We start from the raw sequence: 111,675 nt of genomic DNA, 5'->3' as shown, positions 1-111,675 counted from the left end.
CTGGCTTATGTAGTGTGACAGGTCGCCAGAAGTGTACTGATAAGTGGCGGCGCCGATACTCTGTCCTTTTCGGTGCCACTTGTTTGGATTTGTGTTGTTGGGACAGAGATAAAATCCAACCTCGTTCAGGTCAAAAACGATACCATGAGCGATTTCGTTTCGGCGCGCCCCAAAGTCCTTCACTTGCTGGATGAGGGCTTTCGCATCGACGAGAAACTTCGAATGTTTGAGAGCGCGTGGAATGGCTGCGTCGAGCATTTGCGTTCGCCCAGACGATGAAGAGACTGCGATGAATGCGGCGATTCCAGAACGGTTGGATTGGAGCGCGTTCGGTGAGCCCGATACGAGGCAATCAAACAGTTCAGCGAGCGCCGACTCCAGAAGCTCCCAGCTAGTCAACGCTACGCCGACGTTGAAGAATATGCTATCAGGCGTTGCGTCGCCCTTGTCGGCTCTAGGCCGAACGTCCCAAGGATTGTTCATGTCGGAAACTTCCAAAGACAAAGACCAGGAAAAGGGCGACGAGGTATTGCGCCGTTTGCTGAAGACGCCGCCAAATCCAAAGACCGGGAAGGCTCAACCGAGTCGACACCCAGAACAAAAGGATTCAACGAGTGCCAAACGTCCCCGACTGGGAAAACGCAAGTGATGAAGTTACCCGTTTCGTTTTCGATCAAGCGGACAAATATCTTTCTACCCAACTAACCACTGGCATTGCTGCTGATCAACGAGCCACATCAGCGGCGGCAACCTTCAGCGGGTTCTCTGGCGCTATTTTGGCTGCGTCGGTCGGATATTACGCCGCAAAACCTGATCTTCCGCTGCTTTTAGCTGGCCTCGCCATTGGAATTGCCTTTGGTATTGCAGCAGGTTGTAGTTTCTATTCGGCCCGTCCTGTCGATTTCAACTATCCCGGAAACGAACCGGAGAAATGGTATGGAAGCCTGTCGGACCCGCTTCACGAGTCGATCGGCATAGAGGCCCAAAACTATTCGGCAGGCATCGCTGAAAACGCAATTATACTGGCCGGCAACGCAAAGTGGCTAACTATTGCATTTTGGGCGGCGGCAATTGCACCGCTTGCCGGCCTAGCACTATACGCAATCGCTAACCTTTTTTGCCACGGCTAGACCGTCCCGGTCCCTTGTCCTTTGCCTGGGTCAAAGCTGACGCAGCTACGCTTTTCTCAGCTTTTGATGACTTGGGATTGCTTAGAATTTTGGACGCCGCGCTTGCGACGCCCTTAGATGTGGTTTCGTTTTTTGCCATTTCTCTCCCCACCTTTAGTTGGTGCATGGGAACAATGGCCCGCCGTTTAGTCTGAGTCGAGTCGGCGTTTCTTTCGCCTGTGGAGAAACTTTCTCGCCTTCTGCTTAGGCGTGACCGGCTTCACCAATCCGCCGATAGGTCAAACGCTTGTCGCGGCCATGCGAAGCAAGTCTTCGGCGCGTTCTGCATCCAAGACTTTCAACGCGGTGCGGCGATTGTAGCGGAAATCGAACTCGGCAAGGTAGCGGTGCAAGTGAGCTTCGCCGCAATGCTGATAGACGCCAACCATGCCGCGCTTGAACACTGAGAACACGCCCTCAATAGTATTTGAGTGGATGGTCTCGGTGCCTTCGTAGCGCACGTATTCGCCAGCGCGTGATTGGTCGTCTTGTGCGATGCATATTCCTCGCCAGTGCGCGTGTAGAGGCGCGACGAGTCGGTATAGAGCGTCGTGTCACGCGACACGTTGCGAACCAGCACATCGCGCACGGTAGAGGCCGTAGCGTCGTTCAAATGGAACATGCGGGCTTTGCCGCCGCGCTCGACAAGACCAACCACAATGCGCTTATGCGCGCCGCCGCCCTTGCCCTTCTTGGTGAAGGGACGGCCCATGCGCTGTTCTGAAATGCGGGGCGTCTCACGCTTGCCGATATAGGTCTCGTCGGCTTCAACGGTCTTGCCTTCGCCGCCAAGCGGACCGGCAGACTTAACGTCTTCCTTCATGGCTTCGCGAATGCGGTGAGCCATAAACCAAGCGGTCTTGTAGGTGACGCCGAGCATACGGTGCAGCTGGTGAGCGGACATGCCTTTCTTGGATGAGGCGTAGAGATGCGAAGCCAGCACCCACTTGTGCAGGCCGATCTTGGAACGCTCGAATACAGTGCCGACCGTTACAGAAAAGGGCGCACGGCATTCATTGCATTTGTAGACGCCGGGGCGCGTGGACTTGCCCGCCAATTTGGTAATGCGCTCAGGATTGGCATTGCCGCAATGAGGGCAGAACGGGCCGTGGGGCCAATGGATAGCCTCCAAATGCTCGCGGCCTTGTCGGCGTCGTGGTAAATGGCGTTGGTCAGATCGAACATTGCGGTAACTGCTTGGATCCGTTATCGCAAAATCCGTCTGGTACGTCAAGTATATAATTAGGAATTATTTCTTATTTGCCTTGACGGGTGAGGGCAGCTTTGCTATGATTTGCCCACGATGCTGATTTGCGCCAGCGACCCGCCCAGGAGGCGGGTTTTGTTTTCCTGATGCCCACAGCGTGCGGATATCGGATGTCGGCGGGACAGCACCCCCCTCTGGCCTGCCGGACGTTCGTCGTTCGGAAAGCCAAGCAATTGGCTTTCCGTCCGCTGCGCGGACCACTCCTCAACCCCCACACGGGGGGGAGATCGGACTGCCCCTTGCTTTCGCCAATCGTCAGCGCTGCAAATTGGTCGCGACCCTGGAGCTGCCAATCTCCCCCCTTGAGGGGGAGATGTCCGGCAGGACAGAGGGGGGCGTGAAGGAACGCTATCCTCGGTTCATTCTGCCTTATCCGCGAGGCCTCCCTTGTCCAACCGCTATGCCACCATCATCACCGACGATGACGGCCGCGAGGTCGTCAGCGCCATTGGCGTGTTCGAGGGCGCTGCCCCGCAGGCGCGCATCGGCCGTATCGAGCCGGTCGTGCCGGGCGTGCTGATCGGCATGGTTCGCGGTGGTCCTGTCGATGCCATCGGCGGCTTCGGCTTTCCGCGCGGCGCGCACGACGCAAGGGCGATCGCCAGGGCAAGCCTGAAAGCCGCGTCTGCCGAAAAGCGCCACGCGCCAGCCGGTGCCGCCCGCAAGGCCGCCCCAAAACGGTCAGGGCCAAAATCGGCACGGCGCAAGTCCGGCAAGATCAAGTCCGGCAAGATCAAGCGGGCAAGGCCGGCAAAGCAGGCGAAGCAGGCAGCGACCGCCGAGCCCGCCGGGATCTCGGATCATGGCTGACCGGACGGCGCCGCGTTCTCGTCCTGGCCGCAAGGCGACTGCCGCCGCTGCCAAGCCGAAGCGGACGAAGAAGACGCTTGGCGATGATTTCCTCGACGCGGTGCGCGCCGACTTCCGCGCCCATGGCGCCGGCGTCATTGCCGCGGTCCGGGCCGACAAGCCCGACCAGTATCTGAAGATCGTGCAATCGGTGCTGCCCAAGGATCTGGCCAAGGATTTGCATGTTTCATCTGACCTGGAAGCCCTGAGCGATGACGAGATCCGCCGCCGCATCCGCGGCCTCGAAGCCGTCCTCGGGCCGTTTGGCGACCAGCCTGAAGGCGCGCCGCCACTATCTGGCGCTGCTGCAGGAGCTGGACCGCAGGCGCAGGACTAACCAGCTTGCCGCCTACCGGCCTTATCCCAGGCAGGCGCAGTTTCACGCCGCCGGCGCGCAGAACCGGGAACGTCTGTTCATGGCCGGCAACCAGCTCGGCAAGACCAGGGCCGGCGGCGCCGAATGGGCCATGCATCTCACCGGCCGCTACCCCGCGTGGTGGCAGGGCAAGACCTTCGACACCCCCGTCAGGCTATGGGCTGCCGGCGTGACGGGCGAGGGCACGCGCGACAACCCGCAGCGCGTGCTGGTCGGCCCGCCGCAGCAGCAGGCGGCATGGGGCACCGGCATGATCCCGGCCAACGCCATCCTGCACACGACCATGGGCCGCGGCGCCCCGGGCGCGCTCGACAGCATCGTGGTGCGCTGGGGCGGCGGCGGCGATGTCCAGGCCGATGAATCGGTGCTGTCGTTCAAGTCCTATGAGAAAGGCCGCGAAAAGTGGCAGGGCGAAACCCTGCACGGCGTCTGGTTCGACGAGGAGCCGCCGCTCGATATCTATTCCGAAGGCCTGGCCCGCACCAACGCCACCGGCGGCATCACCATCGTGACGTTCACGCCGCTGCTGGGCATGAGCGACGTGGTGCTGCGGTTCTTGACGGGTGAGGTGCGCGCTCTTCCTTCCCCCCTTGTGGGAGAAGGTGGATCGGCGCGATAGCGCCGAGACGGATGAGGGGTGTTCCAGCGGAGTGAGGCGTCGGCGTTCCCTGGAACACCCCTCATCCGTCACCTTCGGCGACACCTTCTCCCACAAGGGGAGAAGGGAAGACCCGCCGCGCTCCGGCCCAAAAATATCGTGCGCGAACAAAGCCATATCACGGCATCCCGAATCAATCCGGCAGGCCCCATGACCCGTCACGTCACCTTCATGACCATCGATGACGCCGAACATTATTCGCCGGACGAGCGAGCCGCGATCATTGCCGCCTATCCCGAGCATGAGCGCGAGGCGCGGGCGCGCGGCGTTCCGGTGCTGGGCTCCGGCCGCATCTTTCCGATTGCCGAGGAGCTGATTGCCTGCGAGCCGTTCCGGCTGCCGCGCTACTGGCCGCGGATCGGCGCCCTCGATTTCGGCTGGGACCATCCGTCGGCCGCGGTCGAGCTGGCCTGGGATACGGAGGCCGATGTCGTCTATATCTCCAAGGCGGCGCGGGCCTCGCAGCAGACGCCGGCCATGCAGGTGCTGGCCCTGAAGCCGTGGGGCGAGTGGCTGCCCTGGGCCTGGCCGCGCGACGGCCGCCGCGAGACGCTGGAAGGGGCGGGCACCGCACTTGCCAGACAATATTCCGCGCATGGGCTGAACATGCTGTCGGGCCACGCCCGCTTCGCCGACGGCTCGGTCTCGGTCGAGGCCGGGCTGATGGAGATGCTCGACCGCATGCAATCCGGCCGCTTCAAGGTGTTTTCGACGCTGCTGCCCTGGTTCGAGGAATTCAGGCTTTTTCACCGAAAGGACGGCAAGGTGGTGAAACTGCGCGACGATTTGATGGCTGCGACGCGATACGGCGTGATGATGCTGCGGGAAGCGGTGGTTGATCCCGCGGAGTTCAAGAGCGCGAGGCGGACGACCGGGCAGAGTGATCCGCTGGGGGCGTTTCGGTGAGGGGCACGCGCCCTCGATCTTTACCAAGAGTCTTCGATCCGACAAAGCCCGCGAGGCGGGCGGGCGAACGCGTGTGGCCCGGCCCTGCTGTGGTCGCCAGCGCTGCGCGCCTTTGTTCAAAGCCAGGGAGCAGCCAACGATGGTACACATCATCCCACTCTCCGTTGGTCGGCGACGGCTCGATACGGGGAACGCAGTGCAGTATTCGCAAGGGTCGCCCATCGGCGGCGCCATGCAGGGTTTTGGCGACGAGCTTTCCGCACTGGCCGAGCACTACCGGAAGATGACAGAGCGACAGGAGGCCGTCGACGCCGAGATCGCACGCCGCCAATTCAACGGCCGGATCGCGTTGGCCGAAGACGAGGTGGCGGCGAAGGCGCCGGCCGACGGCGCGGGCATGCACGAGGCCATGTACGGCCAGCTGGACCCGTATGACGGCCGAGCGGTGAAGCCCGGTCTGTTCGACAAGATGTTCGGCGAGGTCTTGCCGAGCATGCCCGAAAGCCAACGCGCCAACTTTGCCAAGCAGAAGGAGGCGATGCGCATGGCAGGCGCGGTGCGCATGGCGCAGCGGCAGCTCCAGCGGCGCAAGGATTATGAACAGAACCAATGGTCCGGGGGTCCAGCGCGCCGAGCTTGACGCCATCGCTCAAAGCAATCCCAACGACACTGTGGCTTTTAACGCCGCTCGCCGGCTCGGCCTCGATGTTCTCGACAAGATGGGCCTCGACCCGCAGGGCAAGTTGCAGGCCGAAGCCGCGTGGCGGGATAGCACGGCAAAGACACGGATTGAGGCTCTGATAACTCAGAACCCGAAAAGGGCCCTCAATCTGCTCGTGCCGACAGCGTTTACCACTCAGGAAAGCAATCAGCCGGAGCAGGGGATGGATGATATCATCACCGACTCTGTTGCCGGAACGGATAGTTCTGACGAGTCAACCGAAAAAGGTGACCGCGTTCGCCGACTCACGTCGAATGAACGGATAAGGCGGGCATTTCAGGACGATCTTCCGATCGATACGTTGCTTGCCGAGCTTTCGCCTGGTTCCTATGACGATGTTGTTCGCAAGGCGCGCACCGCGGATGCGGCAAGTCTCATCGGCACCCATGCCGATCTCGACATCGCTTCTCAAAACGCGCGGGCAGCCATAATCAACATGACACCCTATTCCGGCACAAGACATGACGATACCGAGTTTACTTCTGTCTTTGGTGCCGAAGAGGGCGGCAAACGATCCAGAGCTTTCAATTGGAGAGCGGATGTCAGCCCATATCTTGCCGATATGCGAGTCATGCCGACAAGTCAGATCGATGCGTCAATCTTTGCCGCAAAACCCCTCCCGAACCGCTTCTCGCAGGAGGAAGATCCCGAACTGTATAGGATGGATCAGGCGCGCTTCGAAAAAAGATCAGAAGCGCTATGAATTGAACGCGGACGCTGCAGCTTTCATCATACAACAGCGGCAGATCGACCCGGCGGCTTACGTGCGCAAGGTGATCCCGGCCGTCGATACAGCCTTCAAAAACTTGTCGACACCAGAGGACTTGCAAGCCGCGGTCGCGCTATCATTTGCCGCTCAGCGTCAATTGGGTATCGCGAAGCCTCAGCCGCTGCCCCTATCCGACGCTGAAGGTTTGATCAAAGCGCGGAATGATACCCCTGATCCGGATGAAGCCGAGCGCAAGGCGCTTGAAGCAATAATTGATCAGAAATCGCGCAAAGCGCTGGCCACGCAGCTGGATAATATCAAGGCGGCACAATCAGATGCGCTGGCAGCGTCTGACGGCGATCCGGATGCGGATGGGTTTGACGATGCCGGTTCCGAGTGTCCATCAAATGAAAAATTCGCGAAGTCAATCGATCTATCTCCGGCAGACATTCTTCGATTAAAGAAAAACAGTTGCGACGGAATACTATCCTAAGAGCGACGAAATCGAGGCTAAAGCAGTTATCGACGCGGTTCTAAATCGGCTGGCTTCCCAGCATTGGGGCTACAGCATTGAAAGCGTAGTAAACAGCAAGGATCAATTCTCAGACGTTAATGGTCTGACCTCCAGGTCTAAGCATAATCGATCCGACATCGATCAAGTACCCATCGGCGACCCACGTTTTCCTAAAGCATCGAGGATAGTTGACGAATGCCTAATGCAGCGTGCATCAGGCGAGCCGTCATCGGTTGATGATAATCTTAGCTATGGTAATCCAGATCATGCAGACGAATCTGGTCTTAAGTGGTTACTGAAATTAAAAATGAAGCGTGGTCTTCATTTGCATGGTACGCCTCCCTATTTGCTGCGGTTCCTTCCGGGAAAATTTGGTATCAACAGAGGACTACTATTCAGCTTGGCCGCAAAATAGATCGATATCGGTGCCGCTCAGAAAGGGTCACCTCTTTATTAGGCGGTGTCCTTTATTGTGAAAACAATCATCATCCGTTCAGCTACGGCGCGCAGCCAACATCAACAAAATTTAGTAGTGGTTCGACGCCTTCATCGTCCCGAACGGTATAGAATGCATCTGGGTAAGTTTCAGCGGGCCTCCAATTGAAGTTCTTGACTGTATCCGGACCTACCGCAAACATATAGGAAGGCATCGGACCACTGATAAATCCGTGGTCGCCCTCTTTCGTCACCAGCTCCGCCGCCGTGGCCGGCTGCAAAAGCTTCTTATCCGCCGTGAAGGCGGCTTTACCGGAACCCTGTCGGATGACGGTCACGACAATCCCCGACTCGAGTTCCTTGAAGAGCACGCCCTTTGGGCAGCTTTGCCACAGAGTGTCCGTCTTATCCACGTCGTCCGACTGAGCCGCGCCAAATGGCAACGCAAACACCGCCATCGCGGCGAGAATGAGCGATCGCAACGATACCTCCTATGGTTGTATTTCGAATGTTATAGCACTGTTATGGTTGTGGCAAGCGCTGCGAAAGCATCGACGTCATCTTCCGACGCCTTTGATGGCAGGATTCCGAGGGTCTTCGCAACGCTGCCTCGCGCGGGATGGGATATCCATGGCCGTCCGCATCATTCCCGCCACGCTGCGCGATCTCTCCTACATCGCCGCCAATCTGCGTGCCGAGGACCGGGCCGAGATCGACTGCCAGCTTGACCATTGGTCGCCGGCCCTGCTGGCGGTCACCGCGCTGCAGGGCTTTGCCTATGTTGCCGAGCTAGACGGCAATCCGGAGGCCGGCTTCGGCGCTGCCGAACAGCGCGGCGGACTGTGGATCGCCTGGAGCTGGGGCACGCGCCGCATGAAGCGCTGCGTGCCTGGCATCACCGGCCACTTCCATGCGGTGCTTGGGCCGAAGGTTGCGGCGCGGGGCGCATGGCGGGTCGAGGCGCGGGCGCTCGCCGCCAACGAACTGGCTCTGCGCTGGCTCGGCCGGCTCGGCGCCACCCAACGCTGCCGGTTGCCTGGATATGGCCGCAACGGCGAAGACTTTTTCCTTTACGACTGGACAAGAGAAGGCTGGAACCATGTGTCTCTTTCAAAAGCCGCCGGCGCTGAAGCCGCTGCCACCGACCCCGACCATTGAAGACAAGGACGTGCAGGCGCGCGAGGCCGCCCTGCGGACTGAACTCGAACAGCGCCAGGGCACGGCGGCGACGGTGAAAACCGACCTCGCGCCCGGCGACCTCACCGGCCAGCGCCGCGTTCTGCTGGGGGTATGACCATGACCGCGATGAAGCGCAGTTTCAGCAAGCGCGTGCTGGCGTGGTGGTACTGGCGACGGCATGCCAGGCTGGTGAAGCGGAGGTGACGCATCTTACCCTCCCCCTTGTGGGGAGGGTCGTAGGCTGAGCCGCACGGTACGTGCGGTTCAGCCTGCGGGGTGGGGTCTGCGCTGCACCCCACCCCGTCTCCCTCGCTTTGCTTTGCAAAGCGAACTCGCCGACCCTCCCCACAAGGGGAGGGTGTAGCAATTCGTCATCTCTCAGCGGCTTGACAATCGCTCCTCAGGCGCCATGCTGCAGTGCAACATGGCTAGCTACGAAACCAGCGTCATCAAGTCGTCGCGCATCGAATGCCTGGACGGGCTTCGCGCGCTTGCGGCGATCTGGGTGCTGGTCGGGCACTGCATGCTTTTGACCGGCTGGCAAATTCCGATCGTCGGCGAGCCGGATCTCGGCGTCGACCTGTTCATCATGCTGTCCGGCTTCCTGATGGTGTTCCACTATCAGCTGCGCCAGGAAAAGGAGCCTTGGCAAAGACCGGAAACCTGGCTGAAATTCTGGACGCGCCGCTATTTCAGGATCGCGCCGCTGTTCTATGTCATGCTTTTCCTGGCGCTGGCGCTTGGCCCCTATCTCTACGATTGCAGGATCATCATCGACGGTTTCCTCTCCAGATCGCACCAGGCGCCGGAACGCTACCTCGACGGCAGCCTGAAAAACATCGTCGCTCATCTCACCTTCCTGTTTGGGCTGGTGCCGAACCTCGCCTATCGCACGCCGCTGCCTGACTGGAGCCTGGGGCTGGAGATGCAGTTCTATGCCGTGTTCCCGGCCGTCATGCTGCTGGTGCGCAGGCTGGACTGGATCAGGAGCGCCCTTGTGGTCGCGGCGGCCGGCTGCGTCATCGTGTTTGCGATGCGGCTGTTGTCGATCCATTTTCCGATGCCGTCCTTTCTGCCGCTGAAGATGCAGATATTCCTGTGCGGGATGCTGCTGGCCGGAGTCGTGCATCAGAGCCAGCCGCGATCTATCCTGTACTTGGCACTGGCGCTGCTGCTGGCGGCGCTGCCCTTTGGCGGGGACCAGGGGCTGGGCAAGCTTCTGGTGCGCGAAGCGCTGGTGGCGGGCTTCTTTGCCCTGGTTCTCTACCGCATGCTGCCTGGAAGGGCGGGAACGCTGGCGCGAGCGATCGCCGTGACGCTCAGCAACCGGTTCTTCCACCTGATGGGCGAGCTTTCCTTTAGCATCTACCTGATCCATCTGCTGGTGCTGCAGCCCGTCGCGGCGTTCGTCATCAGTGAGTTCGGCCACGAATTGTCGGCGCCGCTGCGCTTCGCCATCGTCGTTGCCGTTGTGCTGCCGACGGTGACGTTGCTGTCCTGGATCACCTACACTCTGATCGAGGTCCCCGGCCAGAAGGCGGGCCGCTTCGTCGTCCAGCGCTTTGGCCGGAAAACTGCGCCGGTGCTCGAGGGCATCAAGCGCAGCGCGTAGTCGGCTGAAGCTGCCGATCTCCCCCCTCGAGGGGGAGCTGTCGCAGAAGGCGACAGAGGGGGTCGGTGCGACCGGACGCGACCTCCCAACACCGACAGATGACGCTAGCGCTCTACGCGCGGCGACCCCCTCTGGCCTGCCGGCCATCTCCCGCTCAAGTGGGGAGAAGCGCCGCTTCGCCGTCCATTCACATCCTACCCAGCGAGCCCCTCATGACCGATTCCCGTGCCCGCGATATCCTGTCCCGCCAATCCGAGCTCGAGACCGAGCGCTCTCAGTACGAGGCGGTGTGGGAGCAGGTGGCGGAATTTTGCGATCCCGATGCGCCCGATGTCTGGAGCGGCCGCAGGAGCGGCGGACCGGATTCGCAGGCCGAGCGGCAGGAGCGGCGCGGTGCCCGCGTCTATGCCAACACCATCAACTCGGCCGCCAACCGGCTGGCGGCGGGGCTCGAAAGCCTGATCATCCCGCAGTCGGAGAAATGGCATGGGCTGACCACCGCAGAAATGAACGACGAGGAGACCGACGAGGAGAAGGAATGGGCGGAGGGCTTGCGCGACTTCCTGTTTGCGCTGCGCTATTCCGCCAACTCCAACTTCGTGCCGGCCACGCAAGCCTGCCTGCGCAATGTCGTGCGCTATGGCCCGGCCTATCTCTATGCCGAGGAAGGCTTTGGCGGCACGCTGATCCGCTATGCCTCGATCCCCGTGGTCGAGGGTTATCTCGCCCGCAACCGCTGGGGCCAGGTCGACATTTTCCATCGTCGCTACGAGCGCACGGCAAGACAGGCGGCGCAGCTGCTCGGCTACGAAAAAATGCCGGCGCGGATCAAGATGCTGGTCGACGATCCCGCCAAATGCGAGACGAAAATCTTGCTGATCCAGTGCATCCAGCCGCGCGACGAGCGCAAGATGTACCGGCTTGCCGGCGACTATCAGTATCTCGACACGGCATTCGCCTCCTATCACGTCATCGAGGACGAGGAGGAGATTGTCAGGGAAAGCGGGTTTCGGTCCTTCCCGGTGTCGACCTTCAACTGGCGCCGCTATGAGGGCGACCCCTATGGCATTTCGCCGACCATCGAAGCGCTGACGACGGTGCGCGAGGAGAACGCGGTACGCCGCTCCGGCCTGCGCGCGCTGCAGCAGATCACCGATCCGGCCACCGCCTCGAAAGCCAGGCTCGACTATGTCCCGGTGCTCAACCCCGGCGAGAATTATCCCGGCCTCATCGACGACAATGGAAGGCCGCTGATCCAGCCGATCGCGACCGGGCAGAACCCGACCTATGCCTTCAACTATGCGGCGAGCCGGGCGGAGGAAATCCGCGACATGATGTTCGTCAACCTGTTCCAGACGCTGGTGCAGAACCCGCAGATGACGGCGACCGAAGCCTTGATCCGCCAAGAGGAGAAGGGCGCGCTGCTCGGCCCCTCGGGCTCGATCATCCAGGCCGGCTTTGCCAGCAATCTCGACCGCGAACTAGGCATTCTGGAAGACAAGGGCCTTTATGACGAGGACAGCCGCTTCGCGCCGCCGGAAAGCCTCGCCGGCAAGTCGGTACGGCCGACCTTCACCGGCCCGCTCGATGTGCTGCGCCGCTCGGCCGAGGCGCGCGACACCATCCAGGTGGTGACGACGGCCATGCAGATGGCGCAGTTCGATCCCGGCATCATGGACAATATCGACGGCGACGAAGCGCTGAAGATCGTGCAGAGCGCCGGCCGCAGCCCGCAGCGCATCTTTCGCCGCAAGGAGGAGGTGGAAGGTCTGCGTGGAGCAAGAGCACAGGCCCAACAAGCCCAGGCCGGCATGGCGGCGATCGCCTCCGCCGGCAAGGTCGCCAAGGACGCGGTGCCGGCAGCGGTGCAGGCGCGCGACAGCGGGTTACTCGATGCATTGATGCTGCAGGCGGGCGGCGGCGGAGAGGCGACGGCCGGATCGGCCGCGCCGGGCGCCGGCGGGCAAGCGACGGCCGTGCCGGCCGCGCGGGAGCAGGGAGCATGAGCGCCAAACGCTTCGNCGGGCGCCGGCGGGCAAGCGACGGCCGTGCCGGCCGCGCGGGAGCAGGGAGCATGAGCGCCAAACGCTTCGCCCGCGCCAGTCAGGCCGGCGGCCCCGCCAAGGCGCGCGACGCGCTGACCAAGGCCTATCTCAGGGTGTTCTCCGGCGAGGACGGCGAAATGGTGCTGGCCGACCTCGCGGCAACCGTCGGCTACTACCGCCGCCCGTCCTATGGCGAGTGGATGGCCAGGACGAGAACGCCGAACGGTTTCGAGCTGCACAGCGCGCTCAGCAATGCGCGGGCTGAAGTGGTGCAGCACATTATGGGATTTCTGACGTTGGACGAGACGCAGCTCGCGGCGCTGGAGAAGGCGGCACGGGCTGAGGATAGATAGGGCGAACCGGAGGCGCGAGGCACCCCCCTCTGGCCTGCCAGCCATCCCCCCTTGAGGGGGAGATGGCTGGCAGGCCAGAGGGGGGCGCTGTCCCGCCGGCCTTGCCGCCGGATATCTCCCTGGTTCTCAAAAAAGACCGATCCGACAAAGCCCGCAAACGGCCACGGTGCGTGCGCCATGGCCCTGCCGTGATCGCCAGCGCAGCGCGCCTTTGTTCAAAGCCAGGGAACAGCCAATGGTACACATCATCCCTCTCTCCGTGGCTAAACGGCGGCGCGATGCCGATGCCTCGCCGGTGAGCGCAGCGGCGCAGCCGCTCGACAGCTACTGGCAGGAGGTTGCCGAGCACTACGAGCGGCTCATGGCGCAGCAGCAGGCCTTCGACACCGAGATCGCCGCGCGCAAGCTGGATGGCGAGATCGCAAAGGCCGAGGCCGACGCAGTTGCCAATGCGCCGGCAGATGGAGCCGGCCTGCACCAAGGCATGTATGGCGAGGTCGACCCGCACACGGGGCGCGTCTTGCAAACGGGTCGGTTCGACACCCTGTTCAAGGGCTTCCTGAGCCAGATGCCGCCCGAGCTGCACCCCGGCCTCAGCGCTCGCAAGGAGACGCTGCGCACCGAGGGTGCTTGGCGGATGGCGGCGCAGCAACTGCAACGCCGCAAAGACTATGAGCGGGCCCAAGTCGACACGGCGCTGCGAACCAACGCCATCGCCATCGGCAAGGCGCACCCCGACGACCACGTGACCTTCGAGGCGGCCAGGCAGGACGGGCTCGATCTCATCGACAAGATGGGGGTCGATCCTGGTATCAGGCAGCAACTGGCCAAGGACTGGCACAGCACCGCCGCCAAGGCGCGGTTCGAGGCGCTGATTTCCAGGGACCCGAAGCGCGCGCTGGCGATATTTGGCGTTGGCACGCCGGCCGCCGGCAGTGGGGCTATGGGCGACAGCGCGCAGGCTGCGGGCAACTCCTTTGTGGAAGGCCCAAGGATGGCGCCCGGGAAAGAAGGCCGCGTCGGCACGCAGACTCCGGACGAACGCATAGCGCAGGCATTCAGGGACGATCTTCCCCAGGAGGAACAGGATGTCCTGGCCTTAAAGGCAAAGGTCGCCAAGTTCTCGCAGGACATCCAGACGCGCATTGCCATCGGTCGCGCCGAGGCGGAAGCGCCGGACCAGTTCGCACGCACGGGCGCCTACTCCGGCGGAATACCGGGCAAGGATGCCTACCGGATCATCTATGGCCTCGATGAGGGCGACAGGCGCCGGCGGGTTCTCGAATGGCGAGCCGGGGTCGGAAAGAAAATCTTTGACATGGGTACCATGTCGAACCAGGCGATCGATGCCGCTGTTGTCAGCGCTGAGCCGGGGCCGAACGCTTCACCTGAGGACCAGGAGCGCTATGAGATCACCGACGCCGCGGCAAAGCTGGTGCGGGAGAGGCGGCGGGTCGGTGCCGGTGGCTACGTCAGCGGATTGTCTCAAAAGACCTTCGAGGGCTGGGAAGCCGTGTTTGGCAGCGGGGCTTCGAATCCGGGGAACTATGATCCGAACCTTTACGATCAGACGATAGCCTTGTCTGTCGCTCTGCAAAAAGTATTGGGCATCGAAGATGAAAATCTTCAGCCAATAACGTTTTTCTACCTGCTTGAGCTTGCCGAACAGCGCGACAGCGGAAGCGCGTACTTGATGGACCGCTACGCCAAGGCGAGCGAGTTGTTTGCGCGCACCAAAGATCCTGTCGCGCGGGCAGCTTTGGTCCGGGAATTGGATGAAGCCGGCCTGGGCGGCATACTCCCCGGCGGCAAGCCTGGCCTTTCAGCGGGCGAGGTGTTTCGAGCTGACGCCAAGGCGCTTGGCAAGGCGGGTGCAAATGCCGGGATATTCGCGGGCAAATTGACGAAGGGAGTTGGCTACGGGCTTTCCTTCGGATCAATCGACCCTCCCGATTTCAGCCAAGGCTACTACGAGCCTGCAAATCCCACCGAGAAAGTGATGATGCGTCAGGGAGGTGACGCATTCGGCTGGGCGATACCGGTGCCCGGATTTGGCCGAGCCGCCGAGAAAGGCATACCGCGAGCAGTTGAGTCTATGAGCGCTATCGCGGCCGAGCGAGCCGAAGGCCTCGTCGCCAAGCGGCCGGGCGAGTTAGCTGACGAAGGCGAGGCGCTTGTTGGTGGCGTGGACGCCGAAACGCTCCGATACCAGCAGGGGCTGGCCAGCTTCGCTTTCCAATCCGTCCCCAAATCCGACCGCGCATTTGACAATGCAATGCTAGGCGCAATGCTCGCCCGGGATCCAGACAAGGTCAGATACTCCGGCGCAAAACTAGGCGTTGCCGAGTCAGAGGATTACCGCAAGATTTTTTACGCCAGAAATCCGAAATTAAAGAGCAGTGATAACGTTGTTCATCATGCTGGCGAGAGGCAGGTTGTCGAGAGAGATCCAAGAATTACAAATATAGAAGAAATAAATTCATACGAAAATCTTCGAGGAATCCCAAAAAAAAGAGATAGAAACCTACACAAAAAGGTAATCAGGTTTGAATGGGATGAATTCTATAAACGCAACCCCAATTTCACGCGCGAGCAATGGCTTGATAAAATTACAGAAATCGACAAGAAATATGGCCATTTGTTCGACCCGCCGATAGGTGAATAATGCGATATTTTGATATCAGGCCGGATGTGGCTGGTGGGCTGGGTAACCATACGGTTTTAGACACCGACGTTCACCCACCAGTCGTCCACAAGCTGCACTATGAGGTAGAAGGATGGTTCGGCGACGCGCTTGTCACAACCTTTCCATGCTTTCTTGTAACGGATGAAGCAAAGGAGGCGTTGCTGAAGATGGGGATATCTGGTGCTGATTTTTCCGATGCTGAGGTGACAGAGTCGGAGGAATTTCATGAGTTGCAGCCTGGGCAGGAACTGCCACATTTCGTCTGGTTAAAAGTGGACGGGCAAGCAGGTCGCGACGATTTTGGCATCGCTTCGAATTACGATCTCGTCATATCAGAGCGAGTCCTTGATTTGTTTGAAAGACTAGGAATTCCCTCTGCGGTGATTGAGCCTTTTGGCGAAAGAGACTCATGACGAGGGCCGATGCAATGAATAAGTCACCCTAATCCACCAGAGTTGCCAATTCTGGGTCACTCATTCCACTTCTCGGAATATATAGGTGAGAAATGGATTACTATTATGTAGAGCCTTTTGCCGCTGGTGATTTTGGCAAAAATACTCTCCTCGACAATCGCGTTCACCCGCCATTGTCCACAAATTCCACTACGAGATTGACGTTTGGATAGGTGACGTCCTCATAACAAGCTTCCCCTGCTATCTTGTCACCGAGGAAGCCAAGCGGGAACCTTTGGAGATAGGTGTTTCGGGCGTGGCTTTTGCAGATGTTGAGGTGACCGCCTCGGTGCGCTGGGCTAGACGAAGGTGGCAAGGGAGTTAGCCATAGAGACCGCCAAACCAGACTTAAGCAGCGTTATGCGTCTGCCTCCGGCCGACATCAGCACCGCCGATGACGATCTTGATGCCGCCCGAATCGAGGCACGGCAGTATCTCGAATTTTACACCTGGGTCTTATCCATCAAAGGCGAATATTTCGGATATGGCGCGGAAGGAATAATCTACATTTTCCTGTTCGAGATAGAGCCGCGACCGGATGTGAACCAATGGATCTGGGTGATCGTTGGCGATGTGCCGCCGACATATATCCCTGCCGACGACGCGAGGACGCCTTTCGAGGCTCTTGATGGCTATATCGGTGCCCTTGAGGACTGGGTCGAGGCAGCGCGACAAGGAAAGTCGGTGGCGAAATTGATACCAGTCAATGTAGACGCAAATCCCGCCAACGCCGAAATGCTGGCTGGCCGCCTCAAATTTCTCGACGAGAAAATCTTGCCGGAGCTTAAAAGGTAATTCTGACGATTGAGGATGCCGGTAGCAGGTGAGGGGCCAGCCTCTCAGAGGATCGCGCTGCCCTCAACCGCCCTTCGGGCACCTTCTCCCCGTTGAACGAGGAGAAGGGGAAGCCCGTCCTCAATAATCGCCGTTGTAATACCGGTCGTCGCACGGCGCGGTGTAGATGCGGCCATAGCGGTCCTGGTAGCGGCAGAGCTGTTCGCCGCGGCGCTGCGGCGTGGTGGCCTGGCCGATGACGGCGCCGAGCAGGGCGCCGCCGGCGGCGCCGATCACCGTGCTCTTGGTGTTGCCGCCCAGCGCCTGGCCGGCGAGCGCGCCGACGCCGCCGCCGATGAGCGCGCCGTTGGTCGCCCTCTGCTGCTGTTCGGTCTGGGTCGCGCAGCCTGCCAGAGCGGCAGTCATGAGCACGGCGGCAATGGCTTGTCTGATGATCATCTTGGAACTCCTTTGAAGCCCCAAACGCGGATTGGAGCGAATGGTTGCCAGTTGCTGGCGCATTGCGGCCAAACGGCGGCACGCCCGCTCACGAAATGAGACGTGGTTTCTCGGGCCTTGAAGACAATGGTTGCCAAAGCGGAAACGCCTTGCGCGAACAGGGCGATAGCGCCCCGGTTTGAATCGATACGCCAGCGCTGATCCGGCGCTTTTTGAATAACGTCCTTCCAGCAATTTCCCGAATAGAAATGGAGATACCAATGACCCGAGGTCTTCCCCTGACGCTGTCGCGCGCCGCCGCCCGCGAGGCCGGATCTGCCCCGCCCAAATTCGGCCTCAAGGCCGTCACCACGGGGCAGGGCGGCTCGTACCGCACCGTCTTCACGCTTGCCGGCATGCAGGTGCCGGTCGCCGACGCGCTGGCCTATGCCAGCCAAAAACTCTTCGACTTCGCCGACGGCAAGGTGCGCATCAAGGGCGGCACGGCCCGGCTGCAGTTTGCGGTGCCGACGCCACGCGCGTCGACCATCAACGACAATGCGGCGCTGACCTGGTCGCTGGGCTCGGCGGCGGCATCGAGTGCGACGCTGGCAGGCGCCATGGTCAATGTGCTGGCTTCGACGGCGCGCACGCTCGACGGCGCGGGCGCCGTGCTGTCGACTGCCTCGATCGCGGATGTCGCTGCTGCAGTGACTCTGGACGGCACGGTGACGCCAGCCGACCTCTATCTCAACCTGGCGTTTGCGACCGGCACCGATATCGATGCCGATGGCACGCTGGCGGTGACGGGCACGATCACGCTGCTGTGGGAGAACTGGGGCGATAACGCGTAGGCGCTAATCTCCGCCCTTGAGGGGGAGATGTCGCCGAAGGCGACAGAGGGGGTCGNCCCCTCTGGCCTGCCGGCCATCTCCCCCTCGAGGGGGGAGATACCAAGCTTCGCCGCCGGCTCCTTCTAACAACAATCAAAGGAATCCACTCATGACAGATCTGGCAGATTCCGGGTCCGTGGCGGCGCGGGCGCAGCCGGCGGGCAACCCAGTACGGCCACCGGCTGGCGGGGACAACGGGTCCGCCCCGCCTGTCGCCAAAAGTTGGTTTGACGGTCTTTCCGAAGGCAACCGCAAGCTCGCTGAAGCCAAGGGCTGGACCAAAGCTGAAAACCTGGATCGGGTTTTCAACTCCTATGCGGAGCTGGAGCGGCAGCAGGGTGAGAGCCTGCGCGTTCCCGCACCGGACGCATCCCCGGAAGACTGGCAGAAATTTCATGCCCGGCTGCCCGAGACCATGCGCCCGCTGACATCGCCCGACAAGGTCGAGTACAGGCGGCCCGACGGCCTGCCGGAAAACTTCGCCTATTCGGACGAGCTTGCCCAGGCATCCAAGGCCTGGGCGGTCGAGGCCGGCGCCACGCCGAAGGTGGCGCAGGCCTATCACGACCGCTTCGTCGGCTACATGGCCGAGCAGGCCGCGCGCCAGGACGTCGCGCTCGCCCGCTCGGTCGAAGCCACGCATGACGATCTCGTGCGCGACTGGGGACCGACCGACAGCGACGGCTTTCGCCAGAAGCTCGAGGTCGCCAACCGGGCGATGAAGAAGCTCGGACTGGTCGACGCCTATAAGGCCAAGGGCATCCTTCTCCCTGACGGCGCATTGACCGATCCGCAGATTGCCAAGGCGTTCCACGCCGTCGGCGAGGCGATGTTCAGGGAAGACACGATCGACGGCGGCGCGGCCCTGAGCGGCGGCAATCCGTTCAAGCGCAACGCCGCTGGCGACCGCAACATTTCGGCCATTTCAGCCCTTGTCAAAACCGACCCCGCCCGCGCCCGGCGGCTGGCACGCGAGGCCGGTGAAAACCCCAACCTCTGGATGCCCAACAACCCGCTCTAGTCCTCCAAAGCTCGCCGCCACATCAACCTCAAAGGAAGTGAAAAATGGCAGACGCCTATACCCGTATCGCGGACGCGATCGTTCCGTCCGTTTATGCCCAGTACTCGTTCGAGGAGCATGTCCAGTCGCTGGAAATCTTCCAGGCTGGCATCCTGTTCAACGACCCGGCCACCACCGCCAAGCTGTCGATGGGCGGCCGTTCCGTCGACATGCCCGGCTGGAAGGATCTCGGCAACGATCCGTCGGAACCCGTCAATGACGATCCGGCCGATTCCATCGAGATGAAGAAGATCGGCGCCCGCCGCGAGGTCGCCGCCCGCAATGTTCGCGCCCAGGCCTGGGGCGTTCCGGACCTGACCTCGATCCTGGCCGGCGACGACCCGCAGAAGCTGATCGTCAAGCGCCAGACCGAGTACTGGCAGCGCGCCAACAAGCTGACCCTGCTCGGCATTCTGAAGGGTGTCGTCGCCGACAACATCGCCAATGACGGCGGCGACCTGGTGCGCGTCACCGGCGCCTCCATCGTCGATACCGACATCATCGAGGCCGCCTATCTGATGGGCGACCGCGCGGACAAGTTCAAGACGATCTGGATGCACTCCAAGCAGATGAAGGCACTGAAGCTCGCCGATCTCATCGACTATGTTCCGTCGTCAGAGCAGGGCGGGCCGCTCATCCCCTACTACATGGGGCTGCGCTGCGTGGTCGATGACGACATTCCGGTCGCGGCCGGCGTCTACACCGCCTTCATGTTCAAGGACAAGGCGATCCTGTGGAACGAGTTGCCGGTCAACACGGAGGGCGGGCCGCTCGAGTTCGATCGCAAGCCGCGCCAGGGCCATGGCGGCGGCGTCACCGAGATGGTCGGCCGCAGGCACTTCGTCCCGCACGTGCCCGGCACCCGTTTCCTCGACGCGTCTTCGGCCGGCGAGTTCGCCACCGACGCCGAACTCGCGCTGGCGGCAAACTGGGACCGTACGGCCTCCAGCGTCAAGAGCATGACGTTCATCGCGCTGAAGACGACCGAGGCGTAGTACCTTTCGTCCGGCCAGCGGGTCGCCGAAACTGCTGATCTCCCCCCTTGCGGGGGAGATTGGCGCTCCGCCATATGCCCTTGCCCAATCAACCACCATCCACGAGGCGCTGATCCATGGCCATCACCCCGCTCGACATCGCCAATATGGCGCTCGCCGTCCTCGACGAGGCGCCGATCGACAGTCTCGACCAGGACGTCAAGGCGGCGCGCCTGCTCAACCTGCATTTCGACCTGACGCGGGAAGCCGAACTCGCCAGGCACGCCTGGGTGTTCGCCATCCTTGCCGCCAGCGTCGCCGGCGCCGACGCCGGCAGCGGCAATTGCACCTTGAACTTCGCCTATGAACTGCCCGCCGATTGCCTGCGGCCGCTGCCGCTGACGGCAAATGGCGAGCCCAACGGCGTGCCGATCTCGTGGCGCCAGGAAGCCGGGCTGATCTATTGCGGCCGGTCCGGTCCATTGATCATCCGTTACATCGCCAACCTTACCGACCCGAACGACTGGGACGCGCTGTTCACCGAAGTGCTGGTCTCCGCCCTTGCCATCAAGATCGCGCATCCCTTGACGCACAAGGCGGGCATGATCGACATCGCCCGCTCCGCCTATGACCGGGCGCTGGACGCGGCCATTGCCGCCAACGCCATCCAGCGCGGCGGCCGGCTCTACACCTCATCCTGGGCGCAGCAGCGCGGCGACTTCAGGGTGTCTGCCCGATGACCGCGCTCTACCCTATCCAGGACGTTTTCACCCGTGGCGAAATCAGCCCGCGCCTGCACGCGCGCGCCTCACTCGATCTCTATCATGCGGCGCTGTCCAAATGTGAGAACTTCGTCACGTTGCCGCATGGCGGTATCCGCGCCCGCGGCGGCAGCTATTTCGTCAACGAGGTGAAGAATTCGGCCAGGAAGACGCGCGCCATCCCCTTCATCTTCTCCTCCGAGCAGGCCTACTGCCTGGAGTTCGGCGACCTCTATATCCGCGTCTATGCCTATGGCGCCCGCGTCGGCACGGTCGAGGTGGCCTCGCCCTATCTGGAGGCCGATTTGTTCGACCTCGCCTATGTCCAGTCAGCCGACCAGATGTGGATCACCCACAAGAACTATGCGCCCAAAGTGCTGACCCGCACCGCCCACACGACATGGACGCTGGCAGGTTACGAGTTCCTCGACGGCCCTTACGACCCAATCAACACGACCGGCACCACGATGACGCCGGCCAGTTACGGCTCGTACGTGCCGAAGATGACAGGCTTGACGGCTCCGGCCGGAACGGCTTTGGCCAGCAACGGTTCCGCGTCAGCGTGGGCGATTTTCGACAAGGACAGCAGAACAGGTGCGGAGATCGGTGCCGGCACCAATGGCTGGGTCCAATATCGGCAGGCGAGCGGAGCGCAGAAGGTTTGCAACGCCTACTGGGTGCAAGCCATGAACAGCGCGTCGGAAGCAGAAAACATGCCGACGCAATGGGAAATCCAGGGCTCGAACGACGGATCGACATGGACAACCATCGACTCGCGGATTGGCCAGATAGGCTGGGGTAACTCCGAGCGTCGGTTCTTCGAATTCTTCAACAAGGCCGCCTTTGAATATCTGCGCATGGACATGGACGGTGGCGGCGGCTCTGACAGTACCAGAACCGACTTCGCCGAATGGGCGCCGAACGAGGACGGCGACCTGATGACGCCGTTCAATCTGACGGCGTCATCGATCACCGGTATCAACGATGATACCGGGTTCCAGACATCGGACATTGGCCGCGCCATCCGGCTGCTCGGTTCGGATGGGCGGTGGCGCTGGGCCAAGATTGCAGCGCGCACGAGCGCGACAGTCGTTACCGTTCGTCTGTATGGCCATGCCTTGCCGGATCTCAGTCCGATCAGTCGCTGGCGGCTTGGTACCTTCGTGCCCGGAAAATATGTCGAGGCGGGCTCGCTCTATGAGGAGCGGTTGGCCTTCAGTCGAAAATTCTCGGTCTATGCATCGGCGACCGGCGACTTCGACAATTTCGCGCTCGGCGAGGAAGATGACGACGCGCTGGAATTCGTCCAGGCCGGCGGCGGCCAGGCCAACGACATCGTCTGGATCGCCGATTCCGATGGTGCGCTGCTGATCGGCACGTCGGGCGGTATCAGGGCACTGTCCGGCTCCGGCATCGACGAGGCACTCACCCCGTCCTCGTTCAAGAACCGCCGTTCGCGCACCTTTGGCTGCGCCCGCATCCGCCCGGTCGATGCCGGGCAGTCCTTCCTCTATGTCACCCGCTCGCGCAAATCGATCGCCGAGCTGACGCAGAGTTCTACAGCCAGATTCACCTCCGATGACATCGGCCAGATCTCGGAACATATCCCCAAGCAAGGCGTGGTCGAACTCGCCTTCCAGACCGACCCCGACCCGATGCTGTGGTTTCCGCTCGAAAATGGCGAACTTGGCGGCTACACCCACCAGCCGAGCCAGGAGGTGCGCGGCATGCACCGCCATCGCTTCGGCGGCAGCTTCGCTGGATCCGCCCCCGGTCAACCCACTTGGGCGGTCGTTGAAAGCGCCGTGGTGACGCCTGGCCAGAACGGCGTCGACGACATCTGGCTGATCGTCAAGCGCACCATTGGCGGGGTGACCAGGCGCTACATCGAAATCATGACCACGCCATTCGAATACGGCATGCTGGAGGATGCCTTCCAGGTCGATTGCGGACTGACCTATTCGGGTGCACCCGTCAACGTCGTCTCCGGGCTCGGCCATCTCAACGGCCAACTGGTCGACGTGCTGGCCGGCGGCAAGGTCTATCGCGGCCTGCCGGTTGCCTCCGGCCAGGTGACGCTGCCCGCCGGCGCCACAGCTGGGAAGTGGCAGGTCGGGCTGCCCTTCCAGTCCGAGGCCAACACGCTGGAACTCGACGTCGGCGGCCAGGACGGTTCCGTCATCGGCCGCCGCAAGAAGGTGGCGAAAGTCATCCTGTCGCTGCTCGAGACCGACACCACCGGGCTGCAGGTGCAGTCCTTCCTCCGCGGCCGCTGGGAGAGCGTGCGCATGCCGAGCATCGTCGCACCCGACGGCAATGCGAAACTCTACACCGGCAATGTCGATGTACCGGTCGACGACAGCTGGGAAGGGCAGGGCAGGGTCCGCATCCGCCACCTCAACCCGACGCCCTGCACGATCCGGGCGTTTACGCCGGTATTCGACGCCGAGCCGTAGAAAAATTTGATGCGGCAATAGTCAACGCCGAGTTCCCGCCCACCCCCCTCTGGCCTGCCGGCCATCTCCCCCGCAAGGGGGGAGATCAACGGCATCTTTGCCTTCGCTAATCGCTGACGTAGCAAGACTGGCGAGCCTGCTCGAGCTGCCAATCTCCCCCCATGCGGGGGAGATGTCCGGCAGGACAGAGGGGGGTGCTGTCCCGCCGACGTCACCATTCTCGCACCATTCCCACCAAGGAACCCACCCCAATGACCCCCCATGCCGAGACCCTCGGCAAGGCGCGGACGGCTGCCGATTTCGCGGCCGTCATCGCCTTGCTCGACACCGACATTAACGACGCCGTCGTCCGCAGGCGCGCGCTGGAGCAGGCCGAGGACCGGGCCGTCTTTGGCGACGGCGACCTGGCCGCGGCGCGCGCCGCGCTCGATGCCTGCAACGACGTCATCACCTTGCTGGAAAAAACCATCTGCGTCGCCGACACGCGCCGCATCGACGCCGCCGAGAGCGAAGCCCGCGCCGACATTGCCGCTCTTGGCGACGAGATTGCGGCCAAAGCCGCCACCCTGACCGAGCGCTGGCGCAACGCTGCCCGGCTGGTCGAGCTGCTGCGCCAGGAACTGTTCGAGGCCGATGCGCTCGTCCGTGCCATCGCCACCGCCAATGGCCTGTTCGACGCCGCCAGCGTCGCCGAGCTGAAGATAAACCTCACCGCTGCCCGCCGCGCCGCCATGGCCGGCGCACGGGCAGCCGCACCCGCTCGCCTCAGCCGCGCCGGGCTGCAGGTCGACCGGCTGCTTTTGTCCCTGCTCGCTGCCGGCGGTCCACTCGACCCGCGCCCGCAGCTTGGCGCGCCGGTCGCCGGCGTCAAAAGCAAGTTCATTCCCGCAATCAAACCCATTCCCGCGAGAAAACCCATTCCTGCAATCAAACCCCTGGGCGAACGAGGCTGACCATGTGCACACTTGCCCTTCTCGGCACCGTTCTTTCAGTCGGCGGCGCGCTGGCCGAGGGCCAGCAGTCGAAGCAGATGGCCGACTATCAGGCCAAGGCCTATGAGCAGCAGGCGCAGGCGGATGCTCAAGCCGCCGCCTTCGAGCAAGGCCAGGAGCGCCACAAGCAGGACCTGCTGCAGGCGCAGGCGCGCGCCCAGGCCGGCGCGTCCGGCGTCGGCATAGCCGGCTCGCCGACCGAGGTGCTGGCGGCGAATGCCAGGCAGGGCCAGGCGGATCTCGGCGCGCTGCTGTACGGCTCGAAGCTGCGCCAGAACAATCTCAACAGCCAAGCCGCCATCTCGCGCTTCCAGGGCAAGCAGGCGGTGACGGCGTCAATCTTCAACGCCGGCAGCGCGCTCGTTGGCGGCCTCTCCAAAATCTACGACCCGACGAAAGCGGCAGCGTCAAGCGCTGCGGCCGCCGCTGTGCCGGGCCGCTCCGTGATCTTCGGCAGTGCGGCCCTCAGGGCTCCGTGGGCGGGGAACACGTAGATGGTACACATCATCCCCCTTTCCGTCGGCCAGCGCCGGCTCGATACCGGCAACGCCGTGCAATATCCCCAGGGGTCGCCGATCGGCGGCGCCATGCAAGGTTTCGGCGACCACCTTTCCGCTCTTGCCGAACGCTACCAGCAGATGAAGGACCAGCAGGACGCGTTCGACGCCGAGCTGGCGCGTCGCGGCTTCGACGCGCGGATCGCGCAGGCCGAAGATGAAGTGGCGGCGAACGCGCCGGCGGATGGCGCAGGCATGCATGAAGCCATGTATGGCGAGGTCGACCTGCGCGCCGGCCGGGTGGTGAAACCAGGCCTGTACGATACGCTGTTCGACGATGCGAAACGGACGATGCCCGAAAGCCAGCGCGCCGCTTTCGCAGGCCAGAAGGAAAACAAGCGCGTCGTTGGCGCATACCGCATGGCGCTGCGGCAAAAGACCAAACGCGACGACTACGAGAAGGCCACCGTCGACACGACGCTGACGACCAATGCCATCGCCATCGCAAAAGGCGACCCGAACGACACCGCGACCTTCGAGGCGATCCGGCAGAGCGGGCTCGACCTGATCGCCAAGATCGGCAACCCGCTTGCCAGGCAAGCGGCGGAAGCCGCCTGGCGCACCAACTCGGCCAAGGCGCTGGTTCAGGCGATGATCGCCACGGACCCGAAGCGCGCTGCTGAAATGTTGGGCGGCGCAGCGGCCGCCGGCGGCGAGACCGCTGGCGATAGCGCGCAGGCTGCGGGCAACTCCTTTGTGGACGGCCCAAGGATGGCGCCCGGGAAAGAAGACCGTGTCGGCACGCAGACGCCGGATGACCGCATCGCGCAGGCGTTCAGGGACGATCTTCCGCAGGAGGAACAGGATGCGCTGGCCTTAAAGGCAAAGGTCGCAAAATTCAGTCAGGACATCCAGACGCGCGTCGAGATCGGTCGCGCCGAGAGGGAAGCGCCGGACGAGATAGCACGCACGGGCGCCTACTCCGGCCCAATGCCGGGCAAGGACGCCTACAGGACCATCTATGGCCTCGATGAGGGCGACAGGCGCCGGCAGGGTCTCGAATGGCGTACCAATGTCGGCAAGAAGATTTTCGACATGGCGACCATGTCGAACCAGGAGATCAATGCCGCCGTTGTCAGTGCCGAGCCGGGGCCGAACGCTTCACCGGCGGATCAGGCGGGCCACGATTCAACCGCTGCCGCGGCAAATCTGGTCCTGGAAAGGAGGCGAGTCTATCCAGGTGACTATGTCGATGGATTGTCTTCAGAAATCTCGGAGGGTTGGAAAGCCGTATTTGGCACTGGGCCCTCTGATTCAGAGGCTTTCGACCAAGATACTTACGACAAAACACTAGCCTTGTCTGTCGCCCAGCAAAATGCATTGGGCATCGCTGATGAAAATCTCCAACCCGTGCCGTTCTCTTTTCTCCTCAAGCTTGCCGAGCAGCGCGACAGCGGAAGCATGTACTTCATGGACAACTACGCGAAGGCGAGCGAGTTGTTCGCGCGCACGAAGGGTCCTGTCGCACGAGCAGCTTTGGTTCGGGAATTGGATGAGGCCGGCCTGGGCGGGATTCTTCCTGGCGGCAAGCCTGGCCTTTCGGCGATCGAGGTATTTCGATCGGAGGCCAGAGGCCTTGGCAAGGCAGGTGCGAATGCGGGGATATTCGCAGGCAAATTGATGAAGGGGATTGGCTACGGGGCTTCCCTTGGAACAAGCGATCCTCCCGATTTCAGCCAAGGCTACTTCGAGCCTTCGAACAATGCCGAGAAGGTGATGATGCGTCAGGGAAATGACGCATTGAGCTGGGCGATACCTGGGCCGGGCATTGGGCGAGCTGCTGTTGCCGCGAAAGGGATACCTCGCACACTTGAGCCGTTGAGTGCCATGGCGTCGGGGCGCGCCGAAGGTCTCATCGCCAAAGAGCTTCCCGGTGAGTTGTCTAAGGAAGGCGCGGGACTCGTCGAAGGTGGCAGCGGACACCCGGCCGTCGCTCTCGATCTCCCCTCGGGCAGTTTCTCAATGTCAGATTGGGCAGATTATCCGATAGCGGTTGTGCCCAAGCCAGATGGATTATTCATACGGCTAGAAGGTACACAGCAAAAAGCTGCTAGAAAAGCGGCTGATCAGGCCAATCGCATTATCCGCCAAGAGCGAGGCCTTGTCGGCCAGCCCGTGGATGTGCATGAAATTAAGCCAGTGAAGTTTGGCGGGAGTCCGACCGATCCGTCCAACAAGGTCATTCTGCCCCGAGAAGTTCATCAGCAGCAGGTTACGCCCTGGTGGAACAAATTACTAAAAGACATTGGAGAATAGCAGTGGGATATGCACTAACTAAGGGACGTTTCGACCCACCGGCTCAAGCTGCAGTTGTCGATGGCCTGCCCGCAAGCCTGGGAGTGACGTTGCCGAAGGATTACGCCAATTTCCTTAGGGAGCATAATGGAGGTGAAGGCTTCATCGGCGACAGCTATATAATTTTTTTCAAGGCTGAAGAGTTGGTAGACTTCAATCGAGAATATGAGGTTGAGAAATACGCACCAGGCATCCTCTTGTTTGCGTCGAATGGAGGAGGGGAAGCCTATGGCTTCGACACCCACGATGTGGAAATGCCGATCGTGCGCATCCCATTCATATTTATGGAACGGCAATCCGCCGAGACGATAGCGCGTGACCTCGCCGGTCTATTTGCTGCGTTGGAGGACTTGAAATGAGCGTCCAAGGTACAGATTCGCGTTCCAAAGGCATGGAATTGTTCGAGATCAAACCGGTAGCGGTTGGCGGCGATCCAGTTAGCATGGAGAACAAGATCTGGTTGACCAGGCAAGAGCATTTTCAAGTGGTGCGCTTTTGGAATCGAACTATCGAAGTTCAGCGTAAGGCGGCACTGGAAAAGGCGGGACGAAACGGGGAATAGAGTGCAAGGAGCACGAGCCATGACCAGCGTCGGACGATCATTTGCAAATCCACCGAACCGCCGGCGCAAGCAACTCGTCCCTAGATCCCAACATAATAATGGTACCATCTTCCAGGAGGTTTTGCATCCGAATCGTGGCGGAGGGTTTCTCTTTGGGGCAAGTAGGCAGGCTGATAGACATAGTTGCAAGGCTGTCGGAGTTTGACGAGTACGACACGATTTATGCGTCGGAGCCTTGGACCGAGGATTCCGATGCGATGGTTGCTACCGGGCTGGACACGGAAGATCGCCACCGGAGGCCGTCGAAGCCGGTTTGGAATATTTTCTTGAGATACATATCTGTCGAGAAGTCATCGAGGGTTGGCTTGCCTCAATAAAAGAAAAACCTAGCCTAGCGGGGGTTTGTCAAAGGCTTATCGAATACGCCATCAATGACGCATAGGAGAGATAGAGTGGAACATAACCCGCGCTATGACGGAAAGCCGCTGCTTAAACTATTGGAATTTTATGTTTTGTGGGTAATTGGTGAGCTGCCCGAAGAGGTGGATAAATCCTTGAAGGCGATAGCTCCCAAACTGCACACTCTCTATGGCGGCGATGGACAGTGGCAGGGCGCAATTGCCGCATCTGTTCATTTTTCCGAGGAATATCGCGGAAATCCGGGGTCTATGGGCGAGGAACCTCGAAATCGCTCGCGACAACGACGTAACGCTTTCGCCTCAGAAATTTGCCGAGATGTTCGTAGATGAAAATTTCGAGAATGATGGATTACGGTGACAGCGTATTTCTAGAGGTCCGCACCAGTGCGAGGTAGAGCGAAAGCTCTAAAGCTGACAAATTGAAAAGAGTGCACTGTCACCGTAATTCCGAAGCATTGAGACGCATAATTCAGCTGGACAGCCTGATCGTGGGCGTTCGAGGAACTGCCGGGTTATACTTGTCCAGCGGACAAAGTGGCTCCAGTATGGACGGACCCGTTGAGAAGAACAGCAATGTCTATTAGATTCGCTGCGCTGGCGCCCACTTACATCTGAAGGGCTGGCCAGCGGTCACCTTGAAAATCGCATGGGACGGCGGCCGTGGCTCGCCGCAATGAACATGGGCAGGAAGATACTTCTCGGTGGAACGTTTCCTATGACGACGACATCGAACTGAACAAGCGGCGGCAACACCCGACCATAGCCTGGTTGTGGCGGCTGGAGACATGTGATCCTTCGGAAAGGCCAGAGCTACTGGCCAAATACGAAGAATGGAATCAACTCCACGAAGAGAAAAAGCGGAATGCCAAGGGTTGGGAACACCGCAGCTTTTACCCCTTGCTGGACTTTGATGACATCGGTCGCACAGTCATGCAGAGGGCGACGCCGAGGCAATGGCGCTGAGGATCGAGCTTGGGCTGCCGGCTGAACCGGAGAAAGTGCCGACCGAAGAAGAGCGTATTCTGGCCGAGGCCGGGGATGGCTATGTGACGCCTGCGCAGCGCAAGCGGCTGCGCTACCTGCGCAAGCACCCTGAGGAGGGGTGATGCGCCGCGTCTAACTCTTCGGCCTTCATCACAGCGCTGATCGTCGCGCACCAAATTGGAACTTCTTTCAAGCCTCGCTATCGCGGGGCTTTTTTCATGGAGCAAGCCTTATGGCCCGACCTGCAACTGCCGCCGTTCGCCTGTTGACCGGCGAACGCGAACCCGTGCGCCTGGCGACGACGGGCAACATCACCCTTTACGGCCTGCAGACCATCGACGGCGTGCCGGCCGAGGTCGGCGACCGCGTGCTGGTCAAGAACCAGACCGATGCCCGCGACAACGGCATTTATACCGCCAGCGAAGGCCAATGGTTCCGTGCCGCCGATGCCCGCACCAGCCGCACCATGCAGAAGGGCACGACGGTGCATGTTCAGCAGGGCGCGGTCTCGGCCGACTTCGTCTATGTTTTCGAAACGCTCGATCCGGTGATCGGCACCGACGCGGTCACGATCGCCTTTTACCTGTCGGAGGACACGCTGGGCGATGCGGTGGGCGCGGCCAGCGCTGCTGCCGCCAGTGCCGCTGCGGCGCTCACCTCGAAGAACGCTGCCGCCACCAGCGCCACCAATGCCGGCACCTCGGCCGGCGCCGCCGCAGGTTCGGCCACGGCCGCCGCCGGTTCCGCCACAACAGCCGCGACCAGCGCCACCAACGCAGGCAATTCGGCAACGGCGGCTTCCGGCTCGGCATCGGGCGCGGCGACCAGCGCCACCAACGCGGGCAACTCGGCTACAGTTGCAGCCGGATCGGCGAGCGCTGCCTCGGGCTCCGCAACCGCGGCTTCCACCTCAGCCACCAATGCCGCGACTTCCGCTTCCAATGCGGCGGCCAGCGCTGCGGCGGCATCAACCTCGGTGGCGGCGCTCGGCTACACCTTTTCCACGACCACAGCCGACGCCGATCCGGGCAATGGCACCTTGCGGCTGAACAATGCGAGCGCCGCCTCGGTGACCGCGGCCTATATCGACAATCTCGATGCCGGCGGCTCCACGGTGAGTGGCATCCTCGATGGCTTTGACGACAGCACGAACCCCATCAAGGGCCAGTTGACCCTGCGCTCGAAAGCCTCCACCGCTATCTCCTATGTCTACAACGTAAGTGGCGCGGTGGTGGACGGCGGCGGCTACCGCAAGCTGACGCTCGCCTATGTCAGTGGCGCCGGCACTTTGCCGACGACGGCCAACGGCATCTGGCTGATGTTCGACCGGGCCGGCGACAGAGGCGCCGACGGGACGGGAGTAGGAGATTTTTTGGGGCCTGCGTCTTCGGCAACCGACAATATTGTCACTTTCGCGGGCACGACGGGCAAGGTGGGGAAGGATAGTGGGATCGCGGTGTCCAGCCTGGCGCCGAAGGCCAGCCCGACATTTACCGGAACGCCAACGGGGCCGACCGCAGCGCCTGGAACGAATACCACGCAATTGGCTACAACGGGGTTCGTCAAGGCTGGGTTTGATCTGAAACTTGATAGCCGACCCAACCTTGGTGTCGTCGCGCAGACGATCACCGATTGGAACAACGCCCTGGACAATGGCTGGTATGTGGCCTCGGCGGCGGCTAATGCGCCAGACGGCGTAAACTGGTTCCTGGGGTTTGTGGAAGCGCACGGAAGCACTGGCTACCGGACGCAGACGGTGCATGATTTCGTCAACGACACTACGGCGGCAGACCAAAAGCTATGGCGGCGCAGGCAGGCTGGCGGTGCCTGGGGAGGATGGATCAAGCTGCAATGGTCGCAGGCCGAACAGGATGCACGCTATGTCCAGTCGTCCGCGGCGTTGCTTCAGAAGTGTTATGAAAGCCCGCAACAGACCATCACGAATGCCGGATCACTGACGCTAGCGCATGGACTCGGCGTCAAGCCAAAAAACTACTTTGCCGTGCTGCAATGCACTACGGCAGATGCCGGGTATTCCATTGGAGACGAAGTACTGGCTAATCCGGGCGGCGGTACAGGCAACAAAGGTCTATCGCTGGTCCCGGACGCCACCAACATCAATGTGCGGTTTTCGTCCACCGCTGTTGATATCACCGCCAAAGGCACCGGCGCAGGCACCACAATTACCAACAGTAGCTGGAGGCTCGTCGTGAGAGCGTGGGCCTAATTATTAGCGGCTTCTCTCCTGGCCTGCAGCAGATCCTGCTGAGCGCAGTATTTCTCGTAAGGCGACCCCGTATACCGCGAAATGTATATGTCTACGCTTACCGATACGGGCAAACAGCCAAAAAGAAGCCGCCTGTCGATAGCAGCCATCCGGCACCGCAACATAGGCGCCAAGAGCGACAAGGGTCGTGTCCCATCAGGTGGTGTAGCTCGGCGGTAGCGAAGTCGCTCACGAGCGCGCCGTTAGTAGCGCTGTAGCGAGCGAGCGGCGTGTGGGTGGTCATCGGCGCTTTCCGGTAGGGTTTGGTTGTTGGAGAAGTCCCCGGATGCCGATCTGCTGCGGGAGATGATCGGCTTTGCCGCCGAGCGACTGATGCAAATGGAGGTGGGCGCGGCCACCGGCGCCAGCTATGGCGAGAAGAACCCGCTGCGGCTCGCCCAGCGCAATGGCTACCGCGACCGGGACTGGGATNCCGGCGCCAGCTATGGCGAGAAGAACCCGCTGCGGCTCGCCCAGCGCAATGGCTACCGCGACCGGGACTGGGATACGCGGGCCGGCACGGTCGAGCTGCGCATCCCGAAGCTCAGGAAGGGTAGCTACTTCCCAGGTTTCCTCGAACCGCGCCGCATGGCCGAGAAGGCGCTAACCGCCGTCATCCAGGAAGCTTATGTGCAAGGCATCTCGACCCGGTCGGTTGACGACCTGGTCAAGGCCATGGGTATGAGCGGCATATCCAAGAGCCAAGTCTCGCGGCTGTGCGAGGAGATCGACGGGGAGGTGAAGGCCTTCCTCGATCGGCCGATCGAGGGCGATTGGCCATACCTGTGGATCGACGCCACTTACCTGAAGGTCCGCCGCGGTGGGCGNCGCCGTCGGCGTCAACGCGGACGGCCGGCGCGAGGTACTGGGCATGGAGATTGGCACCTCGGAGGCCGAGCCGATCTGGACAGAGTTCCTGCGCAAGCTGACACGTCGCGGCATGCGCGGCGTCAATCTCGTCGTCTCCGATGCTCACGAAGGCCTCAAGGCGGCCGTCACCAAGGTGCTGCGCGCGCACATGACAGAGGTGCCGCGTCCACTTCATGAGGAACGTGCTGGCCCATGCCGGCAAGAGCGGCCGCAGGGTCGTCTCAGCCTTCATCCCCACCGCTTTCGCCCAGGAAACGCCCGAGGCCGCGTCCGTACAATGGCGCGCCGTCGCCGACCAGATCCGGCCGAAGGTGCCGAAGCTGGCGACAATCATGGACGACGCCGAGCCCGACGTGCTGGCCTACATGACCTTCCCCAAGGAACATCGCGCCAAGCTCCACTCGACGAATCCGATCGAAACTCTCAACGGCGAGATCAAGCGGCGCACCGAGGTCGTCGGTATCTTACCGAACGACGATGCGATCGTGCGCCTCGTCGGCGCAATCCTGCTCGAACAGAACGATGAATGGGCAGTGCAGCGGGCCAGATATATGACTCTGGAAACGATCAGCCAGATGAGCGATGATCCCCTGATCAGCCTTGCCAGCCGTGGCGCGCTGATCAGCCCGGCCCCATGCCGGAGAGCACGGCGACTAATGCCGCCAGCTACACCACGCCGCGGGACACGATCGCGACAAGTGCCGCCAGTCCAATTTGCAGGGACTGATACCGGTACAAAAGCCACATCTAAAAAGCCCTTTCCAATTTTGAGGCGACACCATGACAAAATACTTCGTTGATGGCAATGGCGCCTATCTCGGCGGCTTTGATGGTGAAGACCTCGAGCTTCCTGAAAATGGCATCGAAGTGCCTGAAGCCCCAGAAGATGCGCGTCAAATATGGGATGGCTAGGCTTGGAGTGCTGCCCCGGCAGTCCGCCGCATTGTGCTGAAATTCGTAGTGCAAGCGCATCATCGACGGCGGCAAGACGCCGCAGGCCTATGGCATGTTCACCGGCAACCCGATCTATTTCGCCCGCTGGTTCGCTCCGGACCATCCCTCTCTCTACAGCGACGATCCTGATGCTGTGAACTTGGTCCGAGCGCTCGGGATCGATCCGGCGGTAATCCTCGCCCCCTAACCCACAACCCCAAAAGAGGCAAAATGAACCGCAACTTCGCGCGGGCGCTTGCGCTCGTCCTCAAATCGGAAGGCGGCTGGTCCGACAATCCGGCCGATCCGGGCGGCGCTACCATGAAGGGCGTGACGCTGGCCAATTTCCGCCGCTACGTGAAGGCGGATGCGACGAAGGACGACCTTCGCCATATCACGGATGCTCAGGTGGCGACGGTCTATCGCCGCTTCTATTGGGATGCCGCTGCGGGCGCCGAGCTTCCCGGCGGTGTCGACTATGCCGTCTTCGACTTCGCCGTGAACAGTGGGCCGGGCAGGGCGGCTAAATATCTGCAGGCGGCAGTTGGCACCGCACAGGACGGCAGGATCGGCCCGGCCACGCTCAAAGCTGTCGGCGCCAGGCCACCGGGCGCAGTCATCGACGATCTTTGCGATGCCCGCCTGGCATTCCTGCGGCGGCTGCCGACCTGGCCGGTTTTCGGCAAGGGTTGGAGCGATCGCATCCGGTCGGTCCGTTCCCAGGCGCTGTTGATGTCGGCACTACAGCCCGCTCCGGCACCTTTGCCGGGCTCCCCGACCCAGCCATCAGCGCTCTCGCCGAAGCACGGCAGTGCGATGCCGCCGGTGCCTACCGGCGGGCGCGTCAGCCCCGTCGAACGCCTGCCGTTCTGGCGTGCGCTGCTTCAAATCCTGAAATCGATTTTCGCAAGGAGTTCGACATGATCGCCGTCTTCATCCGCATCGGCTTGCGTTACGGCGCCGGTGTTCTGGTCGCGCGTGGCCTGCTCGGCGCCGACGACGCGGCGGCATTTTCTTCCGACCCCGACACTCAAGCTGGTCTGGAGATCGCCGCCGGTCTCGCCATCGCCTCGGTCACCGAGACCTGGCACTGGCTGGCCCGCAAATCCGGCTGGGAGCACTGACATGGAAGGGTTTCAACAACTGATCATCGCCTATCTCGAAGCCGCGCAACCCTATGCTATCGGCTTTGCCGCCGGGCTTGTCGCCGGGTGGCTGCTGTGAGCGCGCTCCTCGCCGTCCTGCTTGGCAACAAAGTGCTGCTGGGCTTCCTGGCATCGGCCATCGCCGCCCTTTGCTGGGGCGCTCACCAGCGGCTGGCCGGCGCCTGGGCCGAGCGCGGCAAACTGGCGGCCGCTGAGGCCGCGGCGCGCGCGGTCGCTGAGCAGGTGCAGAACGACGTCGGCGCACTGCCGGCGGACGCTGTTCGAAAGGAGCTGAAATCATGGGCAAGGGACTGATGCTTGCGCTGCTTGTGGCGCTTGCCGGGTGCACGACTGCTTCGGGCGGCTTCTGCGCGATTTCGAGCCCGCTGCGCCTGTCGGCCGAAGCCGTCGACGTCCTGTCGGACGCCGAGGCGAGAGCGCTCTTGGCGCACAACCGCAAGGGACAAAAGCTCTGCGGATGGAGGCCTTAGCCGATGCACGACCTCTTCGACATGCTCGGCATCAAGGGGCCGGTCGTCGCCGCCGGGCTAGCTGGCGGCGTGCTGCGAGCACTGTCGCGCCATCGCTACAAGCTGCGCGAGATGATTGCCTCGCCGATCTGCGGGGCGCTGGCGGCTGCGTATCTGACGCTGCCTGCCGTCGCCTGGTTCAGGGCAACCGGCATGCCTATCCCCGATCCGGCCGACGACACTACGACGCTCGCCGCCGCCTTTTTGATCGGCGTCTCGGCCATGTGGATTTCCGACATCGTCTTCGAGGTCATCGTGCGGCGGTTCGGCTCGGCCGGCAACGAGTGATGCACTTGAGATGCTGGAAGAAGCCAGCGACAATGCCTACCTAAGGAGCAATCCAATGGAGGTATGATATGGCGACGTCCACCGAACGTGCAGTCCTTGCCGGCGGCTGTTTCTGGGGCATGCAGGATTTGATCCGGCGCTATCCCGGCGTGATCTCTACCCGCGTCGGCTATAGCGGTGGCGATGTGCCCAACGCCACGTATCGCAACCACGGCAGCCATGCCGAAGCCATCGAGATCGTTTTCGATCCGGCCAGGATTAGCTTTCGCACATTGCTCGAATCCTTTTTCCAGATCCACGATCCGACCACCAGGAACCGCCAGGGCAACGATGTCGGAATGAGCTATCGCTCTGCGATCTTCTACACCAGTGACGAGCAGAAGCGCGTCGCCGAAGACACCATCGCCGATGTCGATGCCTCTGGACTGTGGCCGGGCAAGGTCGTCACCGAGCTTGCGCCGGTGGGCGATTTCTGGGAGGCGGAGCCAGAGCATCAGGACTATCTCGAGAAATACCCCAACGGCTATACCTGCCACTTTGTCAGGCCGGGCTGGAAGCTTCCGGTCCGCGAAAAGGCTGTTTCGTAACGCAGCCGCTATCGTCTGCTTATCTGGCGGTCGAACTATTCTTCCGCTGGATCGGTATGCCGGCCGCCTTGTTGAGGTGGCCGTGCTCGGGCTGCCCATAGATGAACGCGCCGTGGACGGGTTTGCCGTCGACCTCAGAGCCTGAGAACGCGACGGCCTCGATCTTCTTTGTTCCGGTCAGGCTCTGGTTTCGAAGATAGGCGAAGGTTCGCACCGCTTCTCCGACAATTCGATCGAGAAACGGTTTTGGCCGCCTCCCGGGCCGTCGCACGAGGCTTGGAAAGCGCTCTCGTCCCGAAACAAAATGGTGCTGTGCGCAAAGCGCCGGCATGATCTGATAGATTCGGTTGAGCGAGCAGGTCATGAATCCTGGGTGAAAAAGAACGAAGTCGACCTCTCCTCTCAGATGCATGGTCCTGCGCAGCAATCTTTGCGCTGCCGATCTGGAGATGACATAGCCTGCGGCGCCCGCGTGCAGGCCATAAAGTCTGGCAAGCGAAAACCCATCATCGAGAGCGACTTCCTTGCGTCCGACCCTCACTTTGGCAAAATGCGTTTCCAGCTTGATCACATCGGCATCGCGCGGCACCCATCGATCGGAAGCAAGCAGCGAGCCGGCGCCCGCGCCGAAAACGACGTCGTCCTCGAAAACCGCGCCATATTGATCCGCGCCGTTCGCAACGATCTCCCAACACGAGCGGTGGCTCAGGAACAGCAAACCTCAGCAGCGCTTAGCGGGCTTTTGGCGACAGAGCAGCAATCGGGGCAATCGATGGCGGAGACACGCTCAAATGGTACTCCGATCCGGCCGAACTCGGACGCGACATGCGCCAGCCGATCGCGAGAACGATCAAGATTGATCACCAGACACCTCATCAGCGCCCCCTTGTCTGGTGATCAGTGAATATCACGTTCCCGTGATTGCACAAAATTTGCTTACGTGCGGGGCAGTGGGTAGCGGCGTACGGTGCCGCCGGTTGGTTTTGGAGGTTGGGTGGACATTGACGGCGTCCCCCGCGTGGCGCGAGCCTTTACCGTGCGCGCCTAGACGAGTCGCCCTAGAAGCCGAAGAATTGCCGACCGATCATGTATCCGAGCGCGACGACCACAAGGGGAAACAGGGCGGGCGTCAGCCCACCAAGAGCGGAGGTCTTTGGCTGTTGCCTGGAGATGGTCCTGGGTGCATTGCCGAGATTCTTGGTCATCCGGTATAGTAGCAAGCGCTGATTAACGATTCCGTAACCCGATCGAGGCCGCCGCGGCTTTTTGCGTTTCTGGCGCGACCTTGACAATGCCCAGCCCGTGACGCAACTGGGCCGTCTTTGAGAGCATTGTGAGGCAAGGTCAATGCGGGTGACGCTCGTTTTGAAGGGCGTAATACCCTGCCGAGGTTACGGTGGGATTCAGCGTCAGGTCGAATGGCTGGCCACGGAGATGGTTCGTCTCGGACACGAAGTCGTGGTGATCGCTGGCCCTGGCTCCAGCCACCCGCTCTTCGAAGTCCGGCACGCTTCGACCGATGCCGAATGCCGGGCAGCCATTCCGCGGGACACGCAAATCGTCCACACCCATAGTTGGCCCGTCGAGGTGCCATTTCCAACGCTGAATACGCAGCGCGGCTTTATGCCGGACCAGCCCATGCCAGTTGCGAACTGGAGCTTTATCAGCGCCAATCATGCCCGCCAGCATGGGCGCGAGACATTCGTCTACAATGGCTTTCCGGTGGACGCCTATCGTTTGTCGGCTGCAAAGGGCGACCGCCTGCTATTTCTCGCCGGCATTGCACGATCAAGCAAAGGCCTCAACCGCGCCGTCGATCTCGCCAAAAAATTCGATTTCGGTCTCGATATCGCCGGTGGCTCGCGTTGGAAACTGCTGGGCCGAAGTCAGACCCGCCGCGAAGGGTTGTTTTTCAAGAGCCTTGGCAGGCGATACCGTTTCCACGGAATCGTTGACGGCGAGCCGAAGCTTCGCCTTCTCGGCGAAGCGCGAGCCTTCCTCAACCCCATCGCCTGGGAGGAGCCGTTCGGCAACGCACCGGTCGAAGCCATGTTGTGCGGCACTCCGGTGCTGACGACGACGCGAGGCGCATTGCCCGAGACGGTCGATGCCGACAGCGGGCGCTTCTTTGAGACCGATGAAGAATTTGCGGCCGCTTTCGAGGCCGTCGCCGACCTTACGCCTCAGCAATGCCGCGAATCGGCCGCGACGAGATTTCCCATCCAAAAAGCGGCGCGCGGCTATCTGGATCTCTATGCCCGCATCCTTGACGGCGAAGCGCTTCCTTGACGACCGGCGATCCAATCCTCTTCGTCGGCTTCCCCGCGGTCGGCGACTTCGTCCGTTGCCATTCCGCCATCCAGATCATTGCCGCGCGATTTCCTGATCGCCCAATAGATGTCGTCACCTCGCCCGTTGCAGCGCCGCTGGCGCGCCTGATGCCGCATGTCAGGAAGGGCTGGGCGCTTGCCAAGCGTCATCAGCGCCCCGGTTTTGGCGAGCGCAGCCGCCTGGTTGGCGAGTTGCGCAAGGAAAATTACCGTACGGCCTATCTGATGACCAGCAGCACCAAGGCGGCGCTGATGGCGTTCATGGCCGGAATAGAGGAGCGCATCGGCTATCCGCAGGAGTTGCAATTCGGCCTCCTCAATCGCTTCCCCGCCGGCTGGTTGGCCCATCTATGGGCCTTCGGACCCCGCAAGACGCGGCTGTTCGAGGAAGTCTGCTCGATTGCCTCGCTTGGCGAAACGCCGGCTGCGGGCGCAGAGTGGCCGGCGCCCCGGCTTGTGGTCGATCCGGCCGAACTGGACGAATGGCGCCAGCACAAGAAGATCGATGCCGACCGACCGGCACTGGCGCTCTATACTGCCGACATTGAGAATTTCCGCTCATGGCCCGTCGAGCGCTTCATTTCGATCGCCAGAGACCATCATGATCGCGGCTGGGCAATCTGGATTGTAGGCGGACCGCGCGAGCACGCCGGTGCCGCAAAAATCCGCGCCGCCATTCCTGAGGCAATCGACTTCACCTCGACCCCGTCGATTGCTGACGCGATGTGCCAAATCGCTGCGTCGACCATGTTCCTCGGGGTTGATGGCGGGATTTCCCACGCCGCCGCTGCCCTGAACGTCCCATGCGCGCTCATCTACGGGCTGAATCGCCCCTATGTGCATGGGCCCGTAAACAACCATGTTCGCTTTATCGAACCGCCGCTTTCGACGCCCAGCTGGGTCAAGGACACGCGCGGCGTCAGCGAAACTCGGGTGAGGGAGGTTCTGGCTGACCTCTCAGCCGGTATTGCCAACTGACCGGTGGCCTCGCCGGCCCCAAGCGTCTGATCAAACGCTCCGTGGGGGCAACCATCGCCCCGTTTCGGGTTTACCCCTTGGCACTACCCCTTGGCCCTGCGGTTTTCGGGCTCGTGATTGCCGACCCAGTGGGCACGGATACGGTCGCTGGCTTCAAGGTAGGCCATGTCGATGAGGTAGGTCAGAAGCTTCTCGCCGTCGCCTTCGGCTTTCTGCCGAAGCTCCCGCAGTATCCCTTGCGCGAACTGCAGGTTCTCCATTTTGCTCGGCTGGTCCATCGGTGCCCCCCAATGTCTGCGCATGAACTTTGTGCTGACTATGCTTGCATGAAGATTGCCGTGAAGTGGATATTGCACGTGCGGACCGCGATCCTGCGAAGGCGCTGGCTGCATGAAAGCCGCCCCATCCGGATTCAAGATTCGCTACACTATGTGACGGAAAGAAAATAAACAAAGCGTTCTTTTGTACAAGACAGGAAGATTCCTTCAGTTCACACCACGACATACTTGGACAGCATAGTTGACGTAACGATATTGCGTGGTCTTAAGCTCTCGTTTCCAAACAAAACGTAGCATCGTTGCAACCACAAGACGAATTCCAGCTGACCGGGGACGCTCCGTAGTCAATCGCCGGTTACAAACGGCATGGGTCTCAGCCCAGGGCTTTGGCCAATCCATCGTTCCACGGCAGCGCAGGCCGGATGATCTACCGCCCGCCTTGGCTTGACGCCAAGGCGGGCTTTTTTGCGTTTGGCTTCTACCGGGTGAAATGTTGTCGGACCCGGTCCTGTCGGCATCGGGCGGTTTCGAGAATGAATTTCGTGCCTGCCGGCTGTCTGCGCCGCTCGCGCTAGGCCGACTTGCGTTGCGGCAAGCTAGACGGCGTCTCGACACCGTCAGAAATCGGTTCGGCTGTCCGGTTTGTCGGCTCGTCATCGACTCGGTCGTGCTCGAATTGCCGGGCGGCAGGCAAGCGTTGCAACCAGTGCTCACGGCGATTGACCCAGAGTTCATAGCTGGGCTCCAGCCCTTCGGTGGGCACCTCATCGAGGCTGCCAATCGTCACTTCCACCTCATTCTCACGAACCAAAGGGACCCGGCCGCCGCAGGTGGGACAAAAACTTCTGTCGCCGTAGCTGCTGACGATACCCGTCGTTTCGAACGCCTCGAGCGGCCACACTGCAAACGCCGAAAAAGCCGACCCGCTAGCCTTGCGGCAGTCCTTGCAATGGCAAAGGCCAATCCGAAAGGGATCTCCCGTCACCGAAAACTGGATGCCGCCGCACAGGCAGCTGCCGCTCCGCCTTGTATCATTGGGCATGACCGCTCCTCCATCTGGTTGGGCATCACACCGCTACATCTTGCAGCGCCATGCGCACAATCAATTCACCCGCAGCGCAAGGGTTCCATGTCGCCTCGCGCAATGCATCGTCTGAACCCGGGAGCGCCATGGCAACGACCGCCGCAAGGCTGCTGGATATGTCAGTTCGGGAAATCGAACACCGGTTCCCGGCACCAATAGACACGGCACTGGCCATCACGTGTCGGAACGGAGGCAGCGACCGGCACCTCCGGCCAGTCGCACTCGTTGCCGTATTGGCGGACATAGCGATCGTAAGTATTCCGGCCGGTCGTCAACACCGCCGAGTGATGGCTCTGGATCAGGCGCTGCGTCTCCTCGCAGGTCATCGAACGCGTGTCGGGTCGGGCGTAGGCCGTGCTTGTTGCTGCAAACAACGCCGTTCCAATGATCCATGCCATTGTTTGGGATATCATGGCGATCCTTATCCTAAAATGCGGCCAGGTATTTCAACAGCGAAATGATGCCGATAATGATGACAACGATCTGCGCGATCTGCCTCGTGCGGCCATCGAGTGGCAGACGCTGGATGAGATAGAGCACCAGGATGATCACCAGGAAAGTGATCAGAATGCCGATAAGTACCGATGAAGCCATGTCCCTCACTCCGTCTGGCTACGTCTGAGAAGAGTACGCAGCGGCAAACGCTCTGGCCATAGATTGGTTCCTGTCGATGCGAAGCCGCCGGCGCAACGTAAAGGCTGCGAAACAGCGTTCCGCGGCCTTTGAAGCTGGATGCCGATCAGGTCTGTTTGCCGTAATGGTTGTCGTTTGCCATCGGCGACACGGTTTCCAGGCGACTTGTTGCTGGGTCAGGCTGGGCTAACGGGAGAACCGCCCCGGGCTGACGAGGTTCCGACAAAAACGGCCGCATCACGTTCTACAACGAGGCCGCTGCCGACATTTGGGGGCATCGTCCGGTCTTGGCCGAGACCTGTGGTGCGGCTCGTGGAAACTCCGTCACCTCGATGGTCGGCCGATGGCGCATGCTGAGTGCCCGATGGCCGTTTCCATGGTTGAAGGACACGATATCACGTGGGACCAGGCCATTGCAGGCAGAGCGGCCGGACGGCGAACTTATTCCGTTTATAGCCCACCCACGCCTGCTCCGCGACGGATCGGGCGAAATTGTCGGCGCCATCAACAGCTGCTTGATCTGCGCACGCAAACGCAAGCCGACGAAGCCCGCATCCGGTCATCATTTCGATGATCTATGAGACGAGCAAATCGGCGGGCAGTCCGGCGACATTCCTCGAACAGGTGCGATAGCGCATCTCGGCGCTTTCGCAATCACACGATCTCCTGGTCGACGCCGAATGGCGCGGCGCCAGCATCGGCGACCTGCTCAAGGCGCAACTCAAAGCTTTCGCGGCGCAGGACCGTTTGTCGGTGGCCGGGCCTGTGATCACGCTTCGCCCGAATGCCGTGCAGTATCTCGGCATCGCTTTCCACGAACTGGCCACCAATTCCGCAAAGCATAGAGCACTTTCACGTCACGGCGGACGAGTCGAAATCGAATGGGATACGGCGCCGGCAACCGACGGCACCGATACCTTTAGCTTGATCTGGCGTGAATTGGGTGGGCCGAACCTGAGTGGGACGACGCGCCGCGGTTTTGGCTCCGTCGTGCTCAAGCGGGTTGCGCCACAAGCGCTTAGCGGCACCGGACAACTAAAATTTGGGGAACAAGGCGTTGTCTGGACGCTCAAGGCGCCGCTGCGCTCGGTCCAAATCTCTCTCGCGGATTTTTGTCGATTGAAAGAGCGGGTCGCGCCTTAGGACAATCCCAATAGGTGACCGGTTTGGCCGCCTGTGGTGTCGGAATTGCCGATGCCAGGCAGTTCGTGCTTATCGTCGGCAAGCGAAGTCAATCTCCCCGCCTCGACGGAGGTCAGTCCGTCCAACTCCATCACCGCGCCGTAGAGTTGGGCCGTCTGCATCACAAGCCGCTCGACATCTTCAAGGGCGACGTTCTCGTCCAGGTTACGCAATCGTATGTCCTCGGCAACCACCGCAATATTGACCATTCCGCGCGAGCGCAGCGCGCCCAGGACCCGTGAATTGAGATCCTCCCGTAGCCGAGCCGAATATCCGTAGCGCATGGAAACCTTCCTTTCAGGAGCCGGTTGTCCCGTCGTGGTCAAGATGCGCCAACGACCTTCAGATGGCAAGAAGAATATAAAGTATTCTCAAGTAAATCAAGTAGTTAGCAGACTGCGCGGGTTGTGCTATCGGCGTGTCTTCCTCATCGTTGGTCTTGTATGTGAGTCACCCATCAGCCTCTCTTGACGCGCTGCACGGGGACCCCTAGCTATACTGCAATTGAGACACATACTAACTCACCATATTTTTTGGTCTTGACGGTTGGAGGCGCGAATGGCCGAGCTGGAACGACCCGAGCGACTGCAGATCATGCTGACAGCCGAGGAATTGGCTGCCTTGGAAAACTGGCGCTTCGAAAAGCGCATGCCAAGCCGGTCCGCGGCGGTGCGGGAACTGCTGCGGCGCGGCCTGGATGCGGATGGATTCCTGACTGCGGGACAAGGAACTAAGTCTCAGGACTTTGGAATTCTGGGCAGCAGTGTGACTGGCGACGGCCAGTCGGGCGAGTAATTCGACGGCGGTTAGCCAACAATCGCTTTTCTGGAAGTGCCGCTACCAATTTATTGCGGTGGCGGAAACGCAAAGCGGGTCGGCTCTCGGCAGGGTACTGGTCTCAGCAGGGTACTCTTGGCGTATGGTTGCAAAGCCCGCTCCGGTTCGCCGGAGCGGGCTTTTTGCGTTTTCCCGACAGGAAATAGTCGCGATCGCTTCAGACACGCTCAAGGTTCTCTTCGCACTCCATGCACGCGACGCTGTGACCGGGGCAACTGAGCCGGTGTGTTCCTCCGGGGCAGCAATGGCCGTTCGAGCTGGCCCACCGGGCACAGACAAACACCTTGCGGGTTCCGTGGCATTGTGGACATTCCATCGGACGCGCCAGCAGAGCCTCGTTCTCCGAGACACGGCATTCCCTCTCAAGAACCTGGACCATCTGAAACCCCAAGGACGAAATATGCTAAGCTATCCATACCCGGAAAGCCTAAATTAGAATTTAATTACATACGCCACGAGAGCCTTCCGAGGGGAAGTTCGCGGATGGCAATCTCAGGCCACCGGCAGTCCGCCGCGCGTGTCTCATTCCCAATCTCGGCCGTCTCAAGATCAAGCTCCGGTTGCTCCCGGCATCGGTCAACCCGCGATTTTGCCCACCGATTTTCGCATTCGGATCGTTATAGGCTTTCGCTTTGCTGGAGCGGCGTTAAAGCTGCCCGGCAAATGCCCGAGCGGGAACAGTCCGTTCCTGCGTCGGTTCGTTTGGACAAGGATGTCTGCCAATGACATTGATGGGCGCAGCGGCACTTTTGATCCTTGTCCTGACTTATGCCGGCGTCGCAATCGGGCGTATTCCAGGCCTCCGTCTCGACCGGGCAGGGATCGCCTTGCTGGGGGGGGCGGCGATGATCGCCATCGGCGCACTCAGTATGGAAGATGCCTATCGCGCCATCAATTTCGACACCATTACGCTGCTGCTCGGCATGATGATCGTGGTGGCGCATCTGAAGGTGTCCGGCGCCTTCCGGGCGCTTGGCGCCTACGCTATCGAGCATGCGCACGCGCCTTTCGTGCTGCTGGTGATGGTGACGCTGTTGACCGGCGTGTTGTCGGCGTTCCTGGTCAACGACGCCATCTGCCTGGTCATGGCGCCGATCGTCGTCCACGTCACCCGTGTCATCAATCGCAATCCCATTCCCTATCTGATCGCCACCGCCACCGCGTCCAACTGCGGCAGCGTCGCCACCATCACCGGCAACCCGCAGAACATGGTCATCGGCGCGCTGTCGGGAATTTCCTACCCAGCTTTTTCGGCCGCCCTGGCGCCGGTTGCCCTCTTCGGCCTCGTCGCGGTCGTCGTCATCGTGCGCATCGTCTACCGCGCCGAATTCGCCCGCACCGCCGATCTCAACCCGGAAGTCTATCGCGGCCGCATGCTGCCGGGACAGGTGCTGAAGGCGGTGGTTGTCTGCATTGGCCTGGCCATCGCCTTCTTCGCCGGCGTACCGGTTGCCAAGGCAGCGCTCATCGGCGGCGCCATCCTGCTGCTCACCCGCGCCATCAAGCCGGCACGCATTTACCGCGAGATCGACGGCCCGCTGCTGTTCATGTTCGCCGGCCTGTTCATCGTTGTCGCCGGCGCCGAAAAGACGCTGCTGACGCCCGACATCATCGCCTCGGCCAAGAACCTCGGGCTGGACGACGTCTGGCGTCTATCGGGCTTCACCGCGGTGCTCTCCAACATCATGAGCAATGTTCCGGCCGTGCTGGCGCTGCGGCCATTCATACCCGGCCTTGAAAACCCCGGGCGTGCCTGGCTGGTGGTGGCGATGAGCTCGACGCTGGCCGGCAACTTCACCTTGCTTGGCTCGGTCGCCAACCTGATCGTCGCCGAACAGGCGCGGGCGGCCGGCACGCAGCTGTCCTTCTCAGCCTTCTTCAAGGTCGGCCTGCCACTGACGCTGCTCACCCTTGCCGTCGGCACGGCATGGCTGGCGGCTGGATTCTAGAGCAACTCCACGAAAAATGTGAAGCGGTTCTCCGTCCGGAATTGCGTCAAAACAAAGAGATAGCGTGTTTCGCCGTCTCCACTAAACGGTGAACGCTCTAGCGGATAGTCGCCGATCCTGACCTTGCCCGAACCAGCGTTGCAGCGGCCTGTCCGGCGGCCTCGACATAGTCGGGGTTGCGGTGGATCAGCATGATCGAGAACGCGCCGTCCATCAAAAGCACGATTTCGCGCGCCAGGGTCTGCGGCTCGTCGACGCCGTGGCCTGTGAGTTCGCCGGCCAGCCAGGTCTCGAAATTCTGCTTATGCCGCGCCCCCGCTTTAACGGCCGGGTGTCCGGGCATGGAAGCGAGTTCGGCTGCCGTGCGCAGAAAGCCGCAGCCTCTCCATTTCGGGTGCTTCGCCACGCGCGCCAGATTGGTAAAAATCGCCTCGACCTTGCGCTCGACATCGCCTTCGGTCATCTCGAACCAGCCGGCCATCTGCTTGAGGTTCGGCTGGTCGCGACCGTCGAGATAGGCCGCGATCAAATCGTCCTTGCTCTTGAAATGATAGTAGAGCGTGCGCTTGGTCAGCCCGGCTTTTTCCGCCACTGCATCGACGCTGACTCGGCCGATCCCCTCGGCATAGAACAGCTTCGTTGCGGCATCGACAATGCGTTTGCGGGTAGGGCTTGGTGCTTCGCTCATACGCAAGTATACCGACTAGTGAATATACATACAACCGAAAGCCTGATCCTCTCCGTCGACAAACACAGGGAAGGAGAAGACATGACCGAGCTTGTGCTCACCGAGGCCCGCAACGGGATCGCCATCCTCACACTTAATCGGCCGGAAAAGCTCAACGCCTTGAACTATGCGCTGATTGATCGCCTGCTTGCGCTCCTCGATGCCGCCGAGACCGACGATGCCATCCGCGCCGTCATCCTCACTGGAGCAGGAGAGCGCGCCTTCTCCGCCGGCGGCGACATCCATGAATTCTCAGGCAGCGTGGACATCGGCGTCGACGTTGCCCTGCGCGACTTCGTCATGCGCGGACAGCGCCTGACCGCAAGGCTGGAGGCATTCCGCAAGCCCGTCATCGCCGCCGTCAACGGCATCGCCTTCGGCGGCGGCTGCGAGATCACCGAAGCCGTGCCGCTCGCTATCGCCAGCGACCGCGCCTTGTTCGCCAAGCCTGAGATCAACCTTGCAATGCCGCCCGCTTTCGGCGGCACGCAGCGGCTTCCGAGACTGGCAGGGCGCAAGCGGGCGCTCGAGCTGCTGTTGACCGGCGATTGGTTCCCGCCGCCGCGCGCCGTCGAACTCGGCCTCGTCAACCAGGTGGTGCCGCATGAGGAGCTGATGCCCGCCGCAATTGATCTCGCCCGGCGCATGACCAGACATTCTCCTGCAGCAATTGCCTCGATCCTCACAGCAGTGGCGCGGGGCCTGAACCAGAGCATCGCGGAAGGCTTGGCTGTCGAGGCCGAGCAGTTCGCCCGCATGGCTCCGACCGCTGATCTGCGCGAAGGGCTGGATGCCTGGATCGCACGGCGCCAGCCGGGCTGTGACGGCTCGTGGACACACATCACCCGGCCGGATGAAGCCAGGCGAGCCTCAACGCAGCAGGACGGGCTTGCGGACCGGGATCAAGGCGCCGTCACGGCCAGATGACCTTTCATGTTGGGGTGGAAGCGGCAGAAATATTCGACCGCTTCCGCCTTCCGCAGGGGCAGGCTCGCTGTTGTCTTCGGCGGGATCATCACTTCCCAGCCACCCTTGACGGTAGCCGTATGTGCGAACACGTCCTTGTTCACCCACTTGATCGTGTCGCCGACCTTCGCGTCGACGGTGGCCGGCGAAAAGACAAGTTTGTCGATGGTGACCTGGATGGTTTCGGCCTGCACGGGTGAGGTCCCGAAGACCAGCGCCAGTGCAATCCACAGCTGCCGTTTCGACATGGCCTGATCCTTACTTCAGCATACCTGCAACATGCTCGGCGTGCTGTTCATGGCCCTGGAAAATCTTCAGGCCGGTCTCCAGCAGGCTCTTCAACTCGGTATTACTGGCCGATGGGATCAAAAGGGTTTCAAGCGCGCCGTCGACCTGTTTGTGGTAGGCGATCTCGTTGTCGACATAGGCTTTGTCAAAGGCTGCGCCGTCGAGTTTGGCGAGCTTCGCCCGCTCCTCGGCCGCAGCCTTGGTCAGCGCCTGGCTGGTTGCGTTGTCTTCCGGCGTCACCTTCAGCTTCTTTACCAGTTCCAGTGCCTGCGCGTTGACCGCTTCGTGGTCGCGCACCATGTCGTTGGCGAAATCCACGACCTCCTTGGTCTTCGATTTCTTGATCGCCTGCTTGGCGGCTTCCACATCGATGACGCCTGCCGTGTAGGCGATGTGGGCGATCTGCGGGTCCGTCGGCTTGTCGGCGGCTTGCGCGAGCGGGGCAGCGCCAAGCAGCAGCAAGGCAGCGAGGGCGGCGGTGTGTCGGGTAACCATGGCATCTCCTTCGCCCGGACGCAGGATCGCGCCGGGCCGTGTTTTTCAGTTGACGGTCATTGGATGCGCAGCGGCGGCAAACGTTCCCGGGGAAATCGGCCAAATCAGCGATGATCAGCTCTCCAGGCCGAGCCGCTGCATGACGGCGCTGGTCAGCCTGTCGCAGCGCCGGCCGGCAAACGGGAAGGCGTCGAGCAGCACCGGCCCGATCTGGTCGTCGAGTGCCTTGCGTACCAGGGCGCGGGCGCGGTGTAGCCTTGTCTTGACGGTTTCCGGCCGCACGCCAAGCAGCTCGGCGGTCTCCTCGATACTGAGCCCCTCGATAACCCGCGCCACGAACACCGTCCGATAAACATCGGGTAGGCTGTCGGTCGCCCGTTCCACCAACTCGAGGATCTGCCGCTGCGCCATCGTCCGCTCCGGATCGTCGCTGGGATTGAGGGGGAACTGGATGATTTCGGCTTGCGGGTTTTTCGCCACCGTCCGCCGCCTTTTGCGCAGACGACCGAGCGCCTCGTTGATGACGATGCGCGACAGCCAGGTGGCCAATGAGGACTCCCCGCGAAAGGCATCGAGATGGGCAAAGGCTCTGACATAGGCCTCCTGGACGACGTCCTCGGCTTCAGCATCGTTGCGCACCACCCCGCGAGCGATGCGATAGAGCCGCTGATTATGGGTCTTCATGATGATGCGGAAGGCGTTGCCTTCGCGTGCCAGCGCGCGGCGCACGAGAAGCATCTCGCTTGAGGCAGCAGTGGGCATTGGTAGAGACATAGCAGGCATGGCCAGTTCCTCGATCCAATCCCCGTTCGAAACCTCGATCAAGACATTGGATAACATCGCCGGCAAAAGGTTCCCGGCCATTTTCGCCCGGCTCCGACGGCGCCTAGAATACTGCTTCCGCCAGCGGCTTGTCAGCAGCCTGCGCTCGTGCCGTTGCCGCAAGCAGATCGGTCTGCGTGATCAGGCCAAGGATGCGGCTGTCCCCGTCCACGATGATGACTGCATGGGTGCGGCCGTCGGTGAGCACCGGTAGCAGGGCCATGGCGGGCGTACCGGCGGCGGCGGTCGACGCTGTCGACGTAACGCTTCCGACGGCTTCGTCGGCTCGCGCCAATTCCCTCAATCCAACGGTGCCGACCAGTCTGGCGTCCTTGTCTACAACCGGCAGCGTGCGGATATTGTGGTCGAGCAGCAGATGACGCGCCCGATCGGCGGACGCGTGTTCATCGACCGAAATCACGTCGCACGACATGATGTCCTCGCACAACATGGTTCGGTGTGCGCGCATCGTCGCTTGCAGTTCGACCTGTCGCAGCAGTTGTTCGAGATCGTTGCGGTCGATGTCGAAGGTCTCGTCGAGCGCAGCCAGCGCGGCATCGATGTCCTCGGCCCGGAAGCCGATGCGCTCCTGAGCCGGCGGATCGATGGTTCCGTGCGTGCTTTTCGGGGCAGGGGCCGGCACATGCGGGTAGCTGCGTCGCGACAGCCTGTGGAAAGCATAGCCGAGCGCGACCAGCATCATGGAGTTCAGCGCCACCGGCACGAACGGAAACAGGAAGCCGGCACCGATCACGGCCGGCCCGCCGAGCACGGCGGTCAGTGCGGCGGCTCCGCCCGGCGGATGCAGGCAGCGTGAGAACGACATGGCGGCGATCGCCATCGCCACGGCAATGCCCGTTGCGAGAACGGGCTGATGGACGAAATGGGCCACGATCACGCCGACCAGCGCCGATATTGTATTGCCGCCGATGATCGACCATGGCTGCGCCAGCGGGCTTGCAGGCACCGCAAACAGCAGCACCGCCGAAGCCCCCATCGGCGCCACCAGCAGCGGCACATGCGGGCCGTTGCCAAGCACCAGCGCGCCGATCGCGCCGGTCAGCGCAATGCCGATCATCGCCCCGATGCAGGCGATGAGGCGCTCGCGCAGCGTCGCGCCGGCGAGAATGGGGACAAAGAGACGAAAGGCCATGGTAAGCTCAGTCCGGCTGGAATTGTGGGCGCAGCGCCTGCAATGGCGTTGGGCCGACGATTTTGAAAGTCAAACCGATCCGAAAAAGCGCGCGTTGGGGAAATAACATTGCGCTTGGTCTACCCATGAGCGGCTTTGCGACGTCGATCGTCCTACGAAAGTCGCTCGCCAATCCTTTCAACGGGTTAAGCGGGCTAGCGGAATCAGCTTCGCAAGTTTGCTGGTGTCATGCCGCAGCGGCCGCTTCCAGCCCGCGCAGGATATCGGCCTTGAGGTCCTCGACATCCTCGAGCCCGATCTGCAGCCGGATCAGCGGGCCGTCATAGGGGCCCTTGGCGACGGTACGGTCGCCGAGGAAGACCGGCACGGCAAGGCTCTCATAGCCGCCCCAGGAATAGCCGAGACCGAAGATTTTCAAGGCATCGAGGAAGGCATGCTGCTGTCTCTGGCCGCCGCCTTTGAGCACGATGGAAAAGATGCCGCTCGAGCCGGAAAAATCACGCTTCCACACCGCGTGGTCGGGGTGGCTGGGGAGCGCCGGGTGCAGCACGCGGGCCACGCCGGGCTGGCCTTCAAGCCAGACGGCAATGGCAAGCGCGCTCTTTTGATGGTGATCCAGCCGAACGCCCATCGTGCGCAGGCCGCGCAGGACTTGATAGACGTCGTCGGGGCCGGCGCAGCAGCCCATCGTGTAGAACGTCTCGCAAAGCTGCTTCCAGCAGTTGGCATTGGCAGACACTGTGCCCAGCAGCACGTCCGAATGCCCGGCCGGATATTTCGTCGCCGCATGGATCGAGATATCGACGCCGTGGTCGAGCGGATGGAAGTAGAGCGGCGTTGCCCAGGTGTTGTCCATCATGACGATGGCGCCCGTTTCATGCGCCGCCTTGGCGATCGCCGGAACGTCCTGCACCTCGAAGGTGTTGGAGGCCGGTGATTCCGTAAACACGACTTTGGTGTTCGGCTTGATCAAGCTGGCGATGCCGGCGCCGGCATGCGGATCGTAATACTCGACCTCGACACCCAGCCGCTTCAGCATCGTGTCGGCGAAATTGCGGGTCGGATGGTAAACGGAATCGACAATCAGGATGTGATCGCCTGCCGAGAGAAACGCCAGCAACGGAACGGTCACCGCCGCCAGGCCCGACGGCACGATTATGGTGCCGGCGGAGCCTTCCAGCGCGTCGATAGCATGCGCCAACGCATCGGTGGTCGGCGTGCCGCGTGTGCCATAGGTGTATTTCTGGCTGCGCGCCGCCATCGCCGACGCATTGGGATAGAGCACGGTCGAGGCATGCACGATCGGCGGATTGACGAAGCCGAAATAGTCGTGCGGATTGTTGCCCGAATGGGCAAGCCGCGTGTTGATACCCATCTCGTTGCCGTCAGTCGCCATTGCTCTTCGCCTCGTGGTGAACGCGCTAGCCATAGAGCGGCGGCATTGGCCGTGCAACAGCGGGCGCCCGCCAGGTGGTGCCCTTTGCATAGGCCAATTCCCTTATGAATAGTCTGGAATGCGTAGCAATCCAGAGCCGCGGATTTCATGAGTGGATGTGGATTAGCGTCGACGGACTTTGCCGTTTTTGTTTGCGGGGCTTGCTGCTTTCCTGATGGTGTTGTCCGCAATTCAGGCATTTGCGGCAATTGGTTTTCAAAGCTGTCGTGAAACGGTCATTTCCCTTGACCTCACAGAGATAATCGCCTTCGATGCAGTTCGTGAATGGGAGGGGCCGGGCGTCGGTTACGACGCGAGGTTCCGGAATGAGCCGGATGGGAGCCGGGTTCACGCGGGAAAAGATCAGGATTTGCCTGAGGATCAGGGTTTACCTGAAAACAGAAAAGGGTCTGTGGGTTATGAAACATATTGCAATTGGCATTCTCGGTGCCGCTGCGCTTGGATGGATGGCTTCGGCCGCGTCGGCGACAACGCTCGATACCGTCAAGGCGAAGGGCTTCATCCAGTGCGGTGTCTCGACGGGCCTGGCCGGCTTCTCGGCGCCTGACGACAAAGGCGATTGGAAAGGCATCGACGCGGATTTCTGCCGCGCTGTCGCTGGTGCAGTCTTCGGCGATGCCTCCAAGGTCAAGTTCACGCCGCTCAGCGCCAAGGAGCGCTTCACCGCGTTGCAGTCGGGCGAGATCGATCTCCTGTCGCGCAACACCACATGGACCATCAATCGCGATACCGCGCTTGGCCTGAACTTCATCGGCGTCACCTATTATGACGGCCAGGGTTTCATGATCAACGCCAAGAAACTGCCTGGCGTCAATTCGGCGCTGCAGCTTTCAGGTGCGGCAGTCTGCGTGCAGAGCGGCACCACCACCGAGCTCAACCTCGCCGATTACTTCAAGGCGAACAAGATGGAGTACAACCCGGTCGTCTTCGAAAAGCTGGAAGAGGTCAACGCTGCCTATGACGCCGGCCGCTGCGACGTCTACACCACCGACCAATCCGGCCTCTATGGCATCCGCCTGACGCTGAGTGCGCCGGCCGACCATGTCGTGCTGCCCGAGATCATCTCCAAAGAGCCGCTCGGCCCCGCCGTACGCCAGGGGGACGACCAGTGGTACCACATCGTCAAGTGGACCTACTTCGCCCTGTTGCAGGCAGAGGAACTGGGCATCACCCAGGCCAATGTCGAAGAGATGAAGACCTCGGATAATCCGGAGATCAAGCGCGTGCTCGGTCAGGAAGCCGAAACCAAGATCGGAACCGACCTTGGCGTGAGCAATGACTGGGTCGTCAACATCGTCAAGGCAGTCGGCAATTACGGCGAGATGTTCGAGCGCAATGTCGGCACCGGCAGCCCGCTGAAGATCGCGCGCGGCATCAATGCGCTGTGGACCAAGGGCGGCCTGCAATACGCACCGCCGATCCGCTGATCGAAATGTGATCCGGAAGGCAGATCATCTGCCTTCCGGTTTCTCTTTCCAGGGGATGAGCAATGGCATCGCAGGAAGTTCTTCGCGAGGAGCCGAGCCGCGGTTCCTTCATCAACGATCCGAAAGTCCGCGGGTTTTTCTTCCAGGCGGTGGTTGTCATCTTGCTGGTGGCGGGCGTCTGGTGGATCGTCCACAACGTCATCGTCAACCTGCAGCGCCTGCATATTACTTCCGGTTTTGGCTTCCTGAACAACCGAGCAGGCTTTGACATTCCAGTCAGGCCCATCGCTTATGATTCTGATTCGACCTATGGCCAGGCCATTGTCGTCGGGCTTATCAACACCATTATCGTCGCCGTTGCCGGCATTATCACCGCGACCATCATTGGCTTCATTGTCGGCGTCGGCCGGTTATCGCGCAACTGGCTGGTTCGCAAGATTTGCACGGTCTATGTCGAGGTGTTCCGCAACATTCCGCCCCTGCTGGTGATCTTCTTCTGGTATTCAGGCGTGCTCGCGGTACTGCCGGCGCCTCGCGACAGTTTCAATTTGCCGTTCGGCTCTTTCCTCAACCAACGCGGTTTCTATTTTCCGCGCGCTATCTGGGGCGACGGCTCCTGGCTGATGTTTGTCGCCTTGCTTGTCGGCATCGCCATGGCTTTTTTTGTCGCGCGCACGGCACGCCAGCGGCAAATGGCAACGGGCCAGCAGTTTCCCGTATTCTGGACTTCGGCGGCGCTGATCGTCGGCCTTCCGCTCCTGGCCTATGCGCTGAGCGGCTTTCCCTTGAGCTTCGACTTTCCAAAACAATCGACCTTCAACCTGACCGGAGGCTTTCAGATCGGGCCGGAGTTCCTGTCTCTCTATTTGGCGCTGTCCTGTTACACGGCCTCCTTCATCGCCGAGATCGTGCGCGCCGGCATTCTCGGCGTCAGCAAGGGTCAGACCGAAGCGGCTGGCGCCCTGGGGCTGCGGCCGGGATCTATCCTGCGGCTTGTCGTCGTTCCCCAAGCCATGCGGATTGTCATCCCGCCGCTGACCAGCCAGTATCTCAACCTGACCAAGAACTCGTCGCTGGCCATCGCCATCGGTTATCCCGACCTGACGGCGATCGCGGGCACAGTGCTGAATCAGACCGGTCAAGCGGTCGAGGGTGTGCTGATCATGATGGTCGTCTATCTCATCATCAGCCTGGTGACGTCGGCGGTGATGAATGTGGTTAACGCCAGGATGGCGCTGGTGGAGAGGTAAGACCATGCAGGAACATGATACCTCCTGGGTGCGGACCGAAATGGCACTCGCTCAACAAGCCCCGGCCGGCGTGCGGGGGCCTTTGGCCTGGGTTCGCAAGAACCTGATCGGTTCGGTGGGCGACGTCATCCTGACTGTAGTGGCTATTGCGCTGGTGGTGATGATCGTGCCGCCCATCGTCAACTGGGCCTTCATCAACGCCCAGTGGACGGGGCCGGACCGGACTGTATGCGCCACGGTGGCGCAAGGCGGAATCCAGCCGGACGGCTGGTCAGGCGCCTGCTGGGCCTTCGTCAACGCGAAGTTCGGCCAGTTGATGCTTGGCCGCTATCCCCTGGAAGAGCGCTGGCGGCCGATCCTGGTCGCCGTCCTGTTCGTGGCGCTGCTGGTGCCGTTGCTGATGCCACGTGTGCCGCGCAAGGGGTTGAACGCCATTCTTCTATTCCTGGCACTGCCGATCATCGCGTTCGTGCTCCTGGTCGGCGGCATCTTCGGCCTGCCGCATGTGGAGACCCAGCTATGGGGCGGGCTGCTGGTGACGCTGAGCCTGTCCTTTGTCGGCATTGCCGTGTCGCTGCCGATGGGCATCGTGCTGGCGCTCGGCCGGCGCTCCAAGATGCCGATCGTCAAGACACTGTGCGTGGTCTTCATCGAGTTCGTTCGCGGCATCCCGCTGATCACCGTTCTGTTCTTTGCCAGCGTCATGCTGCCGCTGTTTCTGCCCGCCGGGGTTTCGTTCGACAAATATCTCAGGGCGCTGATCGGCGTCTCGCTGTTTGCCGCGGCCTATATGGCGGAAGTGGTGCGCGGCGGCCTGCAGGCGATCCCCAAGGGCCAGTATGAGGGTGCGGATTCGCTTGGCCTGGGCTACTGGCAGAAGATGGTGCTGATCGTGCTGCCGCAGGCACTGAAGCTGGTCATCCCCGGCATCGTCAATACCTTCATCGGCATGTTCAAGGACACAAGCCTCGTCATCATCATCTCGATGTTTGACCTGCTTGGCGTCGTCAAGCAGAACTTCTCGGACGCCAATTGGGCGACGCCACAGACCGCGAGATCCGGTCTCATCTTTGCAGCCTTCGTCTTCTGGCTGTTCTGCTTCGGCATGTCGCGGTATTCGATGTACACGGAACGCCGGCTCGACACCGGCCACAAACGTTGATGCATGTCGCCCAAAAGTGTTTAGCGGTTTTGGGACAACGACATGCATCATAGCTAAAAGACAGAACAAAAAGGGGAACCTGCCATGGTCATAGAAAACGCCGTCAGCGCCGAAGAGATCAAGGTCGATGCCAAGAAGATGCACATTTCGACCACCGATGTCGCAATCGACATCATCGGCATGCACAAATGGTATGGCGAGTTCCATGTGCTGAAGGACATCAACCTCAAGGTGATGCGCGGCGAGCGCATCGTCATCTGCGGTCCTTCGGGCTCGGGCAAGTCGACCATGATCCGCTGCATCAACCGGCTGGAAGAGCACCAGAAGGGCAAGATCATCGTCGACGGCAAGGAACTCACCAACGATCTCAAGAAGATCGACGAGGTGCGCCGCGAGGTCGGCATGGTGTTCCAGCACTTCAACCTGTTCCCGCATCTGACCATCCTGGAGAACTGCACGCTGGCGCCGATCTGGGTGCGCAAGACGCCGAAGAAGCAGGCCGAGGAAATCGCGATGCACTTCCTCAAGCGCGTCAAGATCCCCGAACAGGCCAACAAATATCCGGGCCAGCTGTCGGGCGGCCAGCAGCAGCGCGTAGCGATCGCGCGTTCGCTGTGCATGAACCCGCGCATCATGCTGTTCGATGAGCCGACCTCGGCGCTCGATCCAGAAATGATCAAGGAAGTGCTGGAAACGATGGTGGGCCTGGCCGAGGAAGGCATGACCATGCTGTGCGTCACTCACGAAATGGGCTTTGCCCGCAAGGTCGCCAACCGGGTGATCTTCATGGATCAGGGCCAGATCGTCGAACAGAACACGCCGGCCGAGTTCTTCGACCATCCGCGCCACGAGCGCACGAAGCTGTTTCTGTCGCAGATCCTGCACTGAGCATTTTCATGCGAACCAAAAGAGCCCGGCCGTAATGCGGCCGGGCTCTTTTGCTATCCGGGGTTGATCTTCTCCATTGAAACACAAAGCCGCCGCCGCATGATAAAAGCCCTGCGTTTCGTGGCCATGCTGATTATTGTGGTCGCGCTCGCTGCCACGCTCGGCACGCTGGTGCCGCGTCCGCTGTGGCCGGCGTCAGCGGCGGGTGAGGGCACGCGCCATATTCTGGTGCTGGAGAATCCGATCCACACCGACATCGCCATTCCCGTCGATGACGAGGTGCACCGGCGCTTCCATTTCTTGGTCGCTGCCGGCATCCCTGTCGACGCCCCGGAAGTGCGCTACATCGTCTTTGGCTGGGGCGGCCGGGCCTTCTATCTGGAGACGCCGAGCTGGTCGCAGCTGAAGACAGTGCCCGTCCTCAAGGCGCTGACACTGGACGCCTCGGTCATGCATGTCGATATCGCCGGGGCCATCGCCGAGCCGCACCCTGCTGTCACCGGTTTCGACATCGATGAGGAACGTTTTGCAGCGCTGCTCGACTATATCGACGCGAGTTTCCAGCAAGGGCCGCATGGTCCGGTCGTCATCGAGAACGCCGCCTATTCCAGCTTCGACCGCTTCTTCGAGGCGAACGGCCATTTCAACGCGCTGGTCGGCTGCAACACCTGGACAGCCGCCGGCCTGCGCACCGCCGGCCTGCGCACCGGCTGGTGGAACCCGCTGCCGGCCTCGCTGGGATTTTCAATGCGGTTTCATAACTAGCAGTCCTTCATCGCACCGCGACAGTGCTGGATCTTTTGAAGTCAGCGGGACAGCACCCCCCTCTGGCCAGCCGGCCATCTCCCCCGCAAGGGGGGAGATCAGCCGTTTTGCCCGCGGCGCTCCTGCTGCAACGCCGGCGATTTTGGCGAAGGCGACGGCGACATCCAATCTCCCCCCTTGCGGGGGGAGATGTCCGGCAGGACAGAGGGGGGTGGGAAGGATCGCTACGTCGACGATCTAGACTGCCGAGTGTCCGCTCGCCATCCATAGAGCCAGTCGAGGTCGGCGGCGAGCTTGTCGGGCGAGCGCATGGCCAGGAACAGATTGCGGGCGATCGCCACCGGGCCGGCAGCATGCCAGGCGAGGCGGTTTACGGCCCCACGACGCGCGGCCTTGGCGACACGCGGCCGCCGAAGATTTTCCCAGATTTGAAAACTTCTGAGCAGATCGCCAGGGAAATCGGCGATAGCGTCGGCAAGCGTGATGGCATCTTCGATCGCCATTGCCGCGCCCTGTGCGGCAAACGGCGTCATCGCATGCGCAGCGTCGCCGATCAGCGCGATGCCCTGCGGGCTCGTCCACCGCTGTTGTTCGACGGTGTGGATCGGAAAGGCCGTCCATGGGCCGGCCAGTGCCACGAGCTTCGTCAGGCCCGGCGCGGTGCCGCGCAGGGCAGCCGTGAGGATCGCGGGATCGGCATGGCCCGACCAACCTTCGGCCATGCGCTCACCCTTGGTGAAGGCGGCGAGATTGAAGGCCCGGCCTTTGCTGACGGGATAGGCGACCATGTGGAAGCCTGGATGCAGGAACGTGGTGACGCAGTCGGCGGCGCCGATCGCGACAAAGGCTTCGCCGGCGGCGCTCTCGGCCGCGATCGTGACTCGCCAGGCGAGTTCGCCCGAAAAACGGCTTTTGACGAAGTCCTCGCCTGCGAGTTGCGCCCTGACTGCCGACCAGACGCCGTCGGAGCCGACCAGCAGTTTGCCGCGTGCCTCGATCTCGCGGCCGTCCACTTCGGCGGTCACGGCGACATATTGCGCGTCTTTGACGATGCGGGTCACGCGGGCGCCGGTGATGAGCTCAATCTCCGGCCGTTCGGCCATTTGCGCCAGCAGCGCTGCCTGCAGATCGGCGCGGTGAGCGACGAGATAAGGCGCCTGCCAGCGCGCTTCGGCGGCTTGCCCAAGCGGTACCCGCGCCAGTTCGCGCAGCGTCCCGGCGTCCTTGAGCACGACCGCTTCCGGCCGCAACGCTGCGGGCAGCAGCCGGTCGAGCACGCCGAGTTTTCCAAGAATGCGTGTTGCGTTGGGCGAAAGCTGGATGCCGGCGCCGGCCGCGTCTAGGTGCTGTGCCTGTTCGATCAGCTTTACCGGATAACGCCGTCCGGCGAAGGCAAGGGCAGCGGTCAGCCCGGCGATGCCGGCCCCGGCGATTATGACCTGCCGGGACCTGATGTCTTCCATCGGGCTTGTCGCGGAAGGATCAGGCGGCCTGGTCGATATAAAGGCAACCGGCCGGCAGCGTTTCCGTCGCCCTCAGCTTCGCCGAATAGCGGTAGAGCGTCGAGCAATAGGGGCAGACCTTTTCATTGTCGTCGCCCATGTCGAGGAACACGTGTGGATGGTCGAAGGGCGGGTTGGCGCCGGTGCACATGAATTCCTTGACGCCGATGTCGATTGCCGGATGGCCCGCATCGTTCTGGAAGTGGGGAATGGAACCGCCTGCCATCGTCGTCTCCTTGATCTCGTCGAAAAGCATCTGGAACATAACAGACCTGTTTGCAAGATCGATGAAATGAAACTGTCGCAAAAGCCTGTCAGAGGATACGGTGAGCCGGTTAAGTGCATGTCCCTGAAATCGGAATGGTTTTCGCCGAAGGGCCATGCGTCACAAAAGCGTGTTAGAGGCATGGCACGTCCAGCGGCGCTCCAAGGGACGGTTGGCGGGGAAGAGCAGGAACCATGAACGAACTGAAGCCGGTGCAGAGCGAATTCATCAATGTCGAGGTGGCGAGCCCCGAGGGCGGCAACCCCGATCGGTTCGTCAACCGTGAGTTCTCCTGGCTGCAGTTCAACCGGCGTGTGCTCGAGGAATCACAGAACGAGCACCATCCGCTGCTCGAACGCGTCCGTTTCCTGTCGATTTCGGCCGCCAATCTCGATGAATTCTTCATGGTCCGCGTCGCCGGCCTTGCGGGCCAGGTGCGCGAAGGCATTGCGCTCAAGAGCCCCGACGGCCGCACGCCGGAGCAGCAGCTGGAACAATTGCTGCGCGAGGTCGAGCGGCTGCAGGAGGACCAGCAGAACAGCCTTTCGGCGCTGATGTTGCTGCTCAACAAGGAAGGCATTGAGAGCATCACCCGCGATGCACTGACCAAGGATGAGAAAGTCTGGCTGGAAGATCATTTCCAGGACCAGGTCTTCCCGGTCCTGACTCCACTGTCGATCGACCCGGCGCATCCGTTTCCGTTCATTCCCAATCTCGGCTTCTCGATGGCGCTGCAATTGCGCCATCGCAAGAATGGCGAGGAGATGAGCGCGCTTCTGCGCCTGCCGGTGGCGCTGAAGCGCTTCATCCGTCTGCCCGACCGCAAGCAGCACGTTCGCTTCATTCCGTTGGAGGAGGCTGTCGGCCTCTATATCGGCAAGCTGTTCCCCGGCTATGAGGTCAAGGGTTCCGGCACCTTCCGCATCATCCGGGACAGCGATATCGAGGTCGAGGAAGAGTCGGAAGATCTCGTGCGCCTGTTCGAGACGGCGCTGAAGCGGCGCCGCCGCGGTTCGGTCATCCGCATCGAATTCGACAAGTCGATGCCCGGCGAATTGCGCGAGTTCGTCGCCGGCGAGCTTGGCGTCTCTTCGAGCCGCATCAGCGTTCTGACCGGCCCGCTGGCGCTCAGCCAGATTTCCGAGATCGTCGCCGTGCCGCGCGACGACCTGAAGTTCACCCCCTACAATCCGCGCTTTCCCGAGCGCATCCGCGAGCATGGCGGCGACTGTTTCGCGGCCATCCGCGAGAAGGACATCGTCGTCCACCACCCCTATGAATCCTTCGACGTGGTGGTCCAGTTCCTGCGCCAGGCGATGGCCGACCCGGAGGTGGTGGCAATCAAGCAGACGCTCTACCGCACCTCCAACGACAGCCCGATCGTGCGCGCCTTGGTCGACGCGGCCGAGGCCGGCAAGTCGGTGACCGCCCTGGTCGAGCTCAAGGCGCGCTTCGACGAGGAAGCCAACATCCGCTGGGCGCGCGACCTCGAACGCGCCGGCGTCCAGGTCGTGTTCGGCTTCCTCGAACTGAAAACCCATGCGAAAATGTCGCTCGTGGTGCGGCGTGAGGACGGCAAGCTGCGCAACTATGTGCATCTCGGCACCGGCAACTACCATCCGGTGACCGCGCGCATCTACACCGACCTGTCCTTCTTCACCACCGATCCGACGATCGCGCGCGATGTCGCCCAGCTGTTCAACTTCATCACCGGCTATGCCGAGCCGACCGATGAGATGCGGATCGCCATCTCGCCGTTTACGCTGCGCAGCCGTATCCTCAAGCACATTGCCGACGAGGTCGCCTACGCGCTGGCTGGCCGTCCGGCGCGCATCTGGATGAAGATGAACGCGCTCGTCGATCCCAACATCATTGATGCGCTCTATGACGCCAGCCGTGCCGGCGTGGAGATCGATCTCGTCGTGCGCGGCATCTGCTGCCTGCGGCCGCAGGTGCCCGGCCTGTCGGAAAACATCAGAGTCAAGTCGATCGTCGGCCGCTTCCTCGAACACAGCCGCATCTATTGCTTCGGCAACGGCCATGGCCTGCCGTCGGACGAGGCGATCGTCTACATCGCCTCGGCCGACTTGATGCCACGCAATCTCGACCGCCGCGTCGAGACCATGGTGCCGATCACCAATCCGACGGTGCATGAACAGATCCTTGGCCAGATCATGCTGGGCAACATCATGGACAACCAGCAAAGTTTCGACGTATTGGCTGACGGAACCTCCCGGCGCGTCGTGCTGGATGAGGGTGAGGAACCGTTCAACGCGCAGGAATATTTCATGACCAATCCGAGCCTGTCGGGACGGGGTGACGCGCTGAAGTCGCATGCGCCCAAGCGCATCGCGCAGTTCAAGCGTCGCAAGAAGAACAGCGGCTCATGATTTCAACGTCCCAAGGCCGGCTGCAGGATCGCCGGCCGCTGTCCATCATCGACATCGGCTCGAACTCGATCCGCCTTGTCGTCTATGAAGGGTTGGCGCGCTCGCCGACCTTGCTGTTCAACGAAAAGATGCTGGCCGGCCTCGGCCGCGGCATCGTTTCGACCGGCAAGCTCGACCCCGAGGCGGTGACGCGCTCGATGGAGGAGTTCCGCCGTTTCCGCGCGCTCTCCGACCAGGCGGGTGCGGAGCACATGTTTGTGCTGGCAACGGCCGCGGCCCGCGAAGCGATCAACGGCCCCGATTTCATCCACCGCGCCCAGGATGTGCTCAAGACCGAGATCCGCGTGCTCACTGGCCGGCAGGAGGCGCATTATTCGGCGCTTGGCGTCATTTCGGGCTTCCACCCCGCCAATGGCATTGCCGGCGATCTTGGCGGCGGCAGCCTGGAGCTTATCGACATCAATGGCGAGGCGATCGGCGACGGCATCACGCTGCCGCTGGGTGGCCTGCGGCTGCAGGACATGGCCAGGAATTCGCTCGCCCAGGCGGCAAAGATCACCCGCGACGAACTGGCGCGCGCCAAATTGTTGAAGGGCGGGCAGGGACGGCCCTTCTACGCCGTTGGCGGCACCTGGCGAAACCTTGCCCGGCTGCACATGGAAATGACCAACTACCCGCTTGGCGTCATGCACCACTATGAGATCGGTGTCGACAGCGCCGCCAATTTCCTGAAGCAGGTGGCGAAAGGCGAGATCGAGAAGGTCAAGGGCATCGAAGGCGTGTCGAAGAACCGCCGTTCGCTGCTGCCCTATGGCGCGGTCGTGCTGCAGGAGATCATGGCGGCGATGCAGCCGTCGAAGATCATCGTCTCGGCATTGGGCGTGCGCGAAGGGTTTCTCTATTCGCTGCTCGACCCTGCCGAGCAGAAGGCCGATCCGCTGGTCTCCGCTTCGGAGGAACTGGCGCGGCTGCGGTCGCGCTCGGTCACCCATGCGCATGAGCTTGTCGAATGGACGGACAAGACCTTTGCCGCCTTCGGCATCGACGAGACGGAGGATGAGGCGCGCTATCGCCACGCTGCCTGTCTGCTGGCCGATATAGGCTGGCGCGCACACCCGGAATATCGCGGCAAGCAGTCGCTCAACATCATTGCCCACGCCTCCTTCATTGGCGTCGATCACCCCGGCCGTGCCTTCCTGGCGCTGGTCGGCCTGTTCCGCCACGAAGGCGTGTTCAACGATGCGGCGCCGGAAATCCGCGGCCTGGCGACGCCGCGCTATCTCGAGCGCGCCCGCATCCTGGCGGCGGTGCTGCGCGTCGTCTATCTGCTGACGGCGGCCATGCCCGGCGTCATGCCGCGGCTGAAATGGGAAAACCGCGGCAATGGCACGTTGGCGCTGGTGCTGCCGGCCTCACTTTCCGATCTTTACGGCGAACGCCCGGCCGGACGGCTGGCGCAACTGGCGCGGATCACCAACCGCCGGCTGGTGCTGGCGGTCGAGGGTGGGCAGAGCGTGTCGGTGAAGTAGGCGCGGCCTGACAGCAAAACCATGTCGTCGTCGGCCTCGCGTTCGAGGACCGGCTTCCTCAATCCGTCGCTGCTTCGCACCGCCACCTTCCCCCTCCGGAGGGAAAGGAAGGGAGCCTCGTTGGAAAGCGTTGGCGGCAATAGGCTCGAGCCCTTCCTCTACTCCGTCGATCGGGGGAGAGGTGGCTCGGCGGAGCCGAGACGGAGTGGGGGTCGACCTGCCTCGGCGAGGGATCAACCTGGGACGATATTTGACGATATCAGACCGCGGCGCGGCGCCCGTCGATCGACCAGGCCCCGGCGCCGGCCATGGCTAGCGCCAGGAATCCACCGGCGATGGCAATATCCTTCATCAGCATCTGCTGGTGCAGGAAGGTGAGCATCGGGTCATCGCCGCCCTGGCCGTAGTGGCCGATGGAGCCTGCAACGATGCAGAAAGCGGCAAGAAGTATCGCAACGACCGGCGTCTGAAAGCCGACCAGTATCAAGAGACCGGCAATCGACTCGAACAGCCCGGTGCTCCAGGCAGCAAGCGTCGGCAATGGCATGCCGAGGCCGGCGAAATAGCCGGTCGTCCCGGCAATGTCGGCGAGCGCGTGGTAGCCGGAGGGAACGAGCAGGGCGGCGAGCAGCAGCCGGGAAATCAGAAGCAATGCATCGCGGGGCATGGTCATCTCCGTTGTCTGTCCGCCGGCTGTTTCGAGACCGATCCTAGCAGGGATGGGACGGGCGCGCGCTTGGGCAGACAACGAAAAAGCGGCGTGGAAAATTCCACGCCGCTTTTTTCAGGCTTGGGAGGGAAAGCTCAGCCGCGCTTGGCGTCGATCGAGTAGGCGCCAGGGCCCGAGGAAGCCAGCAGCAGGAAACCGCCGGTGATGGCGACGTTCTTCAGGAAATGGATCATCTGGTTCTGGTCGGCCCAGCCGGTATGGGCGACAAAGGCCGAGGCGATGGTGAAGACCGCGAGCACCCAGGCGGCGATGCGGGTCTGAAAGCCAACGAGCACGGCAAGGCCGCCGAGCAATTCGATCAGGCCGACGACAATGGCCGTTATGGTCGGCACCGGCAGGCCCATGGCGCCGAAATAGCCGGCGGTGCCGGAAATGGCGGTGAGCTTGCCGAAGCCGGAAAGCAGGAAGATGGCGGCGAGCAGGATGCGGCCGAGCAGGATGGTGGTGGAGCTGTTGGACGCGATGCCGGCGCCGGCAGCGGAAGTGTTGATGGACATGGTGGCTCTCCGAAAAGGGTTGATGTCCCGGTCAGATAGACCAAGCCGACTGTTCACCAAAGCCGCCAGTCCGGCGACACATTGTTCACAGGACGTACATTTCGGGATCGTTCGACCGACGCAAAATTCTTGTCGCGGCCAGCAGCGGCGGGAGCAAATTGTCCCGCCACACAATTCGGATTTCTAGTTGACGCAATTCCAAAGAGGAAGGGCTGCGCGCTTCGAGGAAGGCACTTCCCCTGGAATCGCTTAACCCGGATGCGTCATGTCCTCCGGCCGCACCAGCCGGTCGTAGTCTGCCTCGCTGACCAGCCCGGTGGCCAGTGCTTCCTCGCGCAAGGTGGTGCCCTTCTTGTGCGCGGTCTTGGCGATCTTGGCGGCATTGTCGTACCCGATCGTCGGCGCCAGCGCTGTCACCAGCATCAGCGAGCGGTCGAGCGCGGCCTTGATGTTGTCTTCGCGCGCCTCGATGCCGACGACGCAATTGTCGGTGAAGGATATCGAAGCGTCGACCAACAGCTGCACCGACTGCAGGAAATTATAGGCCATCAGCGGATTGTAGACGTTGAGCTCGAAATGGCCCTGGCTGCCGGCGAAGGTCAGCGAGGCGTTGTTGCCGAACACTTGCACGCAGACCTGCGTCAGAGCCTCGCATTGGGTCGGGTTGACCTTGCCCGGCATGATCGAGGAACCCGGCTCGTTTTCCGGCAGCGACAGTTCGCCGAGGCCCGAGCGCGGGCCGGAGCCGAGGAAGCGGATGTCGTTGGCGATCTTGAAGAGGGCGGCGGCCGCCGCGTTGATGGCGCCATGCGAGAACACCATGGAATCGTGCGCGGCGAGCGCCTCGAACTTGTTCGGCGCGGTGACGAAGGCAATGCCGGTGATTTCGGCGATGCGCGCCGCCACCTTTTCCGCAAAGCCGACCGGCGCGTTGAGGCCGGTGCCGACGGCGGTGCCGCCCTGCGCCAGTTCCTGCAGGCCGGGCAGCGTCATCTCGATGCGCTTGATCGAAGAGGCCACCTGCGCGGCGTAGCCGGAAAATTCCTGACCCAGCGTGAGGGGTGTCGCGTCCTGCGTATGGGTGCGGCCGATCTTGATGATGTGGGCGAAGGCCTTCGTCTTGACCTCGAGCGCAGCGTGGAGATGCTTCAGCGCCGGCAGCAGATCGTGCACGATGCGCTCGGCGCACGCGATGTGCATGGCTGTCGGGTAGGTGTCGTTCGACGACTGGCTCATATTGACGTGGTCGTTAGGGTGCACCGGCTTCTTCGAGCCCATGACGCCGCCCAGAAGTTCGATCGCCCGGTTGGAGATCACCTCGTTGGCGTTCATGTTGGACTGCGTGCCCGAGCCGGTCTGCCAGACGACCAGCGGGAAATGATCGTTCAGCTTGCCGTCGATCACCTCTTGCGCCGCCTCGATGATCGCCTTGCCGACTGCCGGATCGAGCCGCATCAGCTCCATATTGGCTTCCGCCGCCGCTCGCTTGACGATGCCGAGCGCACGCACGATCGAGGCCGGTTGCTTTTCCCAGCCTATCCTGAAATTGCCGAGGGAACGCTGCGCCTGCGCGCCCCAGTAACGGTCGGCGGCAACCTCGATGGGGCCGAACGTGTCGGTTTCGGTTCTGGTCGTGGCAGCGGTCACTTGTCTCTCCGACGATCGAATTCGGCAACGGCGTATCGCGTTGCACAATGGCCTTCAAGCAGAGATTGCGGTCGGCAGGCAGTAAATCGGTTGAAGCAGTAGCGCCGCCCTTCGGGACTCCTGCACCCTCCACTTTCGTGTGAAGGAAATTGCTCCTCAGTCCGGCTTGATCCCATAAAGTGGACGGAAACTTGCGGATTTAGCTCGATAAGATCATGTCGAGCTGGCGGATTGCTCTACGCAAACTTCCCCCAGGATCAGCAATGCGCAATTCACGTCTACCTACGGCGTCTCACTGGCAACAGCAGCGATGAGGTAGCTTATGCACTTGTCCTTCTGTCCAGTTTCCCGACCAAAATCCGGCATCGCATCCGGATCGAGCTTCGGATCGCGAAGCCGAGAATTTCAAGTCCACCCTGGGAGCGCCTCCACATAGCCTCGGAGATCTCCAAGATGCATGGCGGCAAGGTCGAAGCCGTCTCGACGTCGCAAGAGACGCTCTTTGTCCTCCGTATTTTGCTGAAAGCGCGCCTGATCGCGGACCGTCAGTTCGGAACCTTTTTCCTCCAGCGGCGCAGCTTTGTCCTGAGATAGGATCTGTAGCCGAACGGAAGTGTTCGCCGTCCGGAAGGCGTGCTTGTCCGCGCCTCCAGACGCTGGCGCACGACGCTCATCAGTCTGCAGAACGCGGGTGTTTCCAATGATTGCACCCGTTTGACGAGATTGTCGGGCAATGGCTTTGAGCGCCAGTCGAAATAAGCCTCGTAGTCTTGCGGCGTTGCGATCAGGTGCTGGAGATAGGCTGCAAGATCGCTGGCGCTGGCGAAGGCACTGGCGTCAATAAAGGAGTGCTCCGGAACGAACTCGTCCAAATTGGGAGCGCCAAGGTAGATCGGCACCGTGCCGGCCATGAACGCGTCATAGATTTTCTCGGTGACATAGTCGGCCTCGATCGAGTTCTCCATGGCCAGGCAGAATTTGTGCCGCGCAATGGTTTCAATCTTGGTCTTCGAGCCCAGATCGGGGCCAGAGACCGATCGGCTGTTGCGATATCGGCCATAAGAATCGATCTTGATGTGGCGCCCCAGTTCGTTCGCCAGATCGACACGGCCGCTATAATTCAGGCCGGCCGACTGGAAGAGTGCGACCGGCGCTTCTTCCGTTTTCGGTACGATTGGTCTGGCCAGCGCATCTTTCCACCACACCGCACGCGGAAGGTAGGGCACCCAGACATCGGACCGGGATTCATGCGTCATGATGATATCGAAGTGCCGCATGGTTTTGAGGTCGGCAAGTCGCTTGTAGTTTTGGCCGCATTCCATCGACCAGGCGACCCAATATTGACCAGGGTATTTGTAGGCATCGCCAACTTCGCGAAAGTTCGGAATATGGAAGACGACTGCCGCGGCCTCGGAAATCCGTCGTTTGTCCAGTGTCCACCGCCCGGGTATTTCGCACTGTATCGACGCGATATCGACGGGTTTGCTGAAGAACGTTGTGTAGAAGAGGATCAGTGGATCGATAGACGGCATGGCACCACGAATGTCTGAAGCATTGCTCAATCTGCAGACAGACGCGGTATCGGAAGTTTGGTCAAGTGCTCCGCTTGTTCGAGGCAGAGGGCCGTCCAAACGGTCACCCCGCCGTATACCCGCCATCGATCGCGAAAATGCCGCCGCTGGTCCACGCCGCCTCATCGCTGGCGAGATAGACGGCGATGCCGGCAAGATCGCTGGTCTGGCCGATGCGGCCGAGCGGGTAGCTGCGCTCGACATAGGCTTTCAGCTCGGCCTGCGCTGCCGCCGGCAGGTTTTCGATCGACTTGCGCCGCATGGCGGTCTCGACCGTGCCGGGCGCAATCGCATTGACCCTGATGCCGCGCGGACCAAGCTCGAAGGCCAGCGACTTGGTCAGCGAATTCAGCGCGCCCTTGGACAAGGAATACAGGCTCGATGGCCGCTTCGGGATCATCTTGTTGGCGAAGTAGGACGAGATGTTGATGACCGAAGCGCCGGCGCCGAAATGCGGCAGCAGGCGCTGGGTAAGGAAGAACGCCGCCGTCACATTGAGCGCGAAGGATTGCTGGAATTGGTGCTCGGTGACGGTCTCGAAAGGCACCAGATAAGCGACGCCGGCATTGTTGACGAGGATGTCGAGTGGGCCGGTTGCTTTCGCGCGATCGACCACGGCATCGATGCCGGAAGAGGTCGAGAGATCGGCCGACTGGGTGCCGACGTTGCCCTCCGCCGCAAGTGTCTCGCGGGCGGTCTCGAGCTTGCTGGTGTCGCGACCGACGATCAGCACGTCGGCGCCCTCGCGCAAGAAAGCTTCCGATATCGCCAGGCCAATGCCGTCCGAGCCGCCGGTCACCAGTGCTCGTTTGCCAGAAAGTCTCATTGAAGGCCAAGTCGCATCGAATGCTCTCGCTGTTGCCCGCGTCACGAAGGCAATGCCGATCGGCGAGGGCGGTCAAGCCGCCGGCCTATCGCTCAGTATGAACTTCGGTTGGCCGCGTGCCGATCCGGTTACCGCAGCAGCGACTGCGACGTCGGCGTCAGGCGCAAGGTTTCGGTCCGCCAGGTCACATCGGCCGCTTGCCATTGGGGCGAAGCGGCAACTGCGGCTTCGTAACTGGCATGCGCCTCGGGACTGTTGAAACCCGTCACCGCGATAAAGACGTTTTCGCTCAAGCGCACCGGCAGGCGGGGAAAGCTGTTTTCGGCGTGCTCGGTGATGAAGGCGCCAAGCAACCGTCCGCCGGCGCCGATAAGGACCGGAACGGCATCCGTTTCGAAATTGCCGGCGAAATCGGCTTCGGCGCCAGACCGCAGATGATGAATCTGGATGACAACAACACCGGTCAAGCCATCGTCTGCGCTCGGCTTTCCGTCCGCCGGCATGGCGCCTCGCTGCGCGCCTGACAGATCGAAGCCGGCGCCTGGCCATGCCGCCTTCAAGAGCAGCACATCGTCAGAATCGATCATCGTCGCATTGGCGGCGTCGCGGTGCGCCGTCCACACCGGCCCGTCATAGAAGGCGGTGAGCGCCTGCTTCCGCGCTTCCATGCCATCGAAGCCGCGCAGCCAGACGAACATGTCGGGGCGGTCGAGGTCGCGGAACTGTCCGATGATGGTCATGCCGGCGTGTTCCTGGCCTTCGATGAACCGACTGTCGAAGATGTCGATCAGCGTCTCGCGCCGGCCCGGCCTCAGCGTGTACTGCCGCAACTCGACGACAGGCGAAGCGAGCAGGCTTGCCGTCGCAGGCGCATTCAGGGGTACGGTCATTGTGTCGTCTCCAAAAAACAGGATGATCATCCGGTTTATAAAACAGACCGGTTGTCCTGTTTTGTCAATCTGCTATCGTTGGCAAATGTCAGCAGAGATTGCTCGGGCTCCGAAAGGGCCGCCGCGAAAACGCACCAACGATCCCGAAGGGCTGCGCAACAAGGTGCTCGATGTCGCCGAAGCGTCGTTCCAGGCGCGTGGCTATCATGCATCCGCTCTTGGCGAGTTGATGACGACCGCAGGCGTCAGCGGCGGCGCGCTGCATCATCATTTCCCGACGAAGAAGGCGCTAGCTCTGGCGGTGATCGAGGAGCGCGTGGCAGCGGCCCTCGATGAAACCTGGATCAACCCTGTACGGGCGGCAGGCTCGGCGCGCGAAGGCGTGCGCGCGGTGTTCGAGGCGGTGGCGACCGAGCTTGAGCAGCAAGGCTTCGTGCGCGGCTGTCCGCTCAACAATCTGGCGCATGAACTGTCGCTCGCTGACCCGGATTTCCGCGCCGCTCTGGACGATATCTTTGCCGGATGGCGTCAGGCGGTTGCCGACAAGGTGCGAGCCGACCAGCAGTCGGGGAGGGAGCAGGGCACCGACCCCGAGCGCTTTGCGGCACTCGCCATCGCCGCCTATTCCGGCGCCATGTCGATGGCCAAGGCGGCACAGGATGCCAGCGTGCTGCGCGATTGCCTGGCCGAACTTCAGGGTAGCTCAACGCCGCCATTCCCGAGCAGAGCGAAGCGGCGTCGCAGGATCCTGCTGCGGCCGGGAAAACCTTGAGGCCGGAACTGCGCTGTTCTAGTCGGAAAGCGGCTTGATCGTCTCGTAACCGTTCACCGATTTCGCGCTGGTCCCTTCGTCGTAGCGCCGGGCGAGGGACGCCTGCAGATCGGGCGCATAAAGCGCGGTAAATGTGTCCAGCGTTTCGCCGGCGCCGTTCTTAAAGGTCTCCGTGACCGCCAGCACGTTGTATTTGCAGCCGCCGACGTTGAACGTCTCCTTGCCCTTGACGACCAGGCTCAGTGTCTTGGTGCTCTTCGGCTGCTTGTTCGGCGACAGCTCGACGAATTCGATCGTGCTCTTGGCTCCCGTCTTCAGCGGAAACAGTTTTCGCAGATCGGAAAACGGGATCGTCGCCACCCGTCCGGTATCGCTGTCGCGAAACACTTCGACCAGGCCGGCAAACAGGAACTGTGTTTGCGGCGATTGCGATTCGTAGGTGTTGGCGACGGACACCATGCCGCCGGCCACCGGCCGAAACTCGCTGCGGACGCCAGGCATTTCCAGAACGAAGCCGGCCTTGGCCGATTTTGCGTCGACACAATCGGCGGCATGCACCGCAGCCGCCGGCAGCAACCCAGCCAGCACCACGCCTATCGAAAAGGCTCTCATGAAATCCTCCCCCTGCTTGTATTTGCTGCGCGCCAGCATGACCCAAGAAATGCCAGAGCCACAGTGCCGTGTCGACCTGCCATTCCTGGCAACTGGACGGTGGGGCGCCGGCTGTGCTGAATTTCAGGTCATGAATCGCAAGCTCGTCCTCTCCCGTCGCAATTTCCTCGCACAGGCAGCCGGCCTTGCCATGGCTGGTATGCTGCCGCGCGCCGCGCTTGGCCAGACCGGCAAGCGCATCCAGCCCATCGACGCCACCTTTCTGTTCATCGCCGATGTCCATGCCTGCCGCATGTCGAGCGGCCTCAGCCCCAACTGCCTGGAGGAAGGCAAGACCGATGCCGCGCTGTTGCGCAATGTCGCTGTTCTCAATGGCTTGGCCGGCCGGCAATGGCCAGTCGAGATCGATGACGTTGCAACCCGCCTGCGTTCGGCCGGCAGCCGCATCGATGCGCCGCTCGGCCTCGTTGTCGGCGGCGACATCACCGACGATGGCGGCGGCCAGATCACCGAGCCCAGCGAAGGCACGCAACTGTTGCAGTTCAGCCAGCGCTATCAACAAGGCGTCGGCCCGGACCGCGTGCACATGCCGGTCTATGTCGGCCTCGGCAACCACGATCTCGACCAGAATGGCTCGCCGCCCCATGTCGACTGGTATCGGCGTGAATTGCGCGACTATGTCGAGGTCAACCACCGCCCCGGCGTGTTCTTCAAGCCGCCGGTGCCGGCCACCGAATACGATGTCGACACCGACTGCTATTCCTGGGACTGGGGCGGCCTGCATCTCGTCCAGACCCACCGCTTTGCCGGCGACACCGGCCATGGCGCGGTGAGCAGCCTGCCGTGGCTGAAGCAGGATCTGGCGACCTACGCGGCGGATGGCCGTCCCGTCATCCTGTTCCAGCACTATGGCTGGGACACTTTCTCGGTCGAGCGCTGGGACCCGGCCAAGCGCACCTATGACGATGACGGCGCAGGCGCGCCGCATTGGTGGAGCGAGGCCGACCGCCAGGCGATGCTGGCGGCGCTGAAGGGCTACAATGTCATCGCCATCTTCCATGGCCATCAGCACGAAGTGCCTATGATCTACAAAAGCGATGGCCTCGACCTGTTCAAGCCGAAGGCTGCCTATATGGGTGGCTTCGCGCTGGTGAGGGTAACCGGGGACGGCATAGACGTGGTGCTGGGCGAGGCGGCGGGCGACCGGGGCGGGGTCAAGTTCACCAGCGCCTTCAGCAAGAGCCTCAGCCTCTGACAAGAAAAAGGCGGCCTTGAGCCGCCTTCCTCATTGCCTGCAAGATCGAATCAGAGCGCCTTTTTGATCTTGTCCTTCACGTCGCCATAGACCTTCTGCACCTTGCCGGCGGTCTTGTCGGCCGTGCCTTCGGCCTGGGTCTGCCTGTTGCCGGTCGCCTTGCCGCCGACCTCCTTGACCGAGCCCTTGACCTGCTTGGCCACGCCGGCAACCTGATCCTTGTTCACCATCTTTGCATCTCCTGGGATTTCTGGGGATTCGTTCGCAGGAGGCAAACGGGCCGGCTTGGCTTAGGTTCCCTGGGCGGCGATCATCGTCGCATCTGGTCGCTTATATGGTCGCCGAAACGCTTTGCCGCGTCGTATCGTGTGACTAGTGTGACGAAATTTTGGGGAGACCGCCTTGGCTGAATTTACGCTCATCATCGCCAACAAGTGCTTTTCGTCCTGGTCGCTGAGGCCATGGGTGGCGATGAAGCATCTGGAGATCCCGTTCGAGGAAGGTTTCGTGCGCCTGCGCACGCCCGAGACTTTTGCCGCTCTGGCGAAAGTCTCGCCCACCGGCCTTGTGCCAGTGTTGAATCACAATGGCAGGATTGTCTGGGAAACCCTTGCCATCCTTGAATATCTGGCCGACCTGTTTCCGGAGAAAAAACTTTGGCCGCAGGATATCGGCGCCCGCGCCTTGGCTCGCTCGGTGGCGACCGAGATGCATTCCGGCTTTCGCGAGGTGCGCTATGGCTGGCCGATGAATTTGCGCCGGCCGAAGGCCCACAAGCCGCTCGACGCCGAAGGCGACATGCAGCGCGCGCGCATCGAAACGATCTGGCGCCAGTGCCGGGAACAATACGGCAAGGGCGGCCCCTTCCTGTTCGGTCATTTCACCGCGGCCGATGCCATGTATGCACCTGTCGTCACCCGCTTCGACACATATGGCGGCGAACTCGCGCCCGACACGCGCGCCTATGTCGACGCCGTGTTGGCAACGCCGGCGATGCGGCACTGGTATGCGGAAGCGGCGAAGGAGACTTGGCCGGAACCCGGCCCGGACGAATAGGACCACTAATGACATCACGGTGAGTGACCGATGGCCAGCAATGATGGACCGCGTGAGACTACCGCGCCACAATCTTCCACTGCCGGCTGATCCCGCCTCGGCCGGACTTCGCCTTCACCCTGACGGAGGAGGAGAGGGAGTTGATGGGCCGGCATGCCGACTATCTGCGCGGCAAGCTTGCCGAGGGCACCATGATCCTCGCCGGGCCGGTCGCCGACCCGGCCGGCCCTTGGAGTCTGCTGATCCTGCGTGTCGGCAGCGAAGCCGAGGCAAGAGCGGTCACCGACGGCGATCCGGTGTCGAGCTCCGGCCGCAGTTTCCGCTACGAGATCCTGCCGCTGATCAGCGCGATCCTGTAGGCGAGCGTAAGTTTAAGGAAAAGTGTGAAACGGGTTTTCCCTTGGGAATTGTGTCAGACAACGGCACATACAAGAACGCCTCTCGCACCGTTTAATGTGCGGGAGGCGTCCTTTTGCCAGCATTACTGAGATTGCTCTCTGAATTGCTGACACCACGGAAATGCGCCGGCTTGCGATTGGTTCCGGGGCGTGGAATATTTTTTGGGAACGCCTTGCGCTCCGCCACCTCGTCAGTTGAGGCTTATGCCTCAGGCATCCTCAGGTTGAATTTGGGCTGTGGCCAAACCAGAAATTGACTCGGCACTAAGAGAAGTCTATAAGAAATATGTCGATATTTGTTTGACCGACTTTTGTTATCCGCGCATGATGCGCGCCTTTGACGAACTTCCCCATCAAAAATCGAGACAAAACGCTGTTGTGCAGTCGCACGATGGTGAACGAATATTTGCCAGGGAAAGGGTTCTTCATGGCCACCGGCACAGTGAAATGGTTCAACGCCACCAAAGGTTTTGGTTTTATTCAGCCTGACGACGGCTCCGCCGACGTTTTTGTCCACATCTCGGCCGTAGAGCGCGCCGGCATGCGTGACATCGTCGAGGGTCAGAAGCTCGGCTACGAGATGACCCGCGACAACAAGTCGGGCAAGATGTCCGCCGACCAGTTGAAGGCGGCCTGATAAGGAATTCGGCCTTCCGGTGACCACGGATGTACTGGCACCGATGAAAGGCTGAAAGGAGCGCCTTGCGCATCCAACTGGATGCGCGGCGCTTTCATGGAAGGTCAGGCGGTGCCTGGCCTTTTTCATTTTATGCGTCATGCCGCTAAAAGTGCGCCGCACGCCGGCCGGAACGTGCTAAGGGACGATCCAGCAATCTGAACCCTCCATATTGCCCCGATGCCGTATCGCATTGGTCGTGACCGAAGCCCGGTCTCGCTCTATCGGCACCAGGCTCCCGACAGGAGAAAGTTTTGACCACTCAATCGAAGACCGCCGAACAGGCCGGCTCGCTGTTCAGCAAGACGCAAACCCAGTCGATGTCACTCAACCGCATCCTGTCCGAGCGTGATGCCGTCAGCGAGGCTCGCGAAGCCAAGACCGCGCGCTTGCGCGAACTGCGCAAGGAAAAGGAAGCCGACGACATGGCAGCGGCCGCAGCCCTTGCGGCGCTGCCGAAGCGGGCAGGCAAACGCTGATGGCCACCAAGCGCGTGCCGCCGACGCCGATCGATGCCGATGCGACCATCGCGTCCATGGTCCCGGGCCTGGACAAGCCGGTCGAATATGTCCGCCGTGTGCTGGAAAAGCTCGAGCGCTGCAAGCGCGCGCATGGCGATGCCCAGGTGCGCGTCGGCGTGCGCGGCCGTGCCGAAGCTCCGAACTATCTGGTCGAATATGTCCGCGAGGACAAAAAGACCCAGGAGCGCGTGACCTACCAGGATGCCGCCTATAGCGGCAGCACGCATCGCGAACTGGCGGCGCACCACATTGCCGAGGCGAGGAACTGGTCGCCCGAGGAAATGAACATCACAGCGGTCTCGGCGCTGATCGGCCGCTTGCGCAATCCGCGCGCACCATCATCGCGCTTTTCCGACGAGGACTGACATGGCCATAAAGTTTTCCACCAAGGACCAGCCGGCAGCGTCGGCTGCTGCCACTGCAAAGCAGGCCAAGCCCGCTGCCGCGCCGAAGGCCACCGAACCGTCGGCGACCGATCTGTTCGAGGCGCCAGCCGCCACGCCCAAGGGCAAGGCAGGCAAGAAGAAATAGCGCCTTGCCGCACCAAGCCGATCGCAATCTCGCAGCACCTGGGCTGGTCGCGTTGGCCGCCAGGGATATCCGGTCGTCAAAACAGGACGACCAGCCGGTTTTCGATTGCCAGAGCTGCGGCGCCTGCTGCTCCTACTCGGCCGAATGGCCGCGCTTCTCGACCGAGGACGATGCGCAACTTGACCGGATTCCGGAAAAGTTCGTGTCCGCCGACCTGTCCGGGATGCGCTGCGAAGGCGTGCGCTGTTCGGCGCTTACGGGCGAGATCGGCAAGCACACGGCCTGCGGCATCTACGAGATCCGCCCGGACGTCTGCCACGCCTGCATGCCTGGCGGCGACGATTGCCTGATGGCGCGCAAGGCGCACGGGATGCCAACGATCTAGCCGACGCCCACCTTGCCTCATCCCACATCCCCCGATAGCTTCCAGTACGGGCAGGGCGTTGGAGGAACCATGAGCATCGAATTCCTGTTGACGTCGCTGATCGTCGTGGCTTCGCCCGGCACCGGCGTTCTCTACACGCTGAGCGCCGGGCTTTCGCGAGGCGCGCGCGCCTCGATCACTGCTGCATTCGGCTGCACGCTTGGCATCATCCCGCATATGGCCGCCGCCATCACCGGCCTGGCGGCGCTGCTGCACACAAGTGCTGTCGCCTTCGAGACGCTGAAATATCTCGGCGTCGCCTATCTCCTCTACATGGCCTGGAACACGCTGAACGAGAAGGGCGGCCTGAGCGTCGATGAAAACGCGGCACCCCGCTCGGCAGCCAAGGTCATCACCTCCGGTATCCTGATCAACATCCTGAACCCGAAGCTGTCGATCTTCTTCTTTGCCTTCCTGCCGCAATTCGTCAGCACGACCGAACCGAACGCATTTGCCAAGATGCTCGAACTCTCGAGCGTCTTCATGCTACTGACCTTCGTCGTCTTCGTCGCTTACGGCATCTTTGCGGCCTCGATCCGCAGCCATGTCGTGTCGCGGCCGATAGTGCTGACCTGGATGCGCCGCACCTTCGCCGGCGCCTTTGTCATGCTTGGCGCCAAGCTGGCGCTGGCTGATCGATAGAACAGGAGCTGCCAGGCCTCGGCCTACTCTTCGTCGGTTCCGGATCCGGTCCGGATGCCTAAACGCCAGGCCGAGGGCGGAAGGCCGATCATCTTCTTGAAGGCGCGGCTGAACGCTGCCTCGGATTCGTAGCCGATTTCAGCGGCGATGCTGGCCATGTTGCTGGAGCCGGCGCTGAGCAGCTCCGAGGCGATCTGCATGCGCCATTTGGCGAGATAATGCATTGGCGGCATGCCGACCAGCCTGGTGAAGCGTTCGGCGAGCACGCTGCGCGACAGCGCGGAGTCCTTCGCCAGCGCCTCCACCGTCCAGTTATGCGCCGGCCGGTCGTGGATCAGCGCCAGTGCCCTCGCCAGGTTTGGATCGCGCAGGCCAGCCAGCCATCCCGTGGTTTGTGGCGGCAGCGATTCCAAGTAACGGCGCAACACGTCGACAAACATCAGTTCGCTCAGTTTGGTGAGCACCGTTTCACTGCCTGCGCGCTTTTGCGCCACCTCCGTGACAACGCTTCTATCCCTTGACGTAACCCATCGCCTCGACGATCAGCCCATCCGCGACGCGCATCAGATTGACGCCGCGGATGGAGTTGCCGCCGGCCATGAAGTAGCGCCAGCGGATCGTCGCCCGTTCGCCGGCGACGAAGGTTTCCTCGAGGTCGAAGCGCGTGCCGGGCTGGGTGGCGATCGCCGACCATAGGTCAATGCATGCCTCTTTGCCGGCATGGCGGGCGCCGTCCGGCGCCGGCACGGTGTTTTCGATAACGCAATCCTGCGCCACCAACTCGGCAAGCGCGGACGGATCGTGCAACTGGAACACATCGTTGAAGCGACGCATGATCTCGGCCGTCTGGCTAGAGTGGTCGCCCGGATGAATGCTCGTGATGCTGTCCTGGCTCATCTCATACCTCCTGGTTTTCATTGTTCCGTGGCAGTGGTGGCGGCCAGCTCGGCCTTGAGGGTGATGGTTGTAACGCCGGCCAAAGCGCGGGAGACAAGGCAGGTCGTCTTCGCCGTCTCCGCCATACGCTGGAATTCGGCAGGCTGAAGGCCGGGAATCTCTGCTTCCGTTTCGAGCTCGATGCGGGTGATCGTCGGCCCGGCGGCGGTCGCGCCGAGATGCACCTTGGCGACGGTGCGGATGGTGCGGGCGACGTGGCCTTCCTGGCCGAGGATGAAGGTCAGCGCCATCGAGAAGCAGCCGGCATGTGCTGCCCCGATCAGCTCTTCGGGATTGGTGCCCGGACCGTTCTCGAACCGCGACGGAAAGGAATAGGCGCCTTCGAAGACGCCGCTGCCAAGCCGCAGACGGCCGCCGCCTTCCTTCAGTGTGCCTTGCCATTCTGCGGAAGCTTCACGGATGGTCATGGTCGTTCTCCTGATTCGGGGTTGAAAAGCGGGCAATTGGGTCAGGCGCAGTCGATGACAACCTTCCCGAACACGTCGCCCTGCTGGAAGTGGCGGTACGCTTCGGGGGCTTCGGCAAAGGGGAAGACCCTGTCGATAACGGGCTTGAGGCGATGCTGCGACACGGCGCGCAGCATGGCTTCGAGATTGCTGCGGCTGCCGACGAACAGGCGGCTGATGGTGACGAGGCTGCGCTGATAAAGCGCTGCCGGCATCTCGATCGATCTGCCACTAGCGTCCTGCAGCGTCAGCAGCACGATGTGTCCATAAAGCGTGCTGGCAATCAGCGACTGCGCGAAGGTGGCCGGGCCGCCGGTTTCGACGACGAGGTCGATGCCGCCTGTCTGCTCGCGCGCCCAGCCGCCCCATTCCGGTATGTCGGTGCTGGAGACAACGAGGTCGGCGCCCAGCGCCCGCAGCCTGTCGGCCTTCTCCGCGCGCGATGTGATGGCGACAACCCGGCAGCCGAGCAACTTGGCGAACTGCAGAGCAAACAGCGAAACGCCACCCGAACCGATGGTGAGAACCCATTGACCAGGCTTCGGAATCCGGGTCCCGGTCACCGCGTTCCAGGCCGTCACGCCGGCGCAGGTCAGCGTCGCCGCTTCGTGCCAGCTCAGATGATCGGGCAGTCGAGCCGCCCATTGTTCGTCGAGCACGGCAAACTCAGTCAGCATGCCGTCCAGCGTACAGCCGAGCTGGTCGATCAGACCGGCATTGATGCGGCCATCGATCCAGCGGGCGAAGTAGCTGCCGGTGACGCGGTCGCCGACGGCAAAACGGGTAGCGGCATCGCCGATTGCGACGACGTCACCGGCGCCGTCGCTCAGCGGCACGATGCCTTGCCGCGGCGGCAACGGATAGGTGCCGCCAAGGATCATCGTGTCGCGCCGATTGAGCGAGGCGGCGCGGACTCGCACCACGATCTCATGCGGTTTCGGTTCCGTCCGCGCCTCGTCGCGCATCGCCAGGGATTCGGTTCCACCAAACCCTTCAAGACGGTAGCTGCGCATGTCACTCTCCTTGTAATATATAGACTGATTTACATATTATATAGACCGATTGTCATATTCTTGGCAAGGCCCTATAATGCGTCACTGCTGACAGAGGTTGACATGGCCAACGACACCCGCACCCGCATACTTGAGACCACAGGCCTGTTGCTCAGGCAGCGCGGCTATCGCGGCACCTCGCTCAACGACATTCTGGGCGCCAGCGGGGCGCCGCGCGGCTCGCTCTATTTTCATTTCCCAGGCGGCAAGGACCAACTGGTCATCGAGGTGACGCGCAACAGCGTTGCCGACGTCACGAAAAGGCTGGGCGAAGCACTGGCACCCGAGAGCGATCCTGCAGTGGCCGTCCATCACATATACCAGTCGGTCGGGCGCATGCTGGAGGACAATGATTTTTCGCTGGGTTGCCCCATCGCGCCGGTGGTGCTGGATTCACCCACCGATGTGCCGGAACTGGCGGAACTCTGCCGATCGGCTTTCGAGCAATGGATCGGCTTGCTGCGACAGGCCTTTGTCAGGGCAGGAGTGCCCGAACGCCGGGCGCATGCCCTGGCACTGCTGGTCGAATCCTCGCTGGAAGGGCTGATGGTGATTGCGAGGGCCACCCGCGATCGTGGCCCGGTGCTGGTGGTGGCCGACGAGGTGGCGGCGCTTGTCGAGCAGGCGGTGCTTGCAGGCAAGGTTGCGCGGCAGGCGGACAGCGCCGCCTAACCATCCGCTTTCCAAAACAAAAAGGGCGCCTCTCGGCGCCCTTTCCGTATGCATAAGCCAGATAGCTTGGATTAGAAATCCATACCGCCCATGCCGCCCATGCCGCCGCCGCCCATGCCGCCAGGCATGCCGCCGCCAGCAGACTCCTTCTTGGGAGCCTCCGCGATCATGGCTTCGGTGGTGACGAGCAGGCCGGCGACCGAAGCCGCGTCCTGGAGAGCGGTACGAACGACCTTGACCGGGTCGACGATGCCCATGGCGATCATGTCGCCATACTCGCCGGTCTGGGCGTTGTAGCCGTAGGTCGCGCCCTTGTTGTCGAGGATCTTGCCGGCAACGATCGAAGCTTCAGCACCTGCGTTCGAAGCGATCTGACGGGCCGGAGCCTGCAGTGCACGACGAACGATGTTGATGCCGGCAGCCTGGTCGGCATTGACGCCGGTCACCTTGATGTTGGCCGAAGCGCGCAGCAGTGCGACGCCGCCGCCTGCAACGATGCCTTCTTCCACGGCCGCGCGGGTCGCGTTGAGGGCGTCNGCGAGCTTCGCCAGACGTTCCTGCAGCTTCTCCTTGTCGTAGTCCGACGTGGTCTCTTCGATCTGCTGCTTGATCTGGGCAACGCGGCCCTGGATCTCGTCCTTCTTGCCGGCGCCGTCGACAATGGTGGTGTTCTCCTTGGAGATCGACACCTTCTTGGCGCGGCCGAGCATGTTGAGGCCGACATTCTCGAGCTTGATGCCGAGGTCTTCCGAAATGACCTGGCCACCGGTCAGGATGGCGATGTCTTCCAGCATGGCCTTGCGGCGATCACCGAAGCCCGGCGCCTTGACGGCGGCGATCTTCAGGCCGCCACGCAGCTTGTTGACGACCAGCGTGGCCAGAGCCTCGCCTTCGACGTCTTCCGAGATGATGAGCAGCGGCTTGGAGNGCGAGCTTCGCCAGACGTTCCTGCAGCTTCTCCTTGTCGTAGTCCGACGTGGTCTCTTCGATCTGCTGCTTGATCTGGGCAACGCGGCCCTGGATCTCGGCCTTCTTGCCGGCGCCGTCGACGATGGTGGTGTTCTCCTTGGAGATCGACACCTTCTTGGCGCGGCCGAGCATGTTGAGGCCGACGTTCTCGAGCTTGATGCCGAGGTCTTCCGAGATGACCTGGCCACCGGTCAGGATGGCGATGTCTTCCAGCATGGCCTTGCGGCGATCACCGAAGCCCGGCGCCTTGACGGCGGCGATCTTCAGGCCACCGCGCAGCTTGTTGACGACCAGCGTGGCCAGAGCCTCGCCTTCGACGTCTTCCGAGATGATGAGCAGCGGCTTGGAGNGGTCTCGGCGGTCTTGGCTTCTTCAACCGTGATGACGCCTTCATTGCCGACCTTCTGCATCGCTTCGGCGATCATGGCGCCGACCGACTCGTCGCCATTGGCCGAGATCGTGCCGACCTGGGCAACTTCCTCGGAGGTCTTGATCTTCTTGGCAGCCTTGCCGAGAGCCGCGACGACTTCGGTCACGGCCAGGTCGATGCCGCGCTTCAGGTCCATCGGGTTCATGCCGGCGGCAACGGCCTTGTGGCCTTCCTGGACGATCGACTGCGCCAGGACGGTCGCGGTCGTGGTGCCGTCGCCGGCGATGTCGTTGGTCTTCGAAGCAACTTCGCGGACCATCTGCGCGCCCATGTTTTCGAACTTGTCTTCAAGCTCGATTTCCTTGGCGACGGTGACGCCGTCCTTGGTGATGCGCGGTGCGCCGAACGACTTGTCGATGACGACGTTGCGGCCCTTGGGGCCGAGCGTGACCTTCACCGCGTCGGCGAGGATGTTGACGCCGCGCAGCATGCGCTCGCGGGCGTCGCGGGAGAATTTTACGTCTTTAGCAGCCATTTTTTAGCTCCTGGCAGGGGGCTTGCGATCAAGCCCGAAATTAGTTGACGGTGAGGCCGATAATCAGCCGATGATGCCCATAATGTCGGATTCCTTCATGATCAGAAGGTCTTCGNAGTTGACGGTGAGGCCGATAATCAGCCGATGATGCCCATAATGTCGGATTCCTTCATGATCAGAAGGTCTTCGCCATTGAGCTTGACTTCGGTGCCCGACCACTTGCCGAACAGGATGCGGTCGCCGGCTTTGACGTCCAGCGGGACCAGCTTGCCGGCTTCGTCGCGAGCGCCGGAGCCGACGGCGATGATCTCGCCTTCCTGCGGCTTTTCCTTTGCCGTATCCGGGATGATGATCCCGCCGGCGGTCTTGGATTCGGATTCGACCCGGCGTACGACCACGCGGTCATGAAGCGGGCGGAACTTCGACTTTGCCATTTTTTCTTCCTCGAATGAGAACGGTGAGAGCTGTTCCTCGATCCGGCGGTGCCGGATGTGCGTTAGCACTCACCTGGGGAGAGTGCTAACGTCGCGCTGAAATAAGCGCGTGGCTTTCGAGAGTCAAGGCGAACGGTGAGCACAATTGTGCCAATTGGAGCCGTGCCGCGATCCGACGGCAGACCCTACCGGCGCCGCGGCGATTTAAGCACCAGAAGCGGACAGCGTTCAGCCAGCCCATAGGTCCCTGTCGGCGCGAGGCGGACACTGTCAAAAAACCGGCTCGCCTCTTCGACCAGCGTCGCCGCCGGGGCGAAACTGTAGACAGTCTGCGAATTCGCATAGACATCGATGGTGCCGATGACCGGCATCTCCCATCCGGTCGTCGCGGCAAGGGCCTCCCGGTCGGCAAACAGCGCATCGAAGGCGTCGAGGATCGCCCGCACCGGAATGGCGCGGTCGGGATCGCCGCCGGCACAAGCCATGGCAATGCGCCATTTGAGTTCGTGGAAGGTCGCGACACCACCGGACAGCGTCAGCGCCCGGACCTCCTGCAGATCGTCCGGCACCTGAGGGCTTGCATAGGCGCGCAATGCAGCCCGCCCATCGGACTTCAGCACACGCGCGATCTCGGCAAGCAGCGCCTGCCGTGCAACCGAGGAGTCCAGCGCCGACAGGCAGCCGTCGCCGATCACCGCCCCGGCGCTTTCGTCGCCCAGCGGCAACTCCAGCCAGTTGCCGATCACCGCCTTGCGTGAGGCGGTATCGCCCGGCCAGATGCCCGATATCATGGCAGTGGACTCGTCGATCGCGAGCATGGTCCTTCCGAGGCCGGCAAGCTCCGGCGTGACCCCGAGCAGCACCACATCGACCGATTGCAGGCTAAGTTCGCGCTCATAGGCGGCGACAGCTTCCGGGGGCGGACACAGCGGCGACCCGAGAAGCCGCCAGTGACGGCGAATTGCGTCCCAATGCTCAGTCATGCGGAACGGTTTGGGGAAAGGCTGGACATATTTCCTTCCAGGCTGTTGGTTGCCTTGCGAGTTACCTCATGCATGGAAAGGCCATGGCCCGCATTGCCGTCATAACGCATGAATTTGACCGCTTCCAGAGCCGGCGGGGCCTCCTGCTGCGCCAGGACAGCCCCTACATGCTGTTCGACGTCCTGGCGGAGCTGAAACGGCGCGGTCACTCCGTGCAGATCATGCGTGGACCCTCGGCAAGTCATAACGCCGATATTGCCGTCCTGCATGTCGACGCGACAGTGACGCCATCGGACTATGTCGACTACGCGCGCGGATTTCCGATTTGTCTCAATCTTGGTGCGACCGACATTTCCAAGCGCCGCATCAGCGGTGCGATCCTCGAGGAGGGTGCCAACTGGAGCGGCCAGGTCATCGTCAAGAGCAACCTCAATCATTGGGGGACGCCCGAGGAGCAGCTCAACCGAAAATCCGTTCGCGCCGGCAAGGCAGTGCCTTTCCCGGGCGCGCAGACCTTCGACCGTTATCAGGTGCATGCCTCGCTGGCCGATGTGGCGCCGGAGATTTTCAGGCGTGCCGACCTGATCGTGGAAAAATTCATTCCCGAAATCGAGCCCGACGGGTTTGCGGCGCGGTTCTGGATATTCTGCGGCGATCGGGAGCGCTGCACCCGCTATGTCTCGCCACAGCGCCTGGTCAAGGGCGACGACACCATCCGCCGGGAGCCGGTTGCGGTTCCCGACGAATTGCGCGCCCTGCGTCGGAAGCTGGGCTTCGACTATGGCAAATTCGACTTTGTCGTGCATGAGGGCAGGGCCGTGCTGCTCGATGCCAACAAGACCCCGGGTCGCGCCAGAAACCTGTCGAAGATCGTCGCCGCCGGCGCCGCCAACCTGGCCGACGGCTTCGAAAACCTCATCCACCAGACCGGACGGGGTCGAATCGCTAGAGAAACAGTCCCAACTGCGTATGGATGATCGACCGGTAGTCCTCGATGGTGTGGCGGCTTTCCTCCTGGTCCTGGGTCAGCGCCATGCGCACGACGCCGCCGGCCAGCTGGAAGATCAGGAAAACCATACGGCCGAACTCATTGCGTCGCTCTGGCGCGAGAAAGGGGCCGACATGGTCGCAGAACATCGTCGCCTGGTGCCGGGTTTCGGCGATGTCGAGATTCTTCAGCGCCTTGTCAGCCTGGATGGCGTTTTGCAGGTCCTGAATGGCGGGGTCGCCGGCGACGCGCTCATAGTAGTCGTCGAGCAGCCGGTCGGCCGCAGCGATAACGTCGCTCAGCCCGCCGACGTCGGCAACGATCGCGGCAAGCCGGGCGCGGCTCACTTCGGAGAATCGCTCGTAGAGCATCGCCAGGATCGCCGACTTGTTGGGGAAGTAATGATAGACGGTGGCGATCGGCCCGCCGGCCTGTGCGCCGACTTCCTTCATGGTGACGGCGTCGATGCCTTTCTCGCCGATCAGCCGCATGGTCGTCGACAGGATGGCGTCGATGCGCTCGCGGCTGCGCTCCTGTTTGGGCCTGCGCCTCGGTTCGGTCGTCATCTGCACTGCTTCGTTCATGCCGCCATCCTCTCGATCGCCCAGACCATTCGATCGCCAAGACCATCCCCAGCCTTGTTGGTGCCAAGTCCCGCTACTGATTGACAAACGAATATGATCGAGTATCAGTTTCTAAATGCTGACAGACTGTCAGTTTTTTTGCCGCCAGGCAAGGACGTTGGGAGGCGACCGTGACTTCTGCTGGTAACGCCGATGCCGGGAACGGCGACTGGCTGGTCGGCAACCCCACTGGGGCGCAACTCGCCTCGGCATTGTGGATCGGCTCGGTCGGCCTGCTCATTCTCGGGCTGCAGCCGGTGCTGCTCGGCGCACTCTATACCGAGGGGCATGTCAGCGGCGACGAACTCGCGCTGGTCGCCACGGCCGAGATGATTGCCATCGGCATCGGTTCGGCTGTGGTGGCCATGATGCTTTCCGCCCACAATATGCGCTGGAAAAGTGCCGTCCTTCTGGTCCTGCTGGCGCTGGCGAACTGGGCGACCTCCTATGCGCTGACCTCCACCTCGCTGATTGCCGCCCGCGCGGTGGCCGGCCTCGCCGAGGGCGGGCTGGTGGCGGTCGCCACGGAACTGATCGCCCGTTCGCGCCGGGCCGAGCGCATCGGCGGCTTCTTCGTCACCCTTCAGACCCTGGCGCAATGCGCCCTTGCCCTGCTGGTGGCGCTTTACGTCATCCCGGCCGCCGGATCGGCAGGCGGCTTCATCGTCCTTGCCGTCGTCTGCATCGCTTCGGTGGCGGTCGCCTTCATCGTCCCCGATAGCTATGCCGACCTGCCCAAGGAGGAACAGTTCAGCAATGTGCTGACCGTTCCTTCGCTTGCCGCTTTGCTGAGCGTCTTCTGCTACTTCATGTTCTTCGGCTCGGTCTGGGCGTTTCTCGAGCCACTTGGCGCACAATACGGCATCGATGGCCGCACCGTCGGCCTGATCGTCTCGGCCAACCTCGCATTGCAGGTGCTGGGCGCAATGACGGCTACCGTCTTCGAGGCGCGCATCGATTACCGCTTCGCGATCATGGCGATCGGCGTGGTCGCCGTCGCCAGTTCCGTGGTGCTCGCCGGCAGCCCCGGCCTGACGGTTTTCTGGGTCGCGGCCTTGATCATGGGCTTCATCCTTCTGTTCATCGTGCCCTATCAGATCCGGCTGGCGATCACCGCCGACGAGACGCGCACGGCCGTGCTTCTGGTGCCGGCGGCCCAGCTTTTCGGTCTGGCGATCGGCCCGGTCGCGGCATCGCTGCTGATCGACGGCAAGGATTTTCGCCCGGTGCCGGAATTTGCCGCCGCCAGTGCGGCGGCCAGCGTCGTGCTGCTCGGCCTGTTCGTCCTGATCGCGCGGCGCCGCCGCGCGATCGCCTGAGAAGCGACCGCGTGAGCATCTCGTACATACTTGACTAAGTCAAATAAATGGCCGATCGTTGATGGGCAGGAGGCTTCCCATGACGATCCATCATCAGCCCGGCAAGGAGCGCATCGACGCGGTGCGGGCTTTCAACCGCTTCTACACCCGCCAGATAGGTCTGCTCGACGAAGGCCTGCTGAAAAGCGCCTTCTCGCTGACCGAGGCGCGGGTGCTCTACGAACTGGCGCATCGCGATGGCCTGACCGCCAGCGATCTCATTCGCGATCTCGGCCTCGATGCCGGTTATGTCAGCCGGCTCCTGAAGAAGTTCGAGCACCTGCAGCTGATTTCGCGCGCGGCGCTGGCGTCGGATGCGCGGCAATCGTCGATCACGCTGACGCCGGCGGGGCGGCAGGCCTTCGTGCCGCTGAACCGGGCTTCGCACGACCAGGTCGCCGCCTTGCTGGCGCGGCTTCCCGCTGCCGAACAGGACCGGCTGGCCAAGGCTATGCAGACGGTGCAGCAACTCCTGGGCGACAGCCCGGAGTCCAAAGTGCCGTATGTGCTGCGCCCCTTGCAGGTCGGCGACATCGGCTGGGTCGTGCGCCGCCAAGGACAGATCTACGCACAGGAATATGGCTGGGACGAAACCTACGAGGCGCTGGTCGCCGAAATCCTCGGCGCCTTCGTAAAATCCTTCGATCCAGAATGGGAACGCAGCTGGATTGCCGAACGGCAAGGGGAGGTAGTCGGCTCGGTCTTCGTCGTGCGCAAATCCGACGCGGTGGCGAAGCTGCGCCTGCTCTATGTCGAACCATCGGCGCGCGGCCTCGGCATCGGCAAGCGGCTGGTTCAGGAGTGCATCGGCTTTGCTCGTGCCAAGGGCTACAAGACGCTGACCCTATGGACCAACGACATCCTGACCGCCGCCCGCCACATCTACGAGAGTGCCGGCTTCAGGCTGGTGGACGAAGAGCGCCATCACGCCTTCGGCAAGGATCTGGTCGGCCAGAACTGGAACCTGGAGTTGTAGCGGCGTTCAGGCCACCGGGACCCATATCTCCAGCCCGCCATTGCCGCTGCGCGGATGGAACTCCGGGCCGTAGCGCTCGAATTCGGGGCCGTCGGCTATATCGTGCCCCGAGGCCGGCAGCCATTTGTTCCAGATCGTGTTGACGGTGCGGCGGATGGTGGAGATGTGCTCGGCATGGGTGAACACGGCGTATTTCTGCGCCGGCACCCGCACCCGCGAAAGCTCCTTCGGCAGGTCCGAGAAATCCGAAACTTCGACCCCGGCGATATAGTCGAAATTGCCGGCATCGTCGCCATTGACGCAGACGCCATAGGCGACGTCGCCGGTCTCGCCCGGAATGTTGCCGATATAGGGACCGAAGCGCTGCCACTGCATCGGAATAGCCGCGCTGGTTTCGCAGCTGTAGCGCTCGCCGAGGCCGGCAATGAGGAAGGGACGGCCGGTCTCGAAGCGCGGCGGCGGCAGTGAGGCGAGGAAGGACTGGTCCATCAGGATCGGCTCCACCAGGTCGAGATTGCTGAGGCTGCCCTGCGCGCGCACCAGTTCCGGCGTCGTGCCGAACTGATCGCGGAAGGCGCGGGTGAAGGCTTCGTGCGAGGCGTAGCCGGCATCGAGCGCGACCGCGAGGATGTCGGGCGCGCCGGAAGCCAGCTTGCGCGCCGCTTCGGTCAGCCGGCGCGCGCGCATATAGCCCATCACCGAACGGCCGGTGGCGGCGCCAAAGGCGCGCGTCACATGAAAGCGCGAGACGCCGCTGCTTTGCGCGACATCTTCAAGCGAGATCGCTTCCGGCAGATGGCTCTCGACAAACCACAGCGCTTTCTCGGTCGGGTTCATAGGTCTCCTCGCATTTGGCGGCACATTTTGTCGGCTTTTGCGAGGCCAGTTTGATCGAAATTGCGCCTGTCGTAAAATCGAAGGGCGCTGGTCGACTGTGGCAGTTCACCATCGTGGAAAGCCGCTGCTGGGCGGCCTCGGCCTGGCTCGCTGGGACAATATCCGGGCGCGCTGGGTGCGGGCACCATCCTTGCCTATGCCCTGTGGAACCACCGCCGGCTCGATGCCTTCGCCGCCGGCGAAATGCCGCCGAAAGCCTAGGTGTGCCGGTGGCGAGGACGCGCAAGACGACCTTTCTTCTCACGGCGTTCTCGACGGCAATTCACGTCTCGGTCGGGAGGTCATCCGCAACCGTCATTGCCTGTGCCGTGACCGCATCTGCATGGCTGCCATCCCTCTTTTTCGGCTCTGGCGCAATGCGGCGCCTTGAATGGTAAGCACGCTTATAATATATACCGCTCATGGTTTCCGACGGCATAGATAGATTGGGCTTTTTGATCCACGACGTGCAGCGCCTTATGCGCAAGCGCTTCGAGGCGCGCGCCAGCGGTCTTGGCCTTTCCTCGGCACAATGGCGGCTTCTGGTTCGCGTCGCCAAGGAGGCCGGCGTCGCCCAGGCTCGCCTCGCCGAACTTCTCGAAATCGAGCCGATCAGCGTTTCACGCCTCGTCGACCGGATGGAGGAGGGCGGCTGGATCGAACGGCGCTCCGATGCAACTGACAGGCGCGTGCGCATGATCTTCCCGACAGCCAAGGCGAACGCGGCCTATGCCGAGGTCAAAAGCCTTGCGGGCGAAGTTTATGAGGAATCGCTGGTCGGCGTTTCGCCGGACGACCGCCGCGTCCTGATCCGGGCGCTGGACACCATCGTGCAAAACCTGGCGGACGGCGAGACGTCGTCCTTGAAGAGTACGGAAGGGGCAGCAGCATGAACGCGGCAGCCAAACTAGACGAGAATGTTACCAAGATCGAGACGCCGGCACAGCCGGCTGCCGAAGCGCCTGCACAGCCGGCTGCCGAAGCGCCTGCACAGCCGGCCGCAGCACCTGTCGCGGTGGCTCCCCCGGTTCAACCCGCTCCGGCTCCGGTCAAGAAGCGCCGCATCGGCCGCTTGCTGCTGATGGTCGCCCTGCCGGCCGCGCTGGCCATTGGTGGCGGTTATGTCTGGGTGACCGGCGGCCGCTATCAGGAAACCGAGAACGCCAATTTGCAGCAGGCCAAGGTGTCGATCGCCTCGGACACGGCCGGCCGCATCGTTCAGGTCGGCATCTCGGACAATCAGCAGGTCAAGCAGGGCGATGTGCTGTTTGCCGTCGACCCCGAGCCCTACCGGATCGCGTTAGCCCAGGCCGACGCGGCGGTCGCAGTCGCACGCGTCGGAATCGAACAGCTGCGCGCCGCCTACAGCCAGGCACTGGCGCAGGAAAAGTCCGATGCCAGCCAGGTCGACTACGCGCAGTCGCAGTATGACCGCGCCGCCGACCTTGCCCAGAAGGGCATCAACGCCAAATCGTCGCTGGACGAGGCCAAGAACGATCTCGACAAGGCCAGGCAGCAACTGGCCGTTGCCGAGCAAGGCATCGTCAGCGCCAAGGCGGCTCTCGCCGGCAATCCCGATATCGAGACCGACAAGCATCCGACGGTGATGGCCGCACTCGCCGCGCGCGACAAGGCCGCCTACGATCTGGCGCAGACCACGGTCAAGGCGCCGGCCGACGGCGTCATCAGCCAGGCCTCCTCGTTCAAGGTCGGCCAGTATGTCGGTTCCGGCACGCCGCTGTTTGCGTTGGTCGAGACCGGCGACACCTGGATCGATGCCAATTTCAAGGAAACCCAGCTTACCCACATGAAGCCTGGCCAGAAGGCCGAGATCGTCGTCGACACCTATCCGGGCAGAACTTTCGAGGCCACCGTCAAGGCGATCGGCGCCGGCACCGGCGCGGAGTTTTCGCTGCTGCCAGCTCAAAACGCCACCGGCAACTGGGTCAAGGTCACGCAGCGCATTCCGGTGCGCCTGGAGCTGACCGATGCCGACGCCAAAATGGCGCTGCGCACCGGCATGAGCGCCTCGGTTACGGTGGATACCGGCGTTGCTCGCGGGTTCCCCACTATCTTCGGCCACGCCACCGCAGGCGAAGCACAATAGACTGTGAATGGACCGTGATCTCGAAAAGCAGGATCACGGCCCGGCAGAACGCCCGCCGCAGGCGAGGTGAAGTTGAGATGACAGGATCGGTCCGACGGCAGGGTGAACGAGGGGTGGATTGGACCGGGCCGCATCGCGGCCTGCCCAGAACCTGGACCATCTCGGCGCCCATCCTTCGGACCTTGGATTTCCGGGCGGCAAGCGCCTGATGTGTCGAGACCTTCGATCGATGTAACCCCCACATCGATAGATCGCGTCCCACCGCGATGAGGGTCTCTTCACCAGAGAAGGCCTCGCCGCCCGGAAACCTAGTGTACACGTTTTTGTTACCTGTCGGAAGTTCCGCATGATGACCACACCAGAAACTTTCAAGGAAGTGCCGCATCGCGGCCTGATCACAGTGGCGCTGATGCTGGCGACGGTCATGCAGGCGCTCGACACCACGATCGCCAATGTCGCGCTGCCGACCATGACCGGCGACCTCGGCGCCTCGCCCGACAACATCAACTGGGTGTTGACCTCCTACATCGTTGCCGCCGCCATCATGACGCCGGTGACCGGCTGGCTGGCCGACCGCTTCGGCCGCAAGGAACTGTTCCTGGCGGCAGTTGTCGGCTTCACCGTGTTCTCGATGCTGTGCGGTATTGCCTGGAGCCTGGAGAGCATAGTGTTCTTCCGGCTGATGCAGGGCGTGTTCGGCGCAGCCATCGTGCCGCTGTCGCAGACCTTCCTGCTCGACATCAACCCCAGGGAACGCCACGGCCAGGCGATGGCCATCTGGGGCGCCGGCATCATGCTGGGGCCGATCCTGGGTCCGACGCTGGGCGGTTGGCTGACCGAGAATTTCAACTGGCGCTGGGTGTTCTTCATCAATTTGCCGGTCGGCATCATCGCCTTCCTCGGCATGGCAGCCTATTTGCCGGTCGTTGCCCGGCGGATCCGCAGCTTCGATTTCTTCGGTTTCGCCATGATTTCGCTCGGCGTCGGCGCGCTGCAGCTGCTGCTCGACCGCGGCGGCGAGGTCGACTGGTTTTCCTCGGTCGAAATCTGGATCGAGCTTGCTCTTTCGATCACCGGCTTCTGGGTTTTCATCATCCATACACTGACGGCGGAACGGCCTTTCATCGACCCCAAGATCTTCCTCGACCGCAATTTCGTCACCGGTCTGGCCTTCATCTTCGTCATGGGCGTGCTGATCCTGGCCTCGATGTCGCTGCTGCCGCCGATGCTGTCGACCATCTTCGGCTATCCGACCGTCACCATCGGCGTCGTCCTGGGGCCGCGCGGTGTCGGCACGATGATTTCGATGCTTGTCGTTGGGCGGCTCATGAGCAGGATCGACGCCCGGATCCTCGTCGTCATCGGCTTTCTGCTCACCGCGCAGTCGCTCTACACCATGTCCTCCTTCACGCCGCAGATGGACGATTGGCTGATCCTCAGCTCCGGCGTCATCCAGGGCCTGGGCATGGGCATGGTGTTCGTGCCGCTGTCGACGGTGGCCTTCGCCACGCTCGACGTGCGCTTCCGCACCGACGCCACGGCCCTGTTCAGCCTGGTTCGAAATCTCGGTTCGTCGATCGGCGTGTCGGTGGTGACGGTTCTCATGGTGCGCAACACGCAGGTCAATCACACCGAACTGTCGGCTTTCATCAACCCGTTCAACCCCAATTTGTGGGCGGCCTCGCCGGCGGCAGCAGGCGGCGATCCGACGGCACTTTCGCAGGTGGACCGCATGGTCAACATCCAGGCGATGATGATCTCCTACGTCAACGACTTCAAACTGCTGATGGTGATGACGCTGGTTGCCATTCCGTTTGTCTTCCTGCTGCGCAAGCCGAAGACCGCTCCGGCCGGCGCGGCCGCTCCTGCCGCGCATATGGATTGAGGCGGGCGCCGGTCGCTGGCAGCAAGCTGGTTGCCCCTGATGATTTGTTGCTCGGATGATCGTCAAAACCCGCGTGTGCAAAAAAATATCGATAATGAGCCGTTGGAAGTTGATTTGGAATGACATTTGCACCTTTGGTATCTGGTTGCTGACGCATCCAATTCCGTTACAGTTCATCTTGAATTAGCACATCTGTAACATTGTCAGTCGACTTTCGTCTGGCGCGACAGAGGCCCTTTCTTGTTTCAGGTGCCAAACCGGAGGAGGTCTGTTTGGTCACGAAGTCATCCAGAAGATCCGTCGGGGCGCGCGGGCCGGTGGGCGTAGCCGCATTGGCAAGACTGGCTGATGTCTCCTACGATACGCTCGAGGGAGAACTTCGCACGACCATTGCGGGTCTCGAAGGGCAGACCCTGCGCTTCGAGACTGCGATCGAGAATATTTCGCAAGGCATCTGCTTTTTCGATGCCGATGAACGGCTGATCTTGAGCAACCGGCGCTATGCGGAAATCTACCGCATTGCGCCCGAGGAATTGCGGCCTGGCGTGACACTGAGCGAAATAGTGGAACGCCGCGTCACCGCCGGCACGGCGGCGACGGCCGCCGACACCTATCTCGCAACGGCTCGCTCGATCAATTCGGGCAAGGCTTCGCGGCTCTGGACCGCCAAACTTGTCGATGGTCGCACAATCCAGATCCGTAACCAGCCCATGCCCGATGGCAGTTGGATCGCCACGCATGAGGACATCACTGAACTCCTCGCCAATCGGCAGATCGTCGACGAGCGCATTTCGCTGCAGGCGCTGATCGACTGGGTGCCCGATTATCTCTGGGTCAAGGATACGCAAAGCCGTTTCGTCGTGGTCAACAGCGCCCTTGCGACCGATAGCGGCCGCAACAAGACCAGCGACATGATCGGATTGACCGATTTTGATCTCCACCCCCCGGAAGTTGCGCGGAAATTTCGCCTGGTCGAGCAGCGCCTGCTCAAGAGCGGACAACCAGTGATCGACGCGGAAGAGTTTGTCGTCGATGCGTCGGGGAACGGCAAATGGCTTTCGTCGACGAAGGTGCCGTTGCGCAATCGCCAAAATGAAATCTTCGGCCTGGTTGGCACTGCCCACGACATCACCGCCCGCAAGCAGGCGGATGTCCTTCGCAGCGGGCAGGCGCAGATCCTCGAAATGATTGCCACGAGCGCGCCGCTGGAGGACGTGCTCGACCGCCTCATGCGCTTCGTCGAGGCTCAGTTGAAGGGGATATTCGGTTCCGTCCTGCTGCTCGACAAGGACGGCATTCATTTGCGTCACGGTGCGGCGCCGGGCCTGGCGAAAGCCTATACGAGCGCCATCGATGGGGCGGCCATCGGTCCCAAGGTGGGATCCTGCGGAACCGCCATCTACCGGCGGGAACCGGTCATTGTTACCGATATTCTGCAGGATCCGCTTTGGGACAATTACCGCGAACTGGCGGCACCCCATGGCTATCGTTCGTGCTGGTCAACCCCGATCCTGTCGCATCGGGGCGTCGTGTTGGGCGCCTTTGCCATGTATTCGATGACCGTGCGCGAACCCACCCATGCCGAGACCCGCCTGATCGAATTCACCACACACATTGCCGGCATCGCGATCGAGCGCAAATTGGCGGAAGACCAGATCCACTTCATGGCCAACCATGATGCGCTGACCGGCCTGCCCAATCGCGCTTTGCTGGAGGATCGGCTTTCCCAGGCGGTCCTCTACGCGCAGCGATACAATCGCTGGATGACGGTGGTGTTCATCGATCTCGACAATTTCAAACTGGTGAACGATACGTTTGGCCACAATGCCGGCGACGAACTCCTCAAGACCGTCGCCAGCCGTTTGGTTGGATGCGTGAAGGCCACCGACACCGTCGTGCGGCTTGGCGGCGACGAATTTGTCATCGTCCTGTTCGACCAAACCACCAATGTCGATGTGGTGTCGGAAACCCTGCAGACGATCAGGGATGCGATCGCGGAACCGGTTCTTGTCGGAGAGCATCGGCTGAGAACGACGGCCAGCATCGGCATCGCAAATTACCCGAAGGACGGGACCAGCCCGGATACGCTGTTGGCCAATGCCGACGCCGCCATGTATCGCGCCAAGGAATTCGGCCGCGACAATTTCCAGTTCTATGCCCCGGAGTTCAACTCAACGGCACATGAAAAATTCCTGCTTCAGGAGGAATTGCGAAACGCGCTCGCCCGGTCGGAATTCGCTCTGCACTATCAGCCACAGGTGGATCTGCGATCGGGGCAGGTTTTCGCCGTCGAAGCGCTGGTGCGCTGGAACCACCCGACGCGAGGCCTGGTTTCGCCGGCGATGTTCATCCCGACCGCCGAGGAGACCGGGCTGATCGTGCCGCTCGGCGACTGGATCCTGCACGAAGCCTGCCGGCAGAACAAAGCCTGGCAGCGCGCCGGTCTGTCGCCCATAACCGTCTGCGTCAACGTGTCGGCGCGGCAGTTCCGGGAGAAGAACCTGATCGACCGCGTCGTCAACGCATTGAAGGAAAGCGGCCTGGAGGCGAGGTATCTCGAGCTCGAAGTGACGGAAAGCCTGATCATGCAGGATTTCGAGCTGGCGGTCGCAACGATGAACGGACTGCAAAAGCTCGACGTGCAGATATCGATCGACGATTTCGGAACAGGCTATTCCAGTCTCAGCGCCCTCAAGACGTTTCCGGTGGCGCGGCTGAAGATCGACAAGTCCTTCATCAACGATCTCGCGACCGACGAGAACGATCAAGCGGTCACTGGCGCCGTGATTTCCCTGGGGCAGAAGTTGAACCTTCGGGTGCTGGCCGAAGGTGTCGAAACGGAAGACCAGGTCGCCTTCCTGCGCAAGAACAATTGTGACGAGGTGCAGGGCAATTATTTCAGCAAACCCCTGTCGGCTGGGGATATCGGCGAGCTGATCGCGAAAGGCTGACGGCTGGCTCGCGCCGTAACCGCTGGCTGCTATTTTCCGAGCACCAGGCTCCAGTAGCGGATGGCGCTGTCGCGTCCGTCGCGTACATAGGCGAGGCCGAAGCGGCTGAAATCCGGATCGAGCATGTTGCGGCGGTGGCCAGCCGAATGCATCCAGATGTCGAACAGTTTCTGCTGGTCGAAGCGGCCCTCGGCGATGTTCTCGGCGGCGGCGCCCCGCACCCCATTGTCCTTCATCCGCGACGCGAAATCCTTTCCCCAGCCCGTCGTGTGGCTCATGCGTTCGCGTGAGGCCATATAGCCGGCCTGCTGCCGAGCGGCCTGCTCGAGCTGGGCGTCCGGCACCAGCGCCGGCAGTCCGGCCGAAGCTCGGATGCCGGCCAGCGTCGCGGTGGCCGAGGACGACACACCGGCGCCTTCGCCGGTCGGCACCGAGACCGTACTGCAAGCAGCGAGGCCGGCCATGGCTGCAAGGCCGATCAGCAGCAGGCGCCTGTTTGGTTTTGGACTTGCTGCGCCAGAGCGGGTTTGCGCGAGCGGATGATTGGTGGTGCAGATCATTGTCATGCCTGCCTGACTTAGCCGCGATCATGGCTTTTGCCGGGCAGGGCTGCGAAAATCTCAATCGCTGGCCTCCGTGCAGGTTCGGCCGGCCGATTCGAATGGGAAGGTCGGCGGCCGATGTAGTCTCGGCGCGCTGCGTCCGATCAGCGTTGCGCGTCGGTCGCCATTTTAAGCGCCAGCGCGGCGAGCACCGTGCCCATCATCCAGCGCTGGATGACCATCCATAGCGGCCGTCCGGCAAGGAAGGTGGCGATCGAACCGGCCGTTACCGCGATGATGGCATTGGCGGTCAGGCTGATCGAGATCTGCGTGGCGCCGAGCACCAGAAGCTGCGACAGCACATGGCCGTTGCCCAGCGAGATGAACTGCGGCAGCAGCGACAGATAAAGCACCGCCACCTTGGGATTGAGGAGATTGGTCATCAGGCCCATCGCGAACAGCTTGCGCGGCCTGTCCTTCGGCAGTTCGCGCACCTGGAATGGTGAGCGCCCGCCGGGCCGCACCGCTTGCCAGGCGAGCCATAGCAGATAGAGCGCGCCGGCAATGCGCAGTGCGTCATAGGCAAACGGCACGGCAAGCAGCAGCGCGGTGATGCCCAGCGCTGCCGATACGACATAGAACAGAAAGCCGGCCGCCACGCCGCCGAGCGAGATCAGCCCGGCCTTCGGGCCTTGCGACAGCGAGCGCGAGATCAGGTAGATCATGTTCGGCCCGGGCGTCAGCACCATGCCCAGGCAGACCAGCGCGAAGGCGAGATGGTTGGCGGTTTCGGGCACTGGCAATCTCCGGGAAGCGGTGACGATACCCACCACGCGTTTTGACCTCACCGCAAGAGCATGATGGCCGGAGCCTTTGCGCCAGCGTCGAAAATTGGCGAAAGCGGCGAAGCCGCCAATTTCCCCCGCAAGGTGGGGGAAGATCAGCAGCTTCAACCCTCAGCTCACCACGCGCAGGTTCGAGAGCTCGTTGGCGATTTCCTTGAAATTGTCGGACAGCGTGGCGCCGGTCGCGTTCCAGAACAGTTTTGCAGGCTTGCTCGGGTCGGCCGGATCCTTGCGGAAGCGCGAGTCCGACGAGCACACCTTCAGTGCCTCCATCGCGCTCTTGTCGCCGGCGTCGGTCGTCGACATATCGAGCGCCACCGTCATCACCATGATGTTGGCCGCCTTGGCGTTGTTGCACAGCGTCGCCATCTGCTCGTTGAGGGCGGCGGTGTAGTTGCTCGACGAATAGTTGAGCTGGCCGATGGCGCTCGACGTGCCGCCGAACAGGCGGGTGACCGCAGTGCCGTTGTAGCCGACGCCGGTATAGCCATAGGCGGCATAGGTCGACTTGTTGCCGGCGGGATCGCTGCTGGGCACCGCGTAGGTGTTCTCGCCGTCGGTGAGCACGATGACCACCTTGTCGTTGCCGCGCTCCGTCTCAGGACGTCCTCCTGTGAAAGGCTCCGTGCTGGAGACGGTGCGCCAGCCCCAGGCCATGCCCTCCGGCACATTGGTGAAGCCGTTCGGCGCCATCAGGTCGATCGCAGCCTTGATCTTGGTCAGCCCGGCGGTGTTGGAGACGTCGGTCAGCGGCGTGATCGGTGTCGTCGTGCAGCTGTAGTTAGGACCGGCACCGGCCGACAGCACCGGAGCATTGATCGGCCGCGGCTGGAAATACTTGGCCATGTTGGACTGCCTGGTCTTGCCGGAGGTGCTCGCCGGATCGTCGTTCCACCAGCTGTTGGCCGCGCCATAGGTCTTGGGGGCCACCTCGTCGGGGTCCTGCGTTATGTACCAATGATTGCCCGGCTCGTCTGGCGCGAACATCGGCACGAACATGGTCGCGGGATCGCCGACGCCGGTGCCGGTGTTGTTCGGTCCGCCGGAGGCCGGCGCGTCGGTGACATTATAGGGGTAGGGACGGACCTCGACGCAGCCCTGCCAGCTGGCGAACGGTCCGTATGTGTCGTTGTAGTCGTATTCGTTGTGGCTGTCCGAGCATGTATGATTGGCACGATATTTGTCGCAGACCACGCGTTTGCTGCCGACGATGCGCTCGTGGCTGGTGACCACCTTCATGTCGCGGTAGAGCGAGAAGCGGGTCAGCATCTGCCCCTCCTGCTCACCCCAGCCAGTGCCTTTCTTGTACCAGATGCCGCCGATCTTCTGGGCATATTTGTCGGCTGCGTTAAGCGTGGACCAGGCGAAATTCTCATTGTGGATGGGCGACAGCCCGTAGGCGTCGATCCACGACGCGTTGTCGTTGCTGGCGCCGACATTGACCGAGGCGGCGAACGGCACAAGGCTGAACTGGACCGGCTTGTCGATCTGCTTGATCATCGCGGCCTGCAAGGCAAGCGTGTCGACGAGCTGCTTGGCGGCTTGCTTGAGAAGGTCGATGCGCTTTTGTCCGGCACCCGTGCCCGTGTTCGACATCGACCCCGAATTGTCGAGCACCATGGCCACTTCCAGCGTGTTCTTCAGCCGGACTTGCGAACACACGGAGTAGGTGACGTTTTCCGACGTCCTGCCGATCAGCATCGCCGCTGCCGGCAGGAAATAGGGCTTGTAGACCAGGCTGGCGCACAGCTTGACGATGCCGCCGCCGGTCGTGCTGCTGGGCAGCGTAACGCTGAGCGTCGTGTCGGCGGGATCGACGTCGTTGAGGTTTGCCTTGAAGAAGTCGAGCGCATAGGCCCGCAACTGGTCGTCGGTGGCGCCTTCCACCAGCCGGCGCGCGGTGGCGAAGTTGGCGGCGTCGAGTGCGTTGACCACCCTCTGCTTCTCGCTGACCACGCCGGTGTAGTCGACAGCCATTGCCACGCCGCCCATCAGTGGCACCATCGCCACAACGGTCATCAGAGCGTAATTGCCGCGGCGGTCACGCCAGAAGTCACGCCGGAATGTGCGCCAGAGTTCACGCATGTGATGTAAGCGGCCCCGCCTGCGGATTCTTCAATGCCGCCACAGTTTCACAAAACGTTGAAGGACGGGTTTGGGAAACTGCTCGATTGCGCGGATAGCGCTTCACCAGGCGCTAACCAAATGCACGGACACGTGAGCAACGCCGCAACAAAACGCCCCGCCGAGGCGGAGCGCCTTGTTCGAAAGATCGCGCCGATCAGCTGACGATGCGCAGGTTCGACAGTTCGTCGGCGATTTCCTTGAAACTTTGCGACAAGGTGGCGCCGGTCGCGTTCCAGTACAGCTTCGCCGGTTTGCTCGGGTCGGTCGGATCCTTGCGGAAGCGCGAATCCGAGGAGCATTTCTTGAGCGCGTCTATGGCAGTCTTTTCCGCCGGCTTGGTGGTAACCAGGTCAAGCGAGACCGTCATCAAGAGAATGTTCGAATTCTTCGCATTGGTGCAAAGCGTTTGCATCTGCTGGTCAAGCGCGGTTGTGTAGTTGGCCGCCGTATAAGTTGTCTTGGGGACGGTCGTGTTGACGAAAAGGCGGGTCGCGGTTTCCCCCGTTTTCGGGCCGGTATAACCATAGGCGGCGTAGGTCGATCCGTCCTTAGCATAGCTGCTGGTCATGTCGTTTGTGGGGCCGATGCTGTAGGTGTTGGCGCCGTCGGTCAGCACGATGACGACTTTGTCGTTGCCCCTTTCAGTGTTCGGCCGGCCTTCTGTGAATGGCTCGTTGCTCGACACCGTCCGCCAGCCCCAGGCCAGCCCTTCCGGCACGTTGGTGTTGCCCGTCGGGGCCATGGCATTGATGGCATCCGTCAGGATTTTCTTGCCGTCGGTGGTGGTTATGTCCTGCAACGGCGTGATCGCGGCGGTCGTGCATGCCGAATTGGGCCCATCATCGGCCGCAGTACTCGATGCGTCCCAGGGCTTTGTCAGAAAATACTTTCGCATATCCGCCTGGCGTTTGGTGACAGTCAGCGTGTCGGAATAATCGATCCACCAATTGTTGGCGTAACCCCAGGTCGATGTGCTGGTGCGAGTGGTGTCGGTCCAGAAATTGCCAGCTTCGTCCGGCGCGAACATCGGCACGAACATGGTGGCGGGCGTGCCAGTGGTCGGCGACGTGTCGTCGTCGTTATAGGGATACGGCCTCGCCTCCACGCAGCCCTTCCAGGCTTCGTATTGGGCGGTCACAGAGGTCTTGCAACTGCCGTTCGAGTTCTTTTTCGTACAGGTCGTGGCCTTCATGTCGTTTGCAAAGAGACTGAACCGCGTCGCCGTGGTATTTTGGCCGTATTGCCCGGTGCCCCAGCCACTGCCGCGCTTCCAGTAAGCACTGCCGACCTTTTCAATGTATTTATTCGAGTCATAACCAGACGACGCGTTCTTGTACATGAACTGCCAATCAAAGTTCTCGTGATGGATTGGCGAAATGCCGGTCGTATCCATCCAGGTTGCGTCCTTGTTGGCTGGGCCAACATTGACCGAGGCGGAAAACGGGACCAGCGAGAACTGCACCGGCCTGGTGACCTGCCTCATTTGTGCGGCCTGGAGCGCCATCGTATTGACAAGCTCGGTAGCGGCCTTCTTGAGCAAATCTATTCGCGGCTGGCCGGTGCCGGAGCCGTTGATGCTCATGGAGCCGGAATTGTCGAGCACGAGAGACACTTCCAGCGTGTTCTTGAGGCGGATCTCGGAGCACGCGGAGGTTTTGGCATCGGTGGACGTTCTTCCGATCAGCATGGCCGCCACCGGCAGGAAATAGGGGTGGAACGTCAAACTGGCGCACAGCTTCAGCGTGCCGCCACCTGCGTTGTTGTTGGGCAGCGTCACCGTCAGGGCCGTATTGGCCGAGCTGACCTTTCCGAGATTGGCTTCGAAGAAATCCTTCGCATAGGCCTTGACTGCCGTGTCGGTCGCCCCGGTGACGATCTGCTGTGCCGTGGCAATCCCGGCGGCATCCAGCGCGTTCAGCATGTTCTGCTTCTGGCGCAGGAGATCGGTGTAGTCGATTGCAAGCGCCAGCGCGCCCATCAAGGGCACCATGGTGATCACTGTCATCAAGGCATAGTTGCCGCGTCTGTCGTTCAGAAATCTGCGGATCATGCCTTCAGCACCCCTGCCAGGACCCCAATATCGGTCCGAAGATGCCCACAAAATCGTTAAATTTCAGGTTGCTGAAATACATTCAACATCGGCCCATCTTTTCAAGGCTCGTTAACCACTCGGCCCTGGTGATCAGCGGTGCGACATTGTTTCGATCGACCGAAGCTCGGAGAAGGGTGGTTCCTGCCTGTGCAACCTTCGATCAGCCCGTTGCGCAACAGCCTCGCAAGTGCCGAAAAGCTGGTGACAGGATGAAACGCTTCGGTTAATGCGGGGCCGGTTGCGGCGGACCGTCGCTGCAGCTCTCGCAATGATCGTCACAGCAGGAAAACGGCATGGCGGATTCGCCTGAGATCATCGGCTCGCTCGCGGATTTGTCGGGCGCCTACTCGGCCATCCTGTGCGATGTCTGGGGGGTGATCCACAATGGCGAATGGCATTTTCCGGCGGCTGCCGAAGCGCTCGCCGCCGCGCGTGCGGCGAAGGTCCCGGTCGTCCTGATCACCAATTCGCCGCGCCGCAATGCCGATGTGGTGGCGCAGATGAATGCGATCGGCGTTCCCGCTGCCGCCTACGATCGCGTGGTCACCTCGGGCGATGTGACCCGAGACCTTATCGCCGAAGGCCCGCGAACAGTCTTCCATATCGGCGCCGACCGCGACTTCACCCTCTATGACGGTCTCGACGTCGAGCTCGTCGAGGAGTTCGAGGCTTCCGGCGTGGTCTGCACCGGGCTGTTCGACGACGAGGTGGAAACGCCTGAGGATTACGCCGATCTGCTGCGCCGACTGCGCGCCAGGAACTTGCCTTTCATCTGCGCCAATCCCGACATCGTGGTCGAACGCGGCGAGCGCATGATCTGGTGCGCCGGCGCCTTGGCGCGCGACTATGCCCAGCTTGGCGGCCGCACGCTGATCGCCGGAAAACCCTATGCGCCGGTCTATGACGTGGCGCTGCGGGAGGTTGCCGTGCTTCTCGGCCGCGACGTCGAGCGCTCCGAGGTGCTGGCCATCGGCGACGGCATGATGACCGACGTCAAGGGCGCCGCCGACAACGGCATCGACGTGCTTTACGTGTCGGGCGGCATTCACGCGCGCGACTACGGCGATGCCATGCAGCCGGACCCTGCCAGGCTTGCAGCCTTTCTGCAAATGCACGGCTACCGGCCGGTCGCCGTCATTCCGAGACTGCGGTAGGGTTGCTGCATGAGCGCAGCTTTCGAACACATTTCAGCATCCGCGCCGCTGCCGCCGCATTTGCGCGGCGGCGTGGTGGCGATCGGCAATTTCGACGGCGTCCATCGCGGCCACCAGGCGGTGCTCGATCGCGCGCTTGCCGAAGCCGGGCGGCGCGGCGTGCCGGCGCTAGTGCTGAGCTTCGAGCCGCATCCGCGCAAGGTGTTCAGGCCCGATATGCCGCTGTTCGTTTTGACGCCGCCGCCGATGAAGGCGCGGCTGCTGTCGCATCTGGGCTTTGCCGCACTCGTCGAACAGCCGTTCACGCGCGCCTTTGCCGGCCTGTCGGCCGAGGCTTTCGTGACCGATGTGCTGGAGACGAACCTCGGCATCACCCATGCCGTCACCGGCTTCGATTTTCACTTCGGCAAGGACCGGCAGGGCGGTCCTGCGTTTCTGATGGCGGCAGGCGAGCGCCATGGTTTCGGCGTCACCCTGGTCGACGCCTTTCGCGACGAGGGCGCCGAGGTGGTGTCGTCGAGCCGTATCCGCGAGCTGCTCTGCGAGGGAGAGGTCGCCGAGGCCGCAGGCCTGCTCGGCTACCGCTTCACCGTCGAAAGCGAAGTGATCGGCGGCCAGCAGCTCGGCCGCACGCTCGGCTTCCCGACAGCCAACATGAGGCTTTCGCCGGAAACAACTCTGAAGGAAGGGATTTATGCCGTCCGCTTTCGCCGCGCCGACGGCACGCTGCATGATGGTGTCGCCAGCTTCGGGCGTCGCCCGACTGTCGACGACAATGGCGCGCCGCTGCTCGAAACCTTCGTCTTCGACTTTGCCGGCGATCTCTATGGCGAGATCTGCGACGTATCGTTCTTCGGCTTTTTGCGTCCCGAGGTGAAGTTCGATGGGCTCGATGGGCTGATGGCACAAATGAAGCGCGACGAGGCGGAGGCGCGCGCGCTGCTGGCCGGCGTCAGGCCGCTTTCGGATCTGGACGGCGCCATCGCTTTTTGAGCCTTCCGGCCGCTTACCTCTTCAAGCCCCTACTTCTTCAACGCCAGTCCGAGAGCGATGAAGCTCCAGCCCTGGAAGATCAGGTCGATGGCCAGGAACAGGCCGAGCACCCACAGGCTGTTGACCGGCCAGCCCATGGCGATGGTCAGCCCCGCCAGCACGCTGATCAGGCCCGCCGCGACGACCCAGCCCCAGCCCTTTTCCGGTCGGTGGCTATAGCCGACCCAGGCCCTGAGCGCGCCTGAAGCGACCAGCGCCACCGCCAGCAGCAAGGTCAGCACCGTCGAGGCCAGCAGCGGATTGTCGAAGGCAAAGAAACCGGCAACGGCATAAAGTAGACCGCTGAGCAGCCAATAGAAGAAGCGACTCCAGGTCTTCACGCCGAAGGCATGCACGATCTCGATGATGCCGGCCATCAGCATCAACCAGCCCACGACATAGACCGAGGCGACGGTGGCGATGAACAGATTGCCGAAGGCAATGCCGCCGAAGATGAGCAGCAGCACGCCGAGCGCGACGAACCACCCCCATTTGTCCCGTGTCCGGCCGATCGCATCTTTCAGGGTATCACCGTGCAGGGTCATTGCTGCATCTCCTCAAAGTCACTTGCATCAAAGATCGCCTGGCTTGTCGTCGTCGCTGAGGTTAATCCCGGCGTCGGCACCCGTCCAGCGATGCCGGGCAGCTCCGAATGGGCAAGCCGCGATCTCTGTCTCGGATTTAAATCAAATTTTACCAAACGGCCGTCAAAGCTGGGGCAGGGCGCGGCTGTGTTGTGTTAGTGGAGTGACCATGAGTCCGGTCAGGAAAATGTCTGCGGTTGTGGCGGCGATCATGCTGGGTGCGCCCACTGTGGCAAATGCGGGCGAGGGTACTTCCGGCTGGCTCTCGGGCGACTGGTATCTGACGCTTGGCGCCACCGGCATGGTCGCGCCGAAATTCGAGGGCTCCAACAGCTATCTGCTCAGCGCATCGCCGACATCTCGCTGGGCAAGGCCGGCCCGGCCGCGCGCTTTACCTCGCGCAACGACAACATCTCGCTGGCGCTGGTCGACGATGGCGGCGTCCGCGCCGGCCTGACCGGAAAATTCCTGTTTTCCCGCGACAGCAAGGATGAGCTCAAGGGCCTCGACCCGGTGCGCTGGGGCGGTGAGGTCGGCGGCTTCTTCGAAATCTATCCGACGGACTGGCTGCGCGCCCGCGCCGAACTGCGCCATGGCATTCGTGCCCATGATGGCTTTGTCGCCGACATCGCCGCCGATGCTTTCTACGACGTGACGCCGACTGTCAGAATTTCGGGCGGACCACGCGTGTCCTTTGCCTCGTCGGGCTATTTCGACTCTTATTATGGTGTCAACGCCAAGGAGGCTGCGGCCTCGGGCCTGAGCGAATACCATCCTGGCGGCGGCCTGAAATCGACCGGCCTTGGTGGCGCCATCACCTGGAAGGTGACCGATCCGATGACCGCCAGCCTGTTCGGCGAATATGCGCGCCTGATCGGCCCGGCCGCCGATTCCAGCCTGGTCAAGGAGCGCGGCGACCGTAACCAGTTCACGGTCGGCGTCTCGACCACCTATCGCTTCGACTTCGCGATGTAAGTGAATCGAACAAGAGACGCTTTATTCCTGCGGCTTTCTCGGCTAAAAGCCCGGCAATGACGAGCTTTTCGCGCCTTCGCGCGCTGACGATACGAATTACAGGCCCGGTGTTCCGGGCGGCCTGAGCGCCGCCGGAGCCGCCGGGAGTTTTGCGCGCGCCCTCGCGCTTTTTCCAAATCATGATAGTTCACGCCCGAGCTTTTACGCCCGCCGGGCAATGCACATGGCAGACCAATGACCGACACTGTTGAAACGATCGACTATTCCAAGACGCTTTACCTGCCGCAGACGGATTTCCCGATGCGCGCCGGCTTGCCTGAAAAAGAGCCGCTGCTGGTCAAGCGCTGGCAGGATATGGACCTTTACGCCAAGCTGCGCGAGGCGGCCGCCGGCCGCGAAAAATACGTGCTGCATGACGGCCCGCCCTACGCCAACGGCAACATCCATATCGGCCACGCGCTGAACAAGATCCTTAAGGACGTCATCACCCGCTCGTTCCAGATGCGCGGCTATGACTCCAATTACGTGCCCGGCTGGGACTGCCACGGCCTGCCGATCGAATGGAAGATCGAGGAACAGTACCGCGCCAAGGGCAAGAACAAGGACGAGGTGCCGGTCAACGAGTTTCGCAAGGAATGCCGCGACTTCGCCGCGAACTGGATCACGGTGCAGGGTGGCGAGTTCCAGCGGCTCGGCGTCGTCGGCGACTTCAAGAACCCCTATACGACGATGGCTTTCCACTCGGAGTCGCGCATCGCCGGGGAGTTGTTGAAGTTCGCCATGTCGGGCCAGCTCTATCGCGGCTCCAAGCCGGTAATGTGGAGCGTCGTCGAGCGCACCGCACTGGCCGAGGCCGAGATCGAATACCATGATTATGAGAGCGACACGATCTGGGTGAAGTTTCCAGTTGTGTCAGGATTTTGGAGCGTTGAGCACTTTGTATCAGACGCTGCACCGTCCATGCGCGTTCCGGAAAGCGTTGCACTTTTGGACAACGCCCACGTCGTCATCTGGACGACAACCCCGTGGACGATCCCCGGCAACCGTGCCGTCAATTATTCGTCACGGATCGGCTACGGCCTTTATGAAGTTACCGCAGCCGAAAATTCGTTCGGTCCACAGCCCGGTGAAAAGCTGATCTTTGCAGATGCGCTTGCCGAAGACTCCTCGGCCAAGGCCAAGGTCACCTTGAATCGGCTTCGCAGCGTTTCGGTCGAAGAGCTTGGAAGCCTTACACTTTCACATCCCTTCAAAGGTCTCGGCGGCGGCTACGAATTCGCCGTGCCGATGCTGGCCGGCGAGCATGTCACCGACGACGCCGGCACCGGCTTCGTCCACACCGCGCCCGGCCATGGCCGCGAGGACTTTGATGCCTGGATGGATGCGGCATCGGATTTGCGCGCACGTGGCATCGACCCTGCCATCCCCTTCACTGTAGACGACGCCGGCTTCTTCACCAGAGACGCGCCAGGCTTCGGCCCGGATCGCGAAGGCGGGGCGGCGCGCGTCATCGACGACAACGGCAAGAAGGGCAATGCCAACCAGGCGGTCATCGACGAACTGATCAAGCGCAACGCGCTGTTCGCGCGCGGCCGGCTGAAGCACAGCTATCCGCACTCGTGGCGGTCGAAGAAGCCGATCATCTTCCGCAACACGCCGCAATGGTTCGTCTATATGGACAAGGACCTCGGCGACGGCACGACGCTGCGCAGCCGTGCGCTGAAGGCGATCGACGACACACGCTTCGTGCCGGCGGCCGGCCAGAACCGCATCCGCGCCATGATCGAGGAGCGCCCGGATTGGGTCTTGTCGCGCCAGCGCGCCTGGGGCGTGCCGATCGCCGTCTTTGCCGACGAGGACGGCAATGTGCTGAAGGACGAATCCGTCAACCAGCGCATCATGGACGCATTCGAGAAGGAAGGCGCCGACGCCTGGTTCGCTGCCGGCGCCAAGGAGCGTTTCCTCGGCAATCACGATGCCTCTAAATGGAAGCAGGTGATGGACATCCTCGACGTCTGGTTCGATTCGGGCTCGACGCATGTCTTCACGCTGGAAGACCGTCCGGACCTGAAATGGCCGGCCGACGTCTATCTCGAAGGCTCCGACCAGCATCGCGGCTGGTTCCACTCCTCGCTGCTCGAAAGCTGCGGCACCAGGGGCAGGGCACCTTACGACACCGTCGTCACCCATGGCTTCACCATGGATGAGGAGGGGCGCAAGATGTCGAAATCGCTCGGCAACACCGTCGTGCCGCAGGACGTCATCAAGCAGTCCGGCGCCGACATTCTGCGGCTATGGGTGGTGACGACCGACTATTGGGAAGACCAGCGTCTCGGCAAGAACGTGCTGCAGACCAACATCGATGCCTATCGCAAGCTCAGGAACACCATCCGCTGGATGCTGGGCACGCTCGCCCATGACGATGGCGAGGAAGTGCCGCTCGAAAAGATGCCGGAGCTGGAGCGGCTGATGCTGCATCGGCTGGCCGAGCTCGATGAGGTCGTGCGCTCGGGCTACGACGCGTTCGAGTTCAAACGCATCACCCGCACTTTGCTGGACTTTATGGTGGTCGAGCTGTCGGCCTTCTATTTCGACATCAGGAAGGACGCGCTCTATTGCGAGGGGCCCGGCAGCGTGAAGCGCAAGGCCTCGGTGCAAGTGGTGCGCCACCTCTTCGACTGCCTGGTGAAATGGCTGGCGCCGATGCTGCCCTTCACCACGGAAGAAGCCTGGCTCGACCGTCATCCGGATGCTGTCTCGCTGCATCTCGACCAGTTCCCCGAGATTCCGGCCGAGTGGAAGAACGAGGCACTGGCGGAAAAATGGCGCAAGGTGCGGCAGGTCCGCCGTGTCGTCACCGGCGCGCTCGAGATCGCACGCGCTCAGAAGGTCATCGGTGCCTCGCTGGAAGCCGTGCCGGTCGTGAGCCTCGACGATGCCACGCTTGAAGCCGCGATCGCCGATGTCGACATGGCCGAGATGGCGATCACCAGCGATCTCGTCATCGCCCATGGCAAGGCGCCGGAAGGCGCCTTTGCGCTCGACGATGTCAAAGGTGTCGCGGTGGTGGTCGAAAAGGCCGAGGACCGCGGCTTGGTCAAATGCGCGCGTTCGTGGCGCTATACCGCCGATGTCGGGCAGGACGTGGAATTCCCCGACGTGTCTGCCCGCGATGCCGCCGTGCTGCATGAACTCAAGGCTCTGGGGCGTTTGTAAGCGCTCATAGCCGGTGCACAAATGCCACGGCGGGCGGGTGAAAACCGCCCGCGCGTTGCCCTTAACGAGTGGTTCAGCTAAACAGACGAAACTCCGGAAGACAAATTGTCGCCGGAATTCCGTCGCAAGAGCGTGGACGATGGGGACCGGACCTTCGGCCGGTGGCGATCGAGAGGCTGTCTAGAGTGGGACTTTTTGGCATGACCAAGAGAACTTATGCGCGCGTTGCGCTGCTGGCGCCGCTTGTCGTGTCCGGCCTCGCTCTGTCCGGCTGCATGGGTTCGCCGACCTACGGCACCGACAAGACGGCTGGCGAGCAGCTTGCGGGCGACCTTTCCGGCGCCTTCGCGATCACGCCCAAGCACAAGGAACAGATCGACTACAGGCCGCGTCCGGAGCTGGTAAAGCCGGCGCCGGGGCAGAAGGAAGTGCTGCCGCCGCCACAGGAAAGCATCGAGACGGCGAGCACCGATTGGCCCGAATCGCCCGAGCAGCGCCGCGCCCGCCTGCGTGCCGACGCCACTGCCCACCAGGACGACCCGTCCTATCAGTCGGGGATCGTCGACGACGTGCAGACCGATCCGGCTTCCGTGAAGAAGGCGCTGGCGGATTCGGGCTCAAGCCACCCGCCGGCCTGGTCGCCGAAGGATTCAGACAAGGGCCGCGCCGCCGAGATCCAGCGCCGCACCGCAGAGCAAAAGCAGGGCGATCCCAACACTCGCAGATATCTGAGCGAGCCGCCTCTGGCCTATCGGGCTGCCTCCGACACGGCGCCGCAGGGCGAACTCGGCGAGGATGAATACAAGAAGGAACGCCGCCTCAAGAAGGAAGCGGCCGCCAAGGGCAAGAGCGGCGGGCTCTTCGACTGGCTGCCCTCCTGGTAGGAACCGTCGCCTTCGGTAGCTGAAGGCTCTACGTTTCGCGTCTTTCCCGAAAGAATTCCCTGAGCAGCAGCGCCGCGTCGGCCTCGGCCATGCCCGGATAGATGTCGGGCGTATGGTGGCAGGTCGGCGAAGCGAAGAAGCGCACGCCGTTGACCACCGCGCCGCCCTTCTCGTCGGCCGCGCCGAAATAGAGCCGGCGCAGCCTGGCGAAGGAAATGGCGCCTGCGCACATGGCGCAGGGTTCCAGCGTCACATAGAGGTCGTGGCCGGTCAGCCGCTCGCTGGAGAGCGTTTGGCAGGCCGCGCGGATGGCCAGCATTTCGGCATGCGCCGTCGGATCGGCAAGTTCGCGGGTGCGGTTGCCGGCGGATGCCACCACCGTGTCGCCGCTGGCGATGACGGCGCCAACCGGAACTTCTCCGCGCAAGGCGGCGGCTTGCGCCTCTTTCAGCGCCAGCGCCATGAAATCCGGCCGCTTCACGCGGTTTCCATTCCGATTATCTCCTCGCCACTTGGCGGTGATCCTGTTATGGAGCGCGTCAACCCGAATATCGGAACAGATTTTCGGAAATGATCATGCGCCAAATCAAAGTGCTATAGCGTCCTTTGCGCGTCCGAAAGGATGCGCCACGCTGTAGCAGCGCAACAAGGCAAAGGCCACATGGACGACAACGACAAGAAATCTCCGCGCCACAAAGGCCCGGGCAAAAGCGGCCCTGGAGCCGCGGGGCCGCGCCGCGATGGCGCCGCCGGCAAAAGCGGCAAACCCTCCTTCGGGGCCAAGAAACCCTATTCACCGCGAGGCGCCCGGCCCGCAGCGGCTGAGGGCGAGCGGCCCAAGCGCGATTTCAAAAGTGGCGACCGGCCATTCAGCAAAGGTCCGCGTTCCGAAGGCAAGCCCTTCGAAAAGCGCGAGGGACCGCGCAAGCCATATGCACCACGCGGTGACCGGCCGATGGCAGCCGAAGGCGAGCGCAAGCCGTATGAAAAGCGCGAAGGGCCGCGCAAACCCTATGCGCCGCGTGGGGATCGCCCTATGGCGGCCGAGGGTGAACGCAAGCCGTATGAAAAGCGCGAGGGGCCGCGCAAGCCTTATGCACCGCGCCGCGATCGGCCGGTTGCGGCCGATGGCGAGCGGCCAAAGCGCGATTTCAAGGGCGGCGATCGGCCGTTCAGCAAGGGGCCGCGTCCCGAAGGCAAGCCTTTCGAAAAGCGTGAAGGGCCGCGCAAGCCCTACGCACCGCGTGGCGATCGGCCTGCTTCCGCCGAGGGCGAAAAGCGTTTTGACCGGCCAAAGCGCGATTTTGGCGATCGCCCGCAGCGCGACGCCGGAGATCGTCCCAAGCGTGACTTCAGCGATCGCCCCAAGCGCGATTTCGGTGGTGACCGGCCGCAAGCATCTGGCGGCCCCTTCAAGCCGCGCCCGCGTCCGGCCGAGGCTGAAGAAGCCGGCGAGCGTATCGCCAAGCGGCTGGCCCGCGCCGGCCTGGCGTCGCGCCGCGACGCCGAAGACCTGATCGCGGCGGGCCGTGTCAAGGTCAACAACCGGGCTTTGACCTCGCCGGCCTTCAACGTCATGCCGGGCGACATCATCCATCTCGACGGCATGGAGATCCCGCCGATCGAGCGCACCCGCCTGTTCCTGTTTCACAAGCCGGCCGGCGTCGTTACCACCAACCGCGACCCCGAGGGCCGCAAGACCGTGTTCGACGTGCTGCCGGCCGAATTGCCACGGCTGATGACCATCGGCCGCCTCGACATCAACACCGAAGGCCTGCTGCTGCTCACCAATGATGGCGGTCTGTCGCGCGTGCTCGAACTGCCTGCCACTGGCTGGCTGCGCCGTTACCGCGTGCGCGTTCATGGCAAGGTCGAGGAAAGCATGCTCGCAGGCCTGCGTGAAGGCATTGCCGTCGACGGCGTCTTCTACGGCGCCATCGAGGCGACGCTCGATCGTGAACAAGGCACCAACGCCTGGCTGACGATCGGCCTGCGCGAAGGCAAGAACCGCGAAGTGAAGAACATCCTTGGATCGCTCGGCCTCGACGTGACGCGGCTGATCCGTATCTCCTACGGACCGTTCCAGCTCGACGATCTCGCCGAAGGCCATGTGCTGGAGATCAAGGGCCGCGTCTTGCGCGACCAGCTCGGCGAGCGACTGGTCGAGGAATCCGGCGCCAATTTCGACGCCGAGATCATCAAGCCGTTTTCCAACCAGCCGGTGCGGCGAGAGCGTGACGCGGAGCCGGAACGGCCGAAAGTCACCCGCGAGGGTGACCATCGGCCGATCGGCGAGGGCGGTCTTATCAAGAACCGCAAGCGCCGCGAAGGCAGCCGCGACGAAGCGCTCGGCAAGCTGTCGACCAGTCCCGAAAGGGGCGCGAGGCCGGAAAAGAGCTTTGGCGAACGCGGCCCGAGACCCGAGCGCAGCGAGTTTTCGGACAAGCCGCGCAGCGAGTTTCGCGAAAAGCCGCGCGGCGATTTTGGCGACAAGCCCCGTGGAGGCTTCGGCGACAAGCCGCGCGGCGCCTTTGGTGACAAACCGCGCGGCGGCAAGAAGCCCGAGCGCGAGCAGCGGCCGATCGATCCGCCGGGCCAGCGCAAGGCTAATGTCTGGATGGCGCCGGGCGCGCGTCCGATCGGCAAGGGCAGGGCGGAAGCCGATGCCGCCAAGGCGGCTGAGGCCAAGGCGCGCAAGGCGTCGTTCAAGCCGTCCTATGGCAAGCCGGCCTATGGCAAGCCGGGCGGAGCCAAGCCGTTCGGCAAGCCGGGTGGCGAGCGTCCGGATGGCGGTCGGGGCGGCGAGCGGCCACGCAACGGTCCCAAGGGCCCGAGGACCAGATGATGCCGGGACTTAAATGAGATCTGGCCTTAAATGAGACCCGGGCATAAATGAGAATCGTCGGCGGCCAATTTCGCGGGCGTCCGCTGGCGACGCCGCGCGACCATGCCATCCGCCCGACGACCGACCGCGCCCGCGAGGCCGTCTTCAACGTGTTGGCGCACCGCTTTGCCGACAAGCTCGACGGCGCGCGTGTGCTCGACCTTTTCGCCGGCACCGGCGCTCTCGGCCTCGAAGCGCTGTCGCGCGGCGCTTCCTATGGCGTCTTTATCGAAGAATCGGCCGAAGGGCGCGGCCTGATCCGCACCAATGTCGAAGCTTTTGGCCTTACCGGCCGCACCAAGATCTTCCGCCGCGACGCGACCGCCCTGGGTGAGGCCGGTACGCTTGCGGCATTCGGCCTGGTCTTCGCCGATCCGCCCTATGGCAAGGGCCTTGGCGAGCGCGCCCTGCGCTCGGCCAGGGATGGCGGCTGGTTGCTGCCCGGCGCGCTCTGCGTGGTCGAGGAAGCCGCCTCGGCGCCCTTCGAGATTGGGCCGGAATTCTCGGTGGTTGATGAACGAAACTACGGCGAGACGGTGGTCCGGTTCATCGAGCTTGCGTAAGGGTGGGGCGATCGGCGCCTTCAAAATGACGCACAATTCACTTTGCCTCCGCGGCTAACCTTGCCTATCGTCGCGCGATAACAACCGGAGCCATCAATGACATTTCATACTGAATGGCTGCGGAGAGCCTTGCTCGCCACCGCGCTGACCATGGCCGGCCCGGCCCTGGCCGCGGATGATGGCAAGGTGGCCAACTTCCTGCTCGACAATGGCATGGAGGTGGTGGTCATTCCCGATCATCGCGCCCCCATCGTCACCCATATGGTGTGGTACAAGATCGGCAGCGCCGACGAGCCGCCAGGCAAGTCCGGCATAGCGCACTTCTTCGAACACCTGATGTTCAAGGCCACGACCAACCACGCCGCGGGCGAGTTCGACCGCGCCATATCGGCCATCGGCGGCTCCAACAACGCCTTCACCTCATATGACTACACTGCCTTCCACGAGACGGTGGCGCCCTCGGCACTTGGTGAGATGATGAGCTTCGAGGCCGATCGCATGCGCAACCTCATCTTGACCGACGAGGTCATCAAGACCGAGCGCGACGTGATCCTGGAAGAGCGCCGCGCGCGCATCGACAGCAATCCGCAGGCGGTGCTCGACGAAGAGGTCGACGCGACGCTCTGGCAGAACCAGCCCTACCGCATTCCGGTGATCGGCTGGATGCAGGAGATGGAGCAGTTGAACCGCACCGATGCGGTTGCCTTCTATGACAAATACTACCGCCCCAATAATGCGGTGCTGATCGTGGCCGGCGATGTCGAGCCGGAGGTCGTGAAGGCGCTGGCCGAAAAAACCTATGGCAAGGTCGCGCGCGGTCCCGACCTGCCCCCGCGCATCCGCCCGGTCGAGCCGGAGCAGAACACCAAGCGCACGGTGACGCTCACCGATGGGCGCGTTTCGGTGCCGAGCTTTTCGACGCAATGGGTGGTTCCGTCCTACCACACGGCAAAACCCGGCGAGGCCGAGGCGCTCGACCTGCTGGGAGAGATCCTTGGCGGCGGCAGCCGCAGCAGGCTCTACCAGCAACTCGTGGTCAAGCAAGGCATCGCATCGGCGACCGGCGCCTTCTTCCAGGGTACGATGCTCGACGCCACCAATTTCACCGTCTATGGCGCGCCGCGCGGCGACGCCAAGCTGAGCGACGTCGAGGCGGCCGTCGAGGCCGAGATCGCCCGCATCGTCAAGGACGGCGTCACCGCGGACGAGCTGGAGAAGGCCAAGGCCCGCTATATCAGGGCCATGATCTTCGCCCGCGACAAGCAGGACGAGATGGCCAATCTCTACGGCGCCGAGCTCGCCACCGGCGGCAACGTCAGGGATATCGAGGAATGGCCGGACCGCATTCGCAAGGTCACCGCCGATGAGATCAAGGCGGTCGCCGCACGCTATCTGCTGCTCGATCGTACGACGACCGGCTATCTCTTGCCGCAGCAACAGGCGGGGAATTGATGATGACGAGATTGAGCGTTAGCG

The 111,675-nt window shown here is 62.2% G+C and carries 116 protein-coding genes and 7 pseudogenes (1 of these 123 running past the window's edge); 81 read left to right on the top strand and 42 right to left on the bottom strand.

Annotation, left to right across the window (positions count from 1 at the left end; translation table 11 throughout):
- On the bottom strand, positions 1–483 hold the 5' portion of the coding sequence (locus tag X750_RS148070; protein ID WP_023747789.1) for a hypothetical protein. Its footprint begins 72 nt before the window's first position; the window shows 483 of its 555 coding nt (coding positions 1–483); it begins with the start codon at positions 481–483; the stop codon falls past the left edge of the window.
- A 131-nt stretch (positions 484–614) separates the two neighbouring features.
- Here X750_RS148070 and X750_RS1000000165860 point away from each other — a divergent pair, with 131 nt between their 5' ends.
- Complete coding sequence (locus X750_RS1000000165860) at positions 615–1,130, top strand: hypothetical protein (protein WP_156932411.1); 516 nt, start codon at positions 615–617, stop codon at positions 1,128–1,130.
- A 243-nt stretch (positions 1,131–1,373) separates the two neighbouring features.
- Here the strand turns inward: X750_RS1000000165860 and X750_RS01000000163100 are convergent.
- Positions 1,374–2,354, bottom strand: a pseudogene (locus tag X750_RS01000000163100) (IS1595 family transposase).
- A gap of 469 nt (positions 2,355–2,823) precedes the next feature.
- Here X750_RS01000000163100 and X750_RS148075 point away from each other — a divergent pair.
- From X750_RS148075 to X750_RS148080, 7 genes and pseudogenes are all read left to right on the top strand, one after another.
- On the top strand, positions 2,824–3,246 hold the full coding sequence (locus X750_RS148075) for a hypothetical protein (RefSeq protein WP_023747787.1): 423 nt from the start codon (positions 2,824–2,826) through the stop codon (positions 3,244–3,246).
- The gene (locus X750_RS1000000164670) at positions 3,239–3,622 is read left to right on the top strand and encodes a hypothetical protein (protein ID WP_023747786.1); all 384 of its coding nucleotides are present in this window, start codon (positions 3,239–3,241) and stop codon (positions 3,620–3,622) included. The genes X750_RS148075 and X750_RS1000000164670 overlap by 8 nt, the downstream gene beginning before the upstream one ends.
- Positions 3,549–4,280, top strand: a complete 732-nt coding sequence (locus X750_RS0133020; RefSeq protein WP_245271870.1) for a terminase family protein — start codon at positions 3,549–3,551, stop codon at positions 4,278–4,280. The genes X750_RS1000000164670 and X750_RS0133020 overlap by 74 nt, the downstream gene beginning before the upstream one ends.
- Before the next feature lie 195 nt (positions 4,281–4,475).
- Positions 4,476–5,225: pseudogene (locus X750_RS0133015) on the top strand (terminase family protein); the annotation flags it as partial.
- Between the two features lie 139 nt (positions 5,226–5,364).
- Positions 5,365–5,865: a hypothetical protein gene (locus X750_RS01000000163095; protein WP_198020986.1), complete on the top strand. Its 501-nt coding sequence runs from the start codon at positions 5,365–5,367 to the stop codon at positions 5,863–5,865.
- Positions 5,822–6,649, top strand: coding sequence for a hypothetical protein (locus X750_RS1000000166450; RefSeq protein ID WP_198020985.1), 828 nt, complete (start codon positions 5,822–5,824; stop codon positions 6,647–6,649). The genes X750_RS01000000163095 and X750_RS1000000166450 overlap by 44 nt, the downstream gene beginning before the upstream one ends.
- Before the next feature lies 1 nt (position 6,650).
- Positions 6,651–7,148: a hypothetical protein gene (locus X750_RS148080; RefSeq protein ID WP_023747783.1), complete on the top strand. Its 498-nt coding sequence runs from the start codon at positions 6,651–6,653 to the stop codon at positions 7,146–7,148.
- Between the two features lie 518 nt (positions 7,149–7,666).
- On the opposite strand, the gene X750_RS148085 is transcribed toward X750_RS148080, so the two are convergent.
- Positions 7,667–8,086, bottom strand: a complete 420-nt coding sequence (locus X750_RS148085; RefSeq protein ID WP_023735403.1) for a hypothetical protein — start codon at positions 8,084–8,086, stop codon at positions 7,667–7,669.
- 148 nt (positions 8,087–8,234) lie between these two features.
- Between X750_RS148085 and X750_RS148090 the strand changes: the two genes are divergently transcribed.
- The 8 genes from X750_RS148090 (at position 8,235) to X750_RS13960 (ending at position 16,726) form a co-directional block, all read left to right on the top strand.
- Positions 8,235–8,762 (top strand): hypothetical protein, encoded by a 528-nt coding sequence (locus X750_RS148090; protein WP_023743942.1) that lies wholly within the window; start codon positions 8,235–8,237, stop codon positions 8,760–8,762.
- The gene (locus tag X750_RS1000000165855) at positions 8,704–8,898 is read left to right on the top strand and encodes a hypothetical protein (protein ID WP_156033718.1); all 195 of its coding nucleotides are present in this window, start codon (positions 8,704–8,706) and stop codon (positions 8,896–8,898) included. The genes X750_RS148090 and X750_RS1000000165855 overlap by 59 nt, the downstream gene beginning before the upstream one ends.
- A 309-nt stretch (positions 8,899–9,207) precedes the next feature.
- Complete coding sequence (locus X750_RS148095; protein ID WP_023747782.1) at positions 9,208–10,395, top strand: acyltransferase; 1,188 nt, start codon at positions 9,208–9,210, stop codon at positions 10,393–10,395.
- 212 nt (positions 10,396–10,607) lie between these two features.
- Positions 10,608–12,401 carry a portal protein gene (locus X750_RS148100; RefSeq protein ID WP_023747781.1) on the top strand — a complete coding sequence of 598 codons (1,794 nt, stop codon included), beginning with the start codon at positions 10,608–10,610 and terminating at the stop codon, positions 12,399–12,401.
- A gap of 68 nt (positions 12,402–12,469) precedes the next feature.
- Positions 12,470–12,793, top strand: coding sequence for a hypothetical protein (locus tag X750_RS148105; RefSeq protein WP_023747780.1), 324 nt, complete (start codon positions 12,470–12,472; stop codon positions 12,791–12,793).
- A gap of 235 nt (positions 12,794–13,028) precedes the next feature.
- Positions 13,029–15,458 carry a hypothetical protein gene (locus X750_RS1000000165850; protein ID WP_023747779.1) on the top strand — a complete coding sequence of 810 codons (2,430 nt, stop codon included), beginning with the start codon at positions 13,029–13,031 and terminating at the stop codon, positions 15,456–15,458.
- Positions 15,458–15,892, top strand: coding sequence for a hypothetical protein (locus X750_RS148110; RefSeq protein WP_023695031.1), 435 nt, complete (start codon positions 15,458–15,460; stop codon positions 15,890–15,892). Before X750_RS1000000165850 ends, X750_RS148110 begins: the two co-directional genes overlap by 1 nt.
- Positions 15,893–16,240: 348 nt before the next feature.
- Positions 16,241–16,726 (top strand): DUF4826 family protein, encoded by a 486-nt coding sequence (locus X750_RS13960; protein ID WP_245271860.1) that lies wholly within the window; start codon positions 16,241–16,243, stop codon positions 16,724–16,726.
- A gap of 120 nt (positions 16,727–16,846) precedes the next feature.
- Here the strand turns inward: X750_RS13960 and X750_RS148115 are convergent, their stop codons facing one another.
- Positions 16,847–17,164: a YMGG-like glycine zipper-containing protein gene (locus X750_RS148115; protein WP_023695029.1), complete on the bottom strand. Its 318-nt coding sequence runs from the start codon at positions 17,162–17,164 to the stop codon at positions 16,847–16,849.
- Between the two features lie 260 nt (positions 17,165–17,424).
- Here X750_RS148115 and X750_RS148120 point away from each other — a divergent pair, with 260 nt between their 5' ends.
- The 24 genes from X750_RS148120 to msrA all read left to right on the top strand — a co-directional run bounded on the left by X750_RS148120 (position 17,425) and on the right by msrA (position 35,715).
- Positions 17,425–17,997, top strand: a complete 573-nt coding sequence (locus X750_RS148120; RefSeq protein WP_023747778.1) for a hypothetical protein — start codon at positions 17,425–17,427, stop codon at positions 17,995–17,997.
- A 148-nt stretch (positions 17,998–18,145) separates the two neighbouring features.
- Complete coding sequence (locus tag X750_RS148125; RefSeq protein WP_023747777.1) at positions 18,146–19,057, top strand: hypothetical protein; 912 nt, start codon at positions 18,146–18,148, stop codon at positions 19,055–19,057.
- Between the two features lie 44 nt (positions 19,058–19,101).
- Positions 19,102–20,091: a hypothetical protein gene (locus X750_RS148130; RefSeq protein WP_023747776.1), complete on the top strand. Its 990-nt coding sequence runs from the start codon at positions 19,102–19,104 to the stop codon at positions 20,089–20,091.
- 116 nt (positions 20,092–20,207) lie between these two features.
- Positions 20,208–20,810: a hypothetical protein gene (locus X750_RS148135; RefSeq protein ID WP_023747775.1), complete on the top strand. Its 603-nt coding sequence runs from the start codon at positions 20,208–20,210 to the stop codon at positions 20,808–20,810.
- Positions 20,807–23,287: a hypothetical protein gene (locus tag X750_RS148140; protein WP_023747774.1), complete on the top strand. Its 2,481-nt coding sequence runs from the start codon at positions 20,807–20,809 to the stop codon at positions 23,285–23,287. The genes X750_RS148135 and X750_RS148140 overlap by 4 nt, the downstream gene beginning before the upstream one ends.
- Positions 23,288–23,538: 251 nt before the next feature.
- Positions 23,539–24,240 carry a hypothetical protein gene (locus X750_RS148145; RefSeq protein ID WP_023739173.1) on the top strand — a complete coding sequence of 234 codons (702 nt, stop codon included), beginning with the start codon at positions 23,539–23,541 and terminating at the stop codon, positions 24,238–24,240.
- Positions 24,241–24,242: 2 nt separating this feature from the next.
- The gene (locus tag X750_RS148150) at positions 24,243–24,773 is read left to right on the top strand and encodes a hypothetical protein (protein ID WP_023747773.1); all 531 of its coding nucleotides are present in this window, start codon (positions 24,243–24,245) and stop codon (positions 24,771–24,773) included.
- Positions 24,774–27,092: a hypothetical protein gene (locus X750_RS1000000166445; RefSeq protein WP_023747772.1), complete on the top strand. Its 2,319-nt coding sequence runs from the start codon at positions 24,774–24,776 to the stop codon at positions 27,090–27,092.
- Between the two features lie 2 nt (positions 27,093–27,094).
- Complete coding sequence (locus X750_RS148155; protein WP_023735867.1) at positions 27,095–27,490, top strand: SMI1/KNR4 family protein; 396 nt, start codon at positions 27,095–27,097, stop codon at positions 27,488–27,490.
- Positions 27,487–27,693 (top strand): hypothetical protein, encoded by a 207-nt coding sequence (locus X750_RS148160; protein ID WP_023734799.1) that lies wholly within the window; start codon positions 27,487–27,489, stop codon positions 27,691–27,693. Before X750_RS148155 ends, X750_RS148160 begins: the two co-directional genes overlap by 4 nt.
- A gap of 452 nt (positions 27,694–28,145) precedes the next feature.
- Entirely contained in the window at positions 28,146–28,442 is a 297-nt protein-coding gene (locus tag X750_RS1000000165845) for a hypothetical protein (protein WP_156932410.1), read from the top strand.
- Positions 28,443–28,772: 330 nt separating this feature from the next.
- Entirely contained in the window at positions 28,773–29,075 is a 303-nt protein-coding gene (locus X750_RS0132990; protein WP_023751136.1) for a hypothetical protein, read from the top strand.
- Positions 29,066–29,218, top strand: a complete 153-nt coding sequence (locus X750_RS1000000165840) for a hypothetical protein (RefSeq protein WP_023734801.1) — start codon at positions 29,066–29,068, stop codon at positions 29,216–29,218. Before X750_RS0132990 ends, X750_RS1000000165840 begins: the two co-directional genes overlap by 10 nt.
- A 143-nt stretch (positions 29,219–29,361) precedes the next feature.
- Positions 29,362–31,323 (top strand): pyocin knob domain-containing protein, encoded by a 1,962-nt coding sequence (locus tag X750_RS1000000163740; protein WP_156932409.1) that lies wholly within the window; start codon positions 29,362–29,364, stop codon positions 31,321–31,323.
- Positions 31,324–31,632: 309 nt separating this feature from the next.
- Positions 31,633–32,409: an IS256 family transposase gene (locus X750_RS1000000167600; protein ID WP_023747768.1), complete on the top strand. Its 777-nt coding sequence runs from the start codon at positions 31,633–31,635 to the stop codon at positions 32,407–32,409.
- A complete protein-coding gene (locus X750_RS1000000167595; protein ID WP_023747767.1) occupies positions 32,406–33,032 on the top strand; it encodes an IS256 family transposase in 627 nt (208 codons plus the stop codon). Before X750_RS1000000167600 ends, X750_RS1000000167595 begins: the two co-directional genes overlap by 4 nt.
- Positions 33,013–33,144: a hypothetical protein gene (locus X750_RS1000000167395; RefSeq protein ID WP_280790706.1), complete on the top strand. Its 132-nt coding sequence runs from the start codon at positions 33,013–33,015 to the stop codon at positions 33,142–33,144. Before X750_RS1000000167595 ends, X750_RS1000000167395 begins: the two co-directional genes overlap by 20 nt.
- 94 nt (positions 33,145–33,238) lie before the next feature.
- On the top strand, positions 33,239–33,373 hold the full coding sequence (locus X750_RS1000000167390; protein WP_023705676.1) for a hypothetical protein: 135 nt from the start codon (positions 33,239–33,241) through the stop codon (positions 33,371–33,373).
- Positions 33,374–33,396: 23 nt separating this feature from the next.
- On the top strand, positions 33,397–34,089 hold the full coding sequence (locus X750_RS148175; RefSeq protein WP_023747766.1) for a glycosyl hydrolase 108 family protein: 693 nt from the start codon (positions 33,397–33,399) through the stop codon (positions 34,087–34,089).
- Positions 34,086–34,289, top strand: coding sequence for a hypothetical protein (locus X750_RS148180; protein ID WP_023705678.1), 204 nt, complete (start codon positions 34,086–34,088; stop codon positions 34,287–34,289). The genes X750_RS148175 and X750_RS148180 overlap by 4 nt, the downstream gene beginning before the upstream one ends.
- 96 nt (positions 34,290–34,385) lie before the next feature.
- Positions 34,386–34,625, top strand: a complete 240-nt coding sequence (locus X750_RS148185; RefSeq protein WP_023705680.1) for a hypothetical protein — start codon at positions 34,386–34,388, stop codon at positions 34,623–34,625.
- Positions 34,610–34,801 carry a hypothetical protein gene (locus X750_RS148190; RefSeq protein WP_023671459.1) on the top strand — a complete coding sequence of 64 codons (192 nt, stop codon included), beginning with the start codon at positions 34,610–34,612 and terminating at the stop codon, positions 34,799–34,801. Before X750_RS148185 ends, X750_RS148190 begins: the two co-directional genes overlap by 16 nt.
- A 3-nt stretch (positions 34,802–34,804) precedes the next feature.
- A complete protein-coding gene (locus X750_RS148195) occupies positions 34,805–35,128 on the top strand; it encodes a hypothetical protein (RefSeq protein WP_023689880.1) in 324 nt (107 codons plus the stop codon).
- Between the two features lie 68 nt (positions 35,129–35,196).
- Positions 35,197–35,715: a peptide-methionine (S)-S-oxide reductase MsrA gene (msrA, locus tag X750_RS148200; RefSeq protein WP_023671461.1), complete on the top strand. Its 519-nt coding sequence runs from the start codon at positions 35,197–35,199 to the stop codon at positions 35,713–35,715.
- Between the two features lie 19 nt (positions 35,716–35,734).
- On the opposite strand, the gene X750_RS01000000163080 is transcribed toward msrA, so the two are convergent.
- Positions 35,735–36,433, bottom strand: a complete 699-nt coding sequence (locus tag X750_RS01000000163080) for a glycosyltransferase family 25 protein (protein ID WP_023708544.1) — start codon at positions 36,431–36,433, stop codon at positions 35,735–35,737.
- A 629-nt stretch (positions 36,434–37,062) separates the two neighbouring features.
- On the opposite strand from X750_RS01000000163080, the gene X750_RS148205 reads away from it, so the two are divergent.
- Together X750_RS148205 and waaF are read left to right on the top strand one after the other, a co-directional pair.
- On the top strand, positions 37,063–38,004 hold the full coding sequence (locus tag X750_RS148205; RefSeq protein ID WP_023808296.1) for a glycosyltransferase: 942 nt from the start codon (positions 37,063–37,065) through the stop codon (positions 38,002–38,004).
- Positions 38,001–39,023: a lipopolysaccharide heptosyltransferase II gene (waaF, locus tag X750_RS148210; RefSeq protein ID WP_023743960.1), complete on the top strand. Its 1,023-nt coding sequence runs from the start codon at positions 38,001–38,003 to the stop codon at positions 39,021–39,023. The genes X750_RS148205 and waaF overlap by 4 nt, the downstream gene beginning before the upstream one ends.
- Before the next feature lie 83 nt (positions 39,024–39,106).
- Here the strand turns inward: waaF and X750_RS148215 are convergent, their stop codons facing one another.
- The 4 genes from X750_RS148215 to X750_RS1000000164650 form a co-directional block, all read right to left on the bottom strand.
- Entirely contained in the window at positions 39,107–39,301 is a 195-nt protein-coding gene (locus X750_RS148215; RefSeq protein ID WP_023705682.1) for a hypothetical protein, read from the bottom strand.
- Positions 39,302–39,872: 571 nt separating this feature from the next.
- Positions 39,873–40,343 carry a GFA family protein gene (locus X750_RS148220; RefSeq protein WP_023705683.1) on the bottom strand — a complete coding sequence of 157 codons (471 nt, stop codon included), beginning with the start codon at positions 40,341–40,343 and terminating at the stop codon, positions 39,873–39,875.
- A 161-nt stretch (positions 40,344–40,504) separates the two neighbouring features.
- On the bottom strand, positions 40,505–40,798 hold the full coding sequence (locus X750_RS148225) for a hypothetical protein (RefSeq protein WP_050587713.1): 294 nt from the start codon (positions 40,796–40,798) through the stop codon (positions 40,505–40,507).
- 13 nt (positions 40,799–40,811) lie between these two features.
- Positions 40,812–40,979 (bottom strand): Thivi_2564 family membrane protein, encoded by a 168-nt coding sequence (locus X750_RS1000000164650; protein WP_023705685.1) that lies wholly within the window; start codon positions 40,977–40,979, stop codon positions 40,812–40,814.
- 675 nt (positions 40,980–41,654) lie between these two features.
- Between X750_RS1000000164650 and X750_RS1000000167590 the strand changes: the two are divergent.
- A pseudogene (locus tag X750_RS1000000167590) lies at positions 41,655–41,723 on the top strand (hypothetical protein); the annotation flags it as partial.
- A gap of 60 nt (positions 41,724–41,783) precedes the next feature.
- Positions 41,784–42,161, top strand: coding sequence for a sensor histidine kinase (locus X750_RS1000000167025; protein WP_245261169.1), 378 nt, complete (start codon positions 41,784–41,786; stop codon positions 42,159–42,161).
- Here X750_RS1000000167025 and X750_RS148235 read toward each other — a convergent pair.
- Positions 42,158–42,484 carry a hypothetical protein gene (locus X750_RS148235; RefSeq protein WP_023705687.1) on the bottom strand — a complete coding sequence of 109 codons (327 nt, stop codon included), beginning with the start codon at positions 42,482–42,484 and terminating at the stop codon, positions 42,158–42,160. The genes X750_RS1000000167025 and X750_RS148235 overlap by 4 nt on opposite strands.
- Before the next feature lie 274 nt (positions 42,485–42,758).
- Between X750_RS148235 and X750_RS148240 the strand changes: the two genes are divergently transcribed.
- Positions 42,759–42,995 carry a hypothetical protein gene (locus X750_RS148240; protein WP_023671471.1) on the top strand — a complete coding sequence of 79 codons (237 nt, stop codon included), beginning with the start codon at positions 42,759–42,761 and terminating at the stop codon, positions 42,993–42,995.
- A 764-nt stretch (positions 42,996–43,759) separates the two neighbouring features.
- A complete protein-coding gene (locus X750_RS148245) occupies positions 43,760–44,986 on the top strand; it encodes an anion transporter (protein ID WP_023709703.1) in 1,227 nt (408 codons plus the stop codon).
- Positions 44,987–45,083: 97 nt separating this feature from the next.
- On the opposite strand, the gene X750_RS148250 is transcribed toward X750_RS148245, so the two are convergent.
- Positions 45,084–45,674: a TetR/AcrR family transcriptional regulator gene (locus X750_RS148250; protein ID WP_023705688.1), complete on the bottom strand. Its 591-nt coding sequence runs from the start codon at positions 45,672–45,674 to the stop codon at positions 45,084–45,086.
- An 81-nt stretch (positions 45,675–45,755) separates the two neighbouring features.
- Between X750_RS148250 and X750_RS148255 the strand changes: the two genes are divergently transcribed.
- Positions 45,756–46,640, top strand: a complete 885-nt coding sequence (locus tag X750_RS148255) for a crotonase/enoyl-CoA hydratase family protein (RefSeq protein WP_023705689.1) — start codon at positions 45,756–45,758, stop codon at positions 46,638–46,640.
- Here X750_RS148255 and X750_RS148260 read toward each other — a convergent pair.
- The 5 genes from X750_RS148260 to X750_RS148280 all read right to left on the bottom strand — a co-directional run bounded on the left by X750_RS148260 (position 46,616) and on the right by X750_RS148280 (position 50,833).
- Positions 46,616–46,927, bottom strand: coding sequence for a cupredoxin domain-containing protein (locus tag X750_RS148260; protein ID WP_023705690.1), 312 nt, complete (start codon positions 46,925–46,927; stop codon positions 46,616–46,618). The two genes, X750_RS148255 and X750_RS148260, sit on opposite strands and share 25 nt — an antisense overlap.
- A gap of 10 nt (positions 46,928–46,937) precedes the next feature.
- Positions 46,938–47,462, bottom strand: a complete 525-nt coding sequence (locus tag X750_RS148265; protein WP_023705691.1) for a DUF4142 domain-containing protein — start codon at positions 47,460–47,462, stop codon at positions 46,938–46,940.
- Positions 47,463–47,576: 114 nt separating this feature from the next.
- A complete protein-coding gene (locus X750_RS148270) occupies positions 47,577–48,245 on the bottom strand; it encodes an RNA polymerase sigma factor (protein WP_023747765.1) in 669 nt (222 codons plus the stop codon).
- Between the two features lie 103 nt (positions 48,246–48,348).
- Positions 48,349–49,437 (bottom strand): HPP family protein, encoded by a 1,089-nt coding sequence (locus tag X750_RS148275; protein ID WP_023671478.1) that lies wholly within the window; start codon positions 49,435–49,437, stop codon positions 48,349–48,351.
- 226 nt (positions 49,438–49,663) lie between these two features.
- The gene (locus tag X750_RS148280) at positions 49,664–50,833 is read right to left on the bottom strand and encodes a cystathionine beta-lyase (protein ID WP_023705693.1); all 1,170 of its coding nucleotides are present in this window, start codon (positions 50,831–50,833) and stop codon (positions 49,664–49,666) included.
- Positions 50,834–51,291: 458 nt separating this feature from the next.
- On the opposite strand from X750_RS148280, the gene X750_RS148285 reads away from it, so the two are divergent.
- The 5 genes from X750_RS148285 to X750_RS148305 all read left to right on the top strand — a co-directional run bounded on the left by X750_RS148285 (position 51,292) and on the right by X750_RS148305 (position 56,385).
- Positions 51,292–52,320, top strand: a complete 1,029-nt coding sequence (locus X750_RS148285) for an amino acid ABC transporter substrate-binding protein (protein WP_023671480.1) — start codon at positions 51,292–51,294, stop codon at positions 52,318–52,320.
- 62 nt (positions 52,321–52,382) lie between these two features.
- Entirely contained in the window at positions 52,383–53,570 is a 1,188-nt protein-coding gene (locus tag X750_RS148290; protein WP_023671481.1) for an amino acid ABC transporter permease, read from the top strand.
- Between the two features lie 4 nt (positions 53,571–53,574).
- Entirely contained in the window at positions 53,575–54,732 is a 1,158-nt protein-coding gene (locus X750_RS148295; protein WP_023705694.1) for an amino acid ABC transporter permease, read from the top strand.
- An 84-nt stretch (positions 54,733–54,816) separates the two neighbouring features.
- Complete coding sequence (locus X750_RS148300; protein WP_023671483.1) at positions 54,817–55,620, top strand: amino acid ABC transporter ATP-binding protein; 804 nt, start codon at positions 54,817–54,819, stop codon at positions 55,618–55,620.
- A 99-nt stretch (positions 55,621–55,719) separates the two neighbouring features.
- Positions 55,720–56,385, top strand: a complete 666-nt coding sequence (locus tag X750_RS148305; RefSeq protein ID WP_023705695.1) for a TIGR02117 family protein — start codon at positions 55,720–55,722, stop codon at positions 56,383–56,385.
- 224 nt (positions 56,386–56,609) lie between these two features.
- Here the strand turns inward: X750_RS148305 and X750_RS148310 are convergent, their stop codons facing one another.
- Together X750_RS148310 and X750_RS148315 are read right to left on the bottom strand one after the other, a co-directional pair.
- Entirely contained in the window at positions 56,610–57,848 is a 1,239-nt protein-coding gene (locus X750_RS148310; protein WP_023743011.1) for an FAD-dependent monooxygenase, read from the bottom strand.
- A 19-nt stretch (positions 57,849–57,867) separates the two neighbouring features.
- Positions 57,868–58,113, bottom strand: a complete 246-nt coding sequence (locus X750_RS148315; RefSeq protein WP_023705697.1) for a zinc-finger domain-containing protein — start codon at positions 58,111–58,113, stop codon at positions 57,868–57,870.
- 233 nt (positions 58,114–58,346) lie between these two features.
- Between X750_RS148315 and X750_RS148320 the strand changes: the two genes are divergently transcribed.
- Both X750_RS148320 and ppx read left to right on the top strand, forming a co-directional pair.
- Complete coding sequence (locus X750_RS148320) at positions 58,347–60,542, top strand: RNA degradosome polyphosphate kinase (RefSeq protein WP_023705698.1); 2,196 nt, start codon at positions 58,347–58,349, stop codon at positions 60,540–60,542.
- Entirely contained in the window at positions 60,539–62,071 is a 1,533-nt protein-coding gene (gene ppx / locus X750_RS148325; protein ID WP_023705699.1) for an exopolyphosphatase, read from the top strand. Before X750_RS148320 ends, ppx begins: the two co-directional genes overlap by 4 nt.
- A gap of 259 nt (positions 62,072–62,330) precedes the next feature.
- On the opposite strand, the gene X750_RS148330 is transcribed toward ppx, so the two are convergent.
- From X750_RS148330 to X750_RS148355, 6 genes are all read right to left on the bottom strand, one after another.
- Positions 62,331–62,738 (bottom strand): DoxX family protein, encoded by a 408-nt coding sequence (locus X750_RS148330; protein WP_023705700.1) that lies wholly within the window; start codon positions 62,736–62,738, stop codon positions 62,331–62,333.
- A 137-nt stretch (positions 62,739–62,875) separates the two neighbouring features.
- The gene (locus X750_RS148335) at positions 62,876–63,298 is read right to left on the bottom strand and encodes a DoxX family protein (RefSeq protein WP_023671490.1); all 423 of its coding nucleotides are present in this window, start codon (positions 63,296–63,298) and stop codon (positions 62,876–62,878) included.
- A 249-nt stretch (positions 63,299–63,547) separates the two neighbouring features.
- The gene (fumC, locus tag X750_RS148340; protein WP_023705701.1) at positions 63,548–64,945 is read right to left on the bottom strand and encodes a class II fumarate hydratase; all 1,398 of its coding nucleotides are present in this window, start codon (positions 64,943–64,945) and stop codon (positions 63,548–63,550) included.
- Between the two features lie 545 nt (positions 64,946–65,490).
- Entirely contained in the window at positions 65,491–66,477 is a 987-nt protein-coding gene (locus X750_RS148345; RefSeq protein ID WP_023747764.1) for a glycosyltransferase family 10, read from the bottom strand.
- Between the two features lie 103 nt (positions 66,478–66,580).
- The gene (locus X750_RS148350) at positions 66,581–67,342 is read right to left on the bottom strand and encodes an SDR family oxidoreductase (RefSeq protein ID WP_023747763.1); all 762 of its coding nucleotides are present in this window, start codon (positions 67,340–67,342) and stop codon (positions 66,581–66,583) included.
- A 128-nt stretch (positions 67,343–67,470) separates the two neighbouring features.
- Complete coding sequence (locus X750_RS148355) at positions 67,471–68,232, bottom strand: NIPSNAP family protein (protein ID WP_023747762.1); 762 nt, start codon at positions 68,230–68,232, stop codon at positions 67,471–67,473.
- A gap of 85 nt (positions 68,233–68,317) precedes the next feature.
- On the opposite strand from X750_RS148355, the gene X750_RS148360 reads away from it, so the two are divergent.
- Positions 68,318–69,004 carry a TetR/AcrR family transcriptional regulator gene (locus X750_RS148360; protein WP_023747761.1) on the top strand — a complete coding sequence of 229 codons (687 nt, stop codon included), beginning with the start codon at positions 68,318–68,320 and terminating at the stop codon, positions 69,002–69,004.
- Positions 69,005–69,022: 18 nt separating this feature from the next.
- Here the strand turns inward: X750_RS148360 and X750_RS148365 are convergent, their stop codons facing one another.
- Positions 69,023–69,616 carry a hypothetical protein gene (locus tag X750_RS148365; protein ID WP_023747760.1) on the bottom strand — a complete coding sequence of 198 codons (594 nt, stop codon included), beginning with the start codon at positions 69,614–69,616 and terminating at the stop codon, positions 69,023–69,025.
- 130 nt (positions 69,617–69,746) lie between these two features.
- Here X750_RS148365 and X750_RS148370 point away from each other — a divergent pair, with 130 nt between their 5' ends.
- Positions 69,747–70,871 carry a metallophosphoesterase gene (locus tag X750_RS148370; RefSeq protein ID WP_023747759.1) on the top strand — a complete coding sequence of 375 codons (1,125 nt, stop codon included), beginning with the start codon at positions 69,747–69,749 and terminating at the stop codon, positions 70,869–70,871.
- Between the two features lie 50 nt (positions 70,872–70,921).
- Here the strand turns inward: X750_RS148370 and X750_RS148375 are convergent, their stop codons facing one another.
- The gene (locus X750_RS148375; RefSeq protein WP_023694693.1) at positions 70,922–71,101 is read right to left on the bottom strand and encodes a CsbD family protein; all 180 of its coding nucleotides are present in this window, start codon (positions 71,099–71,101) and stop codon (positions 70,922–70,924) included.
- Between the two features lie 172 nt (positions 71,102–71,273).
- Here X750_RS148375 and X750_RS148380 point away from each other — a divergent pair, with 172 nt between their 5' ends.
- The 8 genes from X750_RS148380 (at position 71,274) to X750_RS148405 (ending at position 75,119) form a co-directional block, all read left to right on the top strand.
- Positions 71,274–71,927 (top strand): glutathione S-transferase family protein, encoded by a 654-nt coding sequence (locus X750_RS148380; RefSeq protein WP_023747758.1) that lies wholly within the window; start codon positions 71,274–71,276, stop codon positions 71,925–71,927.
- 71 nt (positions 71,928–71,998) lie between these two features.
- Positions 71,999–72,286, top strand: a complete 288-nt coding sequence (locus X750_RS0132965; RefSeq protein WP_031242971.1) for a YciI family protein — start codon at positions 71,999–72,001, stop codon at positions 72,284–72,286.
- A gap of 466 nt (positions 72,287–72,752) precedes the next feature.
- Complete coding sequence (locus X750_RS148385) at positions 72,753–72,962, top strand: cold-shock protein (RefSeq protein WP_023671502.1); 210 nt, start codon at positions 72,753–72,755, stop codon at positions 72,960–72,962.
- Between the two features lie 293 nt (positions 72,963–73,255).
- Positions 73,256–73,480, top strand: coding sequence for a hypothetical protein (locus X750_RS148390; RefSeq protein WP_023712741.1), 225 nt, complete (start codon positions 73,256–73,258; stop codon positions 73,478–73,480).
- Positions 73,480–73,887 carry a hypothetical protein gene (locus X750_RS148395; RefSeq protein ID WP_023671504.1) on the top strand — a complete coding sequence of 136 codons (408 nt, stop codon included), beginning with the start codon at positions 73,480–73,482 and terminating at the stop codon, positions 73,885–73,887. Before X750_RS148390 ends, X750_RS148395 begins: the two co-directional genes overlap by 1 nt.
- A 1-nt stretch (position 73,888) precedes the next feature.
- Positions 73,889–74,053, top strand: coding sequence for a hypothetical protein (locus X750_RS1000000166440; protein ID WP_023747756.1), 165 nt, complete (start codon positions 73,889–73,891; stop codon positions 74,051–74,053).
- 52 nt (positions 74,054–74,105) lie between these two features.
- Entirely contained in the window at positions 74,106–74,438 is a 333-nt protein-coding gene (locus tag X750_RS148400; RefSeq protein ID WP_023671506.1) for a YkgJ family cysteine cluster protein, read from the top strand.
- Between the two features lie 69 nt (positions 74,439–74,507).
- Positions 74,508–75,119 carry a LysE family translocator gene (locus tag X750_RS148405; protein WP_023747755.1) on the top strand — a complete coding sequence of 204 codons (612 nt, stop codon included), beginning with the start codon at positions 74,508–74,510 and terminating at the stop codon, positions 75,117–75,119.
- A 23-nt stretch (positions 75,120–75,142) separates the two neighbouring features.
- On the opposite strand, the gene X750_RS148410 is transcribed toward X750_RS148405, so the two are convergent.
- Genes X750_RS148410 through X750_RS148425 form a run of 4 tightly spaced genes read right to left on the bottom strand, consistent with a single transcriptional unit; the run spans position 75,143 to position 77,535 of the window.
- The gene (locus X750_RS148410) at positions 75,143–75,583 is read right to left on the bottom strand and encodes an AraC family transcriptional regulator (protein ID WP_198020984.1); all 441 of its coding nucleotides are present in this window, start codon (positions 75,581–75,583) and stop codon (positions 75,143–75,145) included.
- Between the two features lie 46 nt (positions 75,584–75,629).
- On the bottom strand, positions 75,630–76,016 hold the full coding sequence (locus X750_RS148415; protein WP_023705714.1) for a nuclear transport factor 2 family protein: 387 nt from the start codon (positions 76,014–76,016) through the stop codon (positions 75,630–75,632).
- 17 nt (positions 76,017–76,033) lie between these two features.
- Positions 76,034–76,483: an OsmC family peroxiredoxin gene (locus X750_RS148420; protein ID WP_023705715.1), complete on the bottom strand. Its 450-nt coding sequence runs from the start codon at positions 76,481–76,483 to the stop codon at positions 76,034–76,036.
- 41 nt (positions 76,484–76,524) lie between these two features.
- Positions 76,525–77,535: an NAD(P)-dependent alcohol dehydrogenase gene (locus X750_RS148425; RefSeq protein ID WP_023747753.1), complete on the bottom strand. Its 1,011-nt coding sequence runs from the start codon at positions 77,533–77,535 to the stop codon at positions 76,525–76,527.
- A 102-nt stretch (positions 77,536–77,637) separates the two neighbouring features.
- On the opposite strand from X750_RS148425, the gene X750_RS148430 reads away from it, so the two are divergent.
- Complete coding sequence (locus X750_RS148430; RefSeq protein WP_023747752.1) at positions 77,638–78,246, top strand: TetR/AcrR family transcriptional regulator; 609 nt, start codon at positions 77,638–77,640, stop codon at positions 78,244–78,246.
- Positions 78,247–78,317: 71 nt separating this feature from the next.
- Here X750_RS148430 and X750_RS0132960 read toward each other — a convergent pair.
- The 4 genes and pseudogenes from X750_RS0132960 to X750_RS148440 form a co-directional block, all read right to left on the bottom strand.
- Positions 78,318–79,172: pseudogene (locus X750_RS0132960) on the bottom strand (TCP-1/cpn60 chaperonin family protein); the annotation flags it as partial.
- Positions 79,173–79,467: 295 nt separating this feature from the next.
- Positions 79,468–80,120: pseudogene (locus X750_RS1000000167585) on the bottom strand (TCP-1/cpn60 chaperonin family protein); the annotation flags it as partial.
- A 137-nt stretch (positions 80,121–80,257) separates the two neighbouring features.
- Positions 80,258–80,554 (bottom strand): co-chaperone GroES, encoded by a 297-nt coding sequence (gene groES / locus X750_RS148435; protein ID WP_006203049.1) that lies wholly within the window; start codon positions 80,552–80,554, stop codon positions 80,258–80,260.
- Positions 80,555–80,739: 185 nt separating this feature from the next.
- Positions 80,740–81,537 (bottom strand): methyltransferase domain-containing protein, encoded by a 798-nt coding sequence (locus X750_RS148440; protein ID WP_023689544.1) that lies wholly within the window; start codon positions 81,535–81,537, stop codon positions 80,740–80,742.
- Positions 81,538–81,620: 83 nt separating this feature from the next.
- On the opposite strand from X750_RS148440, the gene X750_RS148445 reads away from it, so the two are divergent.
- A complete protein-coding gene (locus tag X750_RS148445; RefSeq protein WP_023747751.1) occupies positions 81,621–82,514 on the top strand; it encodes a hypothetical protein in 894 nt (297 codons plus the stop codon).
- Here the strand turns inward: X750_RS148445 and X750_RS148450 are convergent.
- Entirely contained in the window at positions 82,483–83,109 is a 627-nt protein-coding gene (locus X750_RS148450; protein ID WP_023712752.1) for a TetR/AcrR family transcriptional regulator, read from the bottom strand. The two genes, X750_RS148445 and X750_RS148450, sit on opposite strands and share 32 nt — an antisense overlap.
- Positions 83,110–83,279: 170 nt before the next feature.
- Here X750_RS148450 and X750_RS148455 point away from each other — a divergent pair, with 170 nt between their 5' ends.
- Positions 83,280–84,467 carry an MFS transporter gene (locus X750_RS148455; protein WP_023747750.1) on the top strand — a complete coding sequence of 396 codons (1,188 nt, stop codon included), beginning with the start codon at positions 83,280–83,282 and terminating at the stop codon, positions 84,465–84,467.
- A 79-nt stretch (positions 84,468–84,546) separates the two neighbouring features.
- Complete coding sequence (locus X750_RS148460) at positions 84,547–85,482, top strand: helix-turn-helix domain-containing GNAT family N-acetyltransferase (RefSeq protein WP_023747749.1); 936 nt, start codon at positions 84,547–84,549, stop codon at positions 85,480–85,482.
- Positions 85,483–85,488: 6 nt separating this feature from the next.
- Here the strand turns inward: X750_RS148460 and X750_RS148465 are convergent, their stop codons facing one another.
- The gene (locus X750_RS148465) at positions 85,489–86,319 is read right to left on the bottom strand and encodes an AraC family transcriptional regulator (protein ID WP_023697700.1); all 831 of its coding nucleotides are present in this window, start codon (positions 86,317–86,319) and stop codon (positions 85,489–85,491) included.
- A gap of 127 nt (positions 86,320–86,446) precedes the next feature.
- Here X750_RS148465 and X750_RS1000000167015 point away from each other — a divergent pair.
- The 5 genes and pseudogenes from X750_RS1000000167015 to X750_RS0132950 all read left to right on the top strand — a co-directional run.
- Positions 86,447–86,654, top strand: a pseudogene (locus tag X750_RS1000000167015) (iron chelate uptake ABC transporter family permease subunit); the annotation flags it as partial.
- 126 nt (positions 86,655–86,780) lie between these two features.
- Positions 86,781–87,251 carry a MarR family transcriptional regulator gene (locus X750_RS148470; RefSeq protein WP_023705728.1) on the top strand — a complete coding sequence of 157 codons (471 nt, stop codon included), beginning with the start codon at positions 86,781–86,783 and terminating at the stop codon, positions 87,249–87,251.
- Complete coding sequence (locus tag X750_RS148475) at positions 87,248–88,465, top strand: HlyD family secretion protein (RefSeq protein WP_023747748.1); 1,218 nt, start codon at positions 87,248–87,250, stop codon at positions 88,463–88,465. Before X750_RS148470 ends, X750_RS148475 begins: the two co-directional genes overlap by 4 nt.
- Before the next feature lie 349 nt (positions 88,466–88,814).
- On the top strand, positions 88,815–90,350 hold the full coding sequence (locus tag X750_RS148480) for a DHA2 family efflux MFS transporter permease subunit (protein ID WP_023709707.1): 1,536 nt from the start codon (positions 88,815–88,817) through the stop codon (positions 90,348–90,350).
- A 332-nt stretch (positions 90,351–90,682) separates the two neighbouring features.
- The gene (locus X750_RS0132950; RefSeq protein ID WP_023708516.1) at positions 90,683–93,301 is read left to right on the top strand and encodes an EAL domain-containing protein; all 2,619 of its coding nucleotides are present in this window, start codon (positions 90,683–90,685) and stop codon (positions 93,299–93,301) included.
- Between the two features lie 29 nt (positions 93,302–93,330).
- Here X750_RS0132950 and X750_RS148485 read toward each other — a convergent pair whose 3' ends face one another.
- The 4 genes from X750_RS148485 to X750_RS148500 all read right to left on the bottom strand — a co-directional run bounded on the left by X750_RS148485 (position 93,331) and on the right by X750_RS148500 (position 98,865).
- Positions 93,331–93,867 carry a CAP domain-containing protein gene (locus tag X750_RS148485; RefSeq protein ID WP_023682979.1) on the bottom strand — a complete coding sequence of 179 codons (537 nt, stop codon included), beginning with the start codon at positions 93,865–93,867 and terminating at the stop codon, positions 93,331–93,333.
- 140 nt (positions 93,868–94,007) lie between these two features.
- Positions 94,008–94,640 carry a LysE family translocator gene (locus X750_RS148490; RefSeq protein ID WP_023671530.1) on the bottom strand — a complete coding sequence of 211 codons (633 nt, stop codon included), beginning with the start codon at positions 94,638–94,640 and terminating at the stop codon, positions 94,008–94,010.
- Between the two features lie 159 nt (positions 94,641–94,799).
- Positions 94,800–96,773, bottom strand: a complete 1,974-nt coding sequence (locus X750_RS148495; protein ID WP_023724810.1) for a TadE/TadG family type IV pilus assembly protein — start codon at positions 96,771–96,773, stop codon at positions 94,800–94,802.
- Positions 96,774–96,969: 196 nt separating this feature from the next.
- Positions 96,970–98,865 carry a pilus assembly protein gene (locus X750_RS148500; protein WP_023739211.1) on the bottom strand — a complete coding sequence of 632 codons (1,896 nt, stop codon included), beginning with the start codon at positions 98,863–98,865 and terminating at the stop codon, positions 96,970–96,972.
- Between the two features lie 335 nt (positions 98,866–99,200).
- Here X750_RS148500 and X750_RS148505 point away from each other — a divergent pair, with 335 nt between their 5' ends.
- Positions 99,201–100,061 carry a TIGR01459 family HAD-type hydrolase gene (locus X750_RS148505; RefSeq protein ID WP_023747747.1) on the top strand — a complete coding sequence of 287 codons (861 nt, stop codon included), beginning with the start codon at positions 99,201–99,203 and terminating at the stop codon, positions 100,059–100,061.
- A gap of 9 nt (positions 100,062–100,070) precedes the next feature.
- The gene (locus X750_RS148510) at positions 100,071–101,054 is read left to right on the top strand and encodes a bifunctional riboflavin kinase/FAD synthetase (RefSeq protein ID WP_023747746.1); all 984 of its coding nucleotides are present in this window, start codon (positions 100,071–100,073) and stop codon (positions 101,052–101,054) included.
- A gap of 29 nt (positions 101,055–101,083) precedes the next feature.
- Here X750_RS148510 and X750_RS148515 read toward each other — a convergent pair whose 3' ends face one another.
- Entirely contained in the window at positions 101,084–101,638 is a 555-nt protein-coding gene (locus X750_RS148515; protein ID WP_023671535.1) for an HdeD family acid-resistance protein, read from the bottom strand.
- 208 nt (positions 101,639–101,846) lie between these two features.
- Here X750_RS148515 and X750_RS01000000163070 point away from each other — a divergent pair.
- The 3 genes and pseudogenes from X750_RS01000000163070 to X750_RS148525 all read left to right on the top strand — a co-directional run bounded on the left by X750_RS01000000163070 (position 101,847) and on the right by X750_RS148525 (position 106,752).
- Positions 101,847–102,652, top strand: a pseudogene (locus X750_RS01000000163070) (MipA/OmpV family protein).
- A gap of 234 nt (positions 102,653–102,886) precedes the next feature.
- The gene (ileS, locus tag X750_RS148520; RefSeq protein WP_023747745.1) at positions 102,887–105,868 is read left to right on the top strand and encodes an isoleucine--tRNA ligase; all 2,982 of its coding nucleotides are present in this window, start codon (positions 102,887–102,889) and stop codon (positions 105,866–105,868) included.
- Positions 105,869–106,068: 200 nt separating this feature from the next.
- Positions 106,069–106,752 carry a hypothetical protein gene (locus X750_RS148525; protein WP_023705739.1) on the top strand — a complete coding sequence of 228 codons (684 nt, stop codon included), beginning with the start codon at positions 106,069–106,071 and terminating at the stop codon, positions 106,750–106,752.
- Between the two features lie 28 nt (positions 106,753–106,780).
- Here X750_RS148525 and X750_RS148530 read toward each other — a convergent pair whose 3' ends face one another.
- A complete protein-coding gene (locus X750_RS148530) occupies positions 106,781–107,233 on the bottom strand; it encodes a nucleoside deaminase (protein ID WP_023694762.1) in 453 nt (150 codons plus the stop codon).
- Between the two features lie 180 nt (positions 107,234–107,413).
- Here X750_RS148530 and X750_RS148535 point away from each other — a divergent pair, with 180 nt between their 5' ends.
- The 3 genes from X750_RS148535 (at position 107,414) to X750_RS148545 (ending at position 111,651) form a co-directional block, all read left to right on the top strand.
- Positions 107,414–109,597: a pseudouridine synthase gene (locus tag X750_RS148535; RefSeq protein ID WP_023705740.1), complete on the top strand. Its 2,184-nt coding sequence runs from the start codon at positions 107,414–107,416 to the stop codon at positions 109,595–109,597.
- Between the two features lie 47 nt (positions 109,598–109,644).
- Complete coding sequence (gene rsmD, locus X750_RS148540; RefSeq protein WP_023671544.1) at positions 109,645–110,199, top strand: 16S rRNA (guanine(966)-N(2))-methyltransferase RsmD; 555 nt, start codon at positions 109,645–109,647, stop codon at positions 110,197–110,199.
- 96 nt (positions 110,200–110,295) lie between these two features.
- Positions 110,296–111,651: a pitrilysin family protein gene (locus tag X750_RS148545; protein WP_023747744.1), complete on the top strand. Its 1,356-nt coding sequence runs from the start codon at positions 110,296–110,298 to the stop codon at positions 111,649–111,651.
- The last annotated feature ends 24 nt before the right edge of the window (positions 111,652–111,675 follow it).

Origin of the sequence: Mesorhizobium sp. LNJC391B00 (genome assembly GCF_000502535.1) — a bacterium.
GTDB lineage: Bacteria > Pseudomonadota > Alphaproteobacteria > Rhizobiales > Rhizobiaceae > Mesorhizobium.
This window is presented reverse-complemented; position numbering and strand designations above follow the sequence as displayed.

Coding starts and splice junctions, on each gene's coding strand:
- X750_RS1000000165840 (WP_023734801.1), top strand. CDS start 29,066: ATGGCGCTGAGGATCGAGCTTGGGCTGCCGGCTGAACCGGAGAAAGTG.
- X750_RS148175 (WP_023747766.1), top strand. CDS start 33,397: ATGAACCGCAACTTCGCGCGGGCGCTTGCGCTCGTCCTCAAATCGGAA.
- X750_RS148480 (WP_023709707.1), top strand. CDS start 88,815: ATGACCACACCAGAAACTTTCAAGGAAGTGCCGCATCGCGGCCTGATC.
- X750_RS148145 (WP_023739173.1), top strand. CDS start 23,539: ATGACCCCCCATGCCGAGACCCTCGGCAAGGCGCGGACGGCTGCCGAT.
- X750_RS148285 (WP_023671480.1), top strand. CDS start 51,292: ATGAAACATATTGCAATTGGCATTCTCGGTGCCGCTGCGCTTGGATGG.
- X750_RS148140 (WP_023747774.1), top strand. CDS start 20,807: ATGACCGCGCTCTACCCTATCCAGGACGTTTTCACCCGTGGCGAAATC.
- X750_RS1000000166450 (WP_198020985.1), top strand. CDS start 5,822: ATGAACAGAACCAATGGTCCGGGGGTCCAGCGCGCCGAGCTTGACGCC.
- X750_RS148500 (WP_023739211.1), bottom strand. CDS start 98,865: ATGATCCGCAGATTTCTGAACGACAGACGCGGCAACTATGCCTTGATG.
- X750_RS148415 (WP_023705714.1), bottom strand. CDS start 76,016: ATGAGCCAGGACAGCATCACGAGCATTCATCCGGGCGACCACTCTAGC.
- X750_RS148445 (WP_023747751.1), top strand. CDS start 81,621: ATGGCCCGCATTGCCGTCATAACGCATGAATTTGACCGCTTCCAGAGC.
- X750_RS148290 (WP_023671481.1), top strand. CDS start 52,383: ATGGCATCGCAGGAAGTTCTTCGCGAGGAGCCGAGCCGCGGTTCCTTC.
- X750_RS148370 (WP_023747759.1), top strand. CDS start 69,747: ATGAATCGCAAGCTCGTCCTCTCCCGTCGCAATTTCCTCGCACAGGCA.
- X750_RS148385 (WP_023671502.1), top strand. CDS start 72,753: ATGGCCACCGGCACAGTGAAATGGTTCAACGCCACCAAAGGTTTTGGT.
- X750_RS148375 (WP_023694693.1), bottom strand. CDS start 71,101: ATGGTGAACAAGGATCAGGTTGCCGGCGTGGCCAAGCAGGTCAAGGGC.
- X750_RS148150 (WP_023747773.1), top strand. CDS start 24,243: ATGTGCACACTTGCCCTTCTCGGCACCGTTCTTTCAGTCGGCGGCGCG.
- X750_RS148545 (WP_023747744.1), top strand. CDS start 110,296: ATGACATTTCATACTGAATGGCTGCGGAGAGCCTTGCTCGCCACCGCG.
- X750_RS148275 (WP_023671478.1), bottom strand. CDS start 49,437: ATGGCCTTTCGTCTCTTTGTCCCCATTCTCGCCGGCGCGACGCTGCGC.
- X750_RS148365 (WP_023747760.1), bottom strand. CDS start 69,616: ATGAGAGCCTTTTCGATAGGCGTGGTGCTGGCTGGGTTGCTGCCGGCG.
- X750_RS148535 (WP_023705740.1), top strand. CDS start 107,414: ATGGACGACAACGACAAGAAATCTCCGCGCCACAAAGGCCCGGGCAAA.
- X750_RS148280 (WP_023705693.1), bottom strand. CDS start 50,833: ATGGCGACTGACGGCAACGAGATGGGTATCAACACGCGGCTTGCCCAT.
- ileS (WP_023747745.1), top strand. CDS start 102,887: ATGACCGACACTGTTGAAACGATCGACTATTCCAAGACGCTTTACCTG.
- X750_RS1000000164650 (WP_023705685.1), bottom strand. CDS start 40,979: ATGGCTTCATCGGTACTTATCGGCATTCTGATCACTTTCCTGGTGATC.
- X750_RS148475 (WP_023747748.1), top strand. CDS start 87,248: ATGAACGCGGCAGCCAAACTAGACGAGAATGTTACCAAGATCGAGACG.
- X750_RS148465 (WP_023697700.1), bottom strand. CDS start 86,319: ATGAACCCGACCGAGAAAGCGCTGTGGTTTGTCGAGAGCCATCTGCCG.
- X750_RS148115 (WP_023695029.1), bottom strand. CDS start 17,164: ATGATCATCAGACAAGCCATTGCCGCCGTGCTCATGACTGCCGCTCTG.
- X750_RS1000000167595 (WP_023747767.1), top strand. CDS start 32,406: ATGAGGAACGTGCTGGCCCATGCCGGCAAGAGCGGCCGCAGGGTCGTC.
- X750_RS1000000166440 (WP_023747756.1), top strand. CDS start 73,889: ATGGCCATAAAGTTTTCCACCAAGGACCAGCCGGCAGCGTCGGCTGCT.
- X750_RS148310 (WP_023743011.1), bottom strand. CDS start 57,848: ATGGAAGACATCAGGTCCCGGCAGGTCATAATCGCCGGGGCCGGCATC.
- X750_RS148335 (WP_023671490.1), bottom strand. CDS start 63,298: ATGTCCATCAACACTTCCGCTGCCGGCGCCGGCATCGCGTCCAACAGC.
- X750_RS148090 (WP_023743942.1), top strand. CDS start 8,235: ATGGCCGTCCGCATCATTCCCGCCACGCTGCGCGATCTCTCCTACATC.
- ppx (WP_023705699.1), top strand. CDS start 60,539: ATGATTTCAACGTCCCAAGGCCGGCTGCAGGATCGCCGGCCGCTGTCC.
- X750_RS148215 (WP_023705682.1), bottom strand. CDS start 39,301: ATGGACCAGCCGAGCAAAATGGAGAACCTGCAGTTCGCGCAAGGGATA.
- X750_RS148245 (WP_023709703.1), top strand. CDS start 43,760: ATGACATTGATGGGCGCAGCGGCACTTTTGATCCTTGTCCTGACTTAT.
- X750_RS1000000164670 (WP_023747786.1), top strand. CDS start 3,239: ATGGCTGACCGGACGGCGCCGCGTTCTCGTCCTGGCCGCAAGGCGACT.
- X750_RS148515 (WP_023671535.1), bottom strand. CDS start 101,638: ATGACCCTGCACGGTGATACCCTGAAAGATGCGATCGGCCGGACACGG.
- X750_RS148350 (WP_023747763.1), bottom strand. CDS start 67,342: ATGAGACTTTCTGGCAAACGAGCACTGGTGACCGGCGGCTCGGACGGC.
- X750_RS148420 (WP_023705715.1), bottom strand. CDS start 76,483: ATGACCATCCGTGAAGCTTCCGCAGAATGGCAAGGCACACTGAAGGAA.
- X750_RS1000000165855 (WP_156033718.1), top strand. CDS start 8,704: ATGTGTCTCTTTCAAAAGCCGCCGGCGCTGAAGCCGCTGCCACCGACC.
- X750_RS148345 (WP_023747764.1), bottom strand. CDS start 66,477: ATGCCGTCTATCGATCCACTGATCCTCTTCTACACAACGTTCTTCAGC.
- X750_RS148265 (WP_023705691.1), bottom strand. CDS start 47,462: ATGGTTACCCGACACACCGCCGCCCTCGCTGCCTTGCTGCTGCTTGGC.
- X750_RS1000000165850 (WP_023747779.1), top strand. CDS start 13,029: ATGGTACACATCATCCCTCTCTCCGTGGCTAAACGGCGGCGCGATGCC.
- X750_RS148100 (WP_023747781.1), top strand. CDS start 10,608: ATGACCGATTCCCGTGCCCGCGATATCCTGTCCCGCCAATCCGAGCTC.
- X750_RS148195 (WP_023689880.1), top strand. CDS start 34,805: ATGCACGACCTCTTCGACATGCTCGGCATCAAGGGGCCGGTCGTCGCC.
- X750_RS148430 (WP_023747752.1), top strand. CDS start 77,638: ATGGCCAACGACACCCGCACCCGCATACTTGAGACCACAGGCCTGTTG.
- X750_RS148120 (WP_023747778.1), top strand. CDS start 17,425: ATGACCCGAGGTCTTCCCCTGACGCTGTCGCGCGCCGCCGCCCGCGAG.
- X750_RS148095 (WP_023747782.1), top strand. CDS start 9,208: ATGGCTAGCTACGAAACCAGCGTCATCAAGTCGTCGCGCATCGAATGC.
- X750_RS148260 (WP_023705690.1), bottom strand. CDS start 46,927: ATGTCGAAACGGCAGCTGTGGATTGCACTGGCGCTGGTCTTCGGGACC.
- X750_RS148440 (WP_023689544.1), bottom strand. CDS start 81,537: ATGACTGAGCATTGGGACGCAATTCGCCGTCACTGGCGGCTTCTCGGG.
- X750_RS148105 (WP_023747780.1), top strand. CDS start 12,470: ATGAGCGCCAAACGCTTCGCCCGCGCCAGTCAGGCCGGCGGCCCCGCC.
- X750_RS01000000163095 (WP_198020986.1), top strand. CDS start 5,365: ATGGTACACATCATCCCACTCTCCGTTGGTCGGCGACGGCTCGATACG.
- X750_RS148495 (WP_023724810.1), bottom strand. CDS start 96,773: ATGCGTGAACTCTGGCGCACATTCCGGCGTGACTTCTGGCGTGACCGC.
- X750_RS148225 (WP_050587713.1), bottom strand. CDS start 40,798: ATGATATCCCAAACAATGGCATGGATCATTGGAACGGCGTTGTTTGCA.
- X750_RS148485 (WP_023682979.1), bottom strand. CDS start 93,867: ATGACAATGATCTGCACCACCAATCATCCGCTCGCGCAAACCCGCTCT.
- X750_RS148505 (WP_023747747.1), top strand. CDS start 99,201: ATGGCGGATTCGCCTGAGATCATCGGCTCGCTCGCGGATTTGTCGGGC.
- X750_RS1000000167395 (WP_280790706.1), top strand. CDS start 33,013: ATGACAAAATACTTCGTTGATGGCAATGGCGCCTATCTCGGCGGCTTT.
- X750_RS148450 (WP_023712752.1), bottom strand. CDS start 83,109: ATGAACGAAGCAGTGCAGATGACGACCGAACCGAGGCGCAGGCCCAAA.
- X750_RS148130 (WP_023747776.1), top strand. CDS start 19,102: ATGGCAGACGCCTATACCCGTATCGCGGACGCGATCGTTCCGTCCGTT.
- X750_RS148190 (WP_023671459.1), top strand. CDS start 34,610: ATGGGCAAGGGACTGATGCTTGCGCTGCTTGTGGCGCTTGCCGGGTGC.
- X750_RS148250 (WP_023705688.1), bottom strand. CDS start 45,674: ATGAGCGAAGCACCAAGCCCTACCCGCAAACGCATTGTCGATGCCGCA.
- X750_RS148460 (WP_023747749.1), top strand. CDS start 84,547: ATGACGATCCATCATCAGCCCGGCAAGGAGCGCATCGACGCGGTGCGG.
- X750_RS148315 (WP_023705697.1), bottom strand. CDS start 58,113: ATGGCAGGCGGTTCCATTCCCCACTTCCAGAACGATGCGGGCCATCCG.
- X750_RS148235 (WP_023705687.1), bottom strand. CDS start 42,484: ATGCGCTACGGATATTCGGCTCGGCTACGGGAGGATCTCAATTCACGG.
- rsmD (WP_023671544.1), top strand. CDS start 109,645: ATGAGAATCGTCGGCGGCCAATTTCGCGGGCGTCCGCTGGCGACGCCG.
- X750_RS148295 (WP_023705694.1), top strand. CDS start 53,575: ATGCAGGAACATGATACCTCCTGGGTGCGGACCGAAATGGCACTCGCT.
- X750_RS148510 (WP_023747746.1), top strand. CDS start 100,071: ATGAGCGCAGCTTTCGAACACATTTCAGCATCCGCGCCGCTGCCGCCG.
- X750_RS1000000167390 (WP_023705676.1), top strand. CDS start 33,239: ATGTTCACCGGCAACCCGATCTATTTCGCCCGCTGGTTCGCTCCGGAC.
- X750_RS148180 (WP_023705678.1), top strand. CDS start 34,086: ATGATCGCCGTCTTCATCCGCATCGGCTTGCGTTACGGCGCCGGTGTT.
- X750_RS148300 (WP_023671483.1), top strand. CDS start 54,817: ATGGTCATAGAAAACGCCGTCAGCGCCGAAGAGATCAAGGTCGATGCC.
- X750_RS148125 (WP_023747777.1), top strand. CDS start 18,146: ATGACAGATCTGGCAGATTCCGGGTCCGTGGCGGCGCGGGCGCAGCCG.
- X750_RS148425 (WP_023747753.1), bottom strand. CDS start 77,535: ATGCGCAGCTACCGTCTTGAAGGGTTTGGTGGAACCGAATCCCTGGCG.
- X750_RS148405 (WP_023747755.1), top strand. CDS start 74,508: ATGAGCATCGAATTCCTGTTGACGTCGCTGATCGTCGTGGCTTCGCCC.
- X750_RS148320 (WP_023705698.1), top strand. CDS start 58,347: ATGAACGAACTGAAGCCGGTGCAGAGCGAATTCATCAATGTCGAGGTG.
- X750_RS148110 (WP_023695031.1), top strand. CDS start 15,458: ATGCGATATTTTGATATCAGGCCGGATGTGGCTGGTGGGCTGGGTAAC.
- X750_RS148220 (WP_023705683.1), bottom strand. CDS start 40,343: ATGCCCAATGATACAAGGCGGAGCGGCAGCTGCCTGTGCGGCGGCATC.
- X750_RS148305 (WP_023705695.1), top strand. CDS start 55,720: ATGATAAAAGCCCTGCGTTTCGTGGCCATGCTGATTATTGTGGTCGCG.
- X750_RS148205 (WP_023808296.1), top strand. CDS start 37,063: ATGCGGGTGACGCTCGTTTTGAAGGGCGTAATACCCTGCCGAGGTTAC.
- X750_RS148135 (WP_023747775.1), top strand. CDS start 20,208: ATGGCCATCACCCCGCTCGACATCGCCAATATGGCGCTCGCCGTCCTC.
- X750_RS148330 (WP_023705700.1), bottom strand. CDS start 62,738: ATGCCCCGCGATGCATTGCTTCTGATTTCCCGGCTGCTGCTCGCCGCC.
- X750_RS148525 (WP_023705739.1), top strand. CDS start 106,069: ATGACCAAGAGAACTTATGCGCGCGTTGCGCTGCTGGCGCCGCTTGTC.
- X750_RS148255 (WP_023705689.1), top strand. CDS start 45,756: ATGACCGAGCTTGTGCTCACCGAGGCCCGCAACGGGATCGCCATCCTC.
- msrA (WP_023671461.1), top strand. CDS start 35,197: ATGGCGACGTCCACCGAACGTGCAGTCCTTGCCGGCGGCTGTTTCTGG.
- X750_RS148470 (WP_023705728.1), top strand. CDS start 86,781: ATGGTTTCCGACGGCATAGATAGATTGGGCTTTTTGATCCACGACGTG.
- X750_RS148395 (WP_023671504.1), top strand. CDS start 73,480: ATGGCCACCAAGCGCGTGCCGCCGACGCCGATCGATGCCGATGCGACC.
- X750_RS148355 (WP_023747762.1), bottom strand. CDS start 68,232: ATGACCGTACCCCTGAATGCGCCTGCGACGGCAAGCCTGCTCGCTTCG.
- groES (WP_006203049.1), bottom strand. CDS start 80,554: ATGGCAAAGTCGAAGTTCCGCCCGCTTCATGACCGCGTGGTCGTACGC.
- X750_RS148360 (WP_023747761.1), top strand. CDS start 68,318: ATGTCAGCAGAGATTGCTCGGGCTCCGAAAGGGCCGCCGCGAAAACGC.
- X750_RS148270 (WP_023747765.1), bottom strand. CDS start 48,245: ATGCCTGCTATGTCTCTACCAATGCCCACTGCTGCCTCAAGCGAGATG.
- X750_RS148240 (WP_023671471.1), top strand. CDS start 42,759: ATGGCCGAGCTGGAACGACCCGAGCGACTGCAGATCATGCTGACAGCC.
- X750_RS148160 (WP_023734799.1), top strand. CDS start 27,487: ATGAGCGTCCAAGGTACAGATTCGCGTTCCAAAGGCATGGAATTGTTC.
- X750_RS1000000166445 (WP_023747772.1), top strand. CDS start 24,774: ATGGTACACATCATCCCCCTTTCCGTCGGCCAGCGCCGGCTCGATACC.